Source organism: Paenibacillus sp. MAH-35 (assembly GCF_058135425.1).
On sequence record NZ_JBYUPU010000017.1, the window covers coordinates 1 to 115,343 of the forward strand.

Below are 115,343 nucleotides of genomic sequence, written 5' to 3' on the forward strand. Positions count from 1 at the left end.
TGAACAAGAATTTCTTTTAGTCTTACGTCGATTTCTTCCACAAGTATCTTGTGTCGGTACTTTACGCACCATACGATGTGGTACTGAATGGCATAGACGTAACCACGACCACGCTTTATTTCTGACATATAATCACCTCTGATTACGGGATAACCTATGTCAGCGTTGTTCACCTATAGAAACCTTGACATTAAAGGGATTGTTGTAATAGTCGCCTAAACATGTATCGGATAGTTAACGTGGCATAAGCCACGCCCTATCCGATGTTTTCTAACTCATGACTGAAGTCATGAGTTTGCGAAAACTATGCATCAATCGCGTTAAAAATATTATGCAACGGCGGAGCGAGGAAGTCAAAAACTGGAACGAAAAGGAAAACACAACGGCTTAATTTCGACAATATACCGGAATTACGATCGGTGAAACGGAGTCAGAAAGCGGAAACAAGCCGCCTTGCGTCCGAGTGCAAACCGATTTGCATTCAAATGCAACAAATTTGCGCTGAATCCCGGGCTGATTCCGGATAACATAGAAAGTGTATAAATATGGAAGTGTCGTCGGTGTTGATACTCGCCGCGGACTTACATCCTGGGAGGGGACGAGAGATGAAGGTGAATCAAGGAGACGAACGTTTCTTTGCATTGGCGATTCAAACCGTGCTTCACAGCAACAAGCACCGCCTCTACTTATTGACCGATACTGGGGAATGCGATTCTTTTCTCCGTGAAATGTCCGACGAGATTTTACATAGAGCACAAGCGTTCAAGCGGATTACCGAAACGGCGGTTCGCGAGCTGGATCATGACGGCTTTTACAGGGAGGGAGTTGTGTGAAGAGACTGCGGGATGACATTCTGGTCGACTGTTACGTCAAGTCGGTGGAGTGGCAGCTTGAGCAGGACTTCATCGACATCTTGCGCCAGGAGATGGAGAAGCGCAATCTGAAGGTGCCCGACTGCAGCTCTGCGCTGGCGGTTCCGGCAGCTCCAGGGTACAGCCGGCTGCAATCGTCGTAGTGATTTTGTTAACCTCCAGCAAAGTGAAACATGGTTTTCCATAGCAAGCCCGGTCCGCATCGGACTCGGGCTTTTTTTGAACGAAATACAACAGCAGAGCAGGGGGCTCCGTAGAAGGAACCAAAGACTCGTATTTGTCAGAGCCGGCGTGTTTGCGCGTTCCCGTGTGCATATGTTATGGCGAAGGCGAACACAACCCGCCCGCTAATATCTACTGATGAGACTGTCGATTAAATGTGAAGAAGTGTTATCTGGCCGTTCCAAGTGAAAAGTTGCCTTCTTCTGCTCAGACAGGTTGTCCGGAATCCATTTATTTTGATGGAATGTAAGGTTTGGGATTCCAGACAAAACTCGCCAAAAGGCAATCTTTTCACTTTCCACTCGGTTGTTCAAATGAATCGACAGTCTCTCTGATTCCACACAACCGCATGACTCTACACGTCAAAACACCGTCAGTTGACTTCCCTGACGGTGCTTTTCATAAACACGGTTTGAAACGGTACAAACCACGTTTCACTTATACGCGGAGCAAGCTGCGGCATTTGTCCGAATCGAGAAGGTTGCCGACGTAAAAAGCGCCGAATTCGCCGAAACGGGCGCTTGCTTCGTCGAAGCGCATCTCGTATACGAGCTTTTTGAACGTAAGCGGATCGTCGGAGAACAGCGTAACGCCCCACTCCCAGTCGTCGAGACCTACAGAGCCGGTAATGATCTGCTTGACCCGTCCCGCATAGCTGCGGCCGATCATGCCATGGCTGCGCATAAAGCCGCGGCGCTCTTCCATACTGAGCATATACCAGTTGTCGTCGCCGGAGCGGCGCTTGTTCATCGGATAGAAGCAAATATGTTTCGCTTTCGGCAAAATCGGCTTCAGACGAGCCATAATTTCCGGGTCCTGCATCGGATCGGTGCCCGGCTTCGCCATATAGCTGCTAAGCTCGACGACGGAGACGTACGAATAAACGGGAATCGTATATTGGGCGAAAGTCGTCTTGTTAAACGCCGTCTCAAGCTCGTTTAATTCATCAAGTGTTTCACGCAGATGCATGAAGACGATGTCCGCTTTTTGACCTACTATCGTATAAAATGCCGTGCTGCCTGTCTTCTGCTGTTCGACCTCGTTCCACTGGGCAAGCAGCGTATACAGCTCGTCCTCCGCTTTGGCGCGTTCTTCGGGGGACAACCGTTTCCAGGCGTTCCAGTCGATCGCGCGGAAATCGTGCAGCGCATACCAGCCTTCCAGCGTTTGTACCGCTTCGCTCATAGGTGCAGCTCCTTTCGTCAATCCGTTCGGATTATCGGTTTACGCCATAATTGTAGCGAAACGGAGCCCAAAGGGCAAACGCTTCACAGAGTTGACACAAACCGTTCAGGACCGGCTGAACAGGGCGGTCTGTCAACAGCCGGTTCCCGTGACGGATTTCGCACAGTTGGCGGTTAAGCCTTTACTTCGCCGCCCATTTCAACTACAATTGACGTGAAAAACGGGAATCGAGCCCGGGAGGTACTTCGCATGATCGATATCATTCAGCTCGTTATCGCTATGGTGCTTGTGTTCGTGCTTATGTACGGCATCGGCTTCATCTTTAACATGCTGCTGAAAACTACGCATTTCCCCATCTACCTGTACACGCTGGCGGTCATCGGCATGCTCGTTTATTGGGCTTGGCACTCCGGTTCGCTGCTTTCGCATCTGGCCGAATTAAGGGGCGAATACTTGTTGTTTATTTGCGGGCTGCTCGGCGCGATTTTGAGCGGCAAGACGATCCAATTTTTGCGGCTGCGGGGATATAAAATGTTTTGATCGGGCTTCTCCGTCGGGAGAGGCTTTTTTTCTCGTTAATGACAAGCGGAGGCTCGAGATCGGCCGGGACAGGCATGGAGAGGATAAGGGCATGAAAAAAAATATAACGATGAAAGATATCGCCGATTATTTGGGCGTTGACCGTACGACGATTTCGAAAGCTTTGGCGGGAGCGCCCGGAGTTTCGCCGAAAACGATTGAGAAGGTGAGGCAGACTGCCGAGCAGCTCGGCTACCGGAAAGACATTTTTGCAAGCGGTTTTAATACCGGTAAAAATGCGGTGCTCGGTCTGTTGCTAGCTGACATGACCCGGGGCATCTACGCCCCGCTCGTGGAGAGCTTTCAAAGAACGGCTCTCGGGCTTCACTACAGCACGATCCTGTTTTATTTGAACCGGAGCGAGGAAGAACTGGCCAACGCAGTCGAACTGCTCAAGCAGCAGCGGGTGTCCGGCGCCACGTTTATTTCCGCTGCAGCGCCGGCGACGCTGACGAAATATTTGACTGACTTTGCTGAGAGCGGCTTGGCGGTGAATACGCTGGAACGGAGCTTCGTCGAGCGCGATGCGGATTGCGTTGCGTTTAACCATGTCCGGGCGGGATACGATTTGACGAACCATTTCATTGGCCTCGGGCACCGGAACATCGCATTTATGACATATCGGGACATCGGCGGCACGCCCCAAGGCCGGTTGAAAGGGTACATGGAAGCGATGCGCGGCGCCGGGCTGTCTCCCCGAGTTATCGCCGAAGACAATCCGCTCTCCCATCGGGCCGGGGACGAGGTGCGGATCGCGTACGAGCGGCTGCATCAAGTGTGGGACCAGACGGACATGCCGACCGGATGGATCGGGGTCAACGACAATTTTGCCCTCGGCATCCTGCATGCCTTGAAGGATAAACGGTTCAACGTCCCTGGCGACATGTCCGTGGCAGGGTTCGACGATTTGAACGCGACGCTCGGCATTCCTCAACTGACGTCGATGCGCATGCCCATGGACCGGGCGGGCGAAGCGCTGGCCGGGCTGCTCGTCGAGCGGATCTCCGCTGCTACCCAGACGGCTTCCCAAGTTACGCTGGATTACGAGATAATTGTCAGAGACTCGACCGCTCCTTGCCCCCGCAGTTGAACCGCTTTCTGAAACGGACTATACAGACAAGTACGAGGAATGCCGAGCGATTCGGCATTTTTTGTTGTTTTAAGGACGATGAGCCTTCCCAAACGATGGATGAAATGCCCCAGCCATGTAAGCGGCCCCAAAATGGAATTGACAGGCGGAAAACGCCGGGGATATAATGAAATCGTAATTTCAATCGAGTGAAATATATGAAAAGAGGAGGTAATTCTATGAAACGACGATTGTGTCTGGCCGCTTTGTCCGTGATGATGCTCGGGGCGGCCGCCTGCGGTGCTCAGACGGGAACCGGCGCGGACCCGGGCGATTCGCAGTCAAAAGGGGACGGCGGCCCTGAAAGCAAGCCGAAGCAGCCGATCGAGCTCTACATTCAAAATATTTACTCCGGCAGTCCGACCGCAGAAGAGTTTACAGACATGTACGGCCGGCTCATTCAACAAAAGTTTCCGCATATCGAGAGCATTCATTACTACAGCAACGCTACCCGCCCTCTCGACCAGGTGCTGGTCAACAAAGATCGGATGGATATCGTCATTACTTCCCAAGCCACCTTCCAATCCGCATTCGTCGCCAATTCCCTGCATACCGACATCTCCGGCTATATCGCCCAAACGAAATACGACGTAAACCGGCTGGACGCTTCCTCGCTGAACCTGGTCAAGCAGCTGGGAGGAGGCAAGCTGTACGGATTGCCCGTTGATGCCGGAGGCACGTGGCTGATATACAACAAAGATTTGTTCGACAAGTTCGGAGTGTCCTATCCGAGCGATTCCATGACGTGGGAGCAATTCGAAGATCTGGCGAAAAAGCTGAGCCGGACGGACGGAGGCGTAAACTATCACGGCGCTGCGCTGCCTCCGGTCAATTACCTGATCCGCAATCCGTACGGGCTGAACCATATCGACGCGGCAACCGGCAAAGCGAGCTTTCAAGATCCGGGCTGGTCCCGTTTCCTGAACCGGATCGCCGACCTGTACCGGATACCGGGGAACGAAAAGGACGCCCAGCAGCTCGGAACTTCCGGGGCGCTTAATCTGTTCCGCAAAGACAAAACGGCCGCGATGTACTCGCCGATCGTCAGCAACGACATCACCTTGGCCTTCGGCCTCGAAGACGTGAACTTCGATTTTACCCGGTTCCCTTCGATGAGCGACGCGCCGGGAGGCGTTCAGACGTACCCGAATATTTACGCATTATCAGCTACAAGTCCTCACAAAGAAGACGCCTTTGACGTAATCGCATACATGACGTCCGAGGAAGTCCAGCTGGCCAAGTCCAAACGCGGCGGATTCGCTTCGTTGAACAACGACTCGATCCGGGCGGCGTTCGGTCAGGAGGCGCCGGCGTTTATTCAAGCGAAAAATCTGAAAGTGTTTGCCGAGCCGAACCGGTACGTCACCCCGACATTTTTCTCGGAATATGTGAGCATTGCCAACACCGAATTAAATGCGGCATTAACAAGCGTTGTTACGGGTGGAACGGATATGAATACGGCGCTTCGCCAAGCGGCGGAGAGCGCGGACCGTAAAATCGAGCAGGCGAAGCAGGCAAAAAAATAAAACGGCAGAAACAGGAAGGAATAAGGATTGCCAAAGCGGCATTACGGGTAGCCGAAAAGGAGAGAAGCGAACATGCATATCAAAGAGTACCTGCACCAAATGGCGTGGAAGGCGGACGAAAGAGCGCTGCCGTCCTTCGGAACGGCGGATGAATTCGAGGTGTGGCGGCGGCAAAGACAAAAGCGCTTTCACGAAATGCTCGGCATCGACGGTTACCTGGCCGAGGAACGGACGCCGCTGCGCGTCACCGTGACCGGGTCTGTCGACTGCGGGACGCACCGGATCGACAAGCTGCATTACCAAAGCTTGCCCGGTCTGTACGTCGCGGCCAATCTGTATGTGCCTGCCGGGCTGAAGGAGCCCGCTCCCGGCATCTTATATGTGTGCGGCCATAGTGCGACGCAAAAAATCCAGTATCAGGAGCACTCCCGCCGCTTCGCCCAGGAAGGCTTCGTGACGCTGATCGTGGATACGATCCAGCACGGAGAAGTGCAAGGCATCCATCACGGCACCTATTCGCGCGGCATGTTCGATTGGGTGAGCCGGGGGTATTCGCCGTCGGCTGCGGAAGTGTGGAACGCGATCCGCGGGCTTGACGTATTAAGCGAACTTACAGAGGTGGACGCCGCCCGTCTGGGCATCACCGGACATTCCGGAGGCGGATCGATCAGCTGGTGGGCGATGTGCGCCGACGACCGGATCAAGGCGATGGCTTCGTCGTCGGGGACGGGCCACCTCACTTCCCATATCCGCGACCGGACGCTCGACTACCATTGCGACTGCAACTTCCCGAACAACCCGGACGGCTGGTCGCTGACCGAAGCTTATGCGCTCGCCGCGCCGCGGCCCGTGTTGATCGTCGCTCCCGCCCGGGACCGGGTATTCCGCATCGATTCCGTGCGTTACGTCCATGACAAGCTCCAGTCATTGTACCGGAACATCGGAGCGGAGGAGCAGCTTGACCTGTTCGAATTTCAAGCGCCCCATATGTATAAGCCGGAGTCGCGCAAGCGCGTGTTCAGCTGGTTTTTGACCCATCTGGCGGGACGCCCGGTCACACCCGAGCAAGCAACCGATTTCGACGGCGTGAAGCTTCCGGTCGAGCAGCTGCTCGTATTCGGGGGCAAGCCGCCGGCGGACGACCGTTCGACGACAGTGGAAGGCGGGTTCGTCCGGCTTCCCGTAGCGGCGGACATCGAGACGAAGGAGCAGCTCGCCGCAGAGCGGACACGCGTCGTAGCCGCGCTGCGCAAGGAAAGCTTCGCCGCCTTCCCGCAGGAGCCGATTCCGCTTGCGGCCGAACGCGAGCACGAGTACGACTTGATGGACGGCAGCTGCTCGCGCAAATTTTCGTTCTCGTCCGATTCGTATTGGAGACTGGAGGGGGAGCTTCGCGGAATCGACGGCGATTCGCCGCGCCCGGCTGCGGTTGCCCTGAGACGGTCGGTTCATCGGAAGGAAGACGAACCGTTCGACATCCTGAAGCAGCTGGGTGCCGGATGGATCAAGGCGCGGATCGATCCGCGCGGGACGGGCGATTCGACCTGGGGACCGGAATTGAATTGGCATGTCCGGCGTTCCTCGTCTCTGATCGGACATACGGTCACCTCGATGCGGGTATGGGACACGCTGCGCGGTCTGGAAGCGATCCGGGCCAGACCGGAGGTTGACCCGGCCCGGGTATTGCTTGCCGGCAAAGGAGAGATGGCGGTCGTCGCTCTGCTCGCGGCATTGCTCGACGGAGAGGTCGGTACGCTGGTGCTGGAGGATATGCCGTCCTCGTTTCTGCAAGCCGACGACGATCCCGCTCGCCTTGGGCAAGGGTTCGAGGTCATCAATGCGCTTCGCATCGCTGATCTGCCGCAGCTGGCGGCGTTGTTATGGCCGGCGAAGCTTATCGTGACGGGGAAACGCTGGCAAGGCTACGAGTATGCCGAGCGTCTGTACGCCCGGCTCGGCGGCCCGGGACGTATCATGTACCGTACCGATACGAACGGCTGGCCGGCGGACGAGGTCCGATTATAAATTTCGGCTGTCCCGGGAAACGTAACCAAGTAAGTTGAACGAATGAAATTGCGTTCATTTCATTCAACTTATCCAGGTAGAACGGTTATTTTTCCGGGAGGTAAGCACGATGCCAACAGCCTATATAAACGGAACCGACTTGTACTATGAGAAACGGGGAGATGGGTTTCCGATTATCTTCATACACCCGCCGCTGCTCACCAGCGCGAACTTCCGCTACCAGCAGGTGCAGCTGGCCGGGCAATTTACGGTGATCACGTTCGACATTCGCGGACACGGGCGGAGCGGGACGTCCGAGGCGCCGGTCACCTACGAGCTGATCGTGGAAGATATGCTGCGGCTGCTCGATCATTTGAAGCTACCGGAAGCTTTCGTCTGCGGATACTCGACCGGAGGCTCGATTGCGCTCGAAGCGTTGTTGACTCACCCGGACCGGTTCACCGGCGGCATTCTGGTCAGCGCGATGTCGGAAGTGAGCGACTTTGTGCTGCGCAACCGGATTCGCGTAGCGGTAGGCATGTCCAGATGGAAGCCGCTGATCCGGGTGCTGATGTGGGGCATCACATGGGGAAACGCCGACGGGAGACAAACGTTCCGCAATTTGCTGCGCGACGCCCGGCGGGGGAATCCGGCGAATATTCACCAATATTACCGGTTCAGCCTGACCTACAGCTGTACGAAGCGATTGGCCGGATTGCGGGCGCCGGTGCTGCTGTTGTACGGGAACAAGGACGGAGGCTTTACTCTTTACCGCAAAAAGATTCAAAGCATGCTGCCTCATTACGATCTGCACATCCTGGAAAACGAGAAGCATCAAATTCCGACAAAAGCGGCCTCCGAAATGAACGATGTGATCGGCAAATGGATTCGGGGGCTGCAGCGTCCGCGGGAGAAAGCCGCTACCGGGCGGCCGGCTGAGCTGGAAGCCGGGATCGGCACACCCCCTTATGCGGCCCTCCCCGAAGAGCCGGCGGAGCAGCAGCCGGAAGCGTAAAACGGCGGCGATTGTACAACCTTGCCTGATTCGGGCAAGGTTGTTTGCCGTGCGGACCGAGGGCCGCTTCTCTATCAACGGAACTCCGAAACCAACCTAATGTTACCTCTTATAAAACTCCCTGCTTGTCGGTTTTTGTGATAGAATAGAGAAACGGATTTGATAGACCGATTGGCTTTGCCGCCCGAACGAGATTGGAGATACATTGATGCGTATTACGAACATGCTTCATTTTACGGAAAATCACCGGTTTTGCGTATACCGGGATTTTTCGCTTAGCGGGCTGGATTACCGGATGCTGTCCGGCATTTATCAGCCTATGATCGGAGCATTTGCGATCAGCGTCTTCCAGACGATGTATCAGCAAGTGCCCGGAGATAAGACGGGATACTCGGAGCTGGAGCAGCAGCGGAAGCTGTTTTTGGCGCTCGATCTGGAGCCGGGGGAGCGGGGACGGAAGCTGTTGGCCGAGCTAACCTCGAAGCTGGAGGCGATCGGGCTGCTGCAGACGAACCGGAAGTATTCCCCTTCTGCGGACGATTACATGTACGAATACGTGCTCGTACAGCCGCTGACGCCGCAGGAGTTTTTCAAAAATCAGCATCTGGTTATGCTGCTGCACGATAAGGTCGGCAAATACGCCGTATTGTCGCTGCGCGAGCAGTATTATTCGCCGGAGCCCGAGGAGCTTCAGCATCCGGAGCTGGTATCGGAGGATTTGTCGGTTCCGTTCTACGATTTGTTCCGGCTCAACACCCAGGCGATCGATTACGAGCTCGAGCAGGCGCTGCAGGAGACGGCCCCGTCGCGGGAGACCGAGCGCAAGCTTGACGTTACGACGAAGGCGTTCCATTACAGCGAGATTCTCCAGCGTTTCCCGCGCGGTACGTCCAGGAACCGCCCGTTCGTAGAAAATCTGCGCAACAAACCGGATCAGATGTTCGAGATTAACAAAGTCGCCCGCAAGTACGACTTGTCGCTTCGAGAAACGTGCAGGCTGCTGGACGAGGACGGGATGTTTACCGAGGACGGCGAGCTGCAGAACGATATGCTGCAGTACAAAGCAAATTTGTATTTCCGTCAGGACAAGGAACGCGAGCAGGAGCGGGAGCGGCTGTTCCACAAAATAGCCGGCGTAGCGAAGCCCGAATCGGTCAGCGCACTCGAGGAGAAGCCGGTGGAGATGCAATATTATTTGGAAGTGCCGCCGCTGTTCGTCGGACAGTGCAACCAGCATCAGTACAACCTGATTATGCGCAACGAGCCGCACACGAGAGTGCTAGAGCGGTTTTTCCAGAAAGGCGCCGTGCCGAAGCCCGTATCCGACATTTTTGAGAAGATCGATGTGATCTACAAAATGCCGGACGAAGTGATCAACGTGATGATTCATCATCTGCACGTATACAAGGAATCGTCTTGGACAAAAAGTTATATCGACTCCGTCGCCTCCAATATGATGGCCAAAGGGGTCAGTACTTACGAGCAAGCGGTAGCTTACATACGCGAGCAAACGATCAAGCGCACCAAGCGGTCGTCCAAGGCCGACGGCGGCTCGCTCGCCCCGTTTCCCGGGAAAGGGCGGAGAGGGCACCAGCAGAAGCCGAAAATCGCGATCATTACCGACATCCCGGCGCAAAAGCCGGTCAGCGACGAGAAGCTTGCGGAAATTCGCAAAAAAGCAATGAAGCTCGACGGCAAAATTACGTAACCGGCGCAGCAGTCTGACTTTTCAGGAGAGGAGGCGGATCGGCCGCATGGAACCTTTATCGGACATATTAGGCGACTTCCGGAATATGTCGTTCGCCAGAAGAGCGGAAGAAAAAACGAAGCTGCTGCTCAGTGATCCGCTCGTGGCGAAGCTTCGCGCCAAATATCCGGAAATCGACGACCGTACGCTCAAAATCAATATGAACCGGATCTACCAGTATGTGAAGGAATACAAGCAATGCACGAACTGTCCCGGACTCGACCGGTGCCCGAACGACTTCGAAGGGTACTACACGAAGCTGACCGTCGAGACGATCAATGAGCAAACCTATATTCATGATCAGAAGGTAGCCTGCAAAAAGCTGATCGCCAAACAGTCGCAGGACGCCGTCCGCAACCGGATTCGCAGCTTTTACATCGACGACCGCGCGCTCCAGCAAGGATACTCGACCGCGGAGATCGTCGATATCGATCCGGAGCGGGTGCTGGCTGTCGAGCGTATCGTCGATTACATCCACAAGACGAACGAGGAAGGGCTGCAGAAGGAAGGGCTGTATCTGGTCGGCCCTTTCGGAACGGGCAAAACGTTTTTGATGTGCTACATGTTGAATCAGCTCGCCAAGAAGGGCCATTCCGGCGTGATTGTGTATATGCCGGATTTCGTCGAGGATTTGAAGTCGATGATCACAGAGCCGCAGCGGCTGAAAGAGACGGTCGAGCTGCTGAAGGAGACCGATCTGCTCGTCTTCGACGATATCGGGGCGGAAAATCTGAATCCGTGGGCGCGCGATCACGTGATGGGGACGATTCTGAACTACCGGATGAACCGGAAGCCGACCTTTTTCACATCCAACCATGAGCCGGACGAGCTGGAGAAACATTTCAGCTTTACGAGCAAGGACGGGGACGAGGAGTACAAAGGGCAGCGGATTATGGACCGGATTACCCCTTTTGTCGAGGTGGTTGTCGTGAACGGTACGAATAAGCGAGGGAAAGCGGGGGCGTAAAGCCTTCGCTTAACAATAAAACGGATCGAAAAAAGCCCAGCTCCGAAGCAGAAGGAGCGGGCTTTTCTTTGGTTGCGCGGACGCGCTTGTGTGATCCGCAAATTAGAACAGCGTAATGATGGTGGCCACGATCGCGATCAGAAAGAAAGCGCCGAATGTGACGCCGAATCCGATGGCAACATCGAGAAAGTCGTTTCTCGGCTCCTCGTTGGCATGCACTCTTGGGTCAGTCATAATTGGATTCCTCCCGAGTAAATCGTTCCCATAGCAAAATTGGCTATGTCTAGTATAACGAAACGTTCGGCGGCTTGTAAAGCGGAAGAAGTGACAATTCTTCAACAAAATTCAGCCGTTCTTTCGCTGCGGCAGCTTGTCCATGCATAGGTTAGGCAGAGCGGCGAAACAATTAGAGAAGACCGCTTCGTCCAAAGATCCGGGCCCTGCACCCGGAATGCCCGGGCTGGCCGGCGCGGCGTCGTCCCTAGTATACGCCAAAAGCGGACGGAACATGTTTTCAGTTATGAAATTGGTACGAGTTGTGGTATACTTTACATGTCGTAGGAAAATCATTAAAATCTATAGGTACACACTTTTTGTTAGTATAAGGAGGAAATCCTGTGGCTATCGTAAACGTATCCGACCAATCGTTCAAAAGCGAAGTCGAAGGAGGAGGCACGGTTCTTGTCGACTTCTGGGCTCCATGGTGCGGACCTTGCAAGATGATCGCGCCTGTGCTTGAAGACTTGGATAAAGAAATGGGCGAGCAAGTTAAAATTGCCAAAGTGAACGTGGATGACAATCCGGAGTCCGCTTCCCGTTTCGGCGTAATGAGCATTCCAACTCTGATCGTATTCAAAGACGGCCAGCCTGTCGATAAAGTGGTCGGCTTCCAGCCTAAAGACGCTCTGAAAAGCGTCGTTGGACGTCACCTGTAAGTTGCCCCAGATCCAATATGCGGCGGCGGGTTGTGCAAACGGCCCGACCGTCGTATGATATTTATAGGGAACGGCAGAAGAGTTCTTTTTCGCGGATGCGAAACGGGACTTTTTTTGGTTCCGGGCCATAAAGGCATGTAGGAAGGAAGCCGATTTCAAGGAGGAACGAAGCATGTCCGAACAGCGTGCCGGGGGAAGGCGCGATCATCTATCGGATTCGATCAAAAGCAAGCTGGCGCTGCTGCCGGACAAGCCGGGCTGTTATTTGATGAAAAACGCGGAAGGCACGATCATTTACGTCGGTAAAGCGAAAGTGCTCAAAAACCGCGTCCGCTCATACTTTTCGGGCAGTCATGACGGCAAGACGCAGAGGCTCGTTGCAGAAATAAGCGACTTCGAATATATCGTCACGGCGAGCAATATGGAAGCGCTCATTCTGGAATGCAATCTGATCAAGCAATACCATCCGAGATATAACGTTTTGCTGAAGGACGACAAGACGTTTCCCTATATCAAAATTACACAAGAAGCGCATCCGCGGCTCGAAGTGACCCGCAAAGTGTATAAGGACAAAGCGAAATATTTCGGCCCTTATCCGAATGCGTTCGCGGCGCAGCAGACGAAGAAGCTGCTGGACCGTCTGTATCCGCTCCGCAAATGCAAGACGATTCCGGACCGGGTATGCCTGTATTACCATTTGGGACAATGTATCGCCCCTTGCGAATATGAGGTGCCGGCCGGCGAGTACGAGCGGATGGTGCAGGAGATCAGCAAGTTTCTGAACGGCGGCCATGTTGCGATTAAGGAAGAGCTGACCCGGAAAATGCACCAGGCCGCCGAGGACTTGAACTTCGAGCGGGCCAAGGAGCTGCGCGATCAGATCGTCAGCATCGATGCGGTGATGGAGAAGCAGACGATCACGATGACCGACGCGGTCGACCGCGACGTGTTCGGATACGCTGTCGACAAAGGGTGGATGTGCGTCCAAATCCTGTATATGCGCCAAGGCAAAATGATCGAGCGGCATGTGACGCTGTTCCCGTATTACGGCGATGCGTACGAGGATTTCATTTCGTTCGTGACGCAGTATTACAGCGACAACCCGGCGCTGCCGAAAGAAATCTTTTTGCCCTCGGCGGAGGAGAAGGAAGAACACGAAGCAGAACCAGCATCGGCCTCATCCGATACGAGCGAGCAGCACAGCGAGCGCGAAGTGGCCGAATTGCTGGAGTCGTGGCTGCGGGTCAAAGTGCATCAGCCGCAGCGCGGACAGAAAAAGAAGCTGCTCGGAATGGCCGCCGACAACGCCCGTGTCGCGCTGGAGGAGAAGTTCCGGCTGATCGAACGCGACGAGGAGCGGACGGTCAAAGCGGTAGAGAGTCTGGGCGAATGGATCGGGACCGGAACGATCCGCCGGATCGAGGCGTTCGACAACTCGAACATTCAAGGGACCGACCCGGTATCGGCGATGGTCGTGTTCGTGGACGGCAAGCCGGACCGCAAAGAATACCGCAAGTATAAAATTCGGACCGTGCAAGGACCGGACGACTACGAGACGATGCGCGAAGTAATCCGCCGCCGGTACGAGCGGGTGCTGAAAGAGCAGTTGCCGATGCCGGATCTGGTCGTAGTCGACGGAGGCAAGGGACAAATATCGGCGGCGATCGACGTGCTGGAAAACGAGCTAGGCTTGTACATCCCGGTGTGCGGTCTCGTCAAGGATGCGAAGCATAAGACCGCGCAGCTGATGATGGGCGATCCGCCGGACATCGTGCCGATCCGGCGCGACAGCCAGGAGTTTTACTTGCTCCAGCGCATCCAGGAGGAAGTGCACCGGTTTGCGATCACGTTCCACCGGGAGACCCGGGCGAAATCGATGGTCGCCTCCCAGCTCGACTCGATACCCGGAATCGGGGAAAAGCGGCGCAAGGCGCTGCTGAAACATTTCGGCTCGCTCAAAAAGATTAAGGAAGCGGCCGTCGACGATTTTCGTCCGCTAGGTATCGGCGATAAGCTGGCGCGCGACATACTCGCCGCCCTGCACGGACCCGAGGAGACCGCCGATTCGGAAACTTGAACGCACTAATACGTTTATAAAGATTGTTGCTCTAAAAAACGAACCAACCTCCGAAAGCTGCCGCGCGGCAGCAGCTTTCAGAGGTTGGTTTTGTTTTAACTTATTGTAAGCATAGCGGCGCGACCTAGACGGGGTCCGGCTTCGACGGCCGGAAGCCGTCTCCGGAATCAGGCGGCGGATCGCCCGCTCCGGGCCCGGGTCGCCGTGCGGCCGTTTTGCCGTGCAGCCACTTGATCACGATGGCGACGAGGGCAGGCAGCGCGATATAAAACGCGCCGAGACCTACATACCCGGCTCCTCCCATGCCCATCAGCGAAAAGCTCATCAGGATGCTGTCCACGATGGCGTGGGCGAACAACGCCGTCGCAAACCCGTACTTCAGGAAAGCGTAGCCGAACAAGATGCCGAGAATCGTCACTTCCACGAACCGGGTGTACACCGGGTAGATCGGATACTGCGTATGGCTGAACGCCCAGATGACGCTTGGTATAACGACGGCCAGAAACGTATTGCGAAGCAGCTTCTTAAACAGAGCGATGCCGAAAAAACGGTAAATCGCTTCCTCGGAAATCGCCGCCGTCCAGGCCATAAGCGGAAAGATCCCCGGAAGCAGCATGTTAAGCGGCGATCCGGACGGGTCGTTCACCGCCCACATATCGAACCGGTGTTCAGCGGTGAAAAACAGCAGCGACTGCACTCCTAGCAAACCGAAGGCGAGCAGGTAGCCCCGTTTCATGCTGGACAGCGTATGAGCCCCGAAGCCCGGCTCTCTCCATCGCGGCCACAGCCGTCTTCCTTGTTCCCGCCACAGCGGATCGCCGGCGGCGAACGAGAAGTAACAGATGATCGCCATGATCGTCACGACGACCGTCATCAGAATCATGGTGACGACGGCGGCTTCAGTTGAGAAGAAGGGGTCCATGCCTTCGGCTTCGAGTGTTTTGAAGGCGGGAATCATATTGATATTGTTGATCCAGTACAACACCAGAAAGGTGGCCGTTAAGCCGATCCCCCGGACGAACGAGATCTGTTTCCGGTAAGCGATCGCAATGGCGATGGCGGCCAGCCCCATGACCGATGACAGGATCAAATTCCACTGCGTCATCGCCGAGGCCGCCTGGTCCTGCCGTTTGACCCAGTCGAGATGGCTTTGCGGAATCCGGAACTCGTTATAATAGGCGGTTGCCTGCCCGCCCCGGACCTCCACTACCTTCAGCAGCTTGGCGCCGCCGATCGTACCTGCGCGATGCTCGAATACGAACCGGTGGGGCGTAGCGGCGTTCGGCCGGAGCGAGCTGTAGTCAGAGAGGGAGAGTCCGTCCTTCCGCAGCACCTCTTCGGCAATCCGGCGGCCTACCTCGACCGACGGGGCGTTCTCCCGGCTGCTCTTCCTCCACCCGATGACGGCGCCGCTTGTCATATGTACATCGACGACATATTCGGCTCCGCGCCCGTCCGTCAGATCGACGCGATAATAATCGATCGGAGCCCGTTCCTGAAACCGGGATTTGTAATCCGCGACCCGCTTCTCCTTCTGGATATAGCCGCTCAGCAGCTTGTCGGACTGGTAGACGACGAACGTGCTGGAAGCCGGATAACCGGTCAACTCTGCGATATGCGCCTTTGCGGCGTCCGCTGCCGCTTGCTTGGATACGGTCGGCATCGTCTCGGTTAAGATGTCGGGCTCTTTGTTTCCCGTAAAAAAAGACCACCAGTTGGTGATGACGAATAAGAGGATGCCGATAACAGCAAAAGTTCCCAGCATGGATGAAAACGGGCGTTTCATGGATCCCTCCCGAACTTTTTTTCTAACGTAACATACTTTTTTTCGAAATGCCACTTAAACGGAAGCAACGGAGGTAGGGACAATGAAAAGAGGCAGGCACGCTTGTTATTCGGCCGGAAGCCGCCGATTCCTCCATGTTTTTAAGCGAATGCCGGCTTTGTGCAAGCGGGTGCGGCGGGATTATAATCGAGTTCGTCAAGTATTATTCGCTTCTGCTTCAGAGCCGCTACTGCCAGCGCACCATTACGCGAAGACCGGACTCTAATCTGAAAAGCGGAATAAGAAACTCTACAACACGAGCCGTTTAAGGTGCGCGCATCGCAGCGGACTCTCATATCAAGCCGAATTTCTTAATGAAAACGGGGGAACCATTCAAGTAGGAGCAGTTTTGCGGTGTCCGAGAAAACCGCAAGTTTTGCTCATGGGGTGAATTTCGCAGCACCGTTCCCAGCAGCGGCAAGCGAAAAGGGTGCCTTACAACCCGAATCCGTCAGCTAACCTCGTAGGCTTCAGTTTGGAAACCACACCGGACAAACGGCATTGGGATTCCAATGTCTTTTTTTGTTGTTCCTGCAAACTACGATCCGTCTTGCCGATCGGAGAGGTGACCCTGCTTGAAACCACTTATAGGGTTCAGAAGGCTTACGCCGCCGCAATTTCTTGTTCTGGGCTTCGCACTGATTATTTTTTCGGGCGGGCTGCTGCTGTCTTTGCCCGTGTCCACAACGAACGGGGAAGGTTTGCCTCTGGTGGATGCTCTATTTACAGCGACCTCGGCTACGTGCGTAACCGGGCTGGTTGTCGTTGACACGGGAACGTATTTTACCGTATTTGGTCAAGTAGTCATTATGGCGCTTATTCAGGTCGGGGGACTCGGTTTCATGACGATGTCAACGCTGATCGCGCTCGTCCTGCGCAAGCGGATCTCGCTAAGGGAACGGCTGATTCTGCAGGAAGCAATGAATCAGGTTTCGATGGAAGGGATCGTGCGGCTGATCCGCAAAGTATTGCTGTATTCCTTGACGATTGAGCTTGCAGCCGCTGCACTGTTCGCGATTCGCTGGTCGTTCGACTATAGCGCCGGCCGTGCGGTTTATATGGGAGTGTTCCACGCGGTTTCGATGTTTAATAACGCCGGATTCGATCTTTTCGGCCATTTTCGGAGTCTGATGCCTTATGCGGACGACCCGCTGATTAATATCGTCGCCATGTCGCTTATTATTTTGGGGGGCATCGGCTTTATCGTAATCTCGGATCTGATGGAATACGGAAAGAAACGCAAGCTGTCACTTCACTCCAAAGTCGTGCTTAGCATGACCGGGTTTCTGATCGTATTCGGAGCGATCGTCATCTTTTTATTCGAATATACGAATCCGAAGACGCTTGGGGCTTTGAACGGCACGGGCAAAGTGCTCGCCTCCTTTTTTCAGTCGGTGACGCCACGCACCGCGGGGGCCAATACGCTCGACATCGCAGGACTCCGGCAAGCGACACAATTTTTTATCATTATATTGATGTTTATCGGCGCGTCCCCGGGTTCGACCGGCGGGGGAATCAAGACGACCACCTTTACGACGCTGATCGGCGCCGTCATCGCGATGATCCGGGGCAAGGAAGATATCGTCCTGTTTCGTTACCGGCTGGCCAAAGACCGGATTTACAAAGCGATTACGCTTACGATCCTCGCCTTGTTCCTGGTCGTATTTATGACGATGCTGCTCTCTACGACGGAGGACCATTCCTTCCTAATGATCTTATTCGAAGTGACGTCGGCTTTCGGTACCGTCGGCTTATCGATGGGTCTGACTCCGGAGCTGACGGCTTTCGGTAAAATCATTATTATGATCACGATGTTTGCGGGCCGGCTTGGACCGATTACGCTGGCTTACGCGCTGCAGCCTAAAACGGAGAGAGAACTATATAGACATCCGGAAGGTAAAATTATTATCGGATAGGAGAAGTTTTTACGATGAAAATGAAACAATTTGCAGTGATCGGTCTGGGGAGGTTCGGCTCCAGTCTCGCCCGGGAGCTGACCAACAACGGATTTGAGGTGCTCGGCGTCGACAGGGACGAAGAGGCTGTCAGCGAAATGTCTGAGGTGCTGACCCACGCGATCGTCGCGGACTCGACGGACGAAGAGACGCTGCGTTCGATCGGAATCCGCAACTTCGATTGCGTCATCGTTGCGATCGGAGACGATATTCAGGCAAGCATCATGACGGCGATTTTGCTGAAGGATCTCGGTGTCGAGATGGTCGTGGCGAAGGCGCTGTCCGTGCTGCACGGCAAAGTGCTGGAGCGGCTGGGCGTGGACCGGATCATCTATCCCGAGCGCGATATGGGCATCCGGGTTGCGCACCAGCTCGTGAACCCAAATCTGCTCGACTACATCGAGCTGTCCAAAGACTACACGATCGCAGAGATATCGGCGCCCAAATGTTTGAACGGCAAGACGCTCGAGGAGCTGAACCCGCGGGCCAAATACGGCTGCAGTGTGGTGGCGATCAACAAGAAGGACGGCGTCATTATAGCGCCGACTGCCACCGACGTTATTAATGAACGGGATGTCATGGTTATAATCGGGACGAACAAGCAGATCGAGTCGTTCGAGGAGGAGCTGGTTGGCTCATAAGGCCGGGCCGGTTCGGTTCGATTGGGACCGCCGGATCGGCCGCGGGGATGCTGCGGTTGCTGCGGGACGCTGCCTCGCGAGCGGCTTCAGCCGAGCTCGCCTTTGACTGCGGCGTAATATTCCTTCGCCTTTTCGACCCAGCGGAGCGTGGAAGCACTCTGCATCGATTCCCGGCCGAACAGCAGCGAGGTCGTTCGGGTCGTCTCCTCCAGCTCGGGGATGCTGCGGAGTACGAGGTCGTTGTTGTTCAGCACGGTCTGGCGCAAATACGATTTCGGCAGCAGCGTAGCCGCATTGCATGTGGAGACGAGCCGCAGGATCGCTTCGAACGAATCGATCTCCATTTTAACGTCGGGATAGACGGTATACCGGTGAAATAATTCATCCATTAATATGCGGTACCACGTTCCTTTGGAAAATAAGATCATCGGCAGCTTCTGCAGCTCGTTAATATCTATGGAAGGTTTGTCCGTCCACTTATGACTCGACGGCAGGACGAGACAGAGATGGTCGTCGAACAGCGGAACGCAGGTCAGCTCCGGATTGTCGATTTTGGAGGCTACGAGCCCGAGATCGACTTTTTTCTCTTTGACGAGCGTGACGATTTCATGCGTTTTGCCGGTGATCGCTTTAATGTCCGTTTCCGGAAAATCGCGCGTGTACAGGCCGATCAGATCAGGCAGCGTGGATTGCAGTGTAGTCAGGCTTGCTCCGATCGTGATGCTTTTGCCGGACGAACGGTATTCGGCGAAGCGCTGCAGCAGCTTGCGCTCCATCTCGGCGACTTCTAGGGCGTATTCGTAACAAATCTGCCCGAGCCTCGTCAGCTCGAGCTTTTTGCCTTTCCGGTCGAACAGAAGCACGCCGAGCTCTCCCTCCAGCTGGGCGATTTTGCGCGATAGCGCGGGCTGGGAGATGTTTAGGGTCTGGGCGGCCCGGTTCAGGCTTTTATGTTCGACGACAGCGGCGAAAGCGTCCAGATTCGGCAGCATGTGGCAGTCCGCTCCTTTCATAATCAGGGGACATCGTCATTCCCGAGGAAATAGATGTGCAGAAGTGGGCAGGTACGACTCGATGTCTGGCTTCGATATAACTAAAACGCATAACGTTTAATAAAAAAACGGCACTTCCATTATAAGCTCTTTGGGAGTAACATGAAAGTTGTCAAACATTGTTCAAATTTTTAGGAGTCCCATTGTGATTTTAATCGTAGATCAGACTCTTGAAAAATCGCGGAACACGTTCGAGGCGACACGATTATTCCGCGAACCCGGGTTTAAACGGGCCTTACATTGGCAAAATAGCCATATGTAAGGTGTGCGCCCAAGCCGTTTCGGCGTACGTGACGGGGCAATGAACCGTTGTGCGGAGCGATTGGCGAAAAGGTGACATTTTGTTGACGCTTGTCGAACTCGGGAGTACAATGAGAGATGGTTTGTTTTGCACACGTTGTCATATTTCAGTAAGGGGGAACTCGTTTCCATGACCGGTAATTCGTATTACTACCGCAAGCTTCACTCGTTGCTGGGTGTCATACCCGTCGGCTTCTTTCTGGTCGAGCATCTGATAACGAACTATGAAGCGTTTAACGGCGGGCATCAGGCGTTTATCGATTCCGTGATGTGGTTGAACAACTTGCCGCTCATCTTCTTCCTGGAGCTGTTCGGCATCTGGATCCCGATCCTGTACCATGGCGTCTACGGCTTGTACGTGGCGTTCCAGTCGCGCAACAACGCATCCCGTTACGGATATTTCCGCAACCTGATGTTTACGCTGCAGCGGGTAACCGGCGTCGTGACTCTGATTTTCATCGGGTGGCACTTTTTCCAGACGCGCTTCCAGGTTACGCTCGGCAATGAAACGCACGAAGGTTTGGGCGTAGTTATGCATGAAATTTTCACGAACCCCGTTTTCTTCACGTTGTACCTGATCGGCGTTCTGGCCGCGACGTTCCACTTCAGCAACGGCATGTGGTCGTTCCTGGTCAGCTGGGGCATTACCGTCGGACCTCGTGCGCAGCGCGTATCGAGCGTCATTTGGCTGGGCGTATTCGTGATCATGTCCATCATGTTCGTTCTGACGATGGTGGCGTTCACCGACGCTTCGTTCCAGGATACTTCCGTGTTGGATTTGACGAGCAAACATTAAGGGGGAGTGAACTGACATGGCGAAATCGAAAGTTATCGTAGTGGGCGGAGGACTTGCCGGTCTCATGGCTACTGTAAAAGCCGCCGAAGCCGGTGTTCACGTCGACCTATTCTCATTAGTACCCGTTAAACGTTCCCACTCCGTATGCGCGCAAGGCGGCATTAACGGAGCGGTTAATACGAAGGGCGAAGGCGACTCCCCTTGGGAGCACTTCGACGATACGGTATACGGCGGGGACTTCCTTGCCAACCAGCCGCCGATCAAAGCGATGTGCGAAGCGGCGCCGGGTATTATTCACCTGATGGACCGGATGGGCGTTATGTTCAACCGGACGCCGGAAGGCTTGCTCGATTTCCGCCGGTTCGGCGGAACGAAGCATCACCGTACCGCGTTCGCGGGCGCCACGACCGGCCAGCAGCTGCTGTACGCGCTGGACGAGCAAGTACGTCGCTGGGAAGCGGCGGGTCTCGTTACGAAGTATGAGCATTCGGAGTTTTTGTCTGCCGTCATCGACGAGGAGGGCGTTTGCCGCGGAGTTTGCGCGCAAAACCTGCGCTCTATGGAAGTGGAGACGTTCCGTGCCGATGCCGTTATTTTGGCTACCGGTGGACCTGGCATCATTTTCGGCAAGACGACCAACTCGGTCATCAACACCGGTACGGCTGCCAGTGCGGTTTATCAGCAAGGCGTTACTTACGCAAACGGCGAGTTCATCCAAATTCACCCGACGGCGATTCCCGGAGACGACAAGCTGCGGCTCATGTCCGAATCGGCGCGCGGAGAAGGCGGACGGATCTGGACGTACAAAGACGGGAAGCCTTGGTACTTCCTCGAAGAAAAATACCCGGCATACGGCAACCTGGTTCCGCGCGATATCGCGACCCGGGAAATTTTCCACGTCTGCGTAGACATGAAGCTCGGCGTCAACGGCGAGAACATGGTCTATCTCGATCTCTCGCATAAAGATCCGAAGGAGCTGGATGTCAAGCTCGGCGGTATTATCGAGATTTACGAGAAGTTCATGGGCGACGACCCGCGGAAAATTCCGATGAAGATTTTCCCTGCTGTTCACTATTCGATGGGCGGCATGTGGGTCGACTACAACCAGATGACGAACATTCCGGGCTTGTTTGCAGCCGGCGAGTGCGAATACCAGTATCACGGCGCGAACCGTCTGGGCGCCAACTCGCTCCTGTCCGCGATCTTCGGCGGTATGGTAGCCGGACCGAAAGCGATCGAATATATCAAAGGTCTGAGCAAGTCTTCCGAAGACGTTTCGAGCGGCGCTTTCGACCGCGAGAAGCAGAAAAACGTCGACAAGTATGAAGGTCTGCTCAAAATGGACGGAACCGAGAACGCGTATGTGCTGCACAAGGAACTCGGCGAAATCATGATCGACAACATGACGGTCGTCCGCTACAATGACAGACTTGAAGCTACGATCAGCAAAATCAAAGAGCTGAAGCAGCGTTACAAGAAAATCAACATGACGGATACGGCCCGCTGGAACAATCAGGGCGTCGCGTTTACCCGCCAGTTGTGGAATATGTTCGAGCTTGCCGAAGCGATGACGAAGGGCGCCCTGATGCGCGACGAAAGCCGCGGAGCGCACTACAAGCCGGATTTCCCGGATCGCGACGACGACAAGTTCATGAAGACGACGCTGGCGAAATGGACGCCGGACGGCCCGCAAATTTCGTACGAAGACATCGACGTTTCGCTCATCGCTCCGCGTAAACGCGACTATACGACGGACAAGAAGGGTGGTCACTGATCAATGGCTGAGACGAAGACGATTAGACTGCAAGTCACCCGTCAGGACGGCCCAGATTCGAAGCCGTATACGGAAGAATTCGAAATTCCATACCGTCCGAACATGAACGTCATCAGTGCGCTCATGGAAATTCAGCGGAATCCGAAAAATGCCGGCGGTTCCAAAACGACGCCGGTATGCTGGGAGTCCAACTGTCTGGAGGAAGTATGCGGCGCCTGCTCGATGGTCATTAACGGCAAGCCCCGCCAGGCTTGCTCGGCGCTGATCGACAAGCTGGAGCAGCCGGTTCGCGTCGCTCCGATGAGCACGTTCCCGGTCGTGCGCGACCTCGTCATCGACCGCCAGCGGATGTTTAATGCGCTCAAGCGCGTAAAAGCGTGGATTCCGATCGACGGCACATACGATCTCGGACCAGGTCCGCGGATGGCGGAATCGAAGCGCCAATGGGCTTACGAGCTGTCCAAATGTATGACCTGCGGCGTCTGCCTCGAAGCGTGCCCGAATGTCAACGACCGTTCTGACTTTATCGGACCGGCGCCGTTGTCCCAGGTACGCCTGTTCAACGCTCATCCGACAGGAGAGATGAACAAGGAAGAACGTCTCGACACGCTGATGGAATCCGGCGGCATCGAAGGCTGCGGCAACTCGCAAAACTGCGTCCGCTCCTGCCCGAAAGGCATCCCGCTTACGACTTCGATCGCGGCGCTTAACGGCGACACGACGAAACAGCTGTTCAAAAAATGGCTCGGCATGTAAGACGGATGCTCCGTCTGGCCCGGCCTTCATAGATGGGCATGGTTGAGAACCTCTGATCACCGGCAGTTGCGGTGGTTGGAGGTTTTTTTGCTTATCGTGCTGGTATGTGTCGTGCGACGCAGGCCGTTTGTCGCGGCATCTCAAATGTTCCCCGATTTGGGGCAGGAGGGAACCGGATAAGAGCGGTTTGTAACTTCTATTTGGCCCGAAAACCCGCTTGTGCGCGAATTAAGATCGGTTTGGAGCTGCTAATATCCGTGAAAAAGGTGCAGACCTTGCCCGTAGGCTGATATAAGGGGTACAAACCGCTTCTATTCATCTCTGTCCTCCTCATATGCCGAATATAGAGGGCGCCAGAGACTGTATTGTACTGAAGCCCGCACGTATGAGCGGCGCGATCCACGAAGTAAAAGTGAAGGGGCTTGCAGGAGCGATGCTTTCACAGAAAGCCATCCTCTTGCGGTTTTTTTCATTCAATTGACAGGTCACGCGGAGGCTGTGAAGCCTGCCTGAGATCGAGTCCCGCCCGATACGGATGGTCTCAAAAAAGAATTGCGTTGTCATTATATATAATGTATTGTGTATATTATATGGACCATAGCCTTCGGGAGGGGTTTCCTTTGAGCGAGAAACAGTACGAGTTCCGTAGAAGACTGGAAGAGGTACATAAGCCCAACCGGCGCGATCCGGAAGCGTTGCCCGGTGAGGACGAGCTGGAGATTGACGGGAGCTGGCAGATCGTCATTCCTTCGTCCGCAAGTCCGCAGCTGCTGCATGTGGCGAAAGATTTGCAAGATTACTTTTTTACCAGCATGGGCGTATCGGTATTGCTTCGGCGCGTTGAGCAGATCGAAGAGGTTGCGTCCACCGGCAAGCAAGTGATCGTCCTGGCTGCGAAGGCGGAGCTTCCCGGAGTCGGTCATGCGCTGACGAAGACTCGGAGTTATCGTATCGTAGCGGAACGTGAGCGGATCGTCGTCTGCGGCAACGAGGACCGGGGAACCGGTCAAGGAAGCTACTTTCTGGAAGATGTGATGAATCTGCGCGAGGCGCCGTTCGTCCGCTGCCAGGATGTTACCCGCGAGCCGCTGTTTTCCCCGCGGATGATCCATTCGGGATGGGGACTCGATCATTTCCCGGATGCTCACCTGAACGCGATGGCGCATGCCGGCATCGACGCGATCCTCGTGTTCGTGAAAGGGATCGACGAGACGCCGTTCGGCTATCAGGACTTCAATCATACGATCGACCGTGCGGAACTGTTCGGACTCGACGTGTATATGTACAGCTATGTGGCCAGCCGCAAACACCCGGAGGACGAGGACGCTCTCGACTATTACGAAAGCACCTACGGCCGGATACTGGAGAAATATTCCCGGTTCAAAGGCATTATTTTCGTCGGCGAATCGTGCGAGTTTCCGAGCAAGGACCCGAATACGACCGGCATGCTCCGGCTGGAATGGCCGAAAGACAAGCCGCGGACGAAGCCGAGCCCGGGCTGGTGGCCGTGCTACGACTATCCGCAATGGCTGGAGATGATCAAGAAAGTTACCCGTAAGCACAATCCCGAGCTTGACATCGTGTTCTGGACGTACAATTGGGGCTACGTCGGCGAGGAGCAGCGGTTGAAGCTGATCGAATCGCTGCCGACGGATATTACGCTGATGGCTACGTTTGAGATGTTCGAAGTGTATGAAAAAGATGGAGTGACGTTCCGCTGTGCGGATTATACGGCTTCCTTCGAAGGGCCGGGCAAATATTTTGCCAGCGAAGCCAAAGCGGCGCATGACCGGGGAATCCGTCTGTATACGATGGCGAATACCGGAGGGCTTACCTGGGATATCGGAGTTATTCCGTATGAGCCGATCCCGTACCAATGGGCGCGCAGACATGCGGGCTTGCTGCGGTCGAGACGGGACTGGGGACTGGCGGGACTTATGGAGTCGCATCATTTTGGCTGGTGGCCTTCTTTCGTCAGCGATCTGACGAAATGGGCGTACTGGAGCCCGTCCCCTTCGCAGGAGGAGACGTTTGCGGCCGTGGCCCGGCGCGACTTCAGCGAACAGGCGGTGCCGCTTGTGCTGGAAGCGTGGAGGCACTGGAGCGAGGGAATCCGGCATATTATTCCGAGCAATTACGACCAGTACGGTCCGTTCCGGATCGGTCCGTCCTATCCGCTTGTTTTTCGCGAAAAGGTAGAAATTCCGGCGGCCTGGTACGCCCATTTCGGCAATCAGATTATCGCTCCGAATTATGGGCAGGGAAACGAGCTCGATTCCTATAAACGGGTCGATACGGAGATCCGAAGCTTGCAGCAGATGGCGTCGCTGTGGGAGCAAGGCAATGCGAGCATCGAACGGGCGCTGGAGCAAACTCCGCCGCGGAAGCGGGAGGAAGGGAGGCTGCTGCTGAACTTGAACCGGTTTATTCACCGCACCGTCTTGACCGGCATTCACACGAAGATGTGGTGGAAGCTGCGGCATCAGTTGCTGAACAACACGGATCGGGCGCAAACGGCGGTATTGTTGGAACAGCTGGAGCAAGTAGCGCTGCAGGAGATTGCGAACGCGGAGGGAACAATCCCGCTCGTGGAAGCCGATTCGCGTCTCGGCTGGGAGCCGAGCATGGAGTATATGACCGATCCGGAACATCTGCGCTGGAAGATCGATCAGGTGCGGACGATGCTTGAGCATGAACTGCCGAAATATCGCGCGGAGCTTGGGGACAGTACGTCCGTTAGTTCTTGAGCTGCTGGATGTCCGTGGAATGTAAACAGGCCGCTTGGTCTCTTTATGAGGCTGGAGCGGCTTGTTTGTTTGAGCGAGCCATACCATACACGGGCAATCCGCCCACCAGTATCTCCTTGCTGACTGTAATTCCAAATATTACCGGAAACGATCTCCTCTTTCTTGACACGGAAAAGGAGGTTATCTATACTTTGGTTTAAACGTTTAAACGAAGCGTGGAAGGAGTGGACCGTGTGACGGAACATCGGCAAGCTACCGTGTTTGATGTCGCCAAAGAAGCAGGCGTATCGACGGCGACCGTCTCCAATGTGCTGAACCGCCGCAACGTTCCGCTTTCGGAAGAGGCGATCCGGAAAGTCGAGGAGGCGGCAGCCAAGCTCGGCTACCGGCGCAACGGGATGGCAGCCTCGCTCAGCCAGCGCAAAACATACGAGCTAGGCCTGCTGCTGCCGAGCCTCTTCGGCTATTACGGCTTGTTTGCGGAGCAGATGGAACGGACGGCTTATGCTTACGGCTACCATCTGTCGGTATTTTCGACCGACATGGATTCGAACATTGAGCGAAGGCTGCTGGAGAAGCTGCTGGAGCGGCGCGTGGACGGGGTGTTCAGCCATGGGCTGGCGATGTCGTCGGATTCGGTACGCAAAATTGTTAACGACGGGACGCCGATCCTTTTTTTCAATTGCTGGAACGAGGCGAAGGATATGGCGATCGGAACCGTCAATCTGAACGTCTATCAGGCGACTCTCGATGCGGTCGTTCATTTGCGGGCCCAAGGATGCCGGTCGATTTATTATTACGGCTACCGCAAGGCGTTCGCGACGAACGAGCAGCGGAAGATGGGGTTCCGCGACGGGCTGCGGCTAATCGGGGAAGGGCTGCGGAGCGGGATGACCGATGCGGACGATCTGCCGCCCGAGTCGCTTCCCGGATGGCTGGCGGAACAAAGCGCCGGAGCAGAGCCCGCTGGCGTCGTCTGCTTTGACGACTGGAAGGCGTTCGTTTGTTTGAACCGGCTGATGGAGCACGGTTATGCGGTGCCCGGGCGGTTTAAGGTGGTTGGCATCAATAATGAATTTATTGCCGAGCACTCGTACCCCGGCTTGTCTTCCTTCAGCATCCCGTACGAGTTGCATGCGGACATTTCGTTCCGCTGGATGCTGACGCATCTGGGGGAGCAGGCTAAGCTGGCGGCGGACGGCGAGGCGGATTTTCCGCCGCCGCAATCGGGCGGCGTGCTGAAGATTCCGCTGACGCTGGTCGAGCGGCTGTCGTCGGCGAGGTCGGATTCAGGTGGAATCGTCGCCGTGCAAGGATAGTGGAGATCGGGCTTTTCTCGGGCGTTAGAGGAAGCCCGACTTCCTTTATTGGGGCTTTGCTGCCGCTCGCGGGGGGGTAGCGGAACGATTATTTCCGTTATTTTCATGAAAATGGGTAAATCGGCCCCCAACTGCTTCAGTAACGGAACATAAACTTCCTCTAGTACTTTTTGAAGGTCATATTTCCAAAATTAGAGGAAGTAAACCTTCCGCAAGTCAGCCCAAGGATGCGAGGAGCTTTCTGCGGCAGGCAGCAGCGTTACCCTCACCCCAGCCGTGCCGTTCTCCTGGCGGTCAACGCCTGCAGGCTATGGTTTTGGTTCGCGGCATCGCCGGTTATTTAGCGGCCGGCTCCTCTTTTCCAAGCGTCACGACGACCAACTCCGGCCGATTCCAGATTCTTACCGGAATGATGCTGTTCCCGAGCCCGCGGCTTACGATCATCGAAGTGTGGCCCTCTGTGTGAAGGCCGCTCGTATACCGGGGAAACAGCCCTTGATCGGGAGCGATCAGGCCGCCGACGAACGGAATCCGGAATTGACCGCCGTGGGCATGTCCGGCGAATACCAGATCGATGCCGGCGTTTGCGTACAGCTGGAGCTTCTCCGGCCGGTGGGACAGCAGCAGCGTGAGAGAGTCCGATTGGCTCGGGCGAAGCGCCACCAGCTTCCGCTCCAGCTCGCGATCGTTGACGGACGGTGTGAAGGCAGGATCTTTCAGGCCGAGCAAATCGATCGTACCGCCGTCCTTCGCCAGCTCGATACGACGATCGTCCATGAGGACAACGCCGGCCCCGAGCAGTCTTTCGGACAGCTCCGCATATACGCCGGACCATTTCTCGTGGTTGCCTGTGACGTAATACGTCGGCGCCATAGCTGCCGCTTGCTTGATGTAATTCATGGCGGCATCGATATCCGTCCGTTTGCTGTCGATCAAGTCTCCTGTAATGACGATCAGATCCGGGCTTGCTCGCTCGGTGGCCCGTACCAGCCGATTCTGATTGGCGCCGAACGATTTGTTATGCAGATCCGAGACGTGCACGATGGTAAAGTCATCAAAGGAATCCGGCAGCCCGGGGTGGACATAGCGGATCGCAGTCGTCACGAGGTGGTTGTTCTGCCAATAAATAAAGCCGGATAAGCAGACGGCCGCTACCGCGATCGCCAGAACGAGCCGCTTCCCGTTTCTTTTTCTTCCCGAAGTCATATCCAGCCCCGCTTTCAAGATAAGGATCGGTAAACTTGCATGTTTCTTCCAGTATACCATGGGCTGTACTCGCTTATTGCCGCTGAGCGGCTAAGCAACAGTAACGAAACACCTCTTCTGCTAATAACGATATAGGTACGAAACAGGTTACAGAAATTACTGGTCAAATCTCGGTTGACACCGCATAATGTAGATCATTAACAGGCAATCCATTCCATGCAGCGGGGAAGGGTTAGAGTTTATGGCGGTCAAACAACGAAGCACGTATTATACGTCCCGGAAAGTTGAGGCAATGCGCCGGAATGCAAACGTTTACGAATGGGCAAAGCGGGAGAAGGAACGGGCAGCGGCGCTCGGCGACGTCTATGTGCGGCTCGGCTGGGAATGGCTGTGGAACGTGCCGACGCCCCAGTCGGTGCCGCGCAGCTATGCGGTGAACCAGCAGGCGGGCTGTCCCGTGTGCGGCGAGAGGCATCATGCTTACGGCCGCTGGCCGTGGCTGGCCGATCCGCTCGTGAGCCCGTGGAAGCTGGAATGCCCGAGCTGCCGCTCGGTGTTCCCTTCCAACGATTTTGCCGCTTATTACGAGAGCGGTAAAGACGAGAACGGACTGTTCCGCCGCGAGCTTGCGGACGACCGGTATTTGCGCAACGAGCTGTACCCGGATCGGGGAGAGAAGTGGGGCGTAGACGACAGTCTCGGCTGGGTCGCTGATGACGGGACCCGGTATACGTTCGTCGCTTTTTATAACCATTGGAAAGTATGGATCGGGATGATCGATCCGCTCGGCAACCGGTTTCCGAAGACGGATGCTCCGTGGGGGCACGGCGGGATCGTCGACAATGCGCTGGCCCAGCTTCGCGACGCTTATCTGTATACGGGGGAGCCGAAGTACGCCCGTGCCGGGATCGTACTGCTGGACCGGGTGGCCGACCTGTATCCGGACATGGATGCGGCCGTCTATCTGTGGGAGGACGGCTTCCTCCATTCGCACGGCTTAACCGGGCAGGGCAAAATCGTAGGCAGCATCTGGGAGACGGCGATCGTCAAGACGTTTATATCCGCCTATGATGCCTTTTACCCGGAGATGACGGCTGAAGATCCGGAACTGGCCGCTTTTTTGCTGGACAAGGCGGCACGGGGATATCCGCCTGATGGGAAAAGCAGGATGGTACAGATCCGGACCCATATGGAGGACGGCATCCTTTGGCCGGTCTACGGCGCGGTCCGCAAGGCGCAGATTAAAGGCAACAACGGCATGCACCAAAGCGCGCTGGCCCTCGCCGCCGTCGTGCTAGACGAACCGGGGACGACCGAGGAGTGGCTCGATTTCGTTTTTCAGGACGGCGGGGTCGAGCGGACGGAGCAGGGCGGGTGGAGGGTGACCGGCGGCAACGTCACGCGCTCACTTCTTCGCGATGTAGACCGTGACGGCTTCGGGGACGAGGCGGCACCGGATTACAATTATTTGTGGGTGGAGGCGTTCCGGCAGCTTGCGGACATGCTGCACGGTTACGACCGCTACCCGCAAGGGGACTTTTACCGCAACCCGAAGTTTCTGCAAATGCTTCGGGCCAATTCCCGCCTGTACATGCTGGACCGGTTCGTACCGTCGATCGGGGACAGCGCCTCGGCGGGCAATCCCGGCCTGACCGGCAGGCTCGAGACGTTCGTGGAAGCGTTTGAGAAGACGGGCGAGCCGTTGTTCGCACAGATGGCGTATACGCTGAACGGCTGCACTTTCGAAGGGCTGCGCGGGGGCATTTATTCCCCGGACCCGGAAGGCTTGCGGTCCGGCATCGAGAACGCGGTAGCCGAACACGGTCCGCTGCCGCATCGCAGCGTCAATCTGGGCGAATACGGCTTCAGCGCTTTAAGGGACGGTGGCGGCGACGCCCGGCGCGGCTTATGGATGTATTACGGCCGCAACTTCGGGCACGGTCATAAAGATACGCTCACGATCGGGTTGTTCGCCTTCGGTCTTGATCTGCTGCCCGATCTGGGGTACCCCGAGAAATGCGACAATTCGCATCAAAAAACGCATCATTGGGACCGGAATACAGTTTGTCATAACACGGTCGTGGTGGACAGCGGGAAGCAGCGAAATTCGATTGTAGGCGCGACCCGGCTGTTCGTCGGGGAAGGTCCGGTCCAGTTGATCGAGGCGGAAGCCAAGCAGGTGTATCCGCAAACGGACGTATACCGACGCTGTACGGCGCTTGTGAAGGTGGACGAGGCGAACAGTTACGCGATCGACGTGTTTCGCGTAAGAGGCGGCGGCGAGCACCATTACATGTTCCACGGCCCGGAAGGGAGCGTATCGGCCGAAGGACTGCGGCTGATCGCTCAGCCGACCGGCACGTATGCGGGACCGGATATCGCCTACGCGGAGCCGTATGACGCCGATCCGTCCGAACCGCTTCCAGCCTACTGCGGCAGCGGGTTCCATTACTTGACGGACGTGGAACGGGACAGCGCGCCTCCAGGACAGTTCGCCGTGGAATGGGCCGTTCGCGATACATGGGGCGTGCTGGAGCGGCCGGATGACAATATCCGGCTCCGGCTCACGATGCTGGGGCAGGCGGACGAGGCGGCGCTCGCCGACGGCCGTCCGTCGCAAAACCGGCCGGGCAATCCGCAGCGGCTCCGCCAGCTGATCGTGAAACGCCGGGCTGAGGGAGAGGCCAGCCGCTTTGTATCGCTGATCGAGCCTTACCGGAGCGAGCGCCTGATCCACTCGGTATCGGAGGTCGAGCTGGATGGGGAGGGCAGTTCCGACGCGGTCGTTTTGAAGATCGAGCGGTCGGACGACCGCACCGATTATTACATCCATTCGACGGATGCCGAGGCGCGGCTGCGCTTCGTCACCGGCTCCGGGAGCCGAATCGTGTTCCAGGGCAAGGCGGGGTTGTACGCGGAAAGCGGCGGCACCTCCGTCTATGCATTTGTAGCCGGCGGGAGCTGTATCGGTCCGGAGGAAGCGCCGTGCATCCATGAGGCGGTGGGTTCCCTGGCGGGAACCGTGACCGGATTTACGCGGGAGCCGTCCGAGAGCAACAAGATTCGCATACGGTTGAGGCCCCATCCAGGCGCTGCCGATCTGCTGGCCGGCAAGCACATCCATGTCGGAGGAAGCGGGCGCAACCCGGTATACCGGATCGAGCGGTGCGTATCCGGCGGCCCGGACGAGTATGAGCTGGATATCGGGTACACGACGCTGATCGAGGACATGGAGGAACCGGCTAGTACCGGGACAGGAACATCCGGCGAAGCCGTTTCCTACCGGTATGCGATCGCGGAGGGCGACCCGTTTACGATTCCTTTGTATACGGAATGGCACGGCTAAGTGAAGCGCAAGGCTGTCCTCAGGCACATTTGGGATGTGAGGGAGCGGGGGCGGCCGTTTATAGCTGGGAGGGGCGCGGAAACTGGAAAGCGTAAACCGGAAAGCGTAAACCGGAAAGCGTAAACCGGAAAGCGTAAACCGGAAAGCGTAAACCGGAGAGCGTAAACCGGAGAGCGTAAACCGTAAACCAGAAACCGCCTCTATTCGTCTCTCTCATCCCTTTATGGGGGAGGGTACCAAAGGCTCTTATTGTTGCTAGAGCCTGCACACATGGGCGGCGTGATCAACGCAGCCGAGTAGCCGAGTACAAGTTGCTCACAAGAATGAGGTTCACAGGCTTACGGGTTCACGAGCTTACGGTTCACGGGCTTACAGGTCTACAGACTCCCGGACTTCACCTGAAGTCGAGCGGGTATCCCAAAAATCGATCAACGAATGGCTGAGCGAATGTACCGTTTCCCGTCCACGCACTAACGTATGGGGCTGCACGTCAAAGGGGGCTTTCCCAAAAGAGTTCGCATGATACGCGAAACACCCCGATCGATTTCCAAACGAAAGGAACGTAACTTCCACGGTAAAGTGGAAGTTGCGTTCCTTTTCTCGAGGAAAACCGTTTCTAAGCGGGCGCGCCAAATCGCTAAATGTCCTTGGACAGCCCCTTACTTACTAACTTAGTTACTTACTTGGCCGGCGGAGAAGTACCTCCTGCCCAAGCTTGATCGAGCAGCTTCTGGCCTTCGGTCTGAATCGTGTGGATCGCTTCCTCGATCGTTTTGCGGCCGTTCACCGCTTCATCGATTTCGCGGATATATAACAGTTGGAACGGAGTGCTGAACACCGGATAAAACGTATCCGGCACGGTGACGGTAAGATCCAGCTCCTCTTTCTTTCGCTTCAGCATATAAAAGGGCTCCAGACTTTGCCCGTCTTTCGTCGTGGCGAAGGCGGTCCGGCTGGAGAACACGTCGTCCATTTTCATCTTGACCTTAGCCGCTTCCTCGCTGTTGAAATATTGGACGATTTTCCATGCCGTCTCCGGGTTTTCACCGTTGGCTGAAATGGCGAAAACCGTGCCGACGTCGAAGCTTCTCGTGTATTCCGGATTCGCCGGGTCGACGGGAACCGTAACGACGTCCCAATTAAAATCCTGAGTGCCCCACTGTTTCATCCGAAACAGCTGTTCGGTGCCGCTGATCGTCATGGCCGCCTTGCCTCTGCTGAACAGGTCCATCTCCTTCGTCTCGTCCGGGCCGTAACGAACCGGTTTGCCGTCCTTGTAGTAGTAATACAAGTTTTTGCTGCGAAAGCCTTCGATGATGTGCTTAAACGATTTCTTCCATATGTCGGAATCGAATGTCAAGCGTTTCATGTCCGGGCTTATATAAGAGGCGTTCTCCGTAGACGCCAACGTTTGGATGAAATCGAAAGTCGTCCAATATTTCAGATGAATGCCGTAGATCCGTTTTTCCGGATCGGGATCGACCGGGAAACGCCGGGACAGCTCCATCGTCTCCTCCCATGACATCTGGTTTTTCGGATACGGGACGCCGTACTTATCGAACAGATCTTTGTTGTAATACAGTCCTGAGCTTGTAATTTCAGGTGCCAGCCCGAACAGCTTACCTTCATCATTCTCCTTCAGGCGGTCGATCGCGGCTGGTATGAACTGGCTCAGATCGAAGCCGCTTTTACGGGCGAACGGTTCAAGATCGAGCAGCATCCCTTTATTTGCCCAACGCGTGTATAACTCAGAATGTACGATAACCAGATCCGGCTTTTGTTCCAGGATTAGTTTTTCATACGCATCGTAGTAGCTTTTTCCGGGCACAAATATTTGATTGATTGGAATAATCTCTACCTCGACGTCCGGAAATTTAAACGCAAAATAGTCCCCGTAGGTCAGATTAAACGATTCCTCGCTGCCGAACGGTATGCGCACTACTTTCCGGGTCTGCTCGTCGGCAGGTTTGGCCGTGCAGCCGGCCAGCAGCAGGGAGCCGGCCAGCAGGGCGGCCAGCGCTCCGAGGGTCAGCCACCGGCCCGGCGCCGGATGGCGGCTTTTCTTTCCAACGTTATCCCACTTCATCGGTCTCTTTGCCCCCATCCCCATCACGGTTTTTTCTCCGCTTTCGCCTGCTCGATCGCCGTTTGTCCGCGCTGCTGTATGGCGCCGATGGCGTCGTCCAAACTTTTGGTCCCGGCTGCCGCGGACTTCAATTCCTCGTTCACGATCGTCGACAGCAAGGTGTACAAAGGCCGATCCATAATGGCCAGGCTGCTTGCCTGACCATCGGGCCTTAACATCGTGAAAGCTTCCAGCCTATACGTAATCGGCGTCCGCGATTCGAACTTGCGAGAGTACAATCCAAAATTGCCGGTATAAGAAGAGGCAACTTTTTTGGTCATCGCTTCGCTGTGGATCGACTTGATCAGCTCCCAGCCGTCCCTTGCATTCTCCGAATTTGCGGGAATCGCATAAATCTCGTCAATCCGGAACGTGGACGAGACATTCGGCTTCGCCGGGTCGACCGGCTCGGTCACAATATCCCAAGCGAAATCGGCGAGATTATACCGCTGCTTGGCCTGGATCAGGTCGTTTGCCGTACTGTTCGTCGAAACCATCATCGCCGCGTTGCCGGTCAGGAACGGGTTGCGTTTGTAAAAATCGGCTCCGGATACGCTGCCCGTAAGCGGCTTCGATTCATAGAGCCAGCCCTTCTTCACGCCGTCGGCGACGAACTGGAAGATGGAGCGCCAGGCGTCCGTATTCGCCGTCATCTTGCTGACGTCGGCATCGGTCAGGCCGATTCCCTTCGTACGTCCTATACTCTCGGCCGTGCCGTAAGGGGACGCCGAATACGGGATCAATCCGTATACGCGATCTTCTCCCTGCCCGTTTGCCGGAAACCTTTGGGCCAGAGCGAGTACATCCTCCCAGCTCATCTGGTCAGTCGGATACGGGACGCCGTATTTATCGAATAGCGACTTGTTGTAATAAAGAGCCTGGGTCGAGAAGTTGGGAGCCATTCCGTATAACTTGCCCCCGCCGGAATCCCGGATCGTTTCGACTACACTTTCCTGGAAAACGCCGAGATCGTATTTTTCCTTTTGGATGAACGGGTCGAGCGGCAGCAGCAGTCCTTTGTCCGCCAGTTTCTTATAGACGTCCATCGGCACGTACACGACATCCGGTTTTTCTTTCTCGATAAATTCCTCGAACTGGACCGCCCGGTCCTTCTGCGGATCGTAAGGCGGGGAGTTGACGGTGTCCACGTCCATATTCGGATATTGGATGATGAAGGCATTGCCATAACGGCTCATAAAGGACATGCCATCGACCCATTGGACTTTGATTGACCTTTCCGTCTTGACGTCAAACTGGGGGGTGTCAAGCTTTTGCTTGAACAGCCCGAGGATCGGCTCCCGCTGGGTAAAAAGGATGGCAGAAGCAAGCAGCAGCGCGGCGGCGGCAACCCACGCTTTACTTCGGGATCGTTTCGGTGTCGCTTCCATGGCGATTCGTTCCTCCACGCTATTCATTAATTTGGGCGGTACGCCCTTCGGATTTAAAGGAAAATGTTTAAGCTCTTTTTCCCAATCTGGGAATCGTTTCGGCCTCATCTTCGTCGCCCCCTTGCTCCCCGGTTAGTATGAATCGGACAATTGTTCCTTCAGCAATAACGGCACCTTCGCCCGCGCCCGGTGAAGCCGGGACTTGACGGTGCCTTGGGAGATATTCAGCATGGAGGCGATCTCGGGTACGGTCAACTGGTGGTGGGCGTATAAGAGCAGCACTTCCCGCAGCTTCTCAGGCAGGTCCATAACCGCCTTCCAGACATCGCCGCTGACCATCCGGCTCAGCACTTCCTTTTCCGTCGAGGAAGCCGTTTCCGACCTGCGGATCGTTGCCATCAGAAGCACCCGGCGGGCCCATGCCGATTTGCGGTGATCTTTGGCGACGTTTCGCGTAATCGCGAGCAGCCATGTCTTGACGCTCGATTCCCCGCGGAACGAGAACATGCTGCGGTACACCTTGATGAAGACGTCTTGGAAGATGTCGTCCGCCTGATCGAAACGGCTCGTCAGGAAAAACGCGTAGTTCCACACATCATTGCCGTAACGTTCCATCAAGTCGCGCAGAATGACGTTTTTGTCCGTACTGTCGGACAGCGTGCTCAAATAGTCCAAACCCACTTTTCGTTCACCTCGATTATTGGACGACGCGCTGAATAAAAGGGTTCCGTAGAAGTTGAACCTAGGGTAAGCTTTCTCGTGGATATAGTGGTAGCGCATTAAAACCCCCTCCAACGGTTGTTGGAAGGGGTTGTGCCTGGGAGCGTTCCGATTCGCGGCGGACAAACGTCAGTTGCCCTTGCCTTTCTCCATGACGATGTGCTGCTTGATCTGATCTTCGGCGTCGCGAAGCGCCGTATTGACGTCCTTCACATTTTTGACGGCATTCGTGTACTCGGCGGTCAGGAGGCTGTACGCTTTCGAGTAATAATTCGAGTTGGGCGGTGCGGCCGCGGATTTGCTCTTGAATACGCCTTCGATATGTTTGCCTTGCAGCTCGGGGAGGTCTTGGCCGAACGCTTGCCTGAATTTCGGGTCTTTCATGACCGACAGTTTGGCCGATTTTCTGGACATGACGGTTTGCACTTCCTCGGAGAACAGCACCTCAAGCACGCGCATCTGGTCCTCCCGGTTTTTGCTCATCGCCATCGGGATCATACAGTGCAGGTCGTACATGCCGTACGTATCCGGTTTCTCCTTGTAGCTGGGGAATTGGGCCACGTCCCAGTTCAGATCCGGGGTTTGTCTAAGCCGCAGAAACAGATTGATCGTCGGGATCATCGCAACGGTTTTATCTTTCAGGAACCGATCGATCGGAGAGCCGCCTATAAACTCGTTGCCTGGGATGGAATAGATTTGTTTGCCGATGTCAAACGCCCTTTTGTACGGGTCGTTGTTCACCAGCACTTTATCGGTTTTCTGATCGATGATGTTGAGAGACAGGGGGAAAAGGAGGCGGTTGAGGTCGTCAACTTCGATGCCGCGGTATTGAATGTCATTGTCCTTGCGGGTTACTTTCTTGGCAAGCTCGATAGCGTCTTCCCATAGCATGCCGTCCTTCGGGTAGGGGACGCCGAATTTATCGAATATGTCTTTATTGTAGTAGAGGGCGTTTAAGTTGTTGGCGTAAGGGAGGGCGTACAGTTCGCCTTTCTCCGAGTTCGCGATGATCGTATCCAGAGCGCCCTGGTCGAACCGGCCGAGATCGAAATTGTACTGCTTGGCGAGCGGAAGCAAATCGAGATACACGCCTAAATCCTTATAGGCGGTCAGGCGGCCGTGGTAAGTAACGAGGAAGTCGATCGATTCGCCCTTGGAGAGCAGCTCCGGCAAATCTTCCGTCGTTTTGTCCATCTCCACGGTCAGGTGTGGATACTTTTTCTTGACCGGTTCGGCAATCAGTTCGTTGAAATCCTGATCCGTAAAATATCCCCCCAGCTGGTGGACCCGGATTTTGACGGGATCGAGCGGCTTTTCCGCCGGTTTGACCGAGACGTCGGTTGGTTGTTGACTGTTAGAGCACCCAGCGAAAACGGTTACAAAGGCGGAAAGAAAAAATACGAACCTTTTTCTTCTCACTACATCATACCTCCGTTCGTTCGAATGGTTGTTCCGATTTAAAACCGGGCCGTCTGGATCACATGCGGTAGGGGAGCAAGGGCCGGCAATAAATTACCTTATTATATAGCGGTAAAGCAAACGGAAACAAGGTTCGTTTGGTTGGTTTTTTCCTCTTTTTATGCAATAAATCCCGATAATCGTTGTGGAATCTCGTTTTATCTTTTGTTTTGTTATTTATTATGTAAAATTATGTAATTTAATGGATCCAAATGTCGAATATACCCGCCTTGATTGTCGAGCGATAGTCCGCTGGCTGCATGCCCTGCGACGCATCTTTTCTCCCCGGAAGGGAATATCGAGATATATCGAGATATCCTAAGGGAAAGCGATGAAAGGACCGATAACCATGAAAAAAGTTTGAAATATCGCTTTTTTCTATGATAAAATGAGGATATGCTATCCGGAAAGGAGGTAAGGACATCTTGATAATACGCGAGAAATCCCGGGTAACGATTAAGCTGCTCGTTATGTTCGCCCTTGTATGGTCGTTTCTTATGCCGACGGCCGAGCTTGTTGTTACTCCCGTATCCAAAACCATTCCCGCCGTATCGGCATCCGCAACGATTCATTCGCCTTTAAGCTCTCCTGCGCATATGCTGACCAAGCTGCGCATGTTTTTGCCGGCTCTCGTCGTGACATTGTTTGTCGGCTGCATCGTATCTCTTGAAAATCGTATCCGCAATCGGCTGGACCGTTTTGCGCCCCCCATACCGCTTCTTCGCAAGCAGTTGCTTTTGCGTCCCCTGAAATTCACATCCCATTATGTAATTTAAAATTTTCGGTCATACTAATCACTCCAAGCCAATTGTTATTTTTTTACGTTCGGCACAGAGTGTTGTTTGGCATGTCCGAAAATCGCGTTCATTTCTATGTAAGTTGACAGCCGTATGGACGGGACCCCTTTTTTCTATTGGAAAAGGCCGTTTATGCAAATGTTGACAGGTGGCAGCAGGCCGCAGTTCCACAGGAGCGGACCCGCAGTCAAACTTATATAGCAAGGGCATGCCGCATCCGGAAAGTGCCGATCGAATATAGAGATCGGAGGCGGATGGATGAAACCAGTAAGAGAATCAGATTTGCCGGGAATCGGCCGCAAGTATGAAATGGAGACGCGCTCCAGAGACAAATTGGTGATTGTCGTCCATGATGACGGCAGAAGAGAGATGTATCATTTCGATAACGAGGATCTGGACGACAGCGTCTCGATGGTTACGCTGGAGGACGACGAGGCGCGTGCCGCCGCAGCGATCCTGGGCGGGATGAACTATAAGCCGAAGGCGCTTGAAACGATCGAGATGGCGCTGAACGATCTGATTATCGAGTGGTACCGGATCGAGTCGAATGCGAACTGTGTCGGGCGGACGATCGGAGAGCTCGATATCCGTCAGAAGACGGGGGCGAGCATCATTGCCGCGATTGAACGGAGTCACACCCATCATATCAATCCGGGACCGGAGTATGCCTTGACGGCTGACAGCACGCTGATTGTGGCGGGCGAGCGGGTTCATCTGAAGGCTTTGAAACAACTTCTTCTGCACGGGAGTGATTGATTATGGATCACATCGTGCTGGAGATCGGTCTCGCTGTCGTGCTCATTGCCGTGGCCGGAATATTGTCGGCCAAACTGAAATTTTCAGTCATTCCGTTTTATATTTTGATCGGAATGGCGGTTGGCCCGCACGCTCCCAAAATCGGCGTTTTCGACTTCCGTTTTATTGAAAGCGCCCCGTTCATCGAATTTTTGGGCAGACTTGGCGTCTTATTTTTACTGTTTTATCTCGGCCTGGAATTTTCGGTCGGGCGTCTGATCAAGTCGGGCAAATCGATTGCCGTCGGCGGCACGATTTATATCGCGATCAACTTTACGCTCGGCCTGTTGTTCGCCTACTTCGCCGGCCTGCCCTTTAAAGAAATTCTCGTCGTTGCGGGTATTACGACGATATCCTCAAGCGCTATCGTGGCGAAGGTGCTCGTAGATCTCAAACGAACGGCCAACTCCGAGACGGAGATGATTCTTGGCATCATCATGTTTGAGGACGTATTTTTGGCCGTATATATTTCCATTTTGTCGGGTCTTGTGCTCAGCGGTTCGACTTCGTTCGTCGGCGTAGCCATTTCGGCGCTTATCGCGCTAGGTTTTATGCTCGCCGTTCTTATTATCGGACGCAAAGCGGTCCCGCTGCTGAATAAGGTGCTCGACATCCGGTCCAACGAGCTGTTTCTGCTCGTCATCTTCGGCGGCCTGATGGTCGTAGCGGGTTTCTCCGAAACGATCCACGTAGCCGAGGCGATCGGCGCGCTGTTGGTCGGTCTTGTATTGGCCGAAACCGAGCATATGAAGCGGATCGAGCATCTGATTCTGCCGTTCCGCGACTTCTTCGGGGCGATGTTTTTCTTCAGCTTCGGTCTTACGATCGATCCGACTACGCTCGGAGGCGCGGTCTGGCTGTCGCTCGGCGCCGTTGTGGTGACGCTGATCGGCAACTTCGCAGCAGGGATGCTCGCAGGCAAAAGCGCGGGACTGTCCAAAAAGGCGTCGGTTAATATCGGTCTGACGATCGTTTCGCGCGGTGAATTTTCGATCGTAATGGCGAATTTGGGCAAAGCGGGCTCGCTGCTGCCGCTGCTGCAGCCTTTTGCAGCGCTGTACGTACTCATCCTTGCCATTTTGGGCCCGTTGCTTACCAAGGAGTCGAAAACGATCTACAAGCTGATTTACGGACGAAAGGAGCGTTTGCAGCCAAAAGATAACGCTCAGCCGGCCGATCGTGTCCAGTCTGCCGAACGGGAGGGCTGAGACCGATGCGGGGCGCCATGAAAGGACCTCGTCCGAACCGGTTTCACCGTCAGCCGATTAGGATCGATTGGCTCGCCGTCTTGTCCTTTTGTGCCGGAGCCGTGCTGATCGCAGTCGGGCTCGAGCTGTTTCTGAAGCCGAACCGGCTTGTGACGGGCGGCGCCCAAGGGATTTCCATTATGCTGTCGCACATGACCGAGATGCAGCTGGGACTGTTTTTGTTTCTGATCAACGTCCCGTTCCTGTTTCTGGCCGTTCCCCGGCGCGGGCAAAACTCCGCCGTTGTGCGGCTGGCCGCCCTCGGCGTCACGGCGGCCGTAACGCTGCTGCTGGACCCGATCCCGCCGCTGACCGAGCATCCGCTGGCCGCTTCGGTACTGGGAGGGCTGGCGCTTGGCGGAGGAGCTGGCCTGATCCTTCGCATCGGCGGTTATACGGACGGTGTGAATGAAGCCGCCCATTGGGTGAAGCGGAAAGTTCCGTTGTCGGTAGCCGAGCTGATCATGCTGTTTAATCTGCTCGTGCTCGCCGTCGCCGGTTTTTTATTTGGCTGGGAGCAGGCGCTCTACTCGGTTATCGCTTATTACTTGGCGTACCGCTCGCTGCGGTATATGATACGAGGCTACCACAAGTACACACTGGTGCGGATTCACAGTCTCCAATCGGCTGCTGCGCTTTGTTCCGATATGAAGGAACAGCTGGGTCCGGCTGTTTCGTTCCTCCAGGCCAAGTCCGCCCCCTCGGCTTCCAGAGAGGCGGGAGGCGATCTCCTGGCGGTCATCGCCAAAAAGGACGAAGGCCGTTTCCGGGAAGCGTTGCATGCTATCGATCCTGCCGCAGTAGTGAATATGATGCCGTTCGACAGTCCGGAGCAGTCCGAATATAAATATTTGCACTAATTCGTCCATGCCTTATTAAAATGATTCCTCAAACCGGCCTTTGCAGTCAGCCGCCCAAAAAAGTGCAAAACATCGGACCGGAAAGACAAAGATCGCTTGCCCTGATCCCGTTATGATGGAGCTAGGAAAGAGAACAGACCTAAGGCGCGATCAAAAAAACGGCTAACCTATGTTGGCCGATCTTACGGTTCACTATGCTTTTTTGATCGCGCCTAATAGTGCCGCAAAGCGGGGGAAGGGAAGATCATCATGAGCAAAGTTCGTCTTGGAGTTATCGGCTGCGGAGGAATGGCCGGATCGCACTCGGGAGGTTTTCAGTATTTGGGAGAACGGGTCGAGATTACAGCTACGTGCGATATCGAGCTGGAGCGCGCACAGAAAGCGGCCGAGTTGACAGGAGCGAAGCATGCCGTCAGCGATTACCACGATCTGCTGGACCATGTCGACGCCGTACTGGTCGTACTGCCGCATGACCTTCACTATGAAGTCGGCAAAACTTGCCTGGAAGCGGGCAAGCACGTGCTGATGGAGAAACCGATGTGCAATACCGAGGAGGAGTGCCTCGATCTGATCGAGACGTCGGAGAGGGTCGGCAAAGTGCTGATGACCGCCTATCCGGTACGTTTCTGGCCGATCATCCTGAAGCTGAAAGAGCTGATCGACTCCAAAGAATACGGCGAATGCTTCCAGATGTCGGTCTGGACCGAACAATATACGCGTTACCAGCCGGGACACTGGGCGCTGTCCGCGAAGCGGCTGGGCGGAGGGCAATTTTTCAGCCATGGCTGCCACTACGTGGATTTGCTGCTCTGGTTTCTGGGACGCCCTGTCCGCGGAACGCATCTGGGTACGAATTTCGGAACCCCGTGGATGGAGAAGGAAGGAACGAGCAACGTTACGATCGAGTTTGAAAGCGGTGCGCTCGGTTATCACTTCGGAACGTGGGGAGCCCGCGGGACGAGGCTCGGCTGGAGTCTCCACGCGCACTGTACCAACGGAATGCTGGAAATCAACCTTGCCGAGAACAAGCTGTACGCCCATACGGCGATCAAGGAAGAGAAGGCGAATCTGGATTCGGAGTCGCGGAAGAAAGTATTGTACGAAGCCGGAGCTTCGGGCAAAATGACCAACCATGAACTCGAACATTTTCTCGATTGCATCCGTGACGGCACGCGTCCGATTACGGACGGGCCGACCAGCCTCCAAGGACTGCGCGTCATCTGGAAGCTGTACGAGGCGGAACGCAACCATACGGTCGCGGATCTGCGCGGATTGGGTCTTGACCAGGAATGGAGAACGTTGAAGGCGTAAATATAAAGGGGATCGGAAAACCCGGTATTTATCCCGCGGGGAAGTTGCTCTCGTGCGGATCATGCCGGGTTTTGTCGTCCTTTAAAAGTGGATTGCAACAAAGATGTATAATGGCGAAGCAGCGCATGGATAAAGGAAAAAGAAGCGGTTCATTTCATTAATGCGATATCGGAAGAAAAACGGAGGGAAAGGGGGGAAATGGCAATACCAGGGTAAAAAGTTTTGAAATTTGCGTGAATTTGTGATATTCTGCCTATAGAGAGATAGTTGGAAAGGGGGAGAAACGATGACTTTGGACAGAGGCGCGCGGATTTTTGTTAAGCTGATTTCCGCATTCCTTTTAATCTGGTCGTTTCTCATGCCCACGATCGAAACGGTCGTCACTCCTGTCTCCAGCGCTATCCCCGCCGTATCTTCGGGAGCTCCAGGCTGCACCGGCGCAGCCGTTCTCGGACAAAACTACGATAAGCCGGAATCAGACGTCCCCTATGCGGCCTTTTCCGTAACGCTGCTCGCATTAGGATTGGCCCTATCGGTCCGGATGCCCCACTTTTCCTTTGTAATCCCTCTCCTGATGAAGAGTCTGCTGCTTCGTCCGATCAAATTCACATCCAATTACTTATCCGTCTAGACGTTTTTGTTAGGCTCTTATTGAAGTGCGTTTATTTGGCCTGATTACAATCTAGGGCGGTTATTTGTTGTGACCATTTGTTCGGGACGCACGGGAACCCGGCGTTCTTGCAAGCCATGATACAGGGAGGTTCTCGATGAAAACAGACACAGTAGAGCTGCATGCAACGCAGCCCAAAGCCAAATCGCATACCCATATTACGCGGATGAAGCTGCTCCAGCGAATATGCTTCCTGACGTTCGGGGCCGCGTTATTCTCGGTCGGCCTGGAGATTTTTCTTGTACCTAACAGTATAATTGACGGCGGTATCGTAGGCATCTCGATCATTACGTCCGCATTGACTCATGTTCCGCTTGGCGTCTTTTTATTGTTGTTTAATTTACCCTTCTTGTATTTGGGCTATAAGCAGATCGGCAAGACGTTTGCCTTGTCCACGTTATATGCGGTATCAATCATGTCCCTCGGCACCTGGCTTCTTCACCCGGTGAGTCCGCTAACGGATGATCCGCTGCTTGCTTCGGTGTTCGGCGGCATTATTCTCGGCGTCGGCGTGGGCATGGTCATCCGCTTCGGCGGCTCGCTCGACGGAACGGAGATCGTTGCGATTTTATTTACGAAGAAGTCTCCGTTTTCGGTTGGCGAGATCGTCATGTTTTTCAATATTTTCATCTTGGCCGGGGCGGGTTTCGTATTCGGCTGGGACCGCGCGATGTATTCGCTGATCGCTTACTTTATCGCCTACAAGATGATCGATGTAACGGTGGAAGGGTTCGACGAATCGAAATCGGTCTGGATCATAAGTGAGAAGCACGAAGAGATCGGGCAGGCGATTATTCAGCGTCTGGGACGGGGGGTTACGTACCTGCACGGGGAAGGAGCCTTTACGGGCGGAGAGAAACGGGTCATTTTCTGCGTTATTACCCGGCTGGAAGAAGCGAAGATGAAGTCGATTGTGGAAGAGCTGGACAGCTCCGCATTCCTCGCGGTAGGCAACATTCATGACGTGAAGGGCGGACGGTTCAAGAAGAAGGACATCCATTAATTCGAAAATAACCGGGCGCAGATCAGCCACCATTGCTGCTGCCGCCTATCCGGACATCCCGAACCGCTTAAAGAGCGGTCGGGATGTTTGTTTTTTACAGGCGCTGACCGCTCCGCATCCGGCAAACCTCAGCTTTTGGAGGGAAATGAAGGATTTTGTCGAATTAGTTTTCATAACTAAGAGGTTGCGAGGAGCCGATCCATTGCTCAGAAGAATTGTACTTGTGTGCTTTGTCGCATTGTTGGCCAGTTCGTTAATACCGTTCTCCATCCTAATGAATCGTGACGACCAGCCGGGGGAGTTGAGGGTTCGCAGCGGTATCATGGACCTCTCCGGTTGGGATTACCAGCGTAACGAGCGAATCAGGCTGGACGGCGAATGGGAGTTTTATTGGAATCGATTGCTGACCCCGGAGGAATTCCGGCGGGCGGGAGCGGACAGCCCGTCGTTTCCCGATCTAATCAAGGTGCCCTCCGTATGGAACGGCAAAACGGTCAGCGGACAACAGCTACCCGCTCACGGGTACGCGACGTACCGGATGGTGCTGAAAAACGTGCCGTTCGACGGGGGAGTCGCGTTGAAGAAGACGAACATCCGGTTTTCGAGCGCCGTCTATGCGAACGGGCACAAGCTGTTCGAGGACGGCAATCCCTCCGACGCGGCGGCAGACTACAGGGCCGGCAACGTCCCGCAGATCGGCTTTTTCTCCGCCCGGAAAGGGAGCGATATCGAGATCGTCGTTCACGTGGCTAATTTCGATTACGCCAATTCGGGCATTCCGGCTTCCCTTTATTTCGGCGAGCAGGCCGCGATGCTGGCGACCCAGCAGAAGAGCAAGGCGCACGAGCTGGGGACGTTTGCGATCCTTGCTACGCTTGCGTTCATTTTCGCGATTTGCTTCGTAACGGCGGCCTGGTACCGGAGCCAAGACTACTCGCTGCTGCTGTACGCTTTGCTTTGCCTGTTTTATGCGATATACAACGGCTTGGTCGGGGAACGGGTTCTCCTGATGTATGCTCCGGACTTGCCGTTTGAGCTTATGTTCAAGATCAAAGACTTTTGCTCGCTGGCCTGCTTCATCGTATTGGCTGCCTTATTTTATCGGTTAAAGCGGAATATCATCTCGCTTACGTTCGCCCGGTTGTTCATCCTTGTCCTTGGCGTTTATACGGCGCTGGTGGTCGTACTGCCGATCCCTGTTTATTCGAAGGTCGAACCGTTTATTATTTTAGTATATGAATCGTTGACGATCTGGCTCGTACTGAGGACGGCCGTCCTGTACGTCCGAAGCGGCAAGGGCGACCGCTTGAAGTCTTTGCTGCTCTTTTCGGCCATCCTGTGCGCGCTGCTGTATTCGGTCGACATGATCCTGTTTTCGTTTTCCTTGAAGGAGCATGCATGGCTGGGGCAGTTTTATATCGTCTGGTTCAATCTGATGATGCTCGTTCTGGTAGTGCTCCGCTTCTTCGAAGCGTACCATACGATCGACGGGATGAGAAGCCGGCTTCTCGAGCTGGACAAGATCAAGGACGACTTCCTGTCCAATACGTCCCACGAGCTGAAAACGCCGCTAAGCGCCATCGTGAGCATAACCGATACGCTTCTCCGGGGGGTGGAAGGACCGGTAACCGCAAAGCAGGCGCGCCATCTGGCCATCGTATACGAAAGCGGCAAACGTTTGTCTCATCTGGTCAACGAATTGCTCGATTATTCGAAAATGAAACATGGAGACATCTCGCTTCATCGGAGCGGCGTCGATCTGAAGGCGGTCGTCGATTCGGTCGTTCAGATTCATGCGTTCCTGCTGGAAGGAAAAGAAATCGAGATCGTGAACGACGTATCCGGGGATTTGCCCGTCGTTTATGCGGACAGCAACCGTTTGATTCAGATTCTGCATAACCTGATCGGCAACGCAGTCAAATTCACCGACACGGGCCGGGTGCGAATCAGCGCCAAAGCGGGCGGAGATCAGGTCGAGGTACTCGTGGAGGATACGGGGATCGGCATCGAGGCGTCCATGCGCGAGCGCATCTTTCAACCGTTCGAGCAGGCGGACAGCTCGGAGACGAAAGCTTACGGCGGTACGGGACTCGGACTTAGCATTACGAAAAAGCTGGTGGAGCTGCAAGGGGGAGCGATCCGGGTTGAATCGAGCCCGGGACAAGGGTCGGCGTTTTCGTTTACGATTCCGGTGTCGCCGGAGCCGGCTTCGGGCGACAGCCGGGAATGGGAAGGGAACCGGCCGTATGCGCAGACGTCTCTAATGCCGGGAGAGTACCCGGTCTACATCGCGGGGGAACAAGAAGAGCGCATTCTCGTCGTGGACGACGATCACGCCAATCTGCAGTCGATGATCAATTTGCTGCGGCTGGAGGGGTATTCCGTCATCGCGGTTCATCGCGGCCGGCTGGCGCTGGACGAGCTGTCCCGTGCCGCGGATATTGCGCTCGTCGTGCTCGATATGATGATGCCCGATATGTCCGGATACGAAGTGCTGAACCAAATCCGGGAACGGTACTCCGCCTTCGAGATGCCGGTTCTGATGCTGACGGCCAAAAACCGGGCGGCCGAGACGAAACGGTCGATGGACAGCGGAGCGAATGATTTTGTCGGCAAGCCGTATGAACCGGAGGAGCTTATGGCGCGCGTCCGGAGCTTGACCCGGCTGAAGGCATCCGTGAAGACGGCCAAGGAGGCGGAGATTGCGTTTTTGCGTTCCCAGATCAAGCCTCATTTTTTGTACAACGCGCTGAATTCCATCGCTACGCTGTGTATGGTCGATCCCCGGAAGGCGGAGGAGCTGACGCTGCAGCTTTCGCAATATTTACGGGGCAGCTTCGATTTTAAGCAGTTGGAGTCGGTTACGACGCTGGACCGGGAAATGGAGCTGGTGAAGGCGTATATCCATATCGAGCGGGCGCGCTTCGGCGACAGGCTGCAAGTGGAATACGACGTGGACGAATTCCCGGTGGCTATGCGGATGCCGCCTCTGCTCCTGCAGCCGCTTGTGGAGAACGCGATCCGGCACGGCGTTATGTCGAGATCGTCGGGAGGGACCGTGCGCCTCTCCGTCAAGAAGGAAGGGAATGCAGCAGTCCGCTGCACCGTGGAGGACAACGGACGCGGGATGAGCGGACGAACGCTGGAGGCCGTGCAAAGCATGGATACGGACAAGAGGGGAGTAGGGCTGTGGAATATCGACCGCCGCCTCAGGCTGATGTATGGGGAGGGGATACGGATCGAAAGCGCGGAGGAGAGCGGGACGAAGGTTTCCTTCGTTATTCCGGTGCAGCCGAACGGACGAAAGGAGGAGATCAAATATGCTGCGGGCGATGATCGTGGATGACGAGGAGCTGTCGGTGCAGCGGCTGGGCATTTTGCTGTCGGAGAGCGGAGAGCTCGGATTGTGCGCGGCTTTCCTGAACCCGGCCGAGGCGTATGAATTCGCCAAGACGAATCCGGTAGACGTAGCGTTTCTCGATATTTCCATGCCGGATATTGACGGTATGCTCCTTTCCACCCTGCTGCACGACTTGGACGACTCGATCGATATCGTATTTGTAACCGGCTATGACGAATATGCGGTTCAGGCGTTCGATCGAAACGCGCTGGATTATTTGCTGAAGCCCGTAACCGCCGAGCGGCTGTCCCGGACACTGGATAAAATCCGGAAGCGTCATCGGTCCGCGGCTGCAGACGGCTCCTCCGCTCAGGTCCTTCTGTTTAACGGGTTGAAACTATACCGGCGAGAGCGGGACCAGGTGCAGGTGAAGCTGAGAAGTCCCAAAACCGAGGAGCTGTTCGCTTTTCTCGTATGCAAAGGAACGGTCAGCCGGGAAGAAATCGTCGATACGTTATGGAGCGGTCTGGAAAAGAACAAAGCGCTGAAAAATTTGAACTCGACCTTGTATTACATTCGCAAAGCGTTCGACAACGGCGAGTCCGATTCGTTCCTCGCGGCCGGCAAACACGAAATCGGCATCAGGGAGGGCGCCCTTCGCTGCGATCTGTACGAGTTCGAGCGATTGCTCAAGCAAATCCGGCAGGCTCCGGAGAAACAGGCCGAACTGTTCAGACGGGCGGAGGCGCTGTATACGGGACGATTACTGCAGGGAAAGGACTACGAATGGGCGGCGGAGCTGGCGCGCTCGCTCGAACGGCAGTATATCGAGCTGCTGGAAGCGGGCGCGAGATTCCATATCGGGATCAACAAACCGCAGCAGGCGCTGCATTACTTTAGCGAAATATTAAAGCTGGACGCGATGAGGGAAGATATCCATCATGAGGCGATCCGCCTTTACGCGGAGCTGGGAAGAAAAAACGAGGCGTTCCGGCAATACCGGGTGATGGAGGAGATGCTGGAGAAGGAGCTTGGGGCGAAGCCTGATCCGCGGATGAAACATTTTATAACGAAAATGGGGCCATAAGCAAGGACTGTCGAGAGCCGTTGGAGTCGATCCGATTCCAATGGCTTTTTGTTGTTTATTTTCCGTTTATCGCAGGCTTGTATAATAGACCCGATTGCCGTCGAATGAGTTCGAAATACGGCGAATATCGCCGGTAGGCTACTATTCATGCGGGAGGATGCCAACAATGAGGTCAAGAAAGGCAAAATATAAGATGGGGAAACTAGCCGCGGCTGGTCTGGCCTTGCTTATCGTATGGACAATCGCGTTCGGCATTCCGGCGCATGCGGCGGAGACATGGAGTCAATACGGCCGGATCGGGCCGAAGCCAAGCTCCGATGCGGGGACGTTTAATTTCCCGATCGGGATGACGACGGACAGCCACGGGAATGTATATGTGGCCGATTCCAGCAACCAGCGGGTTCAAAAGCTGGATAAGGCGACCGGCAGCTGGCAGTCGGTCAGCAGCAATCTGGGCTTTAACGGACCTGTCGGGGTGACGGTGGACGTTGCGGGGAACCTGTACGTGTCGGAATTTTACGGCAATCGCGTTCAGAAGCTGGATGCCTCGACGAATACATGGAGTTCGTGGACCGGTTTCAATAAGCCGTACGGGATCGCGGTAGACAGCGTCGGTACGGTATATGTGGCCGATAGCGGCAACAACCGGGTCCAGAAGCTGGCGGCAGGAGGCACCGTCTGGGGCGAGTTGGCCGGATCGGGGAGTAGCTTAGGTGAAGTCAGTAATCCGCGCGGGCTGGCGGTAGACGGCAGCGACAATCTGTATGTGGCCGACAGCGGCAACAACCGGATCCAGAAGATGTCGGGCGGCACATGGAGCCAGTGGGGGAACGGCACTACGTCGGGAAGCTTAATGGGGCATTTCAGCGCTCCGTTCGGGGTGATGGTGGATCAGTATGGGAACGTCTACGTCGCGGATACCGGCAACAATCGCATCCAGAAACTGGCGGCAGGGGGCGGCTGGAGCGAGTGGAAAAAAACCGGCGGAGCAGTGGGGGCCGGCCTGGGCGAGTTTAACTCGCCGATGGGCGTTACGGTGGACCAGGAAGGCACAATGTATGTCGCCGATTCGAACAACCATCGCGTGCAGAAGCTCGCTGGTACGACATGGAGCGAATGGGTTGCGACAGGTTCGTCTTCGGGCGCCGGGTCGGGCGAATTCAATAAACCGTACAGCTTGGCGGTCAACGGCGGCGGCGATCTGTTCGCGGCCGACCTTCTGAACAAACGCATCCAGAAGCTGACCGAATCCGGCACATGGAGCAACTTTGGAACGGGCGTCACCTATACGAACCCGGCTGGAGTGGCTGTAGACAAAACCGGGAATCTGTATGTCGCCGATATGGGCAACAATTACGGCGGTCATAAAGTGTACAAGCTGTCGGCAGCGGGAGCTCTGCTCACCTCGTGGGGAAAAAGCGATTCCCAATCCGGAACCGCGCCGGGCCAGTTTAAAGGCGCGGAAGGCGTGGCGGTCGACAAGAACGGGAATGTGTATGTGGCCGATACGGGCAACCATCGGATTCAGAAATTGCAGGTGTCCAACAACACGTGGAGCACCTGGGGTAAAACCGGCAATGTATCCGGCACCGGCCTCGGCGAATTTAATCAGCCGACAGGCGTGGCGGTAGACGACGACGGAAACGTGTATGTCGGGGATACGAATAACAACCGGATTCAGAAGTTCACGGTATCTACAGGCGAATGGAGCGAATGGAAAAATGGCGGCAGCGCCCTGGGAACCTTCAGCTTTCCGCGCCAAGTAACGGTAGACGGCAGCGGCAACTTGTACGTAGCCGATGTCGGCAAAAGTCGTATTTTAAAGCTGACGGCCGCCACGAACACATGGAAGGCGTGGGGGAAGAGCGGAGGCGGGCAGGGAAGCGGCTTGGGCGAGTTTTTTAATCCGTATGGAGTGGCGGTAGTGGACACAAGCGGCGTGCTTTACGTGGCGGATATGAACAATCATCGCGTGCAGAAGCTTGTCATTACCATAGAGAAGCCGGGAGCGCCGACCGGGGCGGCAGCAGTTGCCGGCAACGGAAAAGCGACGATCAGCTTCACTCCGCCGGCGGATGACGGCGGAAGTCCGATTACCGGCTACACGGTAACGTCCAGTCCCGACGGGCTGGTGGAGACGGGAAGTGCCAGTCCGATTACGGTAACGGGGTTAACGAATTTGACGGAATATACGTTCACGGTCGTCGCTACGAACGCGAAAGGGGATTCGGTGCCATCCGCGCCGACGGCAAGCGTCACGCCTGCCGCCGAGCCGGATGCCCCGACCGGGGTGACGGCCACGGCGGGCAACGCCCAAGCGGCGGTCAGCTTTACGCCGCCGGTGAGCGACGGAGGAAGACCGATCACGGGGTATAAGGTAATATCCAGCCCCGAGGGCAAGATTGGAACTGGATTAACGAGTACGATCTCGGTATATGGGCTGACGAACGGCACGGCGTACACGTTCACGGTTGTCGCGATGAACGCTATCGGCTCTTCGCAGGCATCCGCGCCATCGGAGAGCGTGACGCCGATCGGGGAGCCGGGTGCGCCGACCGGCGTCACGGCAGTGGCTCTATACGGCACCGCTCTTGTCAGCTTCACGCCGCCGCTGAGCGACGGGGGGAGTCCGATCACGGGTTATACGGTAACGTCCAGTCCCGACGGGAAGACGGGAACCGGAGCGACAAGCCCGATCGCCGTAACCGGCTTGACGGCCGGCACAGTGTACACGTTCACGGTTGTGGCGACGAATGCGGAAGGCGACTCCTTACCGTCGGCTCCGTCAGGGAGCGTAACGCCGACGACACCGCCGGCGCCGGCACCGCTATTGCAGTCGGCAGCGTCCGGCGACGGGCAAGTCACGCTGGCCTGGATTCCTGCTCCGGGTGCGACCGGGTACAAAGTATTCCAAAGCTTGGCGGCCGGAACGGAAGGCAATGAAGTAACGACCGTCGGCGCGGACGTGTACGGCTATACGGCAACCGGATTGACCAACGACGTAACGTACTATTACGTCGTGAAGTCTGTTAATGCCGGCGGAGACAGTCTGGCCTCCAATCAAGTTAGCGCCGTGCCGCAGGTCCCCGCACCGGGGGCGCCGGTGCTGCAAGCGACCGAAGCCGGTAACGGACAAATCACGCTGGTTTGGAGTCCTGTGACGGGCTCGACCGTGTACAAAGTATTCCAAAGCGTCACTTCCGGCACGTATGGAAGCGAAGTCGCAACCGTAAGCGGTGCGGTGTACGGTTACACGGCTACGGGCTTGACCAACGGCACCGCGTATTATTTTGTCGTGAAGGCCGCAGGTCCGGGCGGAGATAGTCCGGCGTCCAATCAGGTCAGCGCGATCCCGGTGACGGTGCCTACGGCTCCGACGGACGTCGTAGCTACAGAAGGTGACGGAGAAGCGACAGTAGCGTTCACACCGCCCGCAAATAACGGCGGCAGCGCCGTAACCGGCTACGAAGTGACGGCCTCGCCGGGGAACATGAAGGCGACCGGGGCTGCCAGTCCGATCCGGGTAACGGGCTTGCAGAACGGGACGACATATACGTTTACCGTAAAGGCGATTAACTCGGTAGGCGGCAGCCTGCCGTCCGCGCCTTCCAATGCGGTCCAGCCGACCCCGTCGCCGTCTGATGACGATGGAGGCGCCGGAAACGGCAGCGGAACGCCTTCGGTGCCGACCGTTCCGGGTTCTCCGGATAAGTCAGGCACGGGAGTCGACGTCTGGATTAACGGCAAGGCAGAGCATATAGGCGCGGCGACAACCGCTACCGTAAATGAACGGACGGTTACGACGGTTACGGTCGATCCGGGCAAGCTGGAGGAGAAGCTCGCGGCGGAAGGTGAGCATGCGGTCATTACTATTCCGGTCTTGGCGGATACAGATGTGGCGATTGGCGAATTAAACGGTCAAATGGTGCAAAGCATGGAACGGAAACAAGCGGTCGTGGAGATCAAAACTGACCATGCGGTCTATACGCTGCCCGCCCGGCAAATCAACATCCGGTCGATCTCGGAGCAGCTAGGGAAGAATGTGGCGCTATCGGATATCAAAGTGCGCATCGAAATCGGCGTACCGCCGGCAGACGCCGTGAAGGCGATGCAGAACGCTGCGGGAGAAGAGTCGTATACGATTGTCGTTCCGCCGCTCGACTTTGCGGTTAAGGCGATCTATGGCGATGCGACAGTCGAGGTAACCCGATTTGACGCATATGTGGAAAGAATGATCGCGATCCCGGATGGGGTCGACCCGGGCAAAATCACTACAGGCGTCGTAGCGGATGCGGATGGAACGGTCCGCCACGTGCCGACCAAGATTGTGAAGGTGGACGGCAAATACTATGCCAAAATCAACAGCCTGACGAACAGCGCTTACTCCGTCATCTGGAATCCGCTGGAGTTCAGGGATGTCGCCGCACATTGGGCCAAGGACACGGTGAACGACATGGGCTCGCGTCTGATTGTCGGCGGGATCGGCGATAGCCTGTTCAACCCGGACATGGATATTACCCGCGCGGAATTTGCCGCGATCCTGGTCAAAGGGCTCGGGTTGAAGCCCGAGAAAGGAACTGCGCCGTTCCCGGACGTGCACGCCGCGGATTGGTACAGCGAAGCGATCCTGACGGCGTACGCGAACAAACTGATCAGCGGGTTCGACGACGGAACCTTCCGTCCGACAGACAAGATTACACGCGAACAAGCTATGGTGATCATCGCAAATGCGATGAAGATAACCGGTCTGAAGGCGAAGCAGACGTCTCAAGCAGACGGAGTGCTGCCGGGTGCGTTTGCGGATGCCCATCGTGTGGCGGAATGGGCGGCAAGCGGCGTAACCGATAGTCTGCAAGCGGGCATCGTCACCGGACGGAACGATTCTCTGCTTGCACCGGAAGCCTTCATTACGAGGGCCGAGGTTGCCGTTATGATTCGGAAGCTGTTGCAGCGCTCGGATCTGATTTAACCGACAGGAACGTCTAAAGGTCCCTCCCGATTCGTTGAAGTAACGATTCGGGGGGACCTTTTTTTGTGAGCTTGCGGGCCTTGGGCCTGCTCTTTACTTTTGCGGATTGACGATCCGGTCTCTCCGGTACTCGCCGGGCGTCAGTCCGGTCAGGCGCCGGAACATCCGGGTAAACGAATTGGCGTTCTGATAGCCGACTCTGGCGGCGATATCCTGAATTTTCTCCTCGGTTTCCTCCAGCATTTCCTTTGCTTTTCCGATCCGGATCTCGTTGAGGTAGTCGCTTAAGTTTTGACCGGTCTTCTCCTTGAAATAGTTGCGCAAATAACCGGTTGAGATGTTCAGCTTGCCTGCGATCAGATCCTGATAGATGTCGTCCCCGTAATGCTTCTCGATAAACCCGACGACGAAGTCGACGATCGGGTCGCGGGCGTCCCGCTTCTGGCGGATCAGCAGCGCCGCCTGGCCGAGCAGCCGCTCGAACAGCTCGATGTACTGCGCCTCCGAGACGAACCGCTCCATCTCATCATAAGGTGAATATCCCGCATACAAGGAATTCGTATCGATCTGGTGCGCCATCAGCGTCATCAGCAGCTTGGAGAGCAGATCGCCGGCATACTGGCGGTAATGCCAGGCGGTCGCCTGCCGCCGCGTCAGCCGCTGCATCGAGCTATGGACGAGCGCGGTCAGCTGCGGCTCGTTGCCCGCCTCCAGATGGGAGGCGAAGCTTCGCTCTTCCTCGGGCGTCCAGAATATGACCGGTTCGAGCGGACCGGGAGTGCCGATAATTTGCGTTTCGCCGCTCAGCATGCGCCGCCGCAGCATCTCGCCGGCCGTCTCATAGGCCGATGTGAACTCGGAAGGCTCCCACAGCTTCGGGCAGCAGGCGATGGTGAGCTGGTAGTAGGCGCTGTCGCGGTCGAAAATCTGCTTGAGGTAGCACAGCATTTCCGTAAGCGCTTCGGACTCGTCGCGGTCGGTGAACACGATGGACAAGATCCGCTCCTTTTCGACCTGCATCGTAACGGAATCGGCGAACGTCTGGGTCATGTTCAGGTTGATGAACTCGAGAAAGTAAGTCGCTTTTAGCGGACGGTCGCGGCCCAGCAGCTCGTATTCCCGCGTGTAATGGATGTGAAACATGATAAAGTGGAACGACCGCTTCGTATCGGCCAGCGCCTGCACCTCGGTATCGAGCGCCTGGATGCTTTTGATTTTGTCCAGGTAGCCGTATTTTTGCAGCAGCGAGTTTTTCCGGTGAACCGATTGGATCATATGCTGCAAGCTTTCGCTGATCACGTTGAACTCGTGGATCGTGCTCGTCTGCCGGATGACCGGATTCATCTGGCGAAGCGCCTCCAGGATGCGCTGGACCGGGTTTTTGAAGCGGACGCTCAGCAGAACGGAGATCGCGATGCTGATCAGCACCGACAGGGCGAACAACGTAAGCAGCAGCACATTCATCTTGGTCATCTGGCTCGCGATCGTCTCGTACGGAATGACGCTGACGTAAGTTTGTCCGGACAGCTCGCCGGTTTTGTAGAAGTAATAGTCGCTTCCGTGCAGCACGAACGATTTGCCGGCATCCGCAGGAGCGGCCGGCATCGCAGCCGGAACGGCTCCGGCGCTGTAGAACAGCTGTCCCGCGCTTCCCGTCATATAAAACGGATTGTCTTCACGCTGCAGTTGAGCGGAGAACATCCGGTCCGCATCGATCAGCGCGCCTACATAAAACTGGCTGCCGATCTGGCTTTTGACGATGACGGGGACGAAGCGGGACGACCCTGGATTCATCAGCTCGATCCGGTGGCGGTCAAACTCGGCGGACGGAAACGTGCGGAAGTGAAAATCTTCGGCAAATTGTTCGGCCCAAAACTCCGGCCCGTAATCGCGGCTGACGTAATATTTGCCGAACATTTCTTCGACCCGCGAATACCCGTTTTTGTCAATGACGAAACCTTGCTCCTTAAAATAGATGAACACGTTCTCCAGATCGAGATTGTAATTGCTGACAATCGTACGGAACTCGTCGGCCAGCTCGTTGACGATCGGGAAGTCGGAGCCGATATTCCCTTTCTTGAGTGCCGCGACCGAATTGTCGAAATAGTACCGGGTAAGCAAATCGTCCAGCTGGAGCAGCTGCGTCTCGTAACCATCGACCGTATTGGCGAGGGCGGTCGTATTGGAGCGGATCAGTTCGTCGCGCATCTGATTGTAAAAAAAGTTGTAGGCAAACAAGTTGAATGCGAACGAAATGAGAATGACGACCATAAATCCGAGAAGCAGTTTGGCGAATAGCGAGTTTCCGTTGAATCGGATGCGTCGTCGTTCCACAGGTTCTCCCTCCGAATCGTCTTGGCGATCGTTTCCGGTACAACCGGATCACACCTTTCAGTATAATCGATGTAATCGGTTTCAACTATAGATGCGGGTTATTCATTTCCGCCACTCTTATTCCGCACGGTATAAATCGGCCATTTTCGGAGGGAAAGCTTCGATTCGGAATAGGAGATGCGAAACGGTTTCTTGTTCCAGGCAGCGGCGCCGGGATAAGATGGGCATACGAAAGGCGAACGGTGCGAACGGCCGGCCGTTTGCGATTCGCCATATTCATTGATCACGAGATGACGAAAGGGGCCAAAGTTCAGTATGACAAAAAACAAAATGGTAAAGATGCTGGTCAGCCTAAGTTTGGTAGCGGTTCCACTGCTAGCTGCCTGCGGCAAAACGGAGCCGGCGGGGGACGCGTCCGGGAAAACACCTGCAGAGACGGGGCAGCAGACGAGCGGGCCGAAGACGGTGCCGGAGAAGTACGATCCTCCGATCGAGCTGACGACGGTGAATTACAGCTTCCCGACGACCAAGTTTTTTAACGGCGAAGATATTAACAATAATATATGGACGCGGACGCTGGAGGAGAAATACGGCATTAAAGTGAAAACCCAGTGGTACGTCCCCTCGACGGAATACGATAAAAAGTCGAACCTGATGATCGCCTCCGGCGAGATTCCCGATTTTTTCGCGGCGACGCCGCAGCAGTTCAAGCAGCTGCAGGAAGCCGGCATGCTTGAGGATTTGACGAAGGTGTATAACGATCACGCCCCGGAATCGATCAAGAAAGTGATGCAGGGCGCCGGGGATACGGTGCTGAAGTCGGCGACGTTCGACGGCAAGCTGATGGCGATTCCGTGGTCCGGCGTTGCCAAGGAAGGACCTGCGATATTGTGGATTCGCAAAGACTGGAAAGAGAAGCTGAGCCTGCCCGATCCGAAAACGATCGACGATCTGTTCGCGATTGCGGATGCGTTCACCAAAAAAGATCCGGACGGCAACGGCAAGGACGATACGTTCGGGCTGGCGATGGAGAAGGAGCTCAGCATGGCCGCCGGTCTGATGAACGGCTACGGGGCTTATACCGACGCGAGCACCGGGTTTTGGGTGAAGGACAGTTCGGGAAGCCTCGTGAACGGCGATATTCAGCCGCAGATGAAGCAGGCGCTGACGAAGCTGAGCGAGATGTACAAGGCCGGACACTTCGATCCGGAGTTTATCGTCAAGGACGCCAATAAAGTATACGAGACGATCGGCGCGAACAAAATCGGGATGATGATCGGCGGCCGCGGCTCGGCGAACTTCCCGCTCGTCACGCTGACGCCGAATCAGGAATGGCAGGCGTATCCGATGCCGACGGTGGACGGCAAGCCGTTTCAGGCGCAGCTTCCGCTCAACATTTTCAGCTATTACTGGGTCGTGAAGAAAGGGACGAAACACCCGGAAGCGATATTCAAGATGATGGACTTCTGGCTGCAGACGTATTATTACAACAAATCCGAAGAAGTGTACTACAAGTACATCGTTCCGAGCAAAGAAGACCCTTCGGCCGTCTGGACGTATTCGCCAGTTAAAATTTATTTGCCGGACAACAATATCGAGAACTACCGCCAGGCTACCGCCGTGCTGGACGGGAAAATAAAACCGGAGGAACTCTCGCCGGAGCGCAAGAAAGTGTACGACCGGATCATGCTGTACAAGGGCGGACAGAAAAACTTGTGGGGCGAATTCGCCCAGAACGGCCCCGGCGGCTCGGCAGGCATCATCGATCAGATTATTAAGGAAGACCGGTTCGTCTCGAACGAATATTATACGACCCCGACGGCGACGATGGCGGAGCGGAACGAGCAGCTCAAGAAGCTGAAAAACGAAACGTTCGTCAAAATCGTCACAGGCAACCTGCCGATCGACGCGTTCGACAAGTTCGTAGCCGATTGGAAGAAGCAAGGCGGAGACCTGATCACCCAAGAAGTGAACGACTGGTACGCCAAGCAGAAGAAGTAACGGGAGAGGGGCGGCTTACCGCCCCTTTGCTTCCGCCGCAGGGCGGGGCCCGTCAAGACGTAAGCGGATAGGAAGGAGGAGCTGCGGTGTTTAATAAACTGCTGACAGGAAAAAGGCTTAGGGAGCTGCCGCTCCACTTGATGTTACTGCCAGGCGCCATTATTGTGTTTATTTATCATTACATTCCGATGGGCGGCCTGACGATGGCGTTCCAGAAGTTCATCCCGATTAAAGGCATCTGGGGTTCGGAATGGGTCGGCTTGCGCAATTTTACGTACGTATTCAGCCTTCCGAGCACGATGGAGGTATTCTGGAACACCATCTACATCGCCTTGATGAAAATCGTCGCAGGACTCATCGTCCCGATCGTAACCGCACTGCTGCTGAACGAGATACGCAAGGCGGTGTTCAAGCGGACGGTGCAGACGCTGATTTATTTGCCGCACTTTTTATCGTGGACGATTCTCGCCGGCATTCTGATCGATATTTTGTCGCCAGGGCAGGGGATCGTTAATAAAGTGCTCGCTTCGATCGGGATCGATCCGATCTTTTTCCTCGGTGACAATACCTGGTTCCCTTATACGGTTGTCGTCTCCAACGAATGGAAGGAGTTCGGCTTCAGCACGATCGTGTACTTGGCCGCGCTCTCCAGCGTCGACCCGGCGCTTTACGAATCGGCCGTCATCGACGGGGCGAACCGGTGGCGCCAGACGTGGCATATTACGCTGCCCGGCATCCGGCCGGTGATCATACTGCTTATGACGCTTAGCCTCGGACAAGTGCTGAATGCCGGATTCGAGCAAATTTTTAATCTATACAGCCCGTACGTATACGAAAGCGGCGATATTATCGACACGATGGTATACCGGATGGGTCTGGTGGACGCGCAGTACAGCCTCGCCACCGCAGTCGGCCTGCTGAAGTCGATCGTGTCGCTCGTATTGATCTCGGTGTCGTACCTGCTCGCCTACCGGCTGGCGAATTACCGGATTTTCTAATGCCAACTTAGACAGGAGGAGGGATCAACGTGGTTGAGAATCCATCGTTCGGCCGTAAATTATTCATTGCCGGGAACTATACGTTTATGATTTTTCTAGCGTTCGTGTGCCTGTTTCCGCTCATCCACGTGCTGGCGGTATCGTTCAGCTCGAGCGGCGCCGCGGCGGCGGGCAAGGTGGGGCTGTGGCCGGTCGAATTTACGACGAAGGCGTACCAATACGTAATGAACAAGGAGGAGTTCGTCCGCTCGTTCGGCATCTCGCTGCAGCGGCTCGGGCTGGGCACCGTGATCAACATGGTCATGTGCGTGCTGATCGCATATCCGCTGTCCAAGGAGACGCGCGATTTCAAGCTCCGCACCGTGTACGTCTGGTATTTCTTCGTCACGATCCTGTTCGGCGGCGGACTCATTCCGACCTATATGACCGTCAAAAATACCGGGCTGATGGACACGATCTGGGCGCTCGTGCTGCCGAATGCGGTGCCGGTGTTTAACGTGATATTGCTGCTCAACTTTTTCCGGGGGCTGCCGAAAGAGCTGGAGGAGGCCGCCTTTATCGACGGAGCGGGGCATATGCGGACGCTGTGGAGCGTATTTATTCCGCTGTCCAAGCCGGTGCTGGCGACGGTGCTGCTGTTTACGATGGTCGGGCACTGGAACGCCTGGTTCGACGGTCTGATCTACATGAACGATCCGGCGCATTATCCGCTGCAAAGCTACTTGCAGACCGTCATCATCCAGCAGGACATGAGCGCGATGTCGGACAACGAGGTCGAGATGATGAAGGAGCTGTCCAACCAGACCGTCAAGGCGGCGCAAATTTTCCTCGGCGCCATGCCGATCATCGCGGTATATCCGTTTCTGCAAAAGTTTTTTGTCAAAGGGATCGTGCTGGGTAGTGTGAAGGGCTGAGTTGGTCTGGGTTTAGCGGCGCGTTCTGGAGCTAGGCGCCTCTTCTGATGCGGAGAGGGGCGGCCGCGGGCGGCCGCCAGCTGCAGGCAGCCCGATGGGCGGCGGAGTTCCTACTCCGTATGGGAGCCGAGGCGATAAGAGTGGTATGTACCTCTTATTTTGTCCAAATCCGGGTTTGAAGCGAAAATAGGAGCGGTTTGTGAGACTGTCGATTCATTATGTAGAAGTGTTAGCAGGCCGTTCCAAGTGAAAAGTTACCTTCTTCTGCTCAGACAGGTTGTCCGGAATCCCTTGATTAAATAAGGATTGTAAGGTAGGGGATTCCAGACAAAACTCGCCAGAAGGTAATCTTTTCCCTTTCCATTTGGTTGTCCATAATGAATCGACAGCCTCGTTTGTAGCTGCTATTTCGCTTGGAAGGTACGTTTTCCCGGCCGATTGGCTGAAATAAGAGGTTCAAACCGCTTCTATTTCCCAACTAGTGGGCGAAGATTGTTTTTTAAGAGCTGCAAATCGCTCTTATTGGCTGGAATGAAACTCAGAAAAAGCATAGCTGGGGCGAGTAAGAACAAGCCCCGAAGTTCCCGTTCCGGGGCTTGATCGGACCTACTGAGTGAGCGGGTCGTCGATCCGGATTCTTGCAGTTATTTCAATTTGTTCCGAGCTAAAAAATCTTCAATTTGCTCCCTAAGAGCAGTTGGGTTATCCAGCCATGGGTAATGTCCCGCTTGAGGAACTAATCTAAACTCACTATTCTTTATATCGCCGGCAAGTTCCTTCACGTAATTATAGGGACGGGGGTCGGCTCCACCATGAACCAATAGAACAGGAGCGGAAATGGAGGAAATGGCTTTTTTAAATTCATCATTTTCGAGATATGCGTTACAGTCGACCTTTTGATTAACCTCATTATTTAGAAACGGTCCATCCGCTCGTGGAAGCAGGTGGAAATGTTTTTTGTTAACTAAATCTGCCCTCAAGCTGAGCTCGCGCATTCGATTTCGCATGCGCTCCCTCTCTATGCCGCTCACTGTATTTACGTTCGAACGCAAGCGAGTATATTCCTCTCTTTCGTCAGAGCTCATATTCTCAAGCCGATTAGCGCGATAATCGACATGCCATGCAGGATTTATTCCCGTTCCCGATATATAAATCATCGCTCGAACCCGGCTAGTATACTTGGCGGAATACGCCAGTCCCAATGATGCTCCCCACGAATGCCCGCACACAACCCAGTCTTGGATTCCAAGATGAACCCTTAGATGTTCTAAATCTTCGATAAATGTCCGTACATCGTAGGGGCCTTTTTGCTCAGACCTCCAGCTTCCTCGCTGCTCATAACGTATAATTTTGTAGCGGTTGCTAAACATGTCAGCCACAGGCTCCATATAGTCGTAAGCCCCTGGACCACCATGTAGAAGCACCACGGGGATTCCTTGACCATGAACCGTATGCCAGAGGGATACACCGTTTATTATTGATATCATGCCATCCATTTTATCGCTCCCAACACGAGCCGTAGATATTTGAAATTTGACAAGAAAACACCTCAATGTATTTCTGCTGCATCGATAGGCATACCTCTTACATGCTTCAGATATTCAGTCATCTTCCTATCGTCATCGTAAGGGTACGAGTACGCTAGTTTTTGGGCCAGATTGGAAGCGAGAATTCGAAATAAGTCACCGGCTGCAAAAAGAGCATTCCACATATTGTTGTAGTTGCAGTCTGCATATGTGTTTTTATACAACTCCCAATCGGGTTCAGGAAGATGCTTTCTAAAATTCTTGAACCATTCATGCATACGGCCCGAATTCGATCATCCGTTTGGGCAACTCCAATGATCAATCAAACATTTCCTTCTCGCTTCTCATGTTAACCCCCTCAGAACACACAATATAGTAAAATTTTAACATATAGTTGGCGTTAATATTGAAACTATTTCATTTAACTGAGCAAGAGCCAAGCAAAGCCACTGAAAAAAACGATTAAGTAGCCAAAGGGAATGGCTGGATTAAATGGGAGCATCAAGTCGGCGAGTCTCAAATGATAAATAAACGCCTCCAAAACCACTAAATAAGCGGGATGGAAACGTTTATGTAAATGGTTTAGTCAGGCTTTACAGTTGTCAACGCACAGCCAACTCCAACCCCCTCAAATCAGCGATCGTACCGGCGCGTTCCGCTTCGTACAGTTTCCAGATGACGCGAAGCCCTTGCAGGCTGTCGTAGCCGTCGGTATCGGGTTGCTGACCCGCATCGATGCAGTCGAGGAAATGCTCCAGCTCATATTGCGTCTTTTTGCCGGGAGCGTTGTCTTCCATCAGCACTCTCGTTCTCGACGCCGTATCCAGATTGGCCCGTTCCTCGACGATATGCGAATGGAGGTACAGCTTGCCTTCGGAGCGATTGAATTCCAGCATCCCTTCCGTGCAATGGATATGGATGGCGTAGCCGATCCGAGTCCCGCGCGCTCCCCAAGTGCCGAAATGGTAACCGACCGCGCCGCTCTCGAACTCGATCGCCAGATCGCTCGTGCCCTCCCGCTCCATCCAAGGCGTACCCAGCCGCGTGCCGAGATGAAATCCTTTGACCGGACGGCCCAAAAACCAGAGCAGCAGGTCGATGTAATGACAGCCGTGGCTGAACAGCTGCCCGCCCCCGAGCTTGTCCGCCGATTCGGTCCAGTGCCCCGCCGGGAAGCGGGTGAACTGTTCGGTATAGATCGACATATGGAACGGTTCGCCGTAGGTTCGGTTGTCGATCAGTTCTTTCATTTTCCGGACGATCGGCCAGAACCGGACCGGATAGGCGGTCATCAGCACTTTGCCGTTCCGCTCTGCGGCCTCGATCAGTCCGATGCATTGCTCCTCCGTATTGCACATCGGTTTCTCCATCAGCACATGCTTGCCGGCTTCCAGACAGGCAAGGCCCACTTCGTAGTGAAGATGATGGGGAAGAGCGATCAGCACCGCGTCGACATCGTCCAGCAGATCGCGGTAATCGGTCACCGCAGAGGCGGCCCCCATCGATTGCGCAGCCCGGTCGGCACGCTCCGGCTCGATATCGCATACCGCCGTCACCTTCAGCCGCCCGGAAAGCGACGCTGCGCCAAGCACGTGTCCGCCCCCCATGCCGCCGCAGCCTATTAATCCCATTCGGATTGGATTCATGGTATCCCCGTCCCTCTTCTAAAGGTAAGATTGTGGTCTTGCTACTCCATAATAGGGGGCGACGGGGACGAAGTCTTTGCGGGATCGGGCCGGAAATGTGCGAATTTGGCCGGAGCTTGGTAAGGAACGTTTCCATCGGTTACGGTTCGGTTAATATACTCAGGCAAGAGGCCGATCGGCCCTCGCCTCTTCGTCTTGGCCGGACGCCGGACGCAACCGGCGAAGCTCGGACAGAAGCGTCTGCCGGTCAATCATCTCCGACCAGTACAGCTTGAGCGGATGGTGCAAAGCGCCGAGCAGGCGGATCGGCACGCCGAGATCCGTATGCCACCGGTAGGACGGCATAATCTCGCGAAAGATCTGGTCATGTTGCGGGCGGTTCAGTCCCGTATCCTCCTGCGGCGGCGATTCGGCGACCGGCTTGCATGCGGGAACCGTCAGCGTACGACTGCGTATCCATTGCTGGGCTTTAACGGAAGCGGCGTAGTCGACGAACAGCTTGACCGCCTCTTTGGCTTTGGAGCGCCGGCTCGCCATCAGTCCGATCGCGATCAGAAGCGTCGCCGGCACGTCCATATAGGGTACAGGGGCAATGTCGTACCGGACGGCGGAATGCTTCATATCGTTCAAACTGTTATACGTGGCGAGCTGCATCGAGATTTTGCCGGAAATAAACAGCTGGCTCGCCTCGGGTTCGCTTTCGGACAAATAGGGGGGGAAGGCATGGCGGTTCTGAATGATCGCCCCGCACAAATCGATGCCGTTCATCATCCGCTCCCAGTCCGGCTCGTCCGGGCTCCCCCTGCGTTTCCCGCCCTGCAGCAGGAATAGCGGCCAGCGGTTTTCCGATACTTGGTAAAAGTGAAAGCCGTGACGGCTACCCGGAACGGTCAGTTTCTCGGCGGCGTCAATCAGACGCTCCCACGTCCAGCCGGAATCCGGCTCGGGCAATCCCGCCTCGGCGAAATGGTCTTTGTTGTAGCAAAGCACGACGGGGGAGAAGACGACCGGTTGGGCATACAGCTTCCCGTCTGCGGAGAAAGCGTCGGTCAGAAACCGATACGTGCCCTCCGCGTTATCGAGCGGTTCCAACAAATCGGCGCAGCCGTTCTCGATCAATTGGATGAAATGGTTGTGATTGATCGTAATCAGATCGGCCGTTCCGTCCTCCAGGTAAGTGCGAATCGTATCCAGCGGCGAAGAGCGCAGCGAAGAATCCAGCATGCTCCAGGCTACCGGCTTGACGTGAATGGACGGATACAGCTTGTGGAAGTCTTCCAGCAGCCGGGAAAATTCGAGATCCCGTTCGATGGAAGGCATGCAGATGATCGAAATCGTCGTTTTCGGCCTGACGGCCGGGGCGGTTACTTTGCTTCCCACTTTGTCCAGCTTGACGATCAGTCCTTCGGCGGCCAGCGTGTCCAGCCCTTTGCGCACCGAATTGTTGCTTAGCTCGAACTGCTTGGCGAGGGAGCTTTCCGAGGGCAGAAAGTCGCCTTCAGCGTAAGTGCCGTCCATAATCCGTCTGCGCAGCTCGTCCGTAAGGCGTTCCAGCCGGGCCGCAAACGATTTACGGCTTATTCGTGTCGTCATAACCAATCTCTCCCGTTAGATGTCCTAATGGATATCTTAGTTGATTTGGTTGATGTTATCAACTAGAACTTTAAATAAATAACTTATATTTATTGTTATGCATTAGAATCGACAAAAAAGTGATATATATAAACTAGTTTATGCGAAAAATCCGTTGACTTTGCCATGTTATCAATTATAAAATGAATTAAGGTTTAAGGTTTATAGATGAAACTACAGGCGTGTCGCAGCAAGGCGAGACACCGCCATAGCGGAGGAGAGCGACCATGAGAGCGGCAAGAAGCGTTGGAGGGTTATTGGAGATTACCGACATACCGGTGCCGGCTGTTACAGATACGTCGGTGCTGGTGGAAACATCCTATTCTGCGGTGAGCACAGGTACCGAGCTGATGGTGCTGCGCAACGGGGGCACCGCTTTTCTCGGATACAGCGCGACAGGGATCGTCAGGGAAGCGGGCAAGGACGTCGATCATGTGAAGGCGGGAGACCGGATCGTATGTTACGGCGCGCATACGCATGCCGATTATTTTCTGGCCGGCCGCAACCACGTCGCTCCGATTCCGGACCATGTAGATCCGCAGGAGGCGGCCTTTGCAGGAATCGCCACGATCGCGCTGCAAGGTCTCCGGCAAGCTGATCTGCGTTTCGGAGAAACGGTCGTCGTGCTCGGGCTCGGCATCGTCGGCCAGCTTGCTGCGCAAATCGCTCATGCGGCGGCATACCGCGTCATTGCGATGGATTTGATGGAGACGCGTTGTCAGATGCTTGAGCAAGCCGGTCTGCAAAACGTATGCCGTTCGCCGGAGCAGGTGCAGGAGCGGGTCCGTGAAGCCACCCGCGGACACGGGGCCGATTGCGTGCTCATTTGCGCCAATACGAAGGAGCACCGGCTGATCGACCAGGCTTTGGATTGGATTCGCGACAAAGGCAAAATCGTAATCGTCGGAGATACGAATACGGAATTCACCCGCAACAAGCTGTTCGCGAAGGAAGCGCAAATTACGATTTCCCGCGCCGGCGGGCCGGGACGTTACGATAAAGAGTACGAGCAGGAAGGCCGCGACTATCCGTACGGCTATATCCGCTGGACGCTGCAGCGCAACCTGGATGAGTTTGCGCGGTTGCTCGCTTCGGGCCGGATGAATTTGAAGCCGCTCGTAACCGGCGTCTACAAGCTCGAACAGCTGGAGGAGGCTTACGAACGCGCCAAGCAAGCCCCGTCGGAAACGATGGGAACGCTGATCCGCTTCGGGGAATGAGCGGACGACGCCGGCTCGTTTGATCCGAGGGCGGAACTTCCAGTTCCAGTAGTGCCGACAGACCGTTTCCAATCGTTAATGAGACGCCGCTTTACCCGTTTAAGATGCGGGAACGGCGTCTTTTTGCGTGCAAGCGCAAGTGGCGTAGTTCCGGACGATTTCCGGATCGGGAGACGTTAGGGGGGAGAAGGCAAGCGACTCGGTCTGAACGGTTTTCTTGCACCGTCATACTCGCATGCTGCGTAATACTCGAAGGGATAAATATCATTTTTTCCCAGACAAGTCATATCCGCGCCTATGGAAAGTTGGTATAATGAGGACATGTTGGAATTTATCCCAGGGGGAATTTATATATGAAGCAAAGTACAAAGCGGGAGGCGGCGGCCGGGAGAGGAGCAGCCGATATCGCAAGATCCGGTCAGACGGGGACGGCGGCGATGAACCCGTTTCACCGCTCCGGGACTGCTGCGCTGCATAATGCCCATCGGACGGTCGGCAATCGCGCCGTGCAGCGGATGGTGGCGAAGACGATGAGCCCGGATACGGATACGGAGGCTCGAAGCGGGACCGGCAGGGCCGTCGTACAGCGGATGCCGGATGTAAGCAGCTTTAAGAAAAGTACGGCCGTCACGTTCATGAGACGGAGCAAAATTAAACAAGTCGACCAGGCGCTTGCCGCCTATAACGCGCTCGGCGAGCGGGAATATGCGAATCGGAGCGCCGGACTGGGCGCGATTATTCAAGAGTGCGATACGTATCTCGCTCATCCGAAAGCCCATCCGGGCCGGGTTCCCGGCGTAACGGATCTGTTGGAGCACGCCCGTAAAGAGCTTGTTGTTATGGACATTTTGACCGAGGCGGATAATCTGAAAGGGGCCGACAAGTTTTTGAAGCTGTATGAAGCCCACGACGCTTGGCTCCTCGTCAAAGATACCGTGCCCAGATTGGATAAATACGATATCAATCAAATTTTGTTCGATAGCTTGCAGGAGCTGCGGAGTACGCCCGGCGAAACCGAGAAAGTGCTGCAGCATGAACTCGCTCAGCTCCAAGAAATTATGAACGACGGCGACACCCCGGAAATTACGAGAAAGGCGCTCCAGGAAATACTCGGCAATCTGAACAAGATTCATATGAACGCGATGCTGCCGGGGGCCCGGTTCACGAACGAGAAAGAGAAGCAATCGGGCATTACGGAGAAGTATGTCGTCAATCATAACTTGAATGCGCCGGGAGGGTCGGCGGAAAGGCTCGGGTCGCTTGCGCACGAATTGACGCATGTCTCGATCTCCGAGCAATTCGGCAATACCGCGCTTTTCTTCGCTTTTGACCCCGGGACGAGCGACGATGACGTTATGGCCTTGGTAGAGAAGCGCCACCGGGACTTGGACGCATTGATTGCCGCTATGGATGTGGGCGGATTTGACAAGGAGCAGGCCGACCTGCTGCGGATGAAGCTCGAATATCCGCGCAAAGGCGGCAGCGGCGGCGTGTTGAAGTACGTCTCCTCGTTTTTCCAAAGTAAGAAAATTACGAGGGAAGAGAAGGAGAAGGCCGAGGCGCTTGTAGCCAAAGGAATGGATAATACGGTCATCGAATTCGACACGGTCATCAACCAGATGCTGATTTATATGCATCAATGGAAAATTCCGCAGGACAACCCGTTTTATGTGCTGCTGCAAACGGTCGCCCAAGACGCCTACGATCACCGTATGGGGTAGACACGGGACAGCTGTTCGTCTCCGCCTTGCAGCCCGTTCTATCTATCAAGCGAGAGCAGCCTCCCTTCATTTGCCGGGAGGCTTTACTTTTGATTGTTGCAGGCGAATCCGGATGTCCGTTCATGCATAAATTAACATAAAAACATATATTTACATCCCGGAGGATCATTGCTACTATTTGGATAACCGCATCAGGACCGTGTGTGGAAGGCGCAACGAAACCTAATATTTCAGGGGATTTGAAATCAGGGAGGGGAGCACAATGAGCCGCACAATAGGAAAAGTAATGTTGGTAGCGCTTGCAATCGCTTTGCCGGCCGCCGCTTGCAGCAAAGCGGCCGAACCTGCGGAGACGAAGCCTCAGACCGCCGCTCCGGCTGCCGCGGAGCCCTTGGTGCTCGGAATGCTGGGCAAGCCGGATGCCGGCATCGTCAAAATGCTGGAAACGAAATTTCCGGACGCTCCGATCAAAGCCGTCTCGATCGATCCGAAGGCGATGGAGCAATGGGTGAGCGGCGGCGGCATGCCCGATCTGCTGCTTGATGTGGAGCGCATATCCATCCCTCCGTATCTCCTGGACCAGATTCAGCTGGACTTGAGCCCGTATATCAAAAAATCGAACCTTCCGCTCGACCGGTTCGAGCCGGGGCTGATCGACCATATCCGGGCGTACGGGGAAAAAAATCAAATGTACGCGCTGCCTGTAACCCGGTATTTATACGCCTTATACTATAACAAAGACGTGTTCGATAAGCTGAACGTCCCGTATCCGACGGACGGCATGAGCTGGGAGCAAATTTTGAAATTGGCCGAATCGGCGACGCGCTCGGTCGACGGGATCGCTTACCGGGGACTCGACCCGATGATGAGCCAATTCGGTCTGGTCAGCCTGATCGACCAGTTTTCCCTGAATGCGGTTGATCCGGCTACGAATCAAGCTTCCGTCTCGACGGATCGATGGCAGGGCATGGTGAGCCTGCTCCGCAGCATTTACGATATTCCCGGCAACCGGCCGGAGACGAAGTCGCTGCGCAAGCCGGACGATTTTCTGGCCAGCGGGAAAGTGGCGATGGCGCTCGGCATCGATCCGTCCGCCTTGTCCGGCATGAAGGGCAGTATCGATATCGTCACCTACCCGACCTTGCCGGACAAACCGGGCGTCGGTCCCGGCACCCGTACGTTAAACGCGATGATTACGGCCGGGTCCAAGCAGAAGGATAAAGCGTTCGAGCTGATCACGTATCTCGTCTCTCCGGAGGCGCAGTTGATGATGTCCGCCAGAGGGTTCGGAACGGTTTTAACCGATCCCGCAATCATGAAAGCTTACGCTTCGGACGTATCGGCGCTAAAAGGTAAAAACGTTCAAGCTTTCTTTAAAAACAAGCTGCCGCAGATCGGAGCGATCAGCCCGTACGAAGTGCTGGCGCTGCCTGTCCTGTACAGCGCCGTTCCGGAGCTGGTGACGGCTCCCGATCCAAAGCCGGTGTTGCAGCAGATCGACACGGCCATGAACGGGCTGATTCGGGCGGAGGCGGCCAAGCAGGTCAAAAAATAGACGATAGCGAACAGGAAGTGAACAAGATGATCGTACGTTGCACAGAACACGAGCTCGTATTGACCGCGCAGCACGATCATGCCCGGTTGTCGGGGGACATCGCCAGAGCATTCAGCCCTTTTTTGGAAGGCGACTCTTATCTGGAGGATGCGCTGGTTGCCGTGTATCAGCACGATATCGGCTGGATGCGGCTGGATGAGACGCCCGTATGGAACGATCGCGTCTCGCTTCCGTTTTCCTTTACGGATTATCCGCTGCTGCCGAAGCTCACTCACTATACGTTCGGACTGGACCAGGTAGAGAGCATGAATCCGTATGCCGCTCTGCTGTGCAGCATGCACTATTGTTCCTTCAGCGTATTCCAGGACAGCGCGGTAGAGGCTTGTATCGACTTCACGCGGCACGAACTCGAAAGGCAGCGGCGGATTAGTGCCGGGCTTGGACTAATGAATCGGGAGGAGCTCTTGAAGCAGCTCCAACTGCTTCAATTATGCGACCGCATCTCCTTGTACGTATGCATGAACGAGCCGGGGGCGGCCAAAGAAAAGGAACATCCGTGGTATAAAGCGGGTTTTAGCGATTCGGAGCGGTTTAGTCCCAAGGGGGACACCTGTCTGACGGCCAGGTGGATGAGCGATGCGGAAATTGAGCTGACTCCCAATCCGTTCGAGCACACGTTCCGCACCGAAATCATCCAGAGAACCGTCGATAAACGTCACATCGAACAGGTCGGGATCGCGGAAGCGTACGCCGATTCGGAGCCGGTGGTCCGGGAGATTGTATTTGCGGCGCGGAACGGATAAAAAAGAAGTGAAGCCTGTCTGGACCGCTCCCTCCCGCTAATCGTTGCGGATCTGTGAAAATGGACGGTGCAAAAAGAGCGGGAATGGCGGGTGTTGGAAAACATCGCCTTGAAGCGGGCTGGCCGACGCGCGCGAGAATATAAAACCGAACAAGATCACCCTTTTCCGGTGCATATGGGGCCTTCGCGGAACCCCGATGCGGGAAAAGGGTGTTTTTGGCGTTACCAGAGATCGGCTGCAGCTCGAAGTCAGCCTCTAGGCGCCCACAGCATGATGGATACCCCGGCGACACAAACCGCACCCCCGATCCAGTCGTACATATCGGGCGTTTTTTTATCGACAAACCATCCCCACAAGACGGCGAGAACGACAAACACACCGCCATAAGCCGCGTATACCCTCCCGAACGATGGAAAGCTTTGCAGCGTCGGAATGATGCCGTACAGGATAAGGATCAGGCTTCCGGCCACGCCATACCAGTACGACTTGGACTCCCGCAGCCAAAGCCAAACCAGATACCCCCCGCCAATCTCGGCAAGCCCCGCGATCACGAAAATGAATATTGCAGTCAACACGGTTGTGTCCCCTCTTCCGTTATGGAATCTCCTTGAATGAACCGGGCTTATTTTCAAAAAAAGTATAGAAGAAATGAGGAGACAGAGCAAGCGAAGCATCGGCCGCCGGTGCTGCAACGGGTGTGCACGGATGATCGATAGTCTGTCGGACTCGTTTGCCGGTTTTTGGATCATCCCATGTTTTGGATCATTTGTTTCGATTCGTTGAACATGGCCGGTACGGGGACGCCTTCAGCGGCTGGTGACGGGAATCACAATCCCGGGCTAAAGTGAGATAGGATTCAAAGTCGACAGGAGTTGAAAACATTGAAACTACCTAAAGCGATTCGTAGCGCAGGCGCCTTCATGATGTTCGCGCTGCTGTTGCTCGCGGCCACCGGCTGCACCGAAAACATCATCGTGCTGGACCCGAAAGGACCGATCGCCGCTCAGCAGCGGGATCTGATGGTTTTCTCGACGATTCTGTGCAGCATCGTGATCGTTCCCGTTCTGATCATGACGGCGGTTATTATTTGGCGGTACCGCGACAAGAAGGGGAGAGCGGCGAAATATACGCCGAACTGGGAGCATAGCACCAAGCTCGAGGTTACGTGGTGGAGCATTCCGATCGCGATCATTCTAACGCTGGGAATTGTGACAGCGAAGGCTACGTATGCCCTGGAGCCGTCCAAGCCGCTGGCGTCGGATCGGGAAACGCTGGTCGTCCAAGTGACCTCGCTCGACTGGAAATGGCTGTTCCAATATCCGGAGCAGGGCATCGCGACGATCAATGAGTTGAAAATTCCGGAGGATGTGCCGGTCCGTTTCGAGATCACGGCCGATTCCCCAATGAACTCATTCTGGATTCCGCAGCTCGGCGGACAAATGTATGCAATGTCCGGAATGGCGATGAAGCTCCACCTGCAAGCCGACGAGCGGGGGACCTACTGGGGATCGGGCGCCAATTTCACCGGCAAAGATTTTGCCAAAATGTATTTTGACGTAGAAGCGACCACGCAGGAGGAATTTGACAATTGGGTGAGCCAGGTGAAAGCAACCTCGCCTGCTCTTACGATGGACGGCTATGAGCAGCTCGTGAAGCCGGCCCCGTCGGAGGCGAAGACGTTTTCTTCGTTTCCGGAAGGATTGTTCGAGATGACGGTCACCAAGTACGCCTCGTCGCACCATCACGGCTTGTCCACGAATGAGCAGCAGCCGGCGGAAGAGCATCGGTCGAAAGGCCATCATCAATAGAAAAGATTCGGTCGCGGGGGAACGACAAACCCCGTGCGGAGTCTATCGTTAGGAGTGATAGTTGCTTATGTGGGAGAAAGTGAAAAGCTTTGCCACCGATTTCTTCGTTACCGGCGATCCGTTAATATACGGTGCGGATGTCAGCATCGTACTAACGGTAGCAGCCATCGTATTCGCCTTAACGTATTTCAAAAAATGGGGCTGGCTGTGGCGCGAATGGCTCACGACGGTCGATCATAAAAAAATCGGCATCATGTACATTTTGTCCGCATTCCTGATGCTGTTCCGCGGAGGGGTGGATGCGCTCCTGATGCGGGCGCAACTGGCCGCTCCGGAGATGAGCTTCCTGACGCCGGAGCACTACAACCAGATCTTTACGACGCATGGCGTCATTATGATTTTGTTTATGGCCATGCCGTTTATGTTCGGCTTGTTTAACGTCATCGTGCCGCTCCAGATCGGGGCGAGAGACGTCGCCTATCCGTTTCTGAACGCGCTGAGCTTTTGGCTGTTTTTCTCGGGGGCGATGCTGTTTAACCTGTCCTTCGTCATCGGCGGGTCGCCGGATGCGGGCTGGCTCGCTTATCCGCCTTATTCGGAGAAGATGTTTAATCCGGGCGTCGGGCAAGACTTCTACATTTGGGGCATCCAGATTTCCGGGATCGGCAGCCTGATGACCGGGATCAACTTTATCGTGACGATCCTGAAAATGCGTACGCCCGGCATGAAGCTGATGAAGATGCCGATGTTCTCCTGGTCGGTATTGTCGAGCTGCATCGCGATCATTTTTTCTTTCCCGATCCTGACCGGCACGCTGGCGCTGCTGTTCCTCGACCGGTATGCCGGGGCGCACTTCTTCACGCTGGACGGCGGCGGCAATCCGATGATGTATATCAATCTCATCTGGATGTGGGGACATCCGGAAGTGTATATTATCGTCCTGCCCGCCTTCGGGATTTTCTCGGAGATCGTAGCCACGTTTTCGAAGAAAAAGCTGTTCGGCTACAAATCGATGGTGTACGCGATGATGATCATCAGCGTCTTGTCGTTTCTCGTATGGGCGCATCACTTCTTCACGATGGGTTCGGGAGCGGACGTTAACGCCTTCTTCGCTCTAACTACGATGCTGATTGCGATTCCGACCGGCGTCAAAGTGTTCAACTGGCTGTTCACGATGTTCCGTGGCAAAATTACGTTCGAAACGCCGATGCTGTGGACCGTCGGTTTTATTCCTTGCTTTGTGATCGGCGGGATGACGGGCGTGCTCTTGTCGGTAGCGCCGGCGGATTTTCAGTTTCACAACAGCTATTTCCTGATCGCCCACTTCCATCAGGTCATTATCGGCGGAGTCGTATTCGGCTATTTTGCCGGCTTGTATTACTGGTGGCCGAAGATGTTCGGCTTTAAGCTGAACGAGCGGATCGGCAAATGGGCGTTCTGGTTTTGGAATATCGGCTTCTACCTGTGCTTTATGCCGCAATATGTCGTTGGGCTGATGGGCATGACGCGCCGGGTCGCCTCCTACGGATGGGACAAGGGCTGGTGGGAGATGAACCTCGTCTCCACGATCGGCGCAGGCTTGATGGGGATCGCTTTCCTGTTTCAGGTATGGCAGATTATGCATAGCGCCAAACGGTACAAAGTGAATCTGGATACGACGGGAGATCCGTGGAACGGACGGACGCTGGAATGGTCGATCCCATCGCCGGCACCCCATTATAATTTCGCCGTGCTCCCGCAAGTGTCCGAGCAGGACGACTGGTGGGAGCGGAAGCAACGCCGCGAACGGGGAGAACCGGTCCGAAGCGATTCGCACGATTCGCCGAAGCTGGAGCCGATCCATATGCCGAGCAACTCGGGGACCCCCTTTGTAATGTCGCTCTGCTGGTTCGTCGCCGGATTCGGGTTCGTATTCGACTGGACCTGGTTTGTCGTTGCAGGTTTGGCCGGCGTTGCGCTGTGTATGATCGCTCATTCGTTTAACTACAATACCGATTATTATATCCAGGTCGATGAAATCGAGCGCACGGAAGCTAGCGCAAGGAGGGGGCAAGCAGATGGCTAAAGGGTTGGATACCGTCCAATCTGCCGGATTGCCGGAGAAGGTTCACGAGCATCATCCGGATCTGGAAGGAATGCGCACGTTCGGATTTTGGATTTACCTGATGACGGACGTCATCTTGTTCGGAACGTTTTTCGCCGCGTATATCGTCCTTCAGGGCAATACGAACGGAGGTCCGGGTCCCGCCGATTTATTCCGGATCGGGGACGTCATCGTCAGCACGTTCATCCTGCTGACCAGCAGTTATACGTGCGGTTTGGCGCTGCTCGCGATGAACAAAGGCAGCAAGCGGGCGCTGCTCGGCTGGCTTGGCGTCACGGCTGTGCTCGGCATCGCGTTTCTGGGGCTCGAGATCGGCGAATTCGCTCATATGGTGAGTGAAGGGGCAACGATGGGGACCAGCGCCTTTTTATCGGCTTTTTATACGCTGGTCGGGACGCACGGCATTCATGTAACGATCGGAATCGTCTGGATGGCCGGTGCTATGCTCCAAATCTCGAGGCGCGGCATTACGCCGGTGACGAAGCGTAAAGTGAATATCATCAGCTTGTTTTGGCACTTCCTGGATGTCGTCTGGATCTTCGTATTTACGGTCGTATATTTAATGGGGGTGAGCTAAGATGGCGCAGACGAATCAGGCCACACATGCGGATCATACGGAAGCGCACGGTTCGTTCCGGTCGTACACGCTCGGTTTCCTGTTCTCGCTCCTCTTGACCGTTATTCCGATTGCGATCGTGCTGAACGGCTGGCTGGACGGGACGGCAAACGCGCTCGCGCTGATGGCAGCCGCAATTCTGCAATTTATCGTGCAGCTGTTATTCTTCATGCATTTGCGGGAAGAGAAGAAGCCGCGTTACAACCTGATCACCTTGCTTCTCGGTCTAGTCATTCTGCTCGTGATCGTGGCCGGGTCGATGTGGATTATGATGTATAATACGGTCGCCGTGTAAAAAGTCAAAAGGTTAGCGTCGGGAAACCGGCGCTAACCTTTTTCAATCGATGGAATGGTGGAGTTTGCTAAAGCGCTAAAGTGAACCGGGTCATTTTGAACAAAGAAAAGCTACCTCTTACGTTGGGGCACTCATCATGGGCGGGCGGCCGTTTAGGCCTCTTTGCCCGGCTTCAAGCGGAGAAGGAACCGAGCAAGAGTGGATAAGAGCGGTTTGAAGCTGCTAAAATCCGCGAAAAGGCTGCACACCCCACCAATTGGCTGAAATAAGAGGCGCAAACCGCCCCTATCCGTTTTAGATAGGCGAAAAGGCCGAAAATAGAGGGTGCAAAAGAGACTGTCAATTCATTGTGGACAACCAAGTGGAAAGGGAAAAGATTACCTTCTGGCGAGTTTTGTCTGGAATCCCCTACCTTACAATCCTTATGAAATCAAGGGATTCCGGACAATCTGTTTGAGCAGAAGAAGGTAACTTTTCACTTGGAACGGCCTGCTAACACTTCTACACAATGAATCGACAGTCTCGCAAAAGACTCCTATTTTGTCATACCGGGTCTGTCAAGCGGGCGAAACGGGCCCCAGCCCAGCCCTTATCCGAGAACCGCCCGAAGCGCTGCGGCAAACTTCATAATCCCCGGTCCTATTTGCTGCTCTCCCGCTCTCGCATACGTAAACCGCACATAACCGGAATCCGAGCCGTAGACGCTGCCCGGCACGAAGATGACGCCCCGGCGTATCGCTTCCTCCAGCAGCTTGCCGTCATTGACCTCCGGCTTCACTTTGCACCATAGATGCAAGCCTCCCCGCGGAACCGTAAACTTCACCAGATCTCCCAGTTCCGCGCGAATCGCTTCGATCAGCAAATCCCGCTTATACAGAAGCCGCAAACGCAGCCGCTCCAGATGAGGCGCAAAATAGTCTGAGTTTAAAAATTGCGAAGCGAGCTTCTGCGGGACGACGCTGAGCCCGAAATCCATCTGCTGTCTGGCATCGGCCAGCCGCTCGACAACGGAATGAGGCGCGACCAGCCAGCCGACACGCAAGCCGGACGCCGCCATTTTCGAGAAAGATCCGATATACAATACAGAGCCAAGCGTATCGATCGACTTGATCGGCGGGGGAGGCGTCTCCTCGTAGGCGGTCAGGCTGAACGGATCATCTTCGACGATCGGAAGGCCTAGCTCGCTTACCAGATCCAGCAGCCGCGCACGGCGTTCGGGGTCGAGAACCGCGCCGGTCGGGTTTTGAAAATTCGGGTTAAGAAACACCATTTTGATCCGGTGTTTTTTGTACAGCGCGCGAATGTCCTCCGGCTTGATGCCTTTGGAATCGACAGGCAGCCGGAACAACCGGAGGCCGGCCGACTGGAACATCGGGAGCGAATAACAGTAGGAAGGGTCTTCGATCGCAACGGCATCGCCGGGAGACAGCAGGCACTGGGTGATCAAGTACAAGGACTGCTGGGAGCCCGACGTGACGAGGATCGAAGATTCCGTCGTCTGGATCTGTCTGTATTTGTGCAGATACGATACTAACGATTGCCTCAGCGGGGTATAGCCATGCGGGTTGTCGTAACCCAGGTAAGAATTAAAGTGATTTCCGCTCAACAGCGAATTGATCTCCTCTACAGGCGACAAATCCCCTTCAAGCTCGCCGCTGGCGAAGTCGATCAGGGACGGGTTATGTCCGAGCGCTTCCCGAATCCGGCGCAGAAAAGGCACATTGGGCAAAAAGCTCCCGCCTTCGGCATACCGGCTCCAGTTCGGCGTATGTTTGGGAGTCGCTCCCCATTTATATTTGCTTACTCTCGTTCCGCTTCCAGACCGGCTCTCGATAATGCCAAGCGACCGGAGCTCGGCATAGGCCAATATGACGGTGCTGCGGTTCACTCCCAATTGCTCCGCCAATTTCCGTTCCGAAGGAAGGAGGCTGCCAGGCGGGAATTCCCCGTAAGAGATTCTCCGTTCGAGATCGTCGGCAATCTGCTGGTAGATTGGCTGGCCGTTCGAACGATCCGGTGTCCACATGGTCTGCACCTCCTGGGCTTAAGTTTAGAATGAAACTATATGGTGATTTTTATCATACCATTTGCGCCCCGTTTTTTTATAATAAACCTGACAAAATCTCTATCAATCTGTTGAACATGGAGGGTCTGTTTCGGATGAAGCGGATGGTACGATTCCCGCCGGTTTGGATGGTTCGTTTTTAGGCTCTGTCGTATATCATAGTAAATAGATAGGAATTGAATACGATCCGGATGCCTATCCGGAGTTCAAGGGGATGATGGAATGAAGGAACGTATCGCCCGTGTTGCTGTAGTGCAAGCCGCCCCCGTCCTTTTTGACAAGAAATCCGCCATGGACAAAATCGTAAGCCGTTCGAAGGAAGCGGCGGCGCAAGGAGCGAACCTCATCGTTTTCCCCGAAGTATTTCTATCGGGGTATCCGAGAGGATTATATTTCGGGACGCGGGTCGGCAGCCGGGAGGCGAGCGGCAGGCAGGACTGGCAGCGGTACTGGAGCAGCGCGATCGAAGTGCCGGGGGAGGAGACGGATCTTCTCGGCGAGCTGGCCGAAGAGCTGGGCGTTTATCTGATAATCGGCGTCGTGGAACGGGATCGGGAGTATAGCGGAGGAACGTTGTATAACTCGATCCTCTACATCGGGCCGGACGGTAACGTTCAGGGCAAACACCGCAAGCTGGTGCCGACAGGCTCCGAGCGTCTGTTATGGGGACAAGGGGACGGCAGTACGCTGACGGTGATCGACACCCCTTACGGCCGGATCGGAGGGCTGATCTGTTGGGAAAATTATATGCCGCTTGCCCGGACGGCGTTGTACGCCCAAGGCATCGATATTTTCATCACCCCGACGGCGGACGCCCGGGATACGTGGCAAGCGACCTTGCGCCACATCGCTTGCGAAGGCCGGTGCTTCGTCGTTTCCAGCAACCAATATGCGACCAAAGCTTCGTATCCCGCCGATCTGGCCTGCTATGACGACATCCGGGACGCCCCCGACGTGTTGAGCAGAGGCGGCAGTGCGATCGTCGGCCCGCTTGGGGACTATATCGTGGAGCCTTTGTACAACGAGGAAGGCCTATTGTATGCAACGCTCGATCTTTCTTTGGTTACGCAGAGCCGGTATGACTTCGATGTCGTCGGCCATTACAGCCGCCCCGACGTCTTTCAATTAACCGTGAACACGAAAAAACAGCGTATCGTTAGTCAGGAGGAGAAGTCCCCTTCGTGCAGCGACTCGTAACCGGTTCGGCCCCTTGCTGTGGAGCAGGGGGCTTTTTGTCGGCTTCATGCAGGGAGGGAAGCAGGCCGGAAAAGAGGTGAGGATTTATATGTCCGAATCGATTATAATGGATATAATTGTAGTGGGAATATATACCATCCTTATGTTGATGAAGATCGCTCCTATCGGCCTTTGTATCAGAAGGGGGAACGTATGAAACATATTATTATCATTTGCATCGTATTGGTGGCCGTCGTACTGTCGGGCTGCACAGATGATCCGGGGTTTCCGTCGCCGGAGGAAGCTATGGCCGGAGCGGGGATTCAAAGCAAAGGAATACTGAAACAAATCGAGCTTCAAGACGCCGCGCTGATCTTTTACCAGAAGAAGGAACCTGTTAAGGATGTTCATGTCGGAGCAGGTTTGGTGCGTAAAATGAACGGCAGCTGGACTTGGATGAACGGTTCGGAGGTACAGCGATTGACAGAGGCTCCGGTCACTTACAGATGGACCAATCTGGACAAAATGAATCAAGCGGGCAGCGGTTACCATATGTACTGGGGAATCGTCAATCAGGAGAACATCGCTAAGCTGCATATCAAGCAGAGAAAAGGCTGGGGGACGGATGCCGATGCCGAGCTGCTGGACACAGGGCTTGGATACCGGATCTGGTATCTGGTCTTGGATGAGTATTACGGCACCGTGCCGGGCGTGGATATGATCGGTTATTCGGCTGGCGGAGAGGTTGTATACAAGTACGAGTAAGGCAAATGGAACGAAGCTTACTACCGGGAGGAACCGAAGGGGTACGAATACACGGTGGCCGGAGTAAAAAACAAACGAACAAAAAGAAAGAAGCCGGCTCGGGGACCGAGAGGCTTCCGGTAGATTTTTTATCATGATACGCGCGTTAGGCTGGCGGCGCCAGAGGAGCCAATTCGTCGCTGTAGATCGTAATGATCCGGTTCAGATTGTCCCAATACGTCTTATAGCCGAACAGATCGCTGATCTCCCGCAAGTTGACGAGAATGCGGTTGTTCAAAATATGAATCGGCGCGGCGATCGTCCTCAGCCGTTCCGGGTCGGTTGCCAGCTTGTATTGAATCTCGTTTTTGTCGAGATCGATCCGGATCTGCCGGGCGCCGAAGGCGTGCATCAGTTCTTCGACGGGCGTCCATGTCTTGCCGTCAACGATGACGGGCTTGTGGGCGGTAAATTTAATCTCGTTGTTGTTGAAATAAACGGTGATGAACGGCAGCGTACGGGCCTGGTTATTGCCTAGCAGCGTAATATGGCCTTTGTTCAGCTCGGCGATGTCCGATTCGGACAACCCGGTAATTTTGCTGTTGCCGCGGCCCGGCTGGAGTTCAATCCCGTAGGTGTCCTTCATCTCCTGCTGGAATGAGGCCATGATGTTCTGCGTTACTGCCTTCAGGCCGATGTCCGTCCCTTCAAGCCGGGCGAGCAGGATGCCGATGCTTTCCGCAGCCAGTGCGCCGTTCGGCTGAATCCGGGCGCTTCCGTAAGCGACGGGAGTCGCTCCGACCAGCTTGCCGGTCAGGATGACGTTGTCCGCCTCCTTAAGCAGATAGCTGCGAAGCGGGATGCCATACTTGTCCGGTCGTCCGATCGCGAATCCTTCCCGGTTGGAACGCGACCCTTGGATATCGATGAAATAACCTCCGACGCTGACATTGTCCCAGTACATCTCGCCGCTCAGCAGATCGGAAGCCTCAAGTGTATATTCAGTCGGATAATGGTTGTATTCGCGAATATACAAATAACTGGGCTCGCCGTTCAGCTCGATATTTTGAAAGCCGGTGATATGCTGCTTCAGATGGTCGCGGATACGCGGCATCTCTTCCTTAGCATAGTCCATCGCCCGCTTGACCGTTTGCGGATCGCTGGGGTCGACATCGTATACTTGAAGCGCGTTAATGATAATATCTCCGTCTTTTTGGTTGAGGATATTCAATCCGCGCAAGTTCACCTTGTCCGGATTTTTCGGTTCGTATCGGGCTACGATCGGCGGGAAGCCGTAGGCGATATTGGCGTCTACGTACGTCTCCGGTCCGTACATCGTCATCCGCTCCGCTTTGTTCATTTTCCAAAACTGGCTGTAAAATTTCTCCCAGTCGACGCCCTTGAATTTCATCATGTACGTGGCGCTCATATATTCCTTCTGGGGGCTCTGGTACAAAGCTTCCAGCCCCGGCAGCCGCTGCGTGCCGAGCAGGTCGACGAGCGCTCCGTTGTCCGTATTATCGACGAAATAATCGGCCTCTACCGTCTTCTCGCGGCCGCCGGACGTAACGTACTTAAGCGCCTTGACCGTTCCGTTCTCGGTGCGGGCTTCGCGTAACACGGCGTCCTTGGTGAGCGGAATCCCGCGGATCAGCCCGTTGAAGTACGCCTCGAAGTCGGCCTTTTTCCGGATATTCCCGGCGTAATAATCTTGAAACAGCTGCTTGATCGAGCCTTGCACGATCGAATTGCCTTTATCGTCAAACGTTTCGTCCAAGTATAACATTTCCCCTTGGAGCAATTGTCCTCCGACTCCTGCGGTCGGTTCCAGGATCGTGACGCGCAGCCCAAGCTCGTGAGCCCGCTTGGCCATATACATGCCTTCCAGCTCGGTTCCGATAATCACGAGATCGGCTTTGCCGCCCGTCTTGTACCGGTATCCCAGATAGGAGAGTGCCGCCACCAGCACAACCAGCGTTCCAATCCAAATCGTTTTTTTCACTCCATGCACTCCTTGCCGACGTTAGCGACGATTGCTGGTTTACAGCCTTATTGTACGAAAAAAAGCTTTCCCCGGCAACGGGTCCGCAAAATGGCGGATATGCTGCGGGGAAAGCTTCCAGCCAACGCTTGCCGGACGAAGGGACCGGTCAGGGAGCTGCCGGCATCGCAGGCTGCGGCACGCCCGGGGAGTCGCTCGGAGACGAGCCGGGAACGGCGCCTTCATAGTAAGGGTATAAGGCATGGCGCAAACCGTATTCGAACAAGTCGAGATCGGGCATCGAGAGCTCTTTGGCGATGGAGACGGCCCTGTCGATGTCATACGAAACCCTCCGCAGTTGAACGGCAATATCGTTTCCCGACAGGTCGATTACGGCGTAGCTTGCTCTGTTGTCGCGGTCGAACGGGATTCCGACGCTGCCGCCGTTAACCGCCTGGAAGGCAACCGCATTGCCATGGACGTCGGATAAGACGGCTAATCTCATGGTTTCACTCATTTCTTATGTAGGGTAGGGGAGACTCTTATTTTGGGATAAAGCCTATGTTCAGAAACTAATTATATCATCCATATCAGATCTTGCGAGCAATGGCCGAATCGCAAAAAAAAGGACCCCTTGTCAACGGGACAGGGGCCTTACCAAAAGGTTTATATTAAAAAGGGGGTCTTGCTACTTATTATAACCCGTCTACATGATGAGAACGTGACAGAAATATTTCATTTGTGTAACAAAAACATAGAACAAAGAGAAAAGTGTCCCTGGATCGCAGTTTCGTGCGCCCGGACCACTCTCGCCGGGAGTTTAACCCGGGCCGATAAATTATCGGTTACAGCTTAACGGCAACCGGGGCTTTTTGCCGGAAGTACACCCATTCCTTGAAGCCGATCTCTTTCAGGCGCTGTTTTACTAGCTCGAACTCGTCGCCGACCCGGCTCGGAATATGAGCGTCGGAGCCGAAGGTCACCGAGACGCCGTTATAAAGGGCGCGCTCCAAAATTTCGTCGGACGGGTACCAGCCGCCGCAATGTTTCGTCTTGCCGGACGTATTGATCTCGATGGCAAGGCCGTTCTCACCGATGATGCGCAGCGTATTCTCGACGGCTTCGGTTTGGATTGCCGAAAACTCCGGATAATATCCTTTCATCGCGTCGATATGGCCGAGAATTTGAAACATTCCGCTTTCGGCGGATTGGCGGATCAGATCGTAATACAGCTCCTTTTGCCGGACTTTCTCGGCTTTGGCGAGACCTTCCCACCGTTTCTTGTTGAAGATGCTGACCCCGTCGGAGCGGTGCACGGAGCCGATGATGTAGTCGAACGGATACCGCTCGTAGATGCGCCGGTAGACGTTCGCATGCTCGGGGAAAAAGTCCGATTCCACGCCAAGCAGCACCTCGATCCGATCCCGGTATTCTTCCTTTAGCGTCAGCACTTCAGTTACATATCGGGCGAATTCGCTCTTCGCCATCGCGATACCGGGCCATGGCTGCTCCTCTTCCTCCGCGAAGTAGGGAGAGTGGTCGGAGATGCCGATGACTTGCAGCCCTTCGGCAATCGCCGCCTCGATATAGCTGCGGATGACGCCTTCCGCATGTCCGCATCGGTCGTGGTGGGTATGCAGGTCGAATTTCATGATAGCGTCCTCCTGAAAGCTTTGCGTAAGCAAAGCTGGCATCGTAAACATTAGCTGAAACGTTCCGTCTCATTGTGTCCAAACTAGCTGCCGTTCACTCCGGCGCGACCTGTCTATTCCGAGCCGACGAAGTTCGTCTCCGGCATTCCTTTCAAATCCAGCAAAAACTGGTGCATCGCGGAGTTTTTATATTTGCCCGCCTTCGTCATGACAGCGATCGGATGGGTCAGCTCAAGCTCGTTCACCTGGATCATCTTGAGCGTACCGAGCCGCAGCTCGTTGGCGATCGACAGCTTCGAGATGATAGCGGCGCCGAGGTTCAGCTCCACCATCCGTTTCACTTCCTCGCTGCTTGACAGTTCCATCACGATAGGGGGCTCGATCTTGTACATCTGGAATACGTGATCGACAAACCGCCTGCCCGCCGTCTCCGGCGAAAGCATAATAAACGGAATGTCTTTCAGCGCATCCACCGTCGTATGGGAGAGCTTCGACAACGGATGGCTCGGGGATACGACAAGTTCGAACGTATCGTAATAAAGCACCGACGTTTCCAGAGATGACGGTTTGTCGAACAAATACCCGATACCGATATCGATCGTTCCGTTCTCGACGCTGGTCATAATTTGCGAGGAGGTCATCGAGTGGATCGTCGTTTTAATAAGCGGATACTGGTTCTGAAAGTACGAAAGCACCCTGGGCAATATTTGCATAGCTAACGATGTGGTCGTACCCAGATGTATATGGCCTTGCGGCGTATGGTTCAAATCTTCAAGCCGCTGCCTCAGATCGCCGACCGTCTGCAGGATGCGCTCCGCATGTTCGAGAAAGATGAGGCCGCTGTCCGTGAGCGTCACCGGCTGATTGCGATCGACCAGAACCGTCCGGAATTCCTCTTCCAGACTTTTGATCTGCGCCGATACGGCCGGCTGCGTCAAATTCAGCAGCTCGCCCGCTTTCCGGAAGCTCATCGTCTTGGATATGGCGACCAGCGTCTCCAACTGGTTAATGTTCACGACTCACCTTCCTTTCCCGTTATCGTGATCCGTTAGGTCGCCGGCTGAAATAGCTCAAGCCATTCGCCGTCCGGACCGTAGAAAAACCGGTAGCGCGCTCCGTTCGGAAGCGTCGTAATGTCCGGGTCGATAAAGGTAACGCCGAGCTTCTCGATCCGGCTGATCTCCGCCTCTAGATCGTCGACGGTAAAGGCGATATGGTGCACCTTGCCTTCGGCCGGTAAGTTCCCGTTGTAACCTTCGACCAGCTCCAGCTCCGTTTCCTTAGCTCCCGGGGTTGCCAGAAAAGCCAGCTTCACCGTGCCGTTGCCGTGATCCAGCGTGCCCAGCAGCTCGAAGCCGACGATATCTCTGTAAAATGCGATCGATTTCTCCATACTGGATACCATAATGCCGACATGCTCGATTTTCCGTACTGCCATCTTCAATTTCCTCCTGTTCGACGGGGACCGATAATGATGAATGCCGTAATTTTCGTCCTTTCCATTGTACCTTTTACATGGCGGCAGGAAAAGTCCCGCTTGAAAACATTTCCGCGGCGGCGCCCGCAATAAGCAGGAAACAAAATAAACAGCGGCTCCCCGCAGGGGAGCCGCCGCTTTGAAGCTTCCGTCATAACCGGACGATATAACATTGCTGCATTTTCTACCGACGTCCGGAGTTAACCGGCCAGCTTCAGCTTGACCCAGAAACGGATCTCGTCGCCTTCGCTCTCGGCCCAGATGTCGCCACCGTGATAATCGATAATGCTTTTGGCGATAGCCAGTCCTAGTCCGGAGCCGCCCGTCTCCGACGACCGCGAAGCGTCGACGCGGTAGAACCGGTCGAACAGACGATCCAAATCTTCCTGGGGGAGCGGCGTCCCGTTGTTGCTGATCCGCACCAGAACGTGATCCGCCTCGCGGAACAGCAGCACTTTGACTGTGCCAGGCTTTCGGCTGTACTTGACCGCGTTCGTGAGCAAATTATCGAACACCCGGATCATCTTATCGGCGTCTACGTTCACCTTCAGCTTCTCCGGAGGGAAGGCGCGCACCAGATTGAGCTCGTTGTCCTCGGCGTAGCTGACCATCTCCTCCAGCAACTGCTCCAGCAGTTCGTTCATGTAGACGGCATCCAGCTTCAGCGTATCGCCCTTGCTGGACAGCTTCGTATATTCGAACAGGTCGTCGATCAGGCTTTTCAGCTTTTCCGATTTGCTGTAAGCGATGTTAAGGTACGTGTCCGCTTGCGCATCGGATTCGTAATTTTTGTCCTTTAACAGCCGCAGATACCCCATAATGAGCGTTAAAGGCGTTCGCAGGTCATGCGAGACGTTCGTGATCAGCTCGGTTTTGGTTTGCTCCGCTCTCCGTTCCTCCTCGAGAGTCAGCTGAAGCTCGGCCGTCATCAGGTTGATGCTTGTCGCCAGCGATCCGAGCTCGTCCCTGCTTCGCGCTGCGACCCGGTAATTCAGGTTGCCTTTCGAGATTTCGCGCAATCCCCTTGCCAGCTCCTCGATATATTTCATTTTATGCTTCGTGATCCAGAAAAACAGGAAGATAAACACGACAACTGCCAGCAAGTTCGGCATCGGGCTGCTTCCGCCCTTCATATAGACGATATTGGGGGAGGGCATCCCGGAGACGACCAGATACGCTTTTCTTTCATTCAGATCGATCGGATAAAAGCTGGAGTATTCCTGATTCTGGTACCGCCGGTCATTGATTCGGACATCCATCGCATTACGGATAATCCCGTGCAGATCGACCCGGTTTTCGGTAGCGCTCGGCGATTTGAACAGGACGAGACCGTCCAGGTCGAGTACGAGTATTTTCAAGTTCGGGTAGGACTGGCTGTAATCGTTAATGATGGCGGTAACCTTCTTCTCGGGAGCAGCCGCCGGGGGGACGGCAGAAGAACCGGCACTGCGGCTGGCTGCTTGCCGGGCCTCCTCGTATTCGTGGCCGATCCGGTCCAGAATCGACCGCGCCCGGTTGTCAATCTCATGAACGCCGTTCGTATAGTCGATTACCGGGTACTGGTTGGCGTTGGCGAACAGCGGCACGGTCAGGCTGCGTACGAGCAGGGCGGCCAGCAGGCAGAAAACGAAGGTTAGAATAAGCTGCAGCCGGATGCTGGATTCAAAGTGCCGCCGGACGAACAGGTAGATGTCGCGGACAAAGCCGAGCAGTACCGAAAACCAGTGTATGGGATTAAATAGCGACCTATTTTTCAATTTTGTAGCCGACCCCCCATACCGTCTTGATATACTTCGGCTGGCGCGGCGTCGCCTCCAGCTTCTCCCGTATTTTACGGATATGCACCATGACGGTATTGTCGGATTCGTAGAACATCTCGTTCCAGACCGACTCGTAAATTTTCTGGATGCTGAACACGATGCCGCGGTTGCGGGCGAGCAGCTCGAGGATGGCGAATTCGCGGGGAGTCAGCTTCACCTCGCGGCCTTCCACCTTCACTTCGTGCGTAGCCGTATTGATGATCAGATCGTCGATCTCGATCTCCTCCTCCAGCCTCGGGACGGCGACATTAAGCCGTTTGTAGCGGCGGAGCTGGGATTTGACCCGGGCTACGAGCTCCAGCGGGTTGAACGGCTTCGTCATATAATCGTCGGCCCCGGTGCTCAGACCCATGATTTTGTCCATGTCCTGGCTTTTGGCGGACAGCATGATGATCGGCATATGTTTCTCTTCGCGGATCTTCATGCAGGCTTGAATGCCGTCCATCCGAGGCATCATGATATCCAGGATGATCAGATCGACTTCCTTCTGCTTCAGCACCTCCAGCGCTTCTTCCCCGTTGGATGCCCTTACCAGCACGAAGCCTTCGTTTTTCAAATAAATTTCGAGCAGGTCCAATATCTCTTGCTCGTCGTCCACGAGCAGTATCGTCTCTTGCGCCATAACCAATCGACTCCCATTCCATATCGTCGCGCGCGGCGCGCTTGTATACGGCCTCAGACGGGCTTGTTCCTTAAGCAGTCCGAAAAGCTGGCCCGGTCCTTGCGATACAAGAATACCACAACTGGCGGAAAACGCTGAATTCCGTCATGAAGCTCATTATAAATCCCATTTCTTAAGAAAGATCGCCCCCAGTTCTTAATTAATTCTTAACCCCATACATTAGAGGAGGACAGGATGTTCAGGATGTAGGAAGGAGGAACACGCGTGCAGCCGCTGCTTAGAATCGCCGCCGTTCTGATTGGCAGCGCCGCTTTGGCGTTTGGAGTGAATGCCTTTTTGGCACCGTATCGGCTCATCGACGGGGGGATGATCGGGATCGGGCTTCTTTTGAACTACCATTTTGGCCTGCTTCCCGGCATGACCGTTCTTCTTGTTAGCGCGCCTGTATTTGTCGGCGTGTTTTTTTATGATCGTGCTTTATTTATGAGCAGTGTGCACGGGCTGCTGGTGTCCTCGTTTTTTATCGATTTGTTCTCGCCGGCGAGCAACTGGTTTCGGCTGGGCATGCCGGTGCACGCCGTCCTCGGAGGGTGGCTGATCGGAGCGGGGGTCGGGACGATGCTGGCGTACCGGACGAATTCGGGAGGAACCGATCTGCTGGGGCAAATCGCATCGGACCGTACCGGAGTACCCGCGGCTTTATTCATTTTCATCCTCGACGCGGTTATTTTACTGGCGGGCATAAGCGTCATCGGGGTAACCCGTACGCTATTTTCGTTTGCGACTATCGTCATAGTGTTCGCTGCGACGCACCGGTACTCCGGACGTAAGCCTTTAGGACGAAGTATCCATTTGTTTTACAAATGAGCGGCTAAGGAATTTTAGGGTTTGCCGGCGAAATGGAAGGATGCCACTTTTCGAGTTTTTTCTACAAAAACCTTTGCTGGACTTGGGATTTGAGCGATCTGTCTCCAGCTATATACAGGCCCGAAAAACTGGAGTATAATGGGGAAAAAGTCCTTTTAGGTTGTTTCCGGGACGAGCCGCCGTTCGTTGGGACGGTTTTGTAAGCGCAGCCGGCGGATGAGAAAATCCGAGAATTTTGTCGAAAAGGGGACTCCGTGTAATGAAGGCCGAGTATATTAATCCGTTTTTGGAATCAGCGAGAATCGTGTTGGAGCAACTGATTAACGTGCGTCCGACGACCGGACAACTCGGGATTAAGGATGTCAAATTCGTTGAGAACCATATTTGGATCCAAATCGGCATGAGCGGGCAGATGGAAGGCGATATCGTATTCGGCCTGCACGAGGAAGTCGCCTTGAAGCTCGTATCGGCGATGATGGGCGGTTATCTGGTCACGCAGATGGACGAGATGTCGCAAAGCGCGATTTCCGAACTCGGCAATATGATCAGCGGCAACGCAAGCACGATTTTGTACAACCAGGGAGTGCGCGTCGATATTACTCCGCCGAAGCTGATTACCGAGGCCGGTCTTGATTTTACGCCGACCAAGGCGTTGACGATTCCGCTCATGATGGATCAGATCGGGCAGTTGGATATCAAGGTGTTTATTTCTTAACGGACTTATAGGTATACATAAGTAATGGAGGGTGCCGCGAGTTGGCATCCTTTTTTTTATCGTTACAGAGCAGCTTTTCTTAATCTTCGAGAAAGTTTAAATTCTTTACTGTGCTAAAGTGAAGGGGGTTCCTTACTTGGCGTCAGATTAGAGAACGTATATTCAGGTTCGATGACTAACGAATCGTATCGTACTTATGGCTGAAAAACGACGTTATTCCAGACTTAACGAATCCGGGGAACGTTATCGAACCTAAAGTGGTAAAAAACGATCCGATTTGCGGGAATAAACATACATGAGTTCGTCACACATTCAAACGTCCGCATTCGGCTCTGATAACAAGTGCTGGGTTCGTTAGCCATACCACCGCATGAAGACAACACTACTATGGGCGAGCGGCTGGAGCGAGCGAAGGTACCTATTCCCTTCCGACGTACAAACGTTTTGGGTTTGCACGTCAAAGGACCGTCCGGAACGCCTGAACCGGACGGTTTTTCTTATTCATTTTTTTTCGTCGGCAGGTCACATTCTCGTCTCTTCGATTGTTTAGATAGATTGTAAGATCGGGCAAGCCGCTCCGACATCGGATGACGGGTTGCCTGAAAGTGAGGGAGAGTGGCAGCACCATGAGGAAACTGGTCGTAATACCGGCTCATAACGAAGAACAGAACATCCGGACCGTCATCCATTCGGTTAAACGCTTGCATCCCGACATCAAGATCGTCGTCGTTAATGACGGTTCTACGGACGGTACAAGCATGGCAGCCAGGCAGACGGGGGAAGCGCTAGTGATCGATCTGCCTTTTAATCTCGGAATCGGAGGAGCGGTCCAGACGGGCTATTTGTTTGCATGGCGCAGCGGCTACGATATCGTCATTCAAGTGGATGCGGACGGACAGCACGACCCGGCCCAACTGTACAAGCTTATCGCGTGCATGGAGAAGGGAGAGGCCGATTGCTGCATTGGATCCCGCTTCGCCCGGAATACGGATTATCGGCAGACGTTGTTCCGAATGCTGGGCATCCGAATCCTATCGTCGATCATTCGCTGGACCTCGGGCAGACGGTTTACTGATCCGACATCGGGCTTCCGGGCAGTAAACCGGAGCGTCATCCGGGTATTCGCAGACGATTATCCGGACGATTATCCGGAAGCCGAAGCGATTGTAATCCTGGAGCGGATGGGCTTTAGAGTGCGGGAGACGGCGGTCCGTATGAACTACCGGATGAGCGGACGATCGTCCATTACGCCGTTCAGATCGGTTTACTATATGATCAAAGTTCCTCTGGCCGTCCTTATGACCCGAATACGGAATGTAGGTTGAGCTTATGTACTTTTATGTATTTTCAGTTATTTTCTGCACCGCGTTCATCGGGGTAACGATTGAATTAATCCGAAGGCGGCTCGTATTGGAACGATATGCGATTTTATGGCTCTGCCTCGGGGCGGTTATGCTCGCTTTCGGCACATTCCCGAAGTTGCTCGACATGGTTTCGGAAGCCGCCGGCATCTTTTATGCCCCATCCTTCATGTTTTTGGGTGGCATGCTGTTTTCGCTTCTGTTTATCATGCATACGAGTGTTGTCTTGACCAAGCTTCGTCGGCATGTAACCCGGTTAAGCCAGGAAATCGCGCTGCTGCAAGTGGAGACGGCCAAGAAGGAGGAGGGACGAAATGGGTATTCTGCTGATCGTTCTGGTTAACGTGCTTCTGCTGGTATCGGGCCAGCTATTCTGGAAAGTCGCGCTTAACCGGCATCCGTTTCGCTCGGCTCCGGATATTGTGCATGTGCTTGTACAGCCACCCATGCTGCTTGGATGCGTTCTGTTCGCCGTCGCAACGATCGTCTGGTTTTACGCATTAAGCAGGTACGATCTGAGCCGGGTTTATCCGCTTCAATCGCTCGCTTATGTGATGGGAGCTATCGCCGGTATGATCTTTTTCAAAGAAACGATCTCGACTTGGCAGTGGCTCGGCATGCTGTTGATTATCGGCGGTGCCGTCCTCGTCGCCAAACCGTAGTAACCGGAGGAGGTAAGCAGATGCTGGCCCGCTGCAAATGGCATACGTACGCCATGATGGCCGTTCTGGCGCTCGCTCTGATCCTTCGGCTGGATTATGTGCTTAAGTTCGAGCATGTGCCGATCGAATACGATCAGCTTAATTACACGAAGACGGCGATTCAACTGCTGGAGAAGGGCGTCTACGCCTATCTGGATACGGAGCCTAATACGCTCGTAACGCCGGGTTTCCCGATCTTGCTGACAGCTTTTTACTGGATGTTCGGATATTCCCCACTGGAGCCAACTCTCCAGATTTATCGGGTGTTCCAATGTTTTCTGGCGCTTGTCGCCGTCTGGTTCATTTACAAAATCGGGGTCCGGTTGTTTCGACCCGTTACAGGCGTAATCGCCGCCATGTTCGCCGCCGTCCATCCGATGTTTGTCTGGTCAACGTCGCTTATTTTGACGGAAGTGCCGTTTCTGTCCGTGTTTATGGCGCTCATATACACACAAGTCCGTATCATGCAGGATAACCGTCTGCGGGATCACATCGCAATGGGGGTGCTGCTCGGGATCGCCACGCTGATTCGGCCGAATGTGCTGCCGGTTGCGGTTGTGCCTTACGTGTTTCTCTGGATGACCAACCGGAAAGCTTACATTCCATTTATTGCGGCTGGCTTTGGGGCGTTTGTTCTCGTAATGATGCCCTGGTGGATTCGCAATCTGATCACGTTCCACCAGTTTATTCCAATAGCGAAAGGGGAGGCGGGCAATCCGTTTCTTGGCGGTACGGACCCTTATATGCGCGGTACGATCGATTGGGCAACAATCGATAAGAATGACCAGTTCGGCGAGGGGGTGAGGCGGATCCGGCGAGGATTGAAGGAGGAGCCGGGGGAATGGATTCACTGGTTTACGTTAGGCAAATGGAAATATTTCTTTTTCCGCCACTGGGTCGGACCCTATCCGTTTCATGTAGCGAACTGGTACTATGTTTTATTGGACAAGCTTCACTTTGCAATCATTTATATCGGCTGGGTGATGCTGCCAGTGATGAGCTTGTTTAAAAACCGGGCTGCAATGTATTTGTTCGTATGTCTAGCGGTGTTTTACTCGGTCCATACGCTGTTCATACCCGAACCCCGCTATATATACTCGATGCTGCCTTTTCTCATGTTAGGCGCTGCTCAGCTTGTTGTCGGCGTCTTCCGGATCAAACAATTAATAGATGTCTTTCTGGATCAGATCAAGAATCTCAAAAACAGGCATGTGCAGGAGGGAGGGAGAGACAGTGGAAATCAATGAGCTTTTGGAAGATGTTCGCAGGGGAAATGTCGATTCGTTCGAACCAGTCATTCGGATGTACGAGAAAAACATATACCGGTTTTGTTTCTTCATGCTGGGGAATCGGCAGGAGGCGGAGGATGCGGCCCAAGACGTCTTCTTCAAAGCGTACCGGCACCTGGGGGGGTACGACGAACGTCAGACATTTAAGGCTTGGCTCTATAAAATTGCGGAAAATCATTGCCACAACGTGCTGAAGCGGCGATGGAAGTGGCTTCGGCTGCTGCCGCTGTTCCGCTCGGACGGCCGGACCGAAAGCGCGGAGCAAGCATACTCGGAACAGATGGGGACCGAGATGGCCTTTTGGTTCAAAGACTTGTCGCTTCCGGAGAAAAAGCTGCTTTTTTTGCGGGTCGTCGAAGAATGTTCGTTTGACGAGATCGCGCAAATGATGGGGGAAAGCGCGCCGACGCTGCGCAAACGGTTCGAACGGCTGAAACGGAAGCTTCGGGCAAAAAAAATGCAGGAGGAGGAGATGTGCGATGAACGACGACTCGAATTACGATAAGCTGGTCCGGACGATGAAGGAGATTCCGGTACGGGAAACGGAAACGGCGGCTCCCCAAGTTATGGAAAGGATACGCGCCTATGAGTGCGCGAAAAGGACGCCGGTCCGGAAATCGCTCCGCATCCGGGTATGGGCGGCTGCGATGCTGCTGTTGGTAATTACCGCGATTTCGGCTCAAGGGACGCCCCGTTATCTGTTTCATTGGAACGGCATGGATATTACCACCTACAAGCCGGAGCCGCAAACGAATCCGTCACCGGATGTGTATCCGCCCTATACGGAAAGAATCGAGAACCAGTTGGCAGCCCGCCGGGCGGAGTACCGGACGCTGACATTGGAGGAGGCGCAGAAGGAATCGCTGTTCCCTCTTATGCGGCCGGCGAACCTCGATATGAAGCCTTCCCGGACGTTCGGAGTAGCCGCGACTCCGCTCAAGAAGCCGGCGACCAAGGACGAGCTGTACATGGAGGGTTTTTACGATTTCTACGAGCAGGGGGAGACTTGGCTTGTCGTCCGGCAAATCTTCGATTCGAAAAGGGAGACCGATGGCGGTGTGCTGATGCATTACCCTGATGACTGGGAAGTGGTGAGAGTAAGCGACCGGATCATGAGCGTATACCACAGCGACAATAACTTCGCCAGTTACAGCCTGTATATCGTGACCGACGAGAAGGATACGATCTGGCTAAGTTTAACGGGAAACGTACCCAAGAAAAAGTTGGAGACCGTTGCGGAAGCCTATATCGGCCGAAAGCAGACGGGAAATCATTAGGAGTGGATTGGAGCGTAGTTGGAACATGAAGCGTCTGATGTTATTATCATTATCGGCTTTCTTGCTCATACCCGGCATGATCGGATGCGAAGCGGGCGGAGAAACCGAAGATCCCAAGCAAGCTTCGATCAAAATTTTATATTACGACGAAGCCTCCTACTATTCGAATTACGGTGCTTTATTCGCCGTGCAGTACCCGCATATCGAAGTGAAGGTCGTACCTACCGTTGGAATCCGGATGGAAGATATGGAGAAGTGGATCGAGGAGCAAAAACCCGATGTGCTAATCCTGGATGAAGGCCGCTATGAAACCTATGCAAGAGACGGACGTCTCTACGACCTCGAGCCGTTGATCAAGAAGGATAAGTTCGATCTGCAAAACATGGCGCCGTCCATCACCGATGCGGTCCGGACGATTGGCGGAGGGAAGTTGTATGGGCTTGCTCCGAGTTTCTCCAGTCAGGCGCTCTACTACAATAAAAGCTTGTTTGATCAAATGGGCATTCCTTATCCGACCGACAAGATGAGCTGGGAAGAAGTGCTGCAGCTAGCCCGCCGATTCCCTTCCGGAAGCGGGTCGCCGGAGCAGCGGGTCGCCGGATTGATGCTGAACCCGTATGAGGTGCACCCCTATCCTTCGGGCCTGGCGATCGGATATGGACAAGGGTTGTCCTACCTCGACTCCGAGACGATGAAGATGACCCTCGATACGAGCGAATGGAAGCGGACGTTCCAGCTGGCCTTTGAGGCGATCCGATCAGGGGCCATCTATCAGCCTGTGGGAACGCAGTCGTTTACGCCGGGGATGGGGAGTCAGCAGGTTCTGGAGCAAAACCCTTTCCTGGGAGGGAAAGCCGCGATGACGATTGGCGGCAGTGATTTTGTCCAGGAACTGAGAAGGGCTGCCGTCGTTCTGAAAGACCGGATGCCGCTCTGGGATCTCGTTACGGTGCCTGTCGATGCGAAGCGACCCGATACCGGAAACGCGTTATGGCTGCAGGATATTACCGCAATCAACTCCGGCTCCGCTCAAGTCGAAGCCGCTTGGACGTTCGTCCGTTATATGAATGGCGATTCGTTTGCCCGTGCCATGGCGAAAGCTGCGGCAGGCGGCAAGCTGACGAGCCGGACGGCGTATTTGATAGATGAAGAGGGCCGGAATTTGAATGTGTTCCACGCGTTGAAGCTTGATCCGAACGTTTCCAGAGGATCGGGGAAAGTGCCGCAAACTTTTTATTTTTCATTCGAGGCGCTTGCCAAGCAGGAGATTGCGGCCGCTTATGAAGGGCGCAAGACGATTGACGAGGCGCTGAAGGTTTTGCAGGAAAAAGGGCAGGAGCTGCTGGGAATTCAATAAAAGCTGTGCAGGCGAGTTCCGGGAATTAGTAAGGAAAACATGCAGGGCCTCCGCTTATTATGCCTTTGATTTAGTGTATAATATTAGGAAAAAGGCACGGAGGTATAGAATCGAATGTATGATTGGAAAGGGAAAGTGGTCGCCATAACGGGCGCCTCAAGCGGGATCGGGGCGTTAACGGCCGAACTCGTCGCAAGCCGCGGCGCGGTGCCGCTCCTGATGGCGCGAAGCCGTACGAAACTGGACGAGCTGGCGGCGAGAATCGGGGAGAACTGCGAGACGTACGAGCTGGATGTCTCTTCGCCCGACTCGGTGCAAACCGTATTCCGTACCGTATTCGAAAGGCACGGCCGCGTAGATGTACTGATCAATAATGCCGGCTTCGGGCGGTTCGAACGGTTCGAGCAGGCTCCGCTCGCCGATTTCGAACATATGATGAACGTTAATTATATGGGCATCGTCCGCTGTACGAAGGCTGTGCTTCCTTATATGCTCTCCTCGGGCTCCGGCCATATTGTTAATGTCGCTTCGATTGCCGGCAAGATCGGAACGGCCAAATCGACCGGCTATGCCGCGTCGAAACATGCCGTGCTCGGGCTAACGAACAGCTTGCGGCAGGAGTTGGCCGGCACGGGCGTTACGGTGACGGCGATCAACCCGGGACCGGTGGACACCCCGTTTTTCGATTTGGCCGACCCGTCCGGCGGTTATGTGGCTAACGTGAAGAAGCTGATGCTGCCGCCGCGCCGCGTAGCGGAAGCGATCGCCAAAGCGGTGGAACGCAGTCGAGCGGAGGTCGATTTGCCGGGAATCGCGGGCTTTGGCGCCAAGCTGTTTCATTTGTTCCCCCGTACGTTCGAGCGGGTCAGCCGCCGCTTTCTTAATCTGAAGTAAGAAACTGGACCCACCCGATCAGCGACAGCCACAGCGGAATACTGAATAGCGTCCCCCATAACAAGCCTAGCAGCAGATTGCCTTCTTTCTCTCGCATGATTCGTCACTCTCCTCGTCCGAAGTTTGAATACTTCCCAGTATGCTCGGATGAAGGAAAGTTCAACCCTGGGGCGGCGCTGAGCGGGAAATGTCCGTTTCTTTCTGCTCATTAGCTGCTGTATGGGAGTACGCCAAAGAAAAGAAGGGACAGGGAGCTGGCGGAGAGTCATTATGCGATTTTTATAGTCCCGCTTCGGACCGGTTGCCCTTGAGAAAAAAGGACCTCGCCTCCACTTCTACTGTGGAATTGGAGGTCCTTTCGTTTGGGATTTGAGGTGTTCCCATGTCATGCGGACTTCTGGGACAGCCTATGGGTAACCCCCGCTCATGGGAAGGATGGGGGCGCATAAGAGCGGTTTGTGAGGCTGTCGATTCAATGTGGACAACCAAGTGGAAAGGGAAAAGATGACCTTCTGGCGAGTTTTGTCTGGAATCCCCTACCTTACAATCCTTATTCAATCAAGGGATTCCGGACAACCTGTCTGAGCAGAAGAAGGTAACTTTTCACTTGGAACGGCCTGCTAACACTTCTACACAATGAATCGACAGCCTCGTTTGTACCCCTTAATCTGCCCGAAACCAGCTTGCATGAGGAAATAGGAGCGGTTTGAAGCTGTTATAATCCGCGAAAATGGTGCTGACCCGTCCATTTGGTTAAAATAAGAGATACAAACCGCCTCTATTCGCCACTGTTTTTCGAATAGACTGGAAATAGAGCAAAAGACCCTTATCCTTTTACAGAACCAGCACGCATACGGTTCCCAGCGATACCGAGCACTCTCGGCTCGCCGAAAAACTGCTGCACACACAAAAGGCATACATTGCGGAGCAGGTTTTGAGCCGTGTTTAGATCCTATTCATCGGCGGCACGTCATGGCTTCAAATAGATGCTTTTCTTAACCGGATTATTCTCCGGCGGGAGGAGGAGTGGCGGTGTCGGCACTGCGCTGGGCTCTCAATGCTTCGTTCAAGCTGCGGATCTCCTCGAACAGCAGGCGCACTTCCCGCTTCGCTTCGGGATGGTTCTGGTTCCAATGGTTGGTCAGTGCAGGCATCGATTTATGGATATGATTGTAAACAGCCCATTTTCTAACCTTCTCTACAGTTTCCGGATTGGAGCTGCCGGTCAGCAACTCGGCAAATTTCTCGACAAGCGCTTCAAATTCTTGATCAAATACGGGATTCATAAGAGGAACAGCCCTTCCTTCGGCTCGTTTTACTTCAGTCTACCGAAACCTCCAAAAGCTGTCAAAGCCGAACTTGGCTTTGCGTATACGGGCTGCGAATTTGAAATGGCCGGTTTGTTTCGGTATGATGGGGAGCATCATACACACCGGAAGAGGTTGCGGCGATGGAGTCGAGAGAGGTGCCGGATGGGACCGTGCTGGAGCGGGAAAGGCTGGCCGACCCCGAACCGGGCGTTCAATTGTGGAAGATTACATACGTAAGTCAAGGTTTGAAAGTAAAAGGATACTGGGCCGCACCGGAGTCCCGTGAGGCCCTGCCCCCGCTCGTCTACTGCAGGGGAGGCATCCGCAGCGTGGGGATGGTGCGCATTGCCCGGATCGTGACGCTGGCCCGGCGCGGATATTCCGTATTTGCTCCTTTCTATAGAGGAAACGACGGGGGAGAGGGGCGTGAAGACTTCGCGGGAGAAGACCGGTTCGATTTGTATAACGCCATACGTCTCTTAAGAGATCTGCCGCAAACGCGGAACGACTTGCCCGTTTTGTTGATTGGTTTCTCCCGGGGGGCGATGATGGCGCTGCTGGCGGCCAAAGAGTGTGAAGGCGTCGGCCCCGTCGTCGTCTGGGGAGGCGTCAGCGACCTGCTGCTTACGTATGAGGAGCGGGTGGATTTGAGGCGTATGCTGAAAAGGGTCGTGGGGCACCCCCGCAAAGACGAAGAGGCGTACAGGCAGCGGTCGCCGGTATGCTGGGCGGACAGCATCAAGTCGCCGGTCTTGATCGTTCACGGTTCGGAGGACGAGCATGTCGGCGTGGAGCACGCGCACCGGTTGGCGGTGGCCTTGGAAGCGGCAGGCAAGCCGTATGCGCTGCACGTCTACCAGGGGCGGGGGCACGTATTCCCACGGGAAGAGGACGAGCAGGTGCTGGATTCGATTTTTGAATGGGCGGGTCGGGTGTGGAAGTCGCCGGTTGAGTAGTACAACGGCACGAACGCGGGCCTGGAACGGACACGTTTTGAGGCAGATGAAACAGCGGTGTGATCCCAAAAAACGTAGCTTGTCCCGGCTTGCGATGATCCTTCCGAACCCGTTTGCGCCCACAGACGGACCTATGAACCGAATAGCAAATTATGGTTGATAGGAATTGATAATTTTGGTATGATAGGAGCAGGAAGAAAGCTTTTCACGATAACGGCAAACTTGTCGAAAGGCAAGGACGCAAAGCTACAGGGCCTTCCTGACCCCGCGCGGTCAGATGGCAGCCAGTTACCGAACGATTACGCTTTTTTTTGTGCTTTTTTTGCCAGACAACCTCCCGTTCCCAGTCTATCAAACTCAAATACGATAATAGCAAACTTGCCGAAAGGCAAGGACGCAAAGCTATAGGGCCTTCTTGACACCGTCAAATGGCAGCCTGGCCGCCGAAAGGAGTTTGCAACATGCGTAACCTGTTGCTTGCCATCACGATGTTGATCGCGTTTTTGATCCCTGCGCCGGCCGCGTTTGCCGCGACTGCCGAGGATTGGCTAAACCTGGACCATGTGGACAGAGGGACGATCGGGGTTCGATACGACGTCAGAGATGACGTCAAGACGAAAGTTATGGTAACGAAAGGACCAGACAAGTACACCTACCTGCTCACTCCGGGCAAATGGGAAGAGACGTTCCCGCTGCAAATGGGCAACGGCGACTATACGGTCACCCTGCTGGAGCAAGTGAGCGGCAGCAAATATAAAGTGGTGCGGGAAGCCGCAGTCACGCTGGATATGGACAATGACGCGAACGTCTACTTGAATCCGGTGCAAAACGTCAACTGGAGCGAGACAAGCCGGGCGGCAGCCATTGCGAAGGAATTGACAAAAACGGCGGCAACCGATATGGAGAAAGTTCGGGCGATTTACGAATATGTGACCGGTACGATCCGTTACGACGAAACGCTGGCCGCCAATGTGCCTGCAGATTATATACCGGATATCGACCGTACGGTCGCGCTGGAAAAGGATATATGTTACGGCTATGCGGCGCTGTTCGCCGCGATGCTGCGGAGCGTCGATATTCCCGCCAAACTGGTAATGGGGACGACGGATTACGTTGATGTGTATCATGCTTGGAATGAAGTTTATTACGACGGGGCATGGACAACCATAGACACGACCGTCGACGCGGGCTGGAAAGAGAACGGCAAAACGTTCGAGATGACCAAGGACGCTACCCGGTATGCGGCAGCCAAATATTATTAAAAAATAAAATCAATCGGAAACCGGCTTTGGACGACATGTCCAAGGCTTTTTCCAGTTTGTTCAGAAATTGTATAGCCGGCAGCGTTATAATGCAGGAAACCTAGGCCGGATCGTGCGCCAATCGAGACAAGCGGAGGTGGTTGGCACGAAGGCTCCTTGTCGGCACGTGTTCTGACGTGCCGTCCTGCGCGCGAGAGGCAGGTTCAGAACAGTCAAAATTCATAATCAGGGTGTAGGGAGACCGAAGGAATTTATGAAAAAGAAAAGAATGAGTGGACTCGTACTTGCATGGTTACTGCTGTTTCAAACTATGTTTGGAGGCACGGTCGCCTGGATGAGCGCCGGTACTTCAGGGAACGTTCAAAATTCCGTGTACGGGCAAGTGACGAACGCGGTGTATGCGCCTCCGGTCGTTAATGCCGGGAGTATCTTGACGAAAATCGTCCTGACCGATCAGAACGGTACGGTGATCGACACCGTCTACAATCCGGGCAGCAGTCTGGACGTAGGGGCAGCCGTAAATCTGGCTTACGAGTGGGAGCTTCCGAACGGCCACGGCTATACGAAGGACAGTATATTTACGTTCGACCTGCCGTCACAGTTTGAAATTTTCACGGATATCAACGAACCGCTCGTCTCCGGACAAGGGACTGTGGGGCATTTTACAGTGAGCCGGGACGGCAAAGTTGTGATGACGTTTAACGATTATGTGGAGTCTCACTCCAATGTGAGCGGCAAGCTGGAGATCCGCACCGAATTTAAGAAAGAAGTCATTAATGGAAGCACGGAAGTTATTATTGCGATTCCGGTAAAAGGCGGCGTGCAAACGGTCATCGTTCATCTGAAGCCGAAAGGCGGCAAGCTGATCGATAAGCAGGGGCAAGCGGCCGGCAAAAACCAGATCGACTGGAAAATTCAAATTAACAAGTCGCTGGATACAGTGAAGAAGGCGGTCGTAAGCGATACGCTTCCTGGCGGACTCGAGTTAATCGCCGATTCGGTTAAGGTGTACCATCTTCAAGTGAACGGCGACGGCTCGGCCGTGACCGGCGCTCTGGTGGACAGCAGCGAATATACGGTCGAGACGAACGGAACCGGCGCGTTTAAGGTGCTGTTCCGCGACGAGACGATCAGCAAAGCTTATGAAGTGCATGCCTCGACGCGAATTACGGGAGACCAGACGAAATTCCCCAATACCGCCGTGTTGTCCGGCGAAGGGATCGCCGACGTGAAGGCTACGGCGGAAGTTACCGTACAGAGGGGCAAGTTTTTGGAGAAGTCGTATAAGGTGGAAGCTGCTACCGGAATCGTAACCTGGACCGTCAAGTACAATTTCAGCGAGAGCAAGATTACCCAGGATAAAGCAATCATCGAGGATCAGTTCTCCGCTAATCATGTATGGGTCTCCGAATCGTTGAAGGTATACAAGGAAGCGACGACGGAGCTGATACCCGCTTCCGCTTACCAGGTAACTCCGACCGCGAACGGGTTCAAGCTGCAGTTCAAGTCCGATATCGATTCGGCGTATACGATCGTGTATCAGACGAAACCGGTCGACCGTCTCACTTCCGAGACGGAAAAAGTAACGAACAAAGTCGTATCGAACGGAACTAACGTTGGAGTAACGGTTCCGGTTCAGAAAAGCCGCGTTTTAGTCAAAGAGAACCGGGGCACGAATTATACCGATTACAAGGACAAAACGACGACCTGGCGCCTCAGCATGAATGAGGATACCAAGCCGGACGGCACGAAGTACAGCATGGACAACGTCGTCCTGACGGATACGTTTCCGAACGGGGGATTGGAGTTTCTTCCGGATTCGCTGAGCGTGAAAGCCGGCGGGATCGAGTTGCCGAAGAGCGACTACACGGTCGAATCTCCGGACCCCCGCAGCGGATTTGTGATCAAGTTCAACAAAACGATCGATAAGACGGTAACCGTTGAATACAAAACGAAATTCAACCTCGGCTGGAAAACGGATAAAACCAAAGGCTTGATCAATAGAGCTTCCGTTACCTGGACCGAAAATGGCAAGTCGTTCGGACCGATCAACAGGGAAGCGACTTTCACCCCTGACGACTATACGAACAATAACGGCAGCAAAGACGGCACGTACGATCCCGTTAACAAAGAGATCACGTGGAACGTCAAGCTGAACTACAATCTGGACCCGATTGCAGGAGCCAAAGTGACCGACGTTCTGGGGCAAAGCCAGACGTATGTGCCGGATTCGGTACGGGTTTACGAGATGACGCTGACCGGGAAGCGGAACGGAGTCGCCAAAGGCAGCGAGCTGCCCGCGGATCGTTATGAAGTGATCGTCCCGTCCGAAGCGAACGGCCATATGCTGACGGTTGTTTTCAAGGACGATCCGCTCGAGAAGCCGTATTGGATTACGTTTAAGACGACGCTGAAAGGCGCGTTGATCGAGCCGGAAATTCACAACACCGCCAAGTTGATGAGCGGAACGGCAGAGGTTGCCAAATGGAACGCTTATGTCAAAGTTCCGAACGGCGGTACGTATGTATCGAAAACCGGCACGCAAAACAATAACAAAATCGATTGGACGATTCGGATCAACGAAGGACAGTCGCACATATCCAACGCCAAGATCATCGATAATCCGAGCCCTAATCAAATTTTGATCGAGGACTCGTTCCGCCTGTACGCGACGAAGGTTAACGCGAGCGGCTATGCGGAGAAGGCCGGATTGCTGATGAGAGACACGGATTACACCTTGGCGATCTCGACGATTTCGGGAAATCGGGAAACGTTCGTGCTGAGCTTTACAACCGATATTTCCACGGCGTATATTCTGGAATACCAATCGTTCATTAACGCTGCGGACAAAGACAAGGTGGAAAACACCGTTTCGCTTGAAGGGGACCGGTTGACGGTAGAAGTCCGCGAAACGAGCAAGGAAATTATCGTTCGCACGTCTTCCGGCTCGGGTTCGGGCGGCGGAGTGACCGGCAGTCTGGAAGTGACGAAGGTCGACAAGGACGATCCGGCCAAACCGCTGGCGGGAGCGAAGTTCGCGCTGTACGACAAGGCGGAGAAACGTGCGCCGCTCGTCCGGACTACCGATGCGTCAGGGAAGCTGCTTTTCACCGGCCTGTTGTATGACGATTATATTTTGGAAGAGCTGGCCGCTCCGGAAGGCTATACGATCGACGAGAAGAAACGGAACGTAACGATCGACTCGAGCATAACCGGCCAGGGAAATACGAAGAAAATCACGGTCACGAACAGCAAGAAGGCTCCACCGGTCGAGCCGACAGGCAGCCTGGAAGTGACGAAGGTGGACAAAGACGATCTGACCAAGCCGCTGGCGGGAGCGAAGTTCTCGTTGTCCGACAAAGAGGGCAAGCGTGCATCGCTCGTGCAGACGACGGATGCGGACGGCAAGCTGCTGTTTGCCAAGCTGCCGTACGGCGACTATGTTCTGGAGGAGCTGGAAGCTCCGTCCGGATATGCGATCGACGAGAAGACAAAGGACGTTGCGATCGGCACGAGTGCGACGGTCCATGTGAAGTTGACGGTCACGAACAGCAAGAAAGCTCCACCGGTCGAGCCGACAGGCAGCCTGGAAGTGACGAAGGTGGACCAAGACGATTCGGCCAAGCCGCTGGCGGGAGCGGAGTTCTCGTTGTCCGATAAGGAGGGCAAGCGCGCTCCGCTCGTGCAAACGACGGATGCGGACGGCAAGCTGCTATTCACTAAGCTGCCGTACGGCGACTATGTTCTGGAGGAGCTGGAAGCTCCTGCGGGTTATGTGATAGACACGGCGAAACATACGATTACGATCGATGCCGAGACAGTGAAAGTCGACAATACGCATAAGGTTGTCGTCACGAACCGAAAAAAACCGGATACCGGGAATCCCGAAAATCCGGGTAACGGAGGCAACCCTGGCGGCGGTGGAAATCCTGGGGATGACGGCGAAGAGCCGAAGGAGCCGGTGACTCCGACGACTCCGGTTAATCCGCCGACTACCGGAGAACCGAAAACGCCGGTAACGCCGACGAATCCTCCGCTCACGGAAGTTCCTGACGAAGAGGTGCCAAGAGGCGGACCTACGCCAAGCCAGCCGCCGAAGGAGGAATCGACGGTGGAAGTGGAGGAGGAAGGCGTTCCGCGAGGCGGACCGGTTCCGGCGCCTACGCCGAATCCGTCCCCGACCCCGGAAGTTCCGGTCTCGACGCTTCCGAAAACGGGCGAGGCGAGCCGTAATCCGTTTTACTTGACGGGTCTTGCCCTTGTAGCGCTCGGTATATGGCTGGGACGCCGGCAGTTGAAATCGAAATAATAGCCGTTGGCTCCCGCGGTTCCCCTTGTCCTGACGTTCCGTCGGGGGAAGGGGGCCGTTTTGTTGGCCGGCCGGCGGAAAGGAGCCGTTTCATGCGGTTGCTATCGTACGGAATTATTTTGCTTGGAATTGTAGTGATGGCCGCTCCCAAACTGATGGAATGGAAGGCGGATCGGGAGGTAAACCGGCTGCTGAAGGAAGCGGAACAGATGGAAGCGGCAATCGCTTCTGACGCCGATCCGCAGCTTAGGGATGGATACTGGCGGCTGTCCAGCTTATTTGAGATGGAGACTCACCGGCTGGAGGAAGAAGGCGGGGGGGCTTCTTCTGCAGAGGCACAGGATGCTTCCGCGCCAATTGCTGCGACCGAATCCGCAGCTGCACCCCCAGCGCCCGCCGCAGCCGACAAACCGAAGCCGCAGCCGATCGCTACGATCGAAATCGCCTCGATCGGGGTGAAGTTGCCGGTGCTGGCGGGCGCGACAGAGTCGAATATGGCGCATGCGGCTGCACATATGACAGAGACGACGCAGCTCGGCCAAGCCGGCAATGCGGCGATAGCCGCACACCGGGCGCGGACGAAAGGCCGGTTGTTCAACCGTCTCGACGAGGTGGCGGAAGGCGATGAGATCGTGGTACGGAAGGCCGGGCAGGAGTATGTCTATACCGTCTTCCGGCACGTCATCGTCGAGCCCAGCGATGTGTCGGTGCTGAATACGAACGGTGACGATAAAATGATTACATTGATCACCTGCGACCCAGTAGATACCGGAACGCACCGGCTGATCGTCCAAGCGAGGATGGAATAACCGGCCGCAACTATGTTGAGGCGAGGCCCATCCTCGCTTTTCTTTTTGGTCGCTCCCGGATGCTGACTGACGCCGCGATACCGTCCTGTGATCGATCCACCCTCGGGTCCTTCGCAATCCTGTACCCCGTGCCTGACCCCCGAAAGCCGGAAAGACCGAAAGACCGAGAACTCGATACCCCGATACAAACCCCAAAACCCCAATGCCCTAAAGCCCTAAAGCCCATTCGTCGAAACCTCTCCATTGCTAGTAGAGCTTGATTATCCGTAGCTTAATTTCTTAGCTGTGGTTTCTTGTTTTTTAATTATGGAAACCAGTTTTCTTGCTTGATAATCCGAATTAGGGCATTTTCAATGTGTGGAACAGCCCGATTGTGAAGTAATATTTCGTGAAAATCGGTCAAATTAGTCGGAGTATAACGATCGTTTTTAGTGCGGGCTGAGATTTGGGAGTTTCACCGAAAAAGTGCTGATGTACATAGGTTTTTCGCGTTTTCTTGTCTGTGATGTACATATTAAATTGTTGATTGACTGACGATTTTTTTTGAAGTATAGTCATTTTAAGCGGATTAGAAAACGCTTTCAGTAAGAGGTGTTTTTTCTGATAGACATGTTTCGAGCAGGGATATAAATTACTTTGTAGATAGGAACCAGAACGCGCTAAAATAGCGGCGTGCACGGCCATGTTTTCCTAAAAAAGCGTGGGAGCGCTCCCTTTTATGGGAGATAAACACCAGAATTGTGAAAATCTTTTTAATGTGAAATGGGAAAGGGTAAGTTTTCAGCCCAAGCTGACTCCTTTCCGCTAGCAAGAAAAGGCTTCGTTATAAAAACTGCTTTTATACCTTAGCTGGAGGTGATCAGGGTTCGGCAATAACTGCGACAGAGGCGGCTTCGGCGAAGCTGCGGCTGGATATCGCAACAGGCAAGTGCAAGTATGCAAATTAAAGAGGGAGGCCGGGATATGAGAGCAACTTCGTTCAAAATGAAAGGAACTGCTTTATTTCTGTGTTCGGCATTATTGGCTGCAGGCTGCGGCGGTCAGCAGGGCGGCAATCAGGGGGGCGATACGGCTGCGCCGCCTCCGGTGAAGAAGAAAGACCCTTATGAGATGTCGATCTACGCGCCGGGAGTGAGCGCCAAAGAATTCGACGACAGATGGAGAAAAACGCTGGAAGCGAAGTTTCCGCATATCACGTTTAAATATACGACCAGCGGACAAGGGAACAGCATTGCGGAGCTCGTGTCGCGCGGGGAAATCCCCGATCTGTACAGGCTGGATATTCCGACGATCCGGACCAATTATTTGGATATGGGACTCGCCTACGACTTGCGCGATTTGATCAAGCAGTACAAGTACGACATGAACCGTTTCAATAAAGTGTTTACGCAAGAAATTATCGACGTAATCGGATCGGGTGAAGTGTATGGCCTCCCGGTACCGCCGTATTTTCCGCAAGTGCTGTATTATAACAAAGATCTGTTCAACAAGTTCGGAGTTGCGTATCCGAAGGACGGCATGACGCTCGACGAAGTTTACGAGCTCGCCAAAAAGATGAGCCGATCGGACGGCGGTACGATATACCGCGGATTAAGCGCCAATACGATGGCCTTTATGCGCGACAATCCGATGTCGCTCCCGATTCTGGACCCGAAGGTGGACGGATTGTCCGGTATGGACAAATGGAAAGGGCTGTTCGAGACATTAAAACGGTTCTACGATATTCCGAACAACCAGATCGCCAAGACGGTCGCGGACGAGAACAACGCGTTCAGCAAAGGGAATGTGGCGATGCAGATCAATCAGCACAACATCTACCTCATCATACCGCCGGAAGTAAACTGGGATATCGTCTCAGCTCCGCTGATCAATGGCGCTCCGAAAATGATGGGGCAGCGCGGGCCGGCTTACTGGGCGATTACGAATCAAAGCAAGCATAAGGAAGATGCGTTCGAGGTGATGATGGAGATGCTGTCCGACGAAATCCAGATGCAGGATTCCAAAAACGGCATTCCGACGACTCTCGTGAAAAAGGAAATTATCGACGCGCTCGGCAAAGATCATCCGGTCTACGGCACCAAAAACATGAAAGCGCTCACGACGCTTCCGCCGATTCCGGCAACGCCGAAACGGGACCCGGGGCTGGTGGACATTGCCCTCGGAACGCAGCAAAATACGATGTCTGGCCAGTTCCAGAAAGTGGCGACCAATCAGATGGACATTAATTCCGCTTTGCGGGAAGCCGACGAACTGCTGAAGAAGGCAATTGCGGCGGAGAAGGAAAAGCAGGGGAAAAAGTAGGGTTAGACGATACTCGCCTGATCCGGGATGAATGGGGGACGGCCGGCTGACAATCCGGCGGCCCCGAATGGCTGTTCGCCCAACATCAAAAGGCGCGCTCTCACGAGCTTGCGCCTTTTTCCTTTTTGGGCCAGATCAAATAGCTGAAGGCGAAGGCAAGATCGATCACGAGCACGATCGACCAGACGCGGATCGTACCGGATAACGCAGCCGTGCGGCTATCGTCGCCGATAAACAAAACGATGGCGAATAACAGAACTACACCGATGATCCACGCGACGCCATGACGGAGCGCCTGGCCGATCTGGTGGCGGGCGTGAGCCGAGCCGTACTTTGGCGCCTTCACCGGCTCCGGTCCTCCGGCAAACCGGTGCGCAAACCGGACGTCCGCCCATCTCACCATCTGATGGCCGAAGGCGATGGAGACGCCGATATAGATAGCGGCCGCGCCGTGAGCGACACCCGCCGTGGCGCCGTTCCGCAGGTCGATCACAGTGGCGATCAGCAGGGCGAGGTCGACGAGCGGTGTGCACAACAGCAGAAGGCCGCCCAGACGTTTGCGATTCCATACGTACCGGCACAACAAGCCGGCGAGGACGAATACCCAAAATCCGATTTCACAAGCGACAATAAAGGCTGCAATCATAGGAAGCAAACTCCTTACACGTACGACTTTTATTTAATACAACTGTACTACAATGTTATTTTAGCACGGTTGTATCATAAAAACAACGGTGATATAATCGACTCATGCCTAAAATAGTCGATCATGAGAAACGTCGCGTTTTGCTCGCGGAAGCGGCTTGGCGCGTCATACGCCGCGTCGGAATAGACGGGGTGTCCGTCCGCAACGTAGCGGACGAGGCGGGGATGTCGCTTGGTTCCCTGCGGCACTATTTTACGACCCAGTCGGAGCTGCTCGCCTTCTCGATGCGGCTTGTTTCCGATCGGGTCTACGAGCGTATAACGAAAACGTCATGGTCCGGGGACCCCCGTCAAGATATGGAGAGCATCATTGCGGAGCTCGTGCCGCTGGACGATGAAAGGCTGGCGGAATGCGAGGTGTGGATGGCTTTCGCGGGCAAAGCGGTGGCCGACCCGGCATTGAAATCGTTGAACCGGGAAATCTACGATTCCCTGCGCAATCTGTTCCGCATGTTTATCGCCACCTTGGCGGAGAAGGGAATGATGAAGCCCGGCGTGAACGAGGAGCTGGAGGCGGAGAAGCTGTTCGCCATGGTAGACGGTCTCGTCGTACACGGCGTCATCTGCCCGGACGAGGTTACGAGAGAGCGGATTACTGCGGTCGTGTCTGATTACTTCGACCATTTGCTGCAGCCCGGACCGAGCTGATAAAAAACAACAAACGAACGCCTTGGAGTCCGGGCGGCATCGTTTGTTGCGGAGAGGCGTCTTGCGATTCTCCAGAAAAGCCGGCTAGCGGCGGCTCCGCGGGGACATGAGCGCCTTGATTCGGCCAAAGCGGACCGATTGCTGCTTGGCCTGCTTGGCTTGTGCCGGGGCTCTTGTAGCGGGATCAACCGAAAGACCGTCCGGAAGCACAACGTCCGGACGGTCCTCTTGGTATGCAATTCAAGGCGTGTCCAATCCAGAGCCGGGCATACTTGCCTGCTATCGGTGCAGACTTTCCCCCGGCTTCACCAGCGTCATCTGAAGCGACGTCCGGTAATCCGTAAAGTGGATGTAATCGCCGCTCATCCACAACAGAAGTGCCTCGTCGTCGCTGTAGTTACGGGCGAGGAACGGCCGGACCTGATTCGAGGACGAGCCCGACGTAACGGGGGCCGACGTCCATGTCCGCCCGCGATCGGCCGTGTGTCGACGCTCAATCTCGAACACGCCGTTCACCGGGCGGGACAAATAAACGGTGTCCGGGCTCCGGGAATCGAGGACGATGCCTCCGGAGTAATACGTTTCCGTTTCCTTTTTGCCTTCCGGCGTTTGCGGAAACCACGCTCCGGCGGAGGCAATTTCATTCGTTTCCCATCGTCCGCCGTTCCATATGCTGTAATAGTAACGATGATCCGTCTCAGAGACGAATACGGCGTACACGATGACCGGATGGCCTTCCCGGTCGAACGAGACGTCCCAGATCCAGGCGTTGCGGCCTTCGGCCTTGCCGTCGTAGACGACGTCAAGCTCGGACAGCTTCAAGGGCAGCCCGGAGGCGGGCTTCACCTTCGTGCCGTCCGCTTTGTAATAAGCGCCGTCGCGGTAACGGGCATAGTAGATGCTGTTGTGCGGCTCCACATTCGGATGACCGTCGGTAGAGGCGAAATGAATCGTATCCTCGCCGTTCGAGGCATAACGGATGTACGGGCGCTGCCCTTCGTCCATAATCAGCGTTTGCGCTTCGGACCAGTCGTGCTCGTACAACGAGGAGCTTACGCTAAAGTTCGGCTTGAAATTGCCGCCGCGCCAAAATAAATAAAACAACCGCTCTTGGCGCAAATAAATCGGGGTCGGATACGTATACCCTTTCTTTCCTTCCGTATTGGCGGGCAGCAGATGCTCTGCTCCGAGCGAGGACAATTCCTCGCTCGTTTCCGTCGTCCGGTAGTACATAGCCGATCCGTTGTGCGCCGAATAAAAGATCGTGATCCGGCCCCGGTCGTCGATATAAAGCGAAGGATTGGCATGATCGTCCTTCTGCAGCCCGGGCTTTACGACGACCGATTCGGCCGCGCCCGTGCGATGGTCGTAAACCCCCGCCATCACGTCCCCTTGCGCGGTAAGCCAGCCCACGTACGTTCTCCGGTACTTCCCTTCATAATAAACGGCCCGGGGATCAGCGAAAAAGCACCAGGCGCCGTCGGCCGCAAATTGCGCGGAAAAACGCTCCTCCATCATGACTTCCTCCTTGGATTCGATAGATCGTGTCCTTAGGCTGCGCAAACCGGAACGCCATGAAGGTAGGCAGCGGTGCTCCCCTCATGGCGTCCTTTCCTCATTATTATAAGCGCTGGGCGACGATTAGCGAAGCCTGTCGTACGCTTTCTGCGTAATTTTCATCAGCTCGTCCAGCCCCAGCTTATTGGCCTCCGCGACATACTGGTCCCACTGATCGAGGCTGCGTTCGCCCAGAATGAACCGGGTCAGCTGCTCGTTGCGGTGTTTGTCGATGGCCGCTTGCAGCAGCGATACGTTAGCCAGCTCGTCTTCCGCATATTGCGGCTTCACGCGGTAGATGCTGTCGTGCTTGCGCGCCTGCGTGTAAGCGTCCCGCTGCTCCTGCGTTGCCGGAACGAGGTGGGCGTCGTAATCGAACCACATGTAGGTGGCGTTGGTCGCCAGACCGGTCTTTTTGCGAACGTCGGTAACGTCGAGATATTCCGCACGCAGCTTCTTGTTTCCGTTCTCGTATACTTCTCCTTCTTTTCCCCAACTGAGCAGCTGTTTCGCTTCTTCGCTGTAGAACCAGTCGTAGGTTGCGAGCGCCTGCTTGATTTTCGGGGAACGGGAGGAGATCGCCAGGCCCGATTCGAGAACGTGCGTATACGGATTCACCTTGAAGCCCGGAACGCCTTCCGGAGGCGTCATGTAAGCGAGATTGAAGCTTGGGTTCGTCTGGCGCATCGGAATGTTGAACAGGTCGAGACGGCCGATAAAATCGAGAATGAGGAACGTCTGGTTGTTGGACACCATGTTCTGCCACTGCTGGACGTTAACCGTCAGCCAATCCGGCGGCATTAACCCTTCCTTATGCATCTGGTGGAAAAATTCGATCATCTTCTTAAAGCTGTCTTCGGTAGGGCCGTAACGGGCCTTGCCGGTTTTCTCGTCGAGGAAAAACGTGTTATGGGTGCCGAACTGGGCGGCGGTGAAGCCGAGAATCCCAAGGTTGCTGCCGCTGCGGAACGAGAACGGATAGCTGCCCGGATACAGCTCCTTCAGTTTTTTGGCGACCGTAATCAGCTCGTCGTAGTTGGTCGGAGCGGCCAGGCCGTGCTTCTTGAACACATCTTCGCGGTACATCCAGATCGAACGGTTCGTCTCGCCAAACCCTTCGTTAGGCAGCATATACATCGCGCCGTTGGCGGCGAGCGACGACTGGGTAATCTCCGGGTATTTCTTCATCCATGCCTGCAGGTTCGGCATGCTGTCCTTGTACTCGAGAATGTTGACGAGCGCCCCCTGCTGGCCGAATTTATTGGCGTCCAACCGGCTGGAGAAGTAGGTGACATCCGGCATATTGCCCGAAGCGATATTCAGATTGATCGTATCGTTCAGAGCGCCCGATGGAAGCTGGACCTGGAAGCTGGCTCCGGTTTTCTCCTCGATCCATTTCCAGACCGGCCAGTCTTTGTTGTAAGGCCAGTTCGGGTGGTCGGCCATCAGCAGGGTGAACGTGTTTTTCGATTTCTCCGCAGGAGTCCCGCTGCCCTCCGTCGCTGGAGGCGTTTCCGCAGCCTTTCCTCCGCATGCGGCCAGAAGTGAAGCGCATAAAGCGATGATTCCGGCGGACGTATACCCTTTTTTCATGAAGCAACCTCTCCTTTTTTTAGGTCGATCTGTTTGTTTCCCCATGCCATGCCAGTGTGGAAAGATAAGTCTGGATGTATCGTTACCCCTTGACCGCCCCGATCATTACGCCTTTGACGAAATATTTCTGCAGGAACGGGTAGATCAGGAGAATGGGAACGGTGGATACCATAATTGTCGCGTACTTGAGCGATTCCTCCAGCACGACATTGTCGCCGATCGCCGCTGCGTCGGCCTGATTCACCTGGCCGGCCAGCACGATATTGCGCAGGATGACTTGAAGCGGGAACAGATCCGGATCGCGCAAATACAGCAGCGGCAGCATAAAGTTGTTCCATAGCCCGACGGCGTAAAACAGCCCGATCGTTGCGAAGACGGCTTGAGACAAAGGAACGACGATGCGGAAAAACACGCCGATATCGTTCAGGCCGTCGATCCGCCCCGACTCCTCCAGCTCGACCGGAATGCCGGAGAAAAACGTGCGCATAATGAGCAGGTTCCAGGTGCTGACCGCTCCGGGCAGGACGATGCCCCACACCGTATCCATCACGCCGAGCTCCTTCACGACGAGGAACGTCGGAATCATCCCGCCGCTGAAAAACATCGTAAAGATGATGACCAGCGTAAAGCCGCGATGAAACAGCATCGTTTTTTTGGCGAGCGCGTAAGCGCCGAGGGAAGTGATTACCAGCGAGATCGCGGTGCCGAGCGTCACGTATACGATCGTATTCCAGTACGCCTTGCCGATGCGGGGATCGCTCAGCACCAACTTGTACGTTTCGAGCTGGAAGCCTTTCGGAAACCAGCTGACTTCCCCTTTGAGCACGTGAATGCTGCTGCTAAGCGATACGGCGCCCATATGCACGAACGGATACAGCGTGACGACGACGAGGCCGAGCAGAATGATCGTATTCACTACGGAAAATAACGTAATTTTGCGTTTCAAGCAAATTCCTCCTTACCACAAGCTCGTCTCCGACATCCGGCGGCTCAAAGCGTTGGCGCTGTAAATGAAGATCAGGCAAATCACTCCGGTGAACATATCAATGGCGGCCGCATAGCTGAAGTTGCCGTTGATGAGTCCGGTCCGGTACACGTAGGTGCTTAAGATGTCCGCAGTGGAATAGGTGGCCGGATTGTACAGCAGGAACACCTTCTCGAAGCCGATCTCCAGAACGCGCCCTACGTTCAGAATGAACAGGATAATAATCGCAGGGGCGATTCCCGGAAGCGTCACGTTCCACAGCTTGTTCCACCGGCTGGCGCCGTCGATATCGGCGGCTTCGTACAGAGCCGGGTCGATGGAGGTGAGGGCGGCCAAATAAATGATCGTCTCCCAGCCCACATGCTGCCAAATTTCCGAGGTGACGTAAATCGAGCGGAACAGTTCCGGATTGACCATAAAATGAATCGGAGTAAACCCGAGTGATTCGATAATTTTGTTCACCATTCCGCCCGAGGGGGAAAGGAACATGATGACCATACCGGCCACGACCACATTGGAAATGAAGTGCGGCAAGTAGCTGACCGTCTGGACGAACCGTTTGAACAACGCATGCTTCACTTCGTTCAGCAGCAGGGCGAGTAGGATCGGCGCGGGAAATCCGAACACCAGCTTGTACAAGCCGAGCAAAAACGTATTGCGCAGCAAAATCCAGAAGTCCGGGCTTTTGAAAAACATTTCGTAATATTTAAAGCCGACCCACTTGCTCTCCAAAATGCCTTTGTACAGGTTATAATCTTTAAACGAAATAACGATGCCGCCCATCGGCAAATATTTGAAGATCAAATAATAGAGGAAGCAGGGCAAAAACATCAGCAGCAAATATTTGCTTTGCACCGCTTTCTTCCATATCGTACGGCCCCGTTTCGGCTTGAGGGGCGTGTGCGCTTCCGGCCATTGGGCGGCGGCCGAGCCGGCATTGTTCATCTGCAGGTCCTCCCGTCTTTCTATTGGTGTATGTTGCCCGGCAGGTGCAAGCGCTTGCACCGTTTCTGACGCCCTTATCTTAGCATCGCCGGCCACCGGAAGGAAACGATAGCTATTCCGTATCTTCCACCATTTTGCGAAATCCGTAAATAAGATCAGTTTTCGAAAAATTGCATATTCCGTTTTAACGCGCCGCCCTTTCAGTACGGGGCTTTGTCATGTATGATGGTACATACAAGTAGAGAAAGAACAGATCGATAACATCCTGTTTTTTGCCCGGGGGTCGAGCAAGTGTGATGAAGTTTTTCAGTTTTCGCTCCAGAAGGTCTTCGCTGCTGTTTAGGCTGCTGCTCGGATTTTTGACAGTCATTGTACTTCTGGCTTCGCTGTATTTTTTCTCCTATACGATGTATCAAAACCATATCCGCAGCGAAATTATCCGGTACAACGAGCAGAACATCCGGTTCGCCTCGGAACGGTACGAGGAGCATTTCCAACTTATTCAGAAGCAAATGTATGCGCTTTATTTCAGCGAAAACGTAACGCGGCTGCGCAACAGCTCGGGGAACTCGCGGTTTGAGCTGTACGATCTGGTCAAGCAAGAGATTACGAAGGTCGTGGGCAATCCGCTGATGCATATCGACAACGTCTTCCTTGTCTTTAAGGACAACCGGCTGATGGTGAGCAAAGCGGGAACGGCGGAGCGCAGCGTCTATTTCGAGAAAATTTATACGAGCAAAGAGTATCCCGGCTCGTTTTGGCAGAAGCAGTTCAGTCAGGCGTATACATCGCGGCTGTATGCGGCGTCCACCTTTTACGAGAATCCCTTTTTTGAAACGGGGGAAGCTATTTCCAAAGGCGAGTTTTATCCGTATGTAATCAAGCATTGGCAGTACGACGATTTCTACATCGTGGCCATGCTCGATGCGGACAGGCTGTATAACGCGTTCCACCGGTCCGTCAACCCGAATTTTATTATCTACGATCAGCAGGGAACCGCCGTTTACGCCAAAGGGGATATCCCGGCCGGCATGCCGCAGCCGGAGCTGAAGCCGGACGGGGACGAGGCGAGTGTGCTGGTCGATCATACGTACTATTTTACGAAGTCGGGCGGGCACAGCGGATTTACTTATATGAACATCGTTCCGGTCTCGAGAATGTTCGAGCAAATCTCGCAGCTCAATCTGATCCTGCTGTCCCTGCTTGCGGCCGCGCTGCTTGTAAGCGTCTTCTTCTCGATTATGTTCAGCGTGCGCTTCAACCGTCCGGTCAGGCAAATCGTCAATTCGATCCAGCAGGCGGACGGGAAGGACGTCTCGATTCCGACAGGAATCCCCGAGTTCGAGCTGATCGGCCGGAAGCTGGACGATATGCAGAAGACGAACGCCCGGATCGAGCAGGATCTTGTGCTCAAAACTACGAAGCTGGAATCGTACGGATACATCAACAAGCTCAAAAAAATATACGACGGCCCGCACGGAGCGGGGATGGACGCGTTGTCCGCCGATTCGTTCCGGTTTCTTGTGTTCGAGATCTCGTACAAACCGCTGTTCTGGGAAAACATGCAGGACGACCCGGACCGGCTCACCTACTTCATCCGGGAATGCATCAACCAGGGAATCTCCTCCGAATTCCCGCGTTCGCTGACGCTGCAGATGGAGAACCGCCAGATCGTATCCGTTCTGAGTGAACCGGACGATGCCAAGCTGGAGATGTGTCTGGAAAGCTTGCAGGGCATGTTCGGCAACGATGCGGACTATTATTTCTTTACGATCGCCGTATCGCCGGTGTATCCGCAATCGTCGGACTTTACCGGGGCTTACGAGCAGACGGTCCGCCTGCTTCAGGAGCGGATGCTGACCGAAGAGACGCAAGTCGTCCGGGAGGCGTCAGGACGGCAGACGTCCTCGCTGTTCACCCAGGCGCAGGAGCGGCAGTTCGACGAGAATCTTCAGGTAGGCAACGCCCAGGAGCTGCTGCATTTGCTCGACCGCCATCTGTCGCTGATGGAGCGCAAGGAGGCGTCGGTCCGCCAATACCGCGAATTTGCCGCCGATATCGTGCAGAAGGTGCGGAAGACGATGTACGCGCTCGGGCTGAAAGAACGGGCGGCCGAGCAGGCGATCGCGGAGACGAATCCGATCGACGGCTTGTATTCGGGCCGGCAATACCGGATGTTTTTCAGCCGGCTGATCGTCGCCTCCTGCGAGGAGATCCGGAGCATCCGCAAAAGCGGGGACCCGATCATCGAATTCGTCACCGAATATGTGCAGACGAACTTTGCTCAGGATATTACGCTGGATATCGTCGCAGAGCAGCTCCATATTACGGGCGGGTACTTGTCGACGTATTTTAAGGAGAAAACCGGAGAATACTTTGTGGATTACATTAACGGCGTACGGATCGGGGAGGCGAAGCGGGCGCTTCTCGAAACTGATCTGAAAATTCAGGACGTCGCTTTGCGCTCCGGCTATCAGAACATCAATTCGTTCAACCGGATGTTCAAAAAGTTCAGCGGGTTGTCGCCGCGGGAATACCGCAAGCTGCACCTGTCTCCGGACACGCAGGTTTAGGGCGCGGAGGCGAATCCGGCTGTTTCGCCGGCCGGGGAAGGCAAGGATCGCATGGGGCGAATGGAATCGCTTTCGGGACGGGGCGCGGCTGGTGTTTAATAGACATTTAATAGACTTGTCTTTTAATCTGCGGATGCCTTACTCTTAGAGTAAGCACTTTATCCATTCCGAAAAGCGAAGGGAGTCCTGTATGAAAACAATTGCTGAATTAGAGGCAAAATTGGCGGAGCCGTCCGAGGCTCTGGTAAAAGACATCGCGGCGATCGACGGAGACATTATGCTGCTAGGGATCGGCGGCAAGATGGGACCAAGCTTGGCGAGACTGGCTCAAAATGCATTAAAACAAGCAGGCGTGCACAAAAAAATATATGGAGCTTCGCGCTTCTCCGACAAAGAGCTGAAAGCCGAGCTGGAAGCTGACGGGATCGAGACGATCGCCGTCGACCTGCTGGACGACAACCAGCTGCAGCAGCT

At 54.8% G+C, this 115,343-nt stretch carries 90 protein-coding genes and 3 riboswitches (1 of these 93 running past the window's edge); of the genes, 60 read left to right on the forward strand and 30 right to left on the reverse strand.

Features of this window, described 5'->3' with window-relative positions:
- Positions 1–128, reverse strand: a 128-nt coding sequence (locus AC3Y2E_RS18585; protein WP_379213117.1) for a transposase, incomplete at its 3' end; no start/stop codon positions are given.
- Between the two features lie 477 nt (positions 129–605).
- Between AC3Y2E_RS18585 and AC3Y2E_RS18590 the strand changes: the two genes are divergently transcribed.
- Both AC3Y2E_RS18590 and AC3Y2E_RS18595 read left to right on the forward strand, forming a co-directional pair.
- Positions 606–833, forward strand: coding sequence for a hypothetical protein (locus AC3Y2E_RS18590; RefSeq protein WP_332071709.1), 228 nt, complete (start codon positions 606–608; stop codon positions 831–833).
- On the forward strand, positions 830–1,015 hold the full coding sequence (locus AC3Y2E_RS18595; protein ID WP_379212933.1) for a sporulation histidine kinase inhibitor Sda: 186 nt from the start codon (positions 830–832) through the stop codon (positions 1,013–1,015). Before AC3Y2E_RS18590 ends, AC3Y2E_RS18595 begins: the two co-directional genes overlap by 4 nt.
- 517 nt (positions 1,016–1,532) lie before the next feature.
- On the opposite strand, the gene hemQ is transcribed toward AC3Y2E_RS18595, so the two are convergent.
- Positions 1,533–2,279, reverse strand: a complete 747-nt coding sequence (gene hemQ, locus AC3Y2E_RS18600) for a hydrogen peroxide-dependent heme synthase (protein WP_379212935.1) — start codon at positions 2,277–2,279, stop codon at positions 1,533–1,535.
- 249 nt (positions 2,280–2,528) lie between these two features.
- On the opposite strand from hemQ, the gene AC3Y2E_RS18605 reads away from it, so the two are divergent.
- The 7 genes from AC3Y2E_RS18605 (at position 2,529) to dnaI (ending at position 11,246) form a co-directional block, all read left to right on the forward strand.
- Positions 2,529–2,819 (forward strand): YuiB family protein, encoded by a 291-nt coding sequence (locus AC3Y2E_RS18605; protein ID WP_190928962.1) that lies wholly within the window; start codon positions 2,529–2,531, stop codon positions 2,817–2,819.
- A gap of 91 nt (positions 2,820–2,910) precedes the next feature.
- On the forward strand, positions 2,911–3,948 hold the full coding sequence (locus tag AC3Y2E_RS18610; protein ID WP_379212938.1) for a LacI family DNA-binding transcriptional regulator: 1,038 nt from the start codon (positions 2,911–2,913) through the stop codon (positions 3,946–3,948).
- A gap of 218 nt (positions 3,949–4,166) precedes the next feature.
- Complete coding sequence (locus AC3Y2E_RS18615; protein ID WP_379212940.1) at positions 4,167–5,513, forward strand: extracellular solute-binding protein; 1,347 nt, start codon at positions 4,167–4,169, stop codon at positions 5,511–5,513.
- A gap of 72 nt (positions 5,514–5,585) precedes the next feature.
- On the forward strand, positions 5,586–7,538 hold the full coding sequence (locus AC3Y2E_RS18620; RefSeq protein ID WP_379212942.1) for an alpha/beta hydrolase family protein: 1,953 nt from the start codon (positions 5,586–5,588) through the stop codon (positions 7,536–7,538).
- A gap of 109 nt (positions 7,539–7,647) precedes the next feature.
- Positions 7,648–8,532 (forward strand): alpha/beta fold hydrolase, encoded by an 885-nt coding sequence (locus tag AC3Y2E_RS18625; protein ID WP_379212944.1) that lies wholly within the window; start codon positions 7,648–7,650, stop codon positions 8,530–8,532.
- A gap of 208 nt (positions 8,533–8,740) precedes the next feature.
- Positions 8,741–10,240 carry a DnaD domain protein gene (locus tag AC3Y2E_RS18630; RefSeq protein ID WP_332071702.1) on the forward strand — a complete coding sequence of 500 codons (1,500 nt, stop codon included), beginning with the start codon at positions 8,741–8,743 and terminating at the stop codon, positions 10,238–10,240.
- 46 nt (positions 10,241–10,286) lie between these two features.
- Entirely contained in the window at positions 10,287–11,246 is a 960-nt protein-coding gene (gene dnaI / locus AC3Y2E_RS18635) for a primosomal protein DnaI (protein ID WP_379212946.1), read from the forward strand.
- A 102-nt stretch (positions 11,247–11,348) separates the two neighbouring features.
- Here dnaI and AC3Y2E_RS18640 read toward each other — a convergent pair whose 3' ends face one another.
- Complete coding sequence (locus AC3Y2E_RS18640) at positions 11,349–11,480, reverse strand: YqzM family protein (RefSeq protein WP_190928969.1); 132 nt, start codon at positions 11,478–11,480, stop codon at positions 11,349–11,351.
- A gap of 383 nt (positions 11,481–11,863) precedes the next feature.
- Here AC3Y2E_RS18640 and trxA point away from each other — a divergent pair, with 383 nt between their 5' ends.
- Together trxA and uvrC are read left to right on the forward strand one after the other, a co-directional pair.
- Positions 11,864–12,181 carry a thioredoxin gene (gene trxA / locus AC3Y2E_RS18645; RefSeq protein ID WP_190928970.1) on the forward strand — a complete coding sequence of 106 codons (318 nt, stop codon included), beginning with the start codon at positions 11,864–11,866 and terminating at the stop codon, positions 12,179–12,181.
- Between the two features lie 172 nt (positions 12,182–12,353).
- Positions 12,354–14,258 (forward strand): excinuclease ABC subunit UvrC, encoded by a 1,905-nt coding sequence (gene uvrC / locus AC3Y2E_RS18650; RefSeq protein WP_379212949.1) that lies wholly within the window; start codon positions 12,354–12,356, stop codon positions 14,256–14,258.
- Positions 14,259–14,382: 124 nt separating this feature from the next.
- Here uvrC and AC3Y2E_RS18655 read toward each other — a convergent pair whose 3' ends face one another.
- Complete coding sequence (locus AC3Y2E_RS18655; protein WP_379212951.1) at positions 14,383–16,044, reverse strand: CPBP family intramembrane glutamic endopeptidase; 1,662 nt, start codon at positions 16,042–16,044, stop codon at positions 14,383–14,385.
- A 329-nt stretch (positions 16,045–16,373) separates the two neighbouring features.
- Positions 16,374–16,568, forward strand: a riboswitch (cyclic di-AMP (ydaO/yuaA leader).
- A gap of 90 nt (positions 16,569–16,658) precedes the next feature.
- On the opposite strand from AC3Y2E_RS18655, the gene AC3Y2E_RS18660 reads away from it, so the two are divergent.
- Together AC3Y2E_RS18660 and AC3Y2E_RS18665 are read left to right on the forward strand one after the other, a co-directional pair.
- The gene (locus AC3Y2E_RS18660) at positions 16,659–17,999 is read left to right on the forward strand and encodes a TrkH family potassium uptake protein (RefSeq protein ID WP_379212953.1); all 1,341 of its coding nucleotides are present in this window, start codon (positions 16,659–16,661) and stop codon (positions 17,997–17,999) included.
- A 14-nt stretch (positions 18,000–18,013) separates the two neighbouring features.
- Positions 18,014–18,679 carry a potassium channel family protein gene (locus AC3Y2E_RS18665; RefSeq protein ID WP_332071697.1) on the forward strand — a complete coding sequence of 222 codons (666 nt, stop codon included), beginning with the start codon at positions 18,014–18,016 and terminating at the stop codon, positions 18,677–18,679.
- A gap of 86 nt (positions 18,680–18,765) precedes the next feature.
- On the opposite strand, the gene AC3Y2E_RS18670 is transcribed toward AC3Y2E_RS18665, so the two are convergent.
- Positions 18,766–19,668, reverse strand: coding sequence for a LysR substrate-binding domain-containing protein (locus tag AC3Y2E_RS18670; RefSeq protein ID WP_379213119.1), 903 nt, complete (start codon positions 19,666–19,668; stop codon positions 18,766–18,768).
- Positions 19,669–20,161: 493 nt separating this feature from the next.
- Here AC3Y2E_RS18670 and AC3Y2E_RS18675 point away from each other — a divergent pair, with 493 nt between their 5' ends.
- From AC3Y2E_RS18675 to AC3Y2E_RS18695, 5 genes are all read left to right on the forward strand, one after another.
- Positions 20,162–20,827 (forward strand): succinate dehydrogenase cytochrome b558 subunit, encoded by a 666-nt coding sequence (locus AC3Y2E_RS18675; RefSeq protein WP_190928974.1) that lies wholly within the window; start codon positions 20,162–20,164, stop codon positions 20,825–20,827.
- Positions 20,828–20,843: 16 nt separating this feature from the next.
- Positions 20,844–22,601 (forward strand): succinate dehydrogenase flavoprotein subunit, encoded by a 1,758-nt coding sequence (sdhA, locus tag AC3Y2E_RS18680; RefSeq protein WP_190928975.1) that lies wholly within the window; start codon positions 20,844–20,846, stop codon positions 22,599–22,601.
- Between the two features lie 3 nt (positions 22,602–22,604).
- Positions 22,605–23,357 (forward strand): succinate dehydrogenase iron-sulfur subunit, encoded by a 753-nt coding sequence (gene sdhB, locus AC3Y2E_RS18685; protein ID WP_190928976.1) that lies wholly within the window; start codon positions 22,605–22,607, stop codon positions 23,355–23,357.
- Positions 23,358–23,977: 620 nt separating this feature from the next.
- Complete coding sequence (locus AC3Y2E_RS18690; RefSeq protein WP_379212957.1) at positions 23,978–26,104, forward strand: hypothetical protein; 2,127 nt, start codon at positions 23,978–23,980, stop codon at positions 26,102–26,104.
- 233 nt (positions 26,105–26,337) lie between these two features.
- Positions 26,338–27,423, forward strand: a complete 1,086-nt coding sequence (locus AC3Y2E_RS18695) for a LacI family DNA-binding transcriptional regulator (protein WP_379212959.1) — start codon at positions 26,338–26,340, stop codon at positions 27,421–27,423.
- 336 nt (positions 27,424–27,759) lie between these two features.
- On the opposite strand, the gene AC3Y2E_RS18700 is transcribed toward AC3Y2E_RS18695, so the two are convergent.
- A complete protein-coding gene (locus AC3Y2E_RS18700) occupies positions 27,760–28,629 on the reverse strand; it encodes a metallophosphoesterase (protein WP_379212961.1) in 870 nt (289 codons plus the stop codon).
- A gap of 241 nt (positions 28,630–28,870) precedes the next feature.
- Between AC3Y2E_RS18700 and AC3Y2E_RS18705 the strand changes: the two genes are divergently transcribed.
- Complete coding sequence (locus AC3Y2E_RS18705; protein ID WP_379212963.1) at positions 28,871–31,975, forward strand: heparinase II/III domain-containing protein; 3,105 nt, start codon at positions 28,871–28,873, stop codon at positions 31,973–31,975.
- Between the two features lie 679 nt (positions 31,976–32,654).
- Here AC3Y2E_RS18705 and AC3Y2E_RS18710 read toward each other — a convergent pair.
- The 4 genes from AC3Y2E_RS18710 to AC3Y2E_RS18725 form a co-directional block, all read right to left on the reverse strand.
- Complete coding sequence (locus AC3Y2E_RS18710; protein ID WP_379212965.1) at positions 32,655–34,061, reverse strand: extracellular solute-binding protein; 1,407 nt, start codon at positions 34,059–34,061, stop codon at positions 32,655–32,657.
- A gap of 23 nt (positions 34,062–34,084) precedes the next feature.
- Positions 34,085–35,596: an ABC transporter substrate-binding protein gene (locus AC3Y2E_RS18715; RefSeq protein WP_379212967.1), complete on the reverse strand. Its 1,512-nt coding sequence runs from the start codon at positions 35,594–35,596 to the stop codon at positions 34,085–34,087.
- Positions 35,597–35,620: 24 nt separating this feature from the next.
- Positions 35,621–36,169, reverse strand: a complete 549-nt coding sequence (locus AC3Y2E_RS18720; protein WP_317891215.1) for an RNA polymerase sigma factor — start codon at positions 36,167–36,169, stop codon at positions 35,621–35,623.
- A 168-nt stretch (positions 36,170–36,337) separates the two neighbouring features.
- Positions 36,338–37,627, reverse strand: a complete 1,290-nt coding sequence (locus AC3Y2E_RS18725) for an ABC transporter substrate-binding protein (protein ID WP_379212970.1) — start codon at positions 37,625–37,627, stop codon at positions 36,338–36,340.
- Positions 37,628–38,091: 464 nt separating this feature from the next.
- Between AC3Y2E_RS18725 and AC3Y2E_RS18730 the strand changes: the two genes are divergently transcribed.
- From AC3Y2E_RS18730 to AC3Y2E_RS18775, 10 genes are all read left to right on the forward strand, one after another.
- Complete coding sequence (locus AC3Y2E_RS18730; RefSeq protein ID WP_379212972.1) at positions 38,092–38,442, forward strand: hypothetical protein; 351 nt, start codon at positions 38,092–38,094, stop codon at positions 38,440–38,442.
- Between the two features lie 279 nt (positions 38,443–38,721).
- Positions 38,722–39,219, forward strand: coding sequence for a cation:proton antiporter regulatory subunit (locus AC3Y2E_RS18735; RefSeq protein WP_379212974.1), 498 nt, complete (start codon positions 38,722–38,724; stop codon positions 39,217–39,219).
- A 2-nt stretch (positions 39,220–39,221) separates the two neighbouring features.
- The gene (locus AC3Y2E_RS18740) at positions 39,222–40,466 is read left to right on the forward strand and encodes a cation:proton antiporter (RefSeq protein WP_379212976.1); all 1,245 of its coding nucleotides are present in this window, start codon (positions 39,222–39,224) and stop codon (positions 40,464–40,466) included.
- 5 nt (positions 40,467–40,471) lie between these two features.
- Positions 40,472–41,365: a YitT family protein gene (locus AC3Y2E_RS18745; RefSeq protein WP_379212978.1), complete on the forward strand. Its 894-nt coding sequence runs from the start codon at positions 40,472–40,474 to the stop codon at positions 41,363–41,365.
- Between the two features lie 249 nt (positions 41,366–41,614).
- Positions 41,615–42,676, forward strand: coding sequence for a Gfo/Idh/MocA family protein (locus AC3Y2E_RS18750; RefSeq protein WP_379212980.1), 1,062 nt, complete (start codon positions 41,615–41,617; stop codon positions 42,674–42,676).
- A gap of 286 nt (positions 42,677–42,962) precedes the next feature.
- Entirely contained in the window at positions 42,963–43,307 is a 345-nt protein-coding gene (locus AC3Y2E_RS18755; protein ID WP_332071677.1) for a hypothetical protein, read from the forward strand.
- Between the two features lie 205 nt (positions 43,308–43,512).
- The gene (locus AC3Y2E_RS18760; RefSeq protein WP_223836696.1) at positions 43,513–44,349 is read left to right on the forward strand and encodes a YitT family protein; all 837 of its coding nucleotides are present in this window, start codon (positions 43,513–43,515) and stop codon (positions 44,347–44,349) included.
- Between the two features lie 202 nt (positions 44,350–44,551).
- Positions 44,552–47,695, forward strand: coding sequence for an ATP-binding protein (locus AC3Y2E_RS18765; protein ID WP_379212983.1), 3,144 nt, complete (start codon positions 44,552–44,554; stop codon positions 47,693–47,695).
- Positions 47,670–48,776: a response regulator gene (locus AC3Y2E_RS18770; protein ID WP_379212985.1), complete on the forward strand. Its 1,107-nt coding sequence runs from the start codon at positions 47,670–47,672 to the stop codon at positions 48,774–48,776. Before AC3Y2E_RS18765 ends, AC3Y2E_RS18770 begins: the two co-directional genes overlap by 26 nt.
- Before the next feature lie 166 nt (positions 48,777–48,942).
- The gene (locus AC3Y2E_RS18775) at positions 48,943–53,745 is read left to right on the forward strand and encodes a fibronectin type III domain-containing protein (RefSeq protein ID WP_379212987.1); all 4,803 of its coding nucleotides are present in this window, start codon (positions 48,943–48,945) and stop codon (positions 53,743–53,745) included.
- A 93-nt stretch (positions 53,746–53,838) separates the two neighbouring features.
- Here the strand turns inward: AC3Y2E_RS18775 and AC3Y2E_RS18780 are convergent, their stop codons facing one another.
- Positions 53,839–56,079 carry a helix-turn-helix domain-containing protein gene (locus AC3Y2E_RS18780; protein ID WP_379212989.1) on the reverse strand — a complete coding sequence of 747 codons (2,241 nt, stop codon included), beginning with the start codon at positions 56,077–56,079 and terminating at the stop codon, positions 53,839–53,841.
- A 315-nt stretch (positions 56,080–56,394) separates the two neighbouring features.
- Here AC3Y2E_RS18780 and AC3Y2E_RS18785 point away from each other — a divergent pair, with 315 nt between their 5' ends.
- The 3 genes from AC3Y2E_RS18785 (at position 56,395) to AC3Y2E_RS18795 (ending at position 59,992) form a co-directional block, all read left to right on the forward strand.
- On the forward strand, positions 56,395–58,080 hold the full coding sequence (locus AC3Y2E_RS18785) for an extracellular solute-binding protein (RefSeq protein ID WP_379212991.1): 1,686 nt from the start codon (positions 56,395–56,397) through the stop codon (positions 58,078–58,080).
- Between the two features lie 140 nt (positions 58,081–58,220).
- A complete protein-coding gene (locus AC3Y2E_RS18790) occupies positions 58,221–59,078 on the forward strand; it encodes an ABC transporter permease (protein WP_379213122.1) in 858 nt (285 codons plus the stop codon).
- Positions 59,079–59,107: 29 nt separating this feature from the next.
- The gene (locus AC3Y2E_RS18795; protein ID WP_379212993.1) at positions 59,108–59,992 is read left to right on the forward strand and encodes a carbohydrate ABC transporter permease; all 885 of its coding nucleotides are present in this window, start codon (positions 59,108–59,110) and stop codon (positions 59,990–59,992) included.
- A 644-nt stretch (positions 59,993–60,636) separates the two neighbouring features.
- Here the strand turns inward: AC3Y2E_RS18795 and AC3Y2E_RS18800 are convergent.
- From AC3Y2E_RS18800 to AC3Y2E_RS18815, 4 genes are all read right to left on the reverse strand, one after another.
- A complete protein-coding gene (locus AC3Y2E_RS18800) occupies positions 60,637–61,488 on the reverse strand; it encodes an alpha/beta fold hydrolase (protein ID WP_379212995.1) in 852 nt (283 codons plus the stop codon).
- Positions 61,489–61,541: 53 nt separating this feature from the next.
- Positions 61,542–61,796 carry an aminoglycoside 6-adenylyltransferase gene (locus AC3Y2E_RS18805; protein ID WP_379212997.1) on the reverse strand — a complete coding sequence of 85 codons (255 nt, stop codon included), beginning with the start codon at positions 61,794–61,796 and terminating at the stop codon, positions 61,542–61,544.
- Positions 61,797–62,120: 324 nt separating this feature from the next.
- On the reverse strand, positions 62,121–63,164 hold the full coding sequence (locus AC3Y2E_RS18810; RefSeq protein WP_379212999.1) for a Gfo/Idh/MocA family protein: 1,044 nt from the start codon (positions 63,162–63,164) through the stop codon (positions 62,121–62,123).
- A 159-nt stretch (positions 63,165–63,323) separates the two neighbouring features.
- A complete protein-coding gene (locus AC3Y2E_RS18815) occupies positions 63,324–64,757 on the reverse strand; it encodes an extracellular solute-binding protein (RefSeq protein ID WP_379213002.1) in 1,434 nt (477 codons plus the stop codon).
- A 266-nt stretch (positions 64,758–65,023) separates the two neighbouring features.
- Here AC3Y2E_RS18815 and AC3Y2E_RS18820 point away from each other — a divergent pair, with 266 nt between their 5' ends.
- From AC3Y2E_RS18820 to AC3Y2E_RS18835, 4 genes are all read left to right on the forward strand, one after another.
- Positions 65,024–66,016: a zinc-dependent alcohol dehydrogenase gene (locus AC3Y2E_RS18820; RefSeq protein ID WP_379213004.1), complete on the forward strand. Its 993-nt coding sequence runs from the start codon at positions 65,024–65,026 to the stop codon at positions 66,014–66,016.
- 353 nt (positions 66,017–66,369) lie between these two features.
- Positions 66,370–67,737 carry a hypothetical protein gene (locus AC3Y2E_RS18825; RefSeq protein WP_379213006.1) on the forward strand — a complete coding sequence of 456 codons (1,368 nt, stop codon included), beginning with the start codon at positions 66,370–66,372 and terminating at the stop codon, positions 67,735–67,737.
- 262 nt (positions 67,738–67,999) lie between these two features.
- A complete protein-coding gene (locus tag AC3Y2E_RS18830; RefSeq protein ID WP_379213008.1) occupies positions 68,000–69,292 on the forward strand; it encodes an ABC transporter substrate-binding protein in 1,293 nt (430 codons plus the stop codon).
- Positions 69,293–69,318: 26 nt separating this feature from the next.
- On the forward strand, positions 69,319–70,095 hold the full coding sequence (locus tag AC3Y2E_RS18835; protein WP_379213010.1) for a DUF3891 family protein: 777 nt from the start codon (positions 69,319–69,321) through the stop codon (positions 70,093–70,095).
- A 248-nt stretch (positions 70,096–70,343) separates the two neighbouring features.
- On the opposite strand, the gene AC3Y2E_RS18840 is transcribed toward AC3Y2E_RS18835, so the two are convergent.
- Positions 70,344–70,670, reverse strand: coding sequence for a YnfA family protein (locus AC3Y2E_RS18840; RefSeq protein ID WP_379213012.1), 327 nt, complete (start codon positions 70,668–70,670; stop codon positions 70,344–70,346).
- Positions 70,671–70,976: 306 nt separating this feature from the next.
- Here AC3Y2E_RS18840 and cyoA point away from each other — a divergent pair, with 306 nt between their 5' ends.
- The 4 genes from cyoA to cyoD all read left to right on the forward strand — a co-directional run bounded on the left by cyoA (position 70,977) and on the right by cyoD (position 74,918).
- A complete protein-coding gene (cyoA, locus tag AC3Y2E_RS18845) occupies positions 70,977–71,903 on the forward strand; it encodes a ubiquinol oxidase subunit II (RefSeq protein ID WP_379213014.1) in 927 nt (308 codons plus the stop codon).
- 67 nt (positions 71,904–71,970) lie between these two features.
- Positions 71,971–73,968, forward strand: coding sequence for a cbb3-type cytochrome c oxidase subunit I (locus AC3Y2E_RS18850; protein WP_379213016.1), 1,998 nt, complete (start codon positions 71,971–71,973; stop codon positions 73,966–73,968).
- Positions 73,961–74,584, forward strand: a complete 624-nt coding sequence (gene cyoC, locus AC3Y2E_RS18855) for a cytochrome o ubiquinol oxidase subunit III (RefSeq protein ID WP_379213019.1) — start codon at positions 73,961–73,963, stop codon at positions 74,582–74,584. Before AC3Y2E_RS18850 ends, cyoC begins: the two co-directional genes overlap by 8 nt.
- Before the next feature lies 1 nt (position 74,585).
- Positions 74,586–74,918 (forward strand): cytochrome o ubiquinol oxidase subunit IV, encoded by a 333-nt coding sequence (gene cyoD / locus AC3Y2E_RS18860; protein WP_379213021.1) that lies wholly within the window; start codon positions 74,586–74,588, stop codon positions 74,916–74,918.
- A 589-nt stretch (positions 74,919–75,507) separates the two neighbouring features.
- On the opposite strand, the gene pdxR is transcribed toward cyoD, so the two are convergent.
- Positions 75,508–76,944, reverse strand: a complete 1,437-nt coding sequence (gene pdxR / locus AC3Y2E_RS18865) for a MocR-like pyridoxine biosynthesis transcription factor PdxR (RefSeq protein ID WP_379213023.1) — start codon at positions 76,942–76,944, stop codon at positions 75,508–75,510.
- Positions 76,945–77,205: 261 nt separating this feature from the next.
- Between pdxR and AC3Y2E_RS18870 the strand changes: the two genes are divergently transcribed.
- Both AC3Y2E_RS18870 and AC3Y2E_RS18875 read left to right on the forward strand, forming a co-directional pair.
- Positions 77,206–78,180, forward strand: coding sequence for a carbon-nitrogen hydrolase family protein (locus AC3Y2E_RS18870; RefSeq protein WP_379213025.1), 975 nt, complete (start codon positions 77,206–77,208; stop codon positions 78,178–78,180).
- A gap of 192 nt (positions 78,181–78,372) precedes the next feature.
- Complete coding sequence (locus AC3Y2E_RS18875) at positions 78,373–78,924, forward strand: hypothetical protein (RefSeq protein ID WP_379213027.1); 552 nt, start codon at positions 78,373–78,375, stop codon at positions 78,922–78,924.
- A 145-nt stretch (positions 78,925–79,069) separates the two neighbouring features.
- Here AC3Y2E_RS18875 and AC3Y2E_RS18880 read toward each other — a convergent pair whose 3' ends face one another.
- The 7 genes from AC3Y2E_RS18880 to AC3Y2E_RS18910 all read right to left on the reverse strand — a co-directional run bounded on the left by AC3Y2E_RS18880 (position 79,070) and on the right by AC3Y2E_RS18910 (position 86,455).
- Positions 79,070–80,905: an FAD-dependent oxidoreductase gene (locus AC3Y2E_RS18880; protein ID WP_379213029.1), complete on the reverse strand. Its 1,836-nt coding sequence runs from the start codon at positions 80,903–80,905 to the stop codon at positions 79,070–79,072.
- Between the two features lie 148 nt (positions 80,906–81,053).
- Complete coding sequence (locus AC3Y2E_RS18885; RefSeq protein ID WP_379213031.1) at positions 81,054–81,389, reverse strand: hypothetical protein; 336 nt, start codon at positions 81,387–81,389, stop codon at positions 81,054–81,056.
- A 340-nt stretch (positions 81,390–81,729) separates the two neighbouring features.
- On the reverse strand, positions 81,730–82,536 hold the full coding sequence (locus AC3Y2E_RS18890; protein WP_379213033.1) for a histidinol-phosphatase: 807 nt from the start codon (positions 82,534–82,536) through the stop codon (positions 81,730–81,732).
- 113 nt (positions 82,537–82,649) lie between these two features.
- Entirely contained in the window at positions 82,650–83,552 is a 903-nt protein-coding gene (locus AC3Y2E_RS18895) for a LysR family transcriptional regulator (protein WP_332071654.1), read from the reverse strand.
- Positions 83,553–83,584: 32 nt separating this feature from the next.
- A complete protein-coding gene (locus AC3Y2E_RS18900) occupies positions 83,585–83,974 on the reverse strand; it encodes a VOC family protein (RefSeq protein ID WP_190929023.1) in 390 nt (129 codons plus the stop codon).
- 239 nt (positions 83,975–84,213) lie between these two features.
- Positions 84,214–85,770, reverse strand: a complete 1,557-nt coding sequence (locus AC3Y2E_RS18905) for a sensor histidine kinase (protein WP_379213036.1) — start codon at positions 85,768–85,770, stop codon at positions 84,214–84,216.
- Positions 85,760–86,455 carry a response regulator transcription factor gene (locus AC3Y2E_RS18910; RefSeq protein WP_190929025.1) on the reverse strand — a complete coding sequence of 232 codons (696 nt, stop codon included), beginning with the start codon at positions 86,453–86,455 and terminating at the stop codon, positions 85,760–85,762. The genes AC3Y2E_RS18905 and AC3Y2E_RS18910 overlap by 11 nt, the downstream gene beginning before the upstream one ends.
- Positions 86,456–86,719: 264 nt before the next feature.
- Here AC3Y2E_RS18910 and AC3Y2E_RS18915 point away from each other — a divergent pair, with 264 nt between their 5' ends.
- The 10 genes from AC3Y2E_RS18915 (at position 86,720) to AC3Y2E_RS18960 (ending at position 94,916) form a co-directional block, all read left to right on the forward strand.
- The gene (locus tag AC3Y2E_RS18915) at positions 86,720–87,322 is read left to right on the forward strand and encodes a YitT family protein (protein ID WP_379213039.1); all 603 of its coding nucleotides are present in this window, start codon (positions 86,720–86,722) and stop codon (positions 87,320–87,322) included.
- 259 nt (positions 87,323–87,581) lie between these two features.
- Positions 87,582–88,037, forward strand: a complete 456-nt coding sequence (locus tag AC3Y2E_RS18920) for a chemotaxis protein CheX (protein WP_190929027.1) — start codon at positions 87,582–87,584, stop codon at positions 88,035–88,037.
- A 626-nt stretch (positions 88,038–88,663) separates the two neighbouring features.
- Positions 88,664–89,362, forward strand: a complete 699-nt coding sequence (locus tag AC3Y2E_RS18925) for a glycosyltransferase family 2 protein (RefSeq protein WP_379213042.1) — start codon at positions 88,664–88,666, stop codon at positions 89,360–89,362.
- A gap of 4 nt (positions 89,363–89,366) precedes the next feature.
- Positions 89,367–89,741, forward strand: coding sequence for a DUF2304 domain-containing protein (locus AC3Y2E_RS18930; RefSeq protein ID WP_379213044.1), 375 nt, complete (start codon positions 89,367–89,369; stop codon positions 89,739–89,741).
- Positions 89,713–90,060 (forward strand): EamA family transporter, encoded by a 348-nt coding sequence (locus tag AC3Y2E_RS18935; protein ID WP_379213046.1) that lies wholly within the window; start codon positions 89,713–89,715, stop codon positions 90,058–90,060. Before AC3Y2E_RS18930 ends, AC3Y2E_RS18935 begins: the two co-directional genes overlap by 29 nt.
- 20 nt (positions 90,061–90,080) lie before the next feature.
- The gene (locus tag AC3Y2E_RS18940; RefSeq protein WP_379213048.1) at positions 90,081–91,346 is read left to right on the forward strand and encodes an ArnT family glycosyltransferase; all 1,266 of its coding nucleotides are present in this window, start codon (positions 90,081–90,083) and stop codon (positions 91,344–91,346) included.
- On the forward strand, positions 91,333–91,893 hold the full coding sequence (locus AC3Y2E_RS18945; RefSeq protein WP_379213050.1) for an RNA polymerase sigma factor: 561 nt from the start codon (positions 91,333–91,335) through the stop codon (positions 91,891–91,893). Before AC3Y2E_RS18940 ends, AC3Y2E_RS18945 begins: the two co-directional genes overlap by 14 nt.
- Positions 91,868–92,665, forward strand: coding sequence for a hypothetical protein (locus tag AC3Y2E_RS18950; RefSeq protein ID WP_379213052.1), 798 nt, complete (start codon positions 91,868–91,870; stop codon positions 92,663–92,665). Before AC3Y2E_RS18945 ends, AC3Y2E_RS18950 begins: the two co-directional genes overlap by 26 nt.
- A 25-nt stretch (positions 92,666–92,690) precedes the next feature.
- Positions 92,691–94,022: an ABC transporter substrate-binding protein gene (locus AC3Y2E_RS18955; RefSeq protein ID WP_379213054.1), complete on the forward strand. Its 1,332-nt coding sequence runs from the start codon at positions 92,691–92,693 to the stop codon at positions 94,020–94,022.
- Positions 94,023–94,136: 114 nt separating this feature from the next.
- Entirely contained in the window at positions 94,137–94,916 is a 780-nt protein-coding gene (locus AC3Y2E_RS18960; RefSeq protein ID WP_379213056.1) for an SDR family NAD(P)-dependent oxidoreductase, read from the forward strand.
- A 1,004-nt stretch (positions 94,917–95,920) separates the two neighbouring features.
- Here AC3Y2E_RS18960 and AC3Y2E_RS18965 read toward each other — a convergent pair.
- Positions 95,921–96,202, reverse strand: a complete 282-nt coding sequence (locus tag AC3Y2E_RS18965) for a YusU family protein (RefSeq protein WP_379213058.1) — start codon at positions 96,200–96,202, stop codon at positions 95,921–95,923.
- Positions 96,203–96,366: 164 nt separating this feature from the next.
- Between AC3Y2E_RS18965 and AC3Y2E_RS18970 the strand changes: the two genes are divergently transcribed.
- The 5 genes from AC3Y2E_RS18970 (at position 96,367) to AC3Y2E_RS18990 (ending at position 105,863) form a co-directional block, all read left to right on the forward strand.
- The gene (locus tag AC3Y2E_RS18970) at positions 96,367–97,182 is read left to right on the forward strand and encodes an alpha/beta hydrolase family protein (protein WP_379213060.1); all 816 of its coding nucleotides are present in this window, start codon (positions 96,367–96,369) and stop codon (positions 97,180–97,182) included.
- A 205-nt stretch (positions 97,183–97,387) separates the two neighbouring features.
- A riboswitch (cyclic di-GMP riboswitch) is annotated at positions 97,388–97,478 on the forward strand.
- A gap of 65 nt (positions 97,479–97,543) precedes the next feature.
- A riboswitch (cyclic di-GMP riboswitch) is annotated at positions 97,544–97,630 on the forward strand.
- A 13-nt stretch (positions 97,631–97,643) separates the two neighbouring features.
- Positions 97,644–98,444: a transglutaminase-like domain-containing protein gene (locus AC3Y2E_RS18975; RefSeq protein WP_379213062.1), complete on the forward strand. Its 801-nt coding sequence runs from the start codon at positions 97,644–97,646 to the stop codon at positions 98,442–98,444.
- A 253-nt stretch (positions 98,445–98,697) separates the two neighbouring features.
- Positions 98,698–102,753: a collagen binding domain-containing protein gene (locus AC3Y2E_RS18980; protein WP_379213064.1), complete on the forward strand. Its 4,056-nt coding sequence runs from the start codon at positions 98,698–98,700 to the stop codon at positions 102,751–102,753.
- 92 nt (positions 102,754–102,845) lie between these two features.
- The gene (locus AC3Y2E_RS18985; protein ID WP_379213066.1) at positions 102,846–103,562 is read left to right on the forward strand and encodes a class D sortase; all 717 of its coding nucleotides are present in this window, start codon (positions 102,846–102,848) and stop codon (positions 103,560–103,562) included.
- Positions 103,563–104,525: 963 nt separating this feature from the next.
- The gene (locus tag AC3Y2E_RS18990) at positions 104,526–105,863 is read left to right on the forward strand and encodes an ABC transporter substrate-binding protein (protein ID WP_379213068.1); all 1,338 of its coding nucleotides are present in this window, start codon (positions 104,526–104,528) and stop codon (positions 105,861–105,863) included.
- Between the two features lie 100 nt (positions 105,864–105,963).
- On the opposite strand, the gene AC3Y2E_RS18995 is transcribed toward AC3Y2E_RS18990, so the two are convergent.
- Positions 105,964–106,509, reverse strand: a complete 546-nt coding sequence (locus AC3Y2E_RS18995) for a hypothetical protein (protein ID WP_379213070.1) — start codon at positions 106,507–106,509, stop codon at positions 105,964–105,966.
- Between the two features lie 104 nt (positions 106,510–106,613).
- Here AC3Y2E_RS18995 and AC3Y2E_RS19000 point away from each other — a divergent pair, with 104 nt between their 5' ends.
- The gene (locus tag AC3Y2E_RS19000; protein ID WP_379213072.1) at positions 106,614–107,216 is read left to right on the forward strand and encodes a TetR/AcrR family transcriptional regulator; all 603 of its coding nucleotides are present in this window, start codon (positions 106,614–106,616) and stop codon (positions 107,214–107,216) included.
- Between the two features lie 279 nt (positions 107,217–107,495).
- On the opposite strand, the gene AC3Y2E_RS19005 is transcribed toward AC3Y2E_RS19000, so the two are convergent.
- The 4 genes from AC3Y2E_RS19005 to AC3Y2E_RS19020 all read right to left on the reverse strand — a co-directional run bounded on the left by AC3Y2E_RS19005 (position 107,496) and on the right by AC3Y2E_RS19020 (position 112,182).
- Positions 107,496–108,734, reverse strand: a complete 1,239-nt coding sequence (locus AC3Y2E_RS19005) for a BNR-4 repeat-containing protein (RefSeq protein ID WP_379213074.1) — start codon at positions 108,732–108,734, stop codon at positions 107,496–107,498.
- Between the two features lie 123 nt (positions 108,735–108,857).
- The gene (locus AC3Y2E_RS19010) at positions 108,858–110,366 is read right to left on the reverse strand and encodes an extracellular solute-binding protein (protein WP_379213076.1); all 1,509 of its coding nucleotides are present in this window, start codon (positions 110,364–110,366) and stop codon (positions 108,858–108,860) included.
- An 82-nt stretch (positions 110,367–110,448) separates the two neighbouring features.
- Entirely contained in the window at positions 110,449–111,312 is an 864-nt protein-coding gene (locus tag AC3Y2E_RS19015; RefSeq protein ID WP_332074426.1) for a carbohydrate ABC transporter permease, read from the reverse strand.
- Between the two features lie 12 nt (positions 111,313–111,324).
- Positions 111,325–112,182 carry an ABC transporter permease gene (locus tag AC3Y2E_RS19020; protein WP_379213124.1) on the reverse strand — a complete coding sequence of 286 codons (858 nt, stop codon included), beginning with the start codon at positions 112,180–112,182 and terminating at the stop codon, positions 111,325–111,327.
- Between the two features lie 410 nt (positions 112,183–112,592).
- Between AC3Y2E_RS19020 and AC3Y2E_RS19025 the strand changes: the two genes are divergently transcribed.
- Both AC3Y2E_RS19025 and AC3Y2E_RS19030 read left to right on the forward strand, forming a co-directional pair.
- Entirely contained in the window at positions 112,593–114,869 is a 2,277-nt protein-coding gene (locus tag AC3Y2E_RS19025) for a helix-turn-helix domain-containing protein (protein WP_379213079.1), read from the forward strand.
- Between the two features lie 190 nt (positions 114,870–115,059).
- A protein-coding gene (locus AC3Y2E_RS19030) for an NAD-dependent epimerase/dehydratase family protein (RefSeq protein WP_332074427.1) crosses the window boundary here: on the forward strand, positions 115,060–115,343 show its start. Its footprint extends 733 nt past the window's final position; 284 of the gene's 1,017 nt are visible here — the first part of the coding sequence; the start codon lies at positions 115,060–115,062; the stop codon falls past the right edge of the window.

Excerpts from the sequence above, each read along its gene's own strand:
- AC3Y2E_RS18590 (WP_332071709.1), top strand. The coding sequence starts at position 606 with ATGAAGGTGAATCAAGGAGACGAACGTTTCTTTGCATTGGCGATTCAA.
- hemQ (WP_379212935.1), bottom strand. The coding sequence starts at position 2,279 with ATGAGCGAAGCGGTACAAACGCTGGAAGGCTGGTATGCGCTGCACGAT.
- AC3Y2E_RS18605 (WP_190928962.1), top strand. The coding sequence starts at position 2,529 with ATGATCGATATCATTCAGCTCGTTATCGCTATGGTGCTTGTGTTCGTG.
- AC3Y2E_RS18610 (WP_379212938.1), top strand. The coding sequence starts at position 2,911 with ATGAAAAAAAATATAACGATGAAAGATATCGCCGATTATTTGGGCGTT.
- AC3Y2E_RS18615 (WP_379212940.1), top strand. The coding sequence starts at position 4,167 with ATGAAACGACGATTGTGTCTGGCCGCTTTGTCCGTGATGATGCTCGGG.
- AC3Y2E_RS18620 (WP_379212942.1), top strand. The coding sequence starts at position 5,586 with ATGCATATCAAAGAGTACCTGCACCAAATGGCGTGGAAGGCGGACGAA.
- AC3Y2E_RS18625 (WP_379212944.1), top strand. The coding sequence starts at position 7,648 with ATGCCAACAGCCTATATAAACGGAACCGACTTGTACTATGAGAAACGG.
- AC3Y2E_RS18630 (WP_332071702.1), top strand. The coding sequence starts at position 8,741 with ATGCGTATTACGAACATGCTTCATTTTACGGAAAATCACCGGTTTTGC.
- dnaI (WP_379212946.1), top strand. The coding sequence starts at position 10,287 with ATGGAACCTTTATCGGACATATTAGGCGACTTCCGGAATATGTCGTTC.
- AC3Y2E_RS18640 (WP_190928969.1), bottom strand. The coding sequence starts at position 11,480 with ATGACTGACCCAAGAGTGCATGCCAACGAGGAGCCGAGAAACGACTTT.
- uvrC (WP_379212949.1), top strand. The coding sequence starts at position 12,354 with ATGTCCGAACAGCGTGCCGGGGGAAGGCGCGATCATCTATCGGATTCG.
- AC3Y2E_RS18655 (WP_379212951.1), bottom strand. The coding sequence starts at position 16,044 with ATGAAACGCCCGTTTTCATCCATGCTGGGAACTTTTGCTGTTATCGGC.
- AC3Y2E_RS18665 (WP_332071697.1), top strand. The coding sequence starts at position 18,014 with ATGAAAATGAAACAATTTGCAGTGATCGGTCTGGGGAGGTTCGGCTCC.
- AC3Y2E_RS18675 (WP_190928974.1), top strand. The coding sequence starts at position 20,162 with ATGACCGGTAATTCGTATTACTACCGCAAGCTTCACTCGTTGCTGGGT.
- sdhA (WP_190928975.1), top strand. The coding sequence starts at position 20,844 with ATGGCGAAATCGAAAGTTATCGTAGTGGGCGGAGGACTTGCCGGTCTC.
- sdhB (WP_190928976.1), top strand. The coding sequence starts at position 22,605 with ATGGCTGAGACGAAGACGATTAGACTGCAAGTCACCCGTCAGGACGGC.
- AC3Y2E_RS18700 (WP_379212961.1), bottom strand. The coding sequence starts at position 28,629 with ATGACTTCGGGAAGAAAAAGAAACGGGAAGCGGCTCGTTCTGGCGATC.
- AC3Y2E_RS18705 (WP_379212963.1), top strand. The coding sequence starts at position 28,871 with ATGGCGGTCAAACAACGAAGCACGTATTATACGTCCCGGAAAGTTGAG.
- AC3Y2E_RS18710 (WP_379212965.1), bottom strand. The coding sequence starts at position 34,061 with ATGAAGTGGGATAACGTTGGAAAGAAAAGCCGCCATCCGGCGCCGGGC.
- AC3Y2E_RS18715 (WP_379212967.1), bottom strand. The coding sequence starts at position 35,596 with ATGAGGCCGAAACGATTCCCAGATTGGGAAAAAGAGCTTAAACATTTT.
- AC3Y2E_RS18735 (WP_379212974.1), top strand. The coding sequence starts at position 38,722 with ATGAAACCAGTAAGAGAATCAGATTTGCCGGGAATCGGCCGCAAGTAT.
- AC3Y2E_RS18740 (WP_379212976.1), top strand. The coding sequence starts at position 39,222 with ATGGATCACATCGTGCTGGAGATCGGTCTCGCTGTCGTGCTCATTGCC.
- AC3Y2E_RS18745 (WP_379212978.1), top strand. The coding sequence starts at position 40,472 with ATGCGGGGCGCCATGAAAGGACCTCGTCCGAACCGGTTTCACCGTCAG.
- AC3Y2E_RS18750 (WP_379212980.1), top strand. The coding sequence starts at position 41,615 with ATGAGCAAAGTTCGTCTTGGAGTTATCGGCTGCGGAGGAATGGCCGGA.
- AC3Y2E_RS18755 (WP_332071677.1), top strand. The coding sequence starts at position 42,963 with ATGACTTTGGACAGAGGCGCGCGGATTTTTGTTAAGCTGATTTCCGCA.
- AC3Y2E_RS18760 (WP_223836696.1), top strand. The coding sequence starts at position 43,513 with ATGAAGCTGCTCCAGCGAATATGCTTCCTGACGTTCGGGGCCGCGTTA.
- AC3Y2E_RS18770 (WP_379212985.1), top strand. The coding sequence starts at position 47,670 with ATGCTGCGGGCGATGATCGTGGATGACGAGGAGCTGTCGGTGCAGCGG.
- AC3Y2E_RS18775 (WP_379212987.1), top strand. The coding sequence starts at position 48,943 with ATGAGGTCAAGAAAGGCAAAATATAAGATGGGGAAACTAGCCGCGGCT.
- AC3Y2E_RS18785 (WP_379212991.1), top strand. The coding sequence starts at position 56,395 with ATGACAAAAAACAAAATGGTAAAGATGCTGGTCAGCCTAAGTTTGGTA.
- AC3Y2E_RS18790 (WP_379213122.1), top strand. The coding sequence starts at position 58,221 with ATGTTACTGCCAGGCGCCATTATTGTGTTTATTTATCATTACATTCCG.
- AC3Y2E_RS18800 (WP_379212995.1), bottom strand. The coding sequence starts at position 61,488 with ATGGATGGCATGATATCAATAATAAACGGTGTATCCCTCTGGCATACG.
- AC3Y2E_RS18805 (WP_379212997.1), bottom strand. The coding sequence starts at position 61,796 with ATGCATGAATGGTTCAAGAATTTTAGAAAGCATCTTCCTGAACCCGAT.
- AC3Y2E_RS18810 (WP_379212999.1), bottom strand. The coding sequence starts at position 63,164 with ATGAATCCAATCCGAATGGGATTAATAGGCTGCGGCGGCATGGGGGGC.
- AC3Y2E_RS18815 (WP_379213002.1), bottom strand. The coding sequence starts at position 64,757 with ATGACGACACGAATAAGCCGTAAATCGTTTGCGGCCCGGCTGGAACGC.
- AC3Y2E_RS18820 (WP_379213004.1), top strand. The coding sequence starts at position 65,024 with ATGAGAGCGGCAAGAAGCGTTGGAGGGTTATTGGAGATTACCGACATA.
- AC3Y2E_RS18825 (WP_379213006.1), top strand. The coding sequence starts at position 66,370 with ATGAAGCAAAGTACAAAGCGGGAGGCGGCGGCCGGGAGAGGAGCAGCC.
- AC3Y2E_RS18830 (WP_379213008.1), top strand. The coding sequence starts at position 68,000 with ATGAGCCGCACAATAGGAAAAGTAATGTTGGTAGCGCTTGCAATCGCT.
- AC3Y2E_RS18835 (WP_379213010.1), top strand. The coding sequence starts at position 69,319 with ATGATCGTACGTTGCACAGAACACGAGCTCGTATTGACCGCGCAGCAC.
- AC3Y2E_RS18850 (WP_379213016.1), top strand. The coding sequence starts at position 71,971 with ATGTGGGAGAAAGTGAAAAGCTTTGCCACCGATTTCTTCGTTACCGGC.
- cyoC (WP_379213019.1), top strand. The coding sequence starts at position 73,961 with ATGGCTAAAGGGTTGGATACCGTCCAATCTGCCGGATTGCCGGAGAAG.
- cyoD (WP_379213021.1), top strand. The coding sequence starts at position 74,586 with ATGGCGCAGACGAATCAGGCCACACATGCGGATCATACGGAAGCGCAC.
- pdxR (WP_379213023.1), bottom strand. The coding sequence starts at position 76,944 with ATGTGGACACCGGATCGTTCGAACGGCCAGCCAATCTACCAGCAGATT.
- AC3Y2E_RS18870 (WP_379213025.1), top strand. The coding sequence starts at position 77,206 with ATGAAGGAACGTATCGCCCGTGTTGCTGTAGTGCAAGCCGCCCCCGTC.
- AC3Y2E_RS18875 (WP_379213027.1), top strand. The coding sequence starts at position 78,373 with ATGAAACATATTATTATCATTTGCATCGTATTGGTGGCCGTCGTACTG.
- AC3Y2E_RS18885 (WP_379213031.1), bottom strand. The coding sequence starts at position 81,389 with ATGAGATTAGCCGTCTTATCCGACGTCCATGGCAATGCGGTTGCCTTC.
- AC3Y2E_RS18890 (WP_379213033.1), bottom strand. The coding sequence starts at position 82,536 with ATGAAATTCGACCTGCATACCCACCACGACCGATGCGGACATGCGGAA.
- AC3Y2E_RS18900 (WP_190929023.1), bottom strand. The coding sequence starts at position 83,974 with ATGGCAGTACGGAAAATCGAGCATGTCGGCATTATGGTATCCAGTATG.
- AC3Y2E_RS18910 (WP_190929025.1), bottom strand. The coding sequence starts at position 86,455 with ATGGCGCAAGAGACGATACTGCTCGTGGACGACGAGCAAGAGATATTG.
- AC3Y2E_RS18920 (WP_190929027.1), top strand. The coding sequence starts at position 87,582 with ATGAAGGCCGAGTATATTAATCCGTTTTTGGAATCAGCGAGAATCGTG.
- AC3Y2E_RS18925 (WP_379213042.1), top strand. The coding sequence starts at position 88,664 with ATGAGGAAACTGGTCGTAATACCGGCTCATAACGAAGAACAGAACATC.
- AC3Y2E_RS18930 (WP_379213044.1), top strand. The coding sequence starts at position 89,367 with ATGTACTTTTATGTATTTTCAGTTATTTTCTGCACCGCGTTCATCGGG.
- AC3Y2E_RS18935 (WP_379213046.1), top strand. The coding sequence starts at position 89,713 with ATGGGTATTCTGCTGATCGTTCTGGTTAACGTGCTTCTGCTGGTATCG.
- AC3Y2E_RS18940 (WP_379213048.1), top strand. The coding sequence starts at position 90,081 with ATGCTGGCCCGCTGCAAATGGCATACGTACGCCATGATGGCCGTTCTG.
- AC3Y2E_RS18950 (WP_379213052.1), top strand. The coding sequence starts at position 91,868 with ATGAACGACGACTCGAATTACGATAAGCTGGTCCGGACGATGAAGGAG.
- AC3Y2E_RS18955 (WP_379213054.1), top strand. The coding sequence starts at position 92,691 with ATGAAGCGTCTGATGTTATTATCATTATCGGCTTTCTTGCTCATACCC.
- AC3Y2E_RS18960 (WP_379213056.1), top strand. The coding sequence starts at position 94,137 with ATGTATGATTGGAAAGGGAAAGTGGTCGCCATAACGGGCGCCTCAAGC.
- AC3Y2E_RS18965 (WP_379213058.1), bottom strand. The coding sequence starts at position 96,202 with ATGAATCCCGTATTTGATCAAGAATTTGAAGCGCTTGTCGAGAAATTT.
- AC3Y2E_RS18970 (WP_379213060.1), top strand. The coding sequence starts at position 96,367 with ATGGAGTCGAGAGAGGTGCCGGATGGGACCGTGCTGGAGCGGGAAAGG.
- AC3Y2E_RS18975 (WP_379213062.1), top strand. The coding sequence starts at position 97,644 with ATGCGTAACCTGTTGCTTGCCATCACGATGTTGATCGCGTTTTTGATC.
- AC3Y2E_RS18980 (WP_379213064.1), top strand. The coding sequence starts at position 98,698 with ATGAAAAAGAAAAGAATGAGTGGACTCGTACTTGCATGGTTACTGCTG.
- AC3Y2E_RS18985 (WP_379213066.1), top strand. The coding sequence starts at position 102,846 with ATGCGGTTGCTATCGTACGGAATTATTTTGCTTGGAATTGTAGTGATG.
- AC3Y2E_RS18990 (WP_379213068.1), top strand. The coding sequence starts at position 104,526 with ATGAGAGCAACTTCGTTCAAAATGAAAGGAACTGCTTTATTTCTGTGT.
- AC3Y2E_RS18995 (WP_379213070.1), bottom strand. The coding sequence starts at position 106,509 with ATGATTGCAGCCTTTATTGTCGCTTGTGAAATCGGATTTTGGGTATTC.
- AC3Y2E_RS19000 (WP_379213072.1), top strand. The coding sequence starts at position 106,614 with ATGCCTAAAATAGTCGATCATGAGAAACGTCGCGTTTTGCTCGCGGAA.
- AC3Y2E_RS19005 (WP_379213074.1), bottom strand. The coding sequence starts at position 108,734 with ATGATGGAGGAGCGTTTTTCCGCGCAATTTGCGGCCGACGGCGCCTGG.
- AC3Y2E_RS19010 (WP_379213076.1), bottom strand. The coding sequence starts at position 110,366 with ATGAAAAAAGGGTATACGTCCGCCGGAATCATCGCTTTATGCGCTTCA.
- AC3Y2E_RS19020 (WP_379213124.1), bottom strand. The coding sequence starts at position 112,182 with ATGTTTTTGCCCTGCTTCCTCTATTATTTGATCTTCAAATATTTGCCG.
- AC3Y2E_RS19025 (WP_379213079.1), top strand. The coding sequence starts at position 112,593 with ATGAAGTTTTTCAGTTTTCGCTCCAGAAGGTCTTCGCTGCTGTTTAGG.